Source organism: Streptomyces sp. cg35 (assembly GCF_050410835.1).
Taxonomy (GTDB): domain Bacteria; phylum Actinomycetota; class Actinomycetes; order Streptomycetales; family Streptomycetaceae; genus Streptomyces.
The window spans coordinates 276878-387971 of record NZ_CP191268.1 but is presented as its reverse complement, the minus strand read 5'-3'; the positions used below and the strand labels follow the sequence as shown (position 1 = coordinate 387971).

Annotated in this window: 115 protein-coding genes, 1 pseudogene and 1 riboswitch (2 of these 117 cut by a window edge); of the genes and pseudogenes, 71 read left to right on the top strand and 45 right to left on the bottom strand. The window is 71.3% G+C overall.

Annotated features, from left to right (window positions below; translation table 11 throughout):
* Positions 1-768, bottom strand: the 5' portion of a protein-coding gene (locus tag ACQUQD_RS02000; protein WP_428950144.1) for an aldo/keto reductase. Its footprint begins 57 nt before the window's first position; only the first 768 of its 825 coding nucleotides appear in the window; the start codon lies at positions 766-768; its stop codon lies beyond the left edge, outside the window.
* Positions 769-941: 173 nt separating this feature from the next.
* Between ACQUQD_RS02000 and ACQUQD_RS01995 the strand changes: the two genes are divergently transcribed.
* Positions 942-1436 carry a MarR family winged helix-turn-helix transcriptional regulator gene (locus ACQUQD_RS01995; protein ID WP_428950143.1) on the top strand — a complete coding sequence of 165 codons (495 nt, stop codon included), beginning with the start codon at positions 942-944 and terminating at the stop codon, positions 1434-1436.
* Here the strand turns inward: ACQUQD_RS01995 and ACQUQD_RS01990 are convergent.
* On the bottom strand, positions 1408-2079 hold the full coding sequence (locus ACQUQD_RS01990; RefSeq protein WP_428950142.1) for an NAD(P)H-binding protein: 672 nt from the start codon (positions 2077-2079) through the stop codon (positions 1408-1410). The genes ACQUQD_RS01995 and ACQUQD_RS01990 overlap by 29 nt on opposite strands.
* Positions 2080-2134: 55 nt before the next feature.
* A complete protein-coding gene (locus tag ACQUQD_RS01985; RefSeq protein WP_428950141.1) occupies positions 2135-2428 on the bottom strand; it encodes a hypothetical protein in 294 nt (97 codons plus the stop codon).
* 222 nt (positions 2429-2650) lie between these two features.
* Here ACQUQD_RS01985 and ACQUQD_RS01980 point away from each other — a divergent pair, with 222 nt between their 5' ends.
* The 5 genes from ACQUQD_RS01980 (at position 2651) to ACQUQD_RS01960 (ending at position 4766) form a co-directional block, all read left to right on the top strand.
* Entirely contained in the window at positions 2651-3154 is a 504-nt protein-coding gene (locus ACQUQD_RS01980) for a hypothetical protein (protein WP_428950140.1), read from the top strand.
* 148 nt (positions 3155-3302) lie between these two features.
* Positions 3303-3467 (top strand): hypothetical protein, encoded by a 165-nt coding sequence (locus tag ACQUQD_RS01975; protein ID WP_428950139.1) that lies wholly within the window; start codon positions 3303-3305, stop codon positions 3465-3467.
* Positions 3468-3546: 79 nt separating this feature from the next.
* Positions 3547-4101: a DoxX family protein gene (locus tag ACQUQD_RS01970; RefSeq protein ID WP_428950138.1), complete on the top strand. Its 555-nt coding sequence runs from the start codon at positions 3547-3549 to the stop codon at positions 4099-4101.
* A 31-nt stretch (positions 4102-4132) separates the two neighbouring features.
* Positions 4133-4450: a hypothetical protein gene (locus ACQUQD_RS01965; protein ID WP_428950137.1), complete on the top strand. Its 318-nt coding sequence runs from the start codon at positions 4133-4135 to the stop codon at positions 4448-4450.
* A 109-nt stretch (positions 4451-4559) separates the two neighbouring features.
* A complete protein-coding gene (locus ACQUQD_RS01960) occupies positions 4560-4766 on the top strand; it encodes an LPXTG cell wall anchor domain-containing protein (RefSeq protein WP_428950136.1) in 207 nt (68 codons plus the stop codon).
* 47 nt (positions 4767-4813) lie between these two features.
* On the opposite strand, the pseudogene ACQUQD_RS01955 reads toward ACQUQD_RS01960, so the two are convergent.
* A pseudogene (locus tag ACQUQD_RS01955) lies at positions 4814-5035 on the bottom strand (SRPBCC family protein); the annotation flags it as partial.
* A gap of 157 nt (positions 5036-5192) precedes the next feature.
* Here ACQUQD_RS01955 and ACQUQD_RS01950 point away from each other — a divergent pair.
* Positions 5193-7238, top strand: a complete 2046-nt coding sequence (locus ACQUQD_RS01950) for a SpoIIE family protein phosphatase (RefSeq protein WP_428950135.1) — start codon at positions 5193-5195, stop codon at positions 7236-7238.
* A gap of 77 nt (positions 7239-7315) precedes the next feature.
* Here the strand turns inward: ACQUQD_RS01950 and ACQUQD_RS01945 are convergent, their stop codons facing one another.
* The 7 genes from ACQUQD_RS01945 to ACQUQD_RS01915 all read right to left on the bottom strand — a co-directional run bounded on the left by ACQUQD_RS01945 (position 7316) and on the right by ACQUQD_RS01915 (position 13582).
* On the bottom strand, positions 7316-7816 hold the full coding sequence (locus tag ACQUQD_RS01945) for a hypothetical protein (RefSeq protein WP_428950134.1): 501 nt from the start codon (positions 7814-7816) through the stop codon (positions 7316-7318).
* A 260-nt stretch (positions 7817-8076) separates the two neighbouring features.
* The gene (locus ACQUQD_RS01940; RefSeq protein WP_370443954.1) at positions 8077-8154 is read right to left on the bottom strand and encodes a 50S ribosomal protein bL37; all 78 of its coding nucleotides are present in this window, start codon (positions 8152-8154) and stop codon (positions 8077-8079) included.
* A gap of 121 nt (positions 8155-8275) precedes the next feature.
* Positions 8276-8884: a hypothetical protein gene (locus ACQUQD_RS01935; RefSeq protein WP_428950133.1), complete on the bottom strand. Its 609-nt coding sequence runs from the start codon at positions 8882-8884 to the stop codon at positions 8276-8278.
* 208 nt (positions 8885-9092) lie between these two features.
* Positions 9093-10523: an amidase gene (locus tag ACQUQD_RS01930; RefSeq protein ID WP_428950132.1), complete on the bottom strand. Its 1431-nt coding sequence runs from the start codon at positions 10521-10523 to the stop codon at positions 9093-9095.
* The gene (locus ACQUQD_RS01925) at positions 10520-12160 is read right to left on the bottom strand and encodes an MFS transporter (protein WP_428950131.1); all 1641 of its coding nucleotides are present in this window, start codon (positions 12158-12160) and stop codon (positions 10520-10522) included. Before ACQUQD_RS01925 ends, ACQUQD_RS01930 begins: the two co-directional genes overlap by 4 nt.
* 198 nt (positions 12161-12358) lie before the next feature.
* Positions 12359-12574 carry a twin-arginine translocase TatA/TatE family subunit gene (locus tag ACQUQD_RS01920; protein ID WP_428950130.1) on the bottom strand — a complete coding sequence of 72 codons (216 nt, stop codon included), beginning with the start codon at positions 12572-12574 and terminating at the stop codon, positions 12359-12361.
* Positions 12575-13582, bottom strand: a complete 1008-nt coding sequence (locus tag ACQUQD_RS01915; protein WP_428950129.1) for a sporulation protein — start codon at positions 13580-13582, stop codon at positions 12575-12577.
* Between the two features lie 311 nt (positions 13583-13893).
* On the opposite strand from ACQUQD_RS01915, the gene ACQUQD_RS01910 reads away from it, so the two are divergent.
* The 4 genes from ACQUQD_RS01910 to ACQUQD_RS01895 all read left to right on the top strand — a co-directional run bounded on the left by ACQUQD_RS01910 (position 13894) and on the right by ACQUQD_RS01895 (position 17579).
* Entirely contained in the window at positions 13894-15234 is a 1341-nt protein-coding gene (locus tag ACQUQD_RS01910) for a hemolysin family protein (protein WP_428950128.1), read from the top strand.
* 5 nt (positions 15235-15239) lie between these two features.
* Positions 15240-16268 carry a hemolysin family protein gene (locus ACQUQD_RS01905; protein WP_428957426.1) on the top strand — a complete coding sequence of 343 codons (1029 nt, stop codon included), beginning with the start codon at positions 15240-15242 and terminating at the stop codon, positions 16266-16268.
* 76 nt (positions 16269-16344) lie between these two features.
* Positions 16345-16800: a tellurite resistance TerB family protein gene (locus ACQUQD_RS01900; protein WP_428950127.1), complete on the top strand. Its 456-nt coding sequence runs from the start codon at positions 16345-16347 to the stop codon at positions 16798-16800.
* A 203-nt stretch (positions 16801-17003) separates the two neighbouring features.
* A complete protein-coding gene (locus ACQUQD_RS01895) occupies positions 17004-17579 on the top strand; it encodes a TerD family protein (protein WP_428950126.1) in 576 nt (191 codons plus the stop codon).
* 55 nt (positions 17580-17634) lie between these two features.
* Here the strand turns inward: ACQUQD_RS01895 and ACQUQD_RS01890 are convergent, their stop codons facing one another.
* The 4 genes from ACQUQD_RS01890 to ACQUQD_RS01875 all read right to left on the bottom strand — a co-directional run bounded on the left by ACQUQD_RS01890 (position 17635) and on the right by ACQUQD_RS01875 (position 22857).
* Positions 17635-18366 (bottom strand): dienelactone hydrolase family protein, encoded by a 732-nt coding sequence (locus ACQUQD_RS01890; RefSeq protein ID WP_428950125.1) that lies wholly within the window; start codon positions 18364-18366, stop codon positions 17635-17637.
* A gap of 190 nt (positions 18367-18556) precedes the next feature.
* Complete coding sequence (gene add / locus ACQUQD_RS01885; protein ID WP_428950124.1) at positions 18557-19561, bottom strand: adenosine deaminase; 1005 nt, start codon at positions 19559-19561, stop codon at positions 18557-18559.
* 26 nt (positions 19562-19587) lie between these two features.
* Entirely contained in the window at positions 19588-21360 is a 1773-nt protein-coding gene (locus ACQUQD_RS01880) for an adenine deaminase C-terminal domain-containing protein (protein ID WP_428950123.1), read from the bottom strand.
* A 48-nt stretch (positions 21361-21408) separates the two neighbouring features.
* Positions 21409-22857, bottom strand: coding sequence for a purine-cytosine permease family protein (locus ACQUQD_RS01875; protein WP_428950122.1), 1449 nt, complete (start codon positions 22855-22857; stop codon positions 21409-21411).
* 228 nt (positions 22858-23085) lie between these two features.
* Here ACQUQD_RS01875 and ACQUQD_RS01870 point away from each other — a divergent pair, with 228 nt between their 5' ends.
* On the top strand, positions 23086-24153 hold the full coding sequence (locus tag ACQUQD_RS01870) for a LacI family DNA-binding transcriptional regulator (RefSeq protein ID WP_428950121.1): 1068 nt from the start codon (positions 23086-23088) through the stop codon (positions 24151-24153).
* A 33-nt stretch (positions 24154-24186) separates the two neighbouring features.
* On the opposite strand, the gene ACQUQD_RS01865 is transcribed toward ACQUQD_RS01870, so the two are convergent.
* Positions 24187-24363: a hypothetical protein gene (locus ACQUQD_RS01865; RefSeq protein WP_428950120.1), complete on the bottom strand. Its 177-nt coding sequence runs from the start codon at positions 24361-24363 to the stop codon at positions 24187-24189.
* Between the two features lie 368 nt (positions 24364-24731).
* Here ACQUQD_RS01865 and ACQUQD_RS01860 point away from each other — a divergent pair, with 368 nt between their 5' ends.
* Complete coding sequence (locus ACQUQD_RS01860; protein ID WP_428950119.1) at positions 24732-25907, top strand: alanine--tRNA ligase-related protein; 1176 nt, start codon at positions 24732-24734, stop codon at positions 25905-25907.
* A 69-nt stretch (positions 25908-25976) separates the two neighbouring features.
* Here ACQUQD_RS01860 and ACQUQD_RS01855 read toward each other — a convergent pair whose 3' ends face one another.
* On the bottom strand, positions 25977-26165 hold the full coding sequence (locus ACQUQD_RS01855; protein ID WP_428950118.1) for a hypothetical protein: 189 nt from the start codon (positions 26163-26165) through the stop codon (positions 25977-25979).
* A gap of 149 nt (positions 26166-26314) precedes the next feature.
* Between ACQUQD_RS01855 and ACQUQD_RS01850 the strand changes: the two genes are divergently transcribed.
* From ACQUQD_RS01850 to ACQUQD_RS01840, 3 genes are all read left to right on the top strand, one after another.
* Positions 26315-26725 carry an ANTAR domain-containing protein gene (locus tag ACQUQD_RS01850; RefSeq protein ID WP_428950117.1) on the top strand — a complete coding sequence of 137 codons (411 nt, stop codon included), beginning with the start codon at positions 26315-26317 and terminating at the stop codon, positions 26723-26725.
* A 189-nt stretch (positions 26726-26914) separates the two neighbouring features.
* Positions 26915-27187, top strand: coding sequence for an STAS domain-containing protein (locus tag ACQUQD_RS01845; RefSeq protein WP_428957425.1), 273 nt, complete (start codon positions 26915-26917; stop codon positions 27185-27187).
* Positions 27169-27558 (top strand): STAS domain-containing protein, encoded by a 390-nt coding sequence (locus tag ACQUQD_RS01840; protein ID WP_428950116.1) that lies wholly within the window; start codon positions 27169-27171, stop codon positions 27556-27558. The genes ACQUQD_RS01845 and ACQUQD_RS01840 overlap by 19 nt, the downstream gene beginning before the upstream one ends.
* A 42-nt stretch (positions 27559-27600) precedes the next feature.
* Here the strand turns inward: ACQUQD_RS01840 and ACQUQD_RS01835 are convergent, their stop codons facing one another.
* Entirely contained in the window at positions 27601-28302 is a 702-nt protein-coding gene (locus ACQUQD_RS01835; RefSeq protein WP_428950115.1) for an aspartate/glutamate racemase family protein, read from the bottom strand.
* 159 nt (positions 28303-28461) lie between these two features.
* Positions 28462-28562, top strand: a riboswitch (TPP riboswitch).
* Between ACQUQD_RS01835 and ACQUQD_RS01830 the strand changes: the two genes are divergently transcribed.
* From ACQUQD_RS01830 to ACQUQD_RS01765, 14 genes are all read left to right on the top strand, one after another.
* Positions 28554-29999 (top strand): purine-cytosine permease family protein, encoded by a 1446-nt coding sequence (locus ACQUQD_RS01830; protein WP_428950114.1) that lies wholly within the window; start codon positions 28554-28556, stop codon positions 29997-29999. It overlaps the preceding riboswitch by 9 nt.
* Before the next feature lie 135 nt (positions 30000-30134).
* Entirely contained in the window at positions 30135-30830 is a 696-nt protein-coding gene (locus ACQUQD_RS01825) for an alpha/beta hydrolase (RefSeq protein WP_428950113.1), read from the top strand.
* A gap of 115 nt (positions 30831-30945) precedes the next feature.
* Complete coding sequence (locus ACQUQD_RS01820; protein WP_428950112.1) at positions 30946-31863, top strand: class I SAM-dependent methyltransferase; 918 nt, start codon at positions 30946-30948, stop codon at positions 31861-31863.
* A gap of 94 nt (positions 31864-31957) precedes the next feature.
* Positions 31958-32665, top strand: a complete 708-nt coding sequence (locus tag ACQUQD_RS01815; RefSeq protein WP_428957424.1) for a response regulator transcription factor — start codon at positions 31958-31960, stop codon at positions 32663-32665.
* The gene (locus ACQUQD_RS01810) at positions 32652-34616 is read left to right on the top strand and encodes a sensor histidine kinase (RefSeq protein WP_428950111.1); all 1965 of its coding nucleotides are present in this window, start codon (positions 32652-32654) and stop codon (positions 34614-34616) included. Before ACQUQD_RS01815 ends, ACQUQD_RS01810 begins: the two co-directional genes overlap by 14 nt.
* Before the next feature lie 113 nt (positions 34617-34729).
* Complete coding sequence (locus ACQUQD_RS01805) at positions 34730-35149, top strand: hypothetical protein (RefSeq protein ID WP_428950110.1); 420 nt, start codon at positions 34730-34732, stop codon at positions 35147-35149.
* Positions 35150-35221: 72 nt separating this feature from the next.
* Positions 35222-35818 carry a class F sortase gene (locus tag ACQUQD_RS01800; protein WP_428950109.1) on the top strand — a complete coding sequence of 199 codons (597 nt, stop codon included), beginning with the start codon at positions 35222-35224 and terminating at the stop codon, positions 35816-35818.
* 80 nt (positions 35819-35898) lie between these two features.
* Complete coding sequence (locus ACQUQD_RS01795) at positions 35899-36795, top strand: NAD-dependent protein deacetylase (protein WP_428950108.1); 897 nt, start codon at positions 35899-35901, stop codon at positions 36793-36795.
* Positions 36796-37066: 271 nt separating this feature from the next.
* Positions 37067-38362, top strand: coding sequence for an ABC transporter substrate-binding protein (locus ACQUQD_RS01790; protein ID WP_428950107.1), 1296 nt, complete (start codon positions 37067-37069; stop codon positions 38360-38362).
* Complete coding sequence (locus ACQUQD_RS01785) at positions 38362-39351, top strand: carbohydrate ABC transporter permease (protein ID WP_428950106.1); 990 nt, start codon at positions 38362-38364, stop codon at positions 39349-39351. Before ACQUQD_RS01790 ends, ACQUQD_RS01785 begins: the two co-directional genes overlap by 1 nt.
* The gene (locus tag ACQUQD_RS01780; protein WP_428950105.1) at positions 39344-40192 is read left to right on the top strand and encodes a carbohydrate ABC transporter permease; all 849 of its coding nucleotides are present in this window, start codon (positions 39344-39346) and stop codon (positions 40190-40192) included. Before ACQUQD_RS01785 ends, ACQUQD_RS01780 begins: the two co-directional genes overlap by 8 nt.
* Before the next feature lie 6 nt (positions 40193-40198).
* Complete coding sequence (locus ACQUQD_RS01775; protein WP_428950104.1) at positions 40199-41434, top strand: Gfo/Idh/MocA family protein; 1236 nt, start codon at positions 40199-40201, stop codon at positions 41432-41434.
* Positions 41435-41656: 222 nt separating this feature from the next.
* Positions 41657-42058, top strand: coding sequence for a PRC-barrel domain-containing protein (locus ACQUQD_RS01770; protein ID WP_428950103.1), 402 nt, complete (start codon positions 41657-41659; stop codon positions 42056-42058).
* A gap of 269 nt (positions 42059-42327) precedes the next feature.
* Positions 42328-43851, top strand: a complete 1524-nt coding sequence (locus ACQUQD_RS01765; protein WP_428950102.1) for a catalase — start codon at positions 42328-42330, stop codon at positions 43849-43851.
* Positions 43852-43998: 147 nt separating this feature from the next.
* Here the strand turns inward: ACQUQD_RS01765 and ACQUQD_RS01760 are convergent, their stop codons facing one another.
* Positions 43999-44268: a hypothetical protein gene (locus ACQUQD_RS01760; protein ID WP_428950101.1), complete on the bottom strand. Its 270-nt coding sequence runs from the start codon at positions 44266-44268 to the stop codon at positions 43999-44001.
* 333 nt (positions 44269-44601) lie between these two features.
* Between ACQUQD_RS01760 and ACQUQD_RS01755 the strand changes: the two genes are divergently transcribed.
* Complete coding sequence (locus ACQUQD_RS01755) at positions 44602-45816, top strand: MFS transporter (protein WP_428950100.1); 1215 nt, start codon at positions 44602-44604, stop codon at positions 45814-45816.
* A 32-nt stretch (positions 45817-45848) separates the two neighbouring features.
* Here the strand turns inward: ACQUQD_RS01755 and ACQUQD_RS01750 are convergent, their stop codons facing one another.
* Complete coding sequence (locus tag ACQUQD_RS01750; protein ID WP_428957423.1) at positions 45849-46850, bottom strand: phosphotransferase family protein; 1002 nt, start codon at positions 46848-46850, stop codon at positions 45849-45851.
* A 199-nt stretch (positions 46851-47049) separates the two neighbouring features.
* On the opposite strand from ACQUQD_RS01750, the gene ACQUQD_RS01745 reads away from it, so the two are divergent.
* Both ACQUQD_RS01745 and ACQUQD_RS01740 read left to right on the top strand, forming a co-directional pair.
* Entirely contained in the window at positions 47050-47820 is a 771-nt protein-coding gene (locus ACQUQD_RS01745; RefSeq protein WP_428950099.1) for a class I SAM-dependent methyltransferase, read from the top strand.
* Positions 47821-48005: 185 nt separating this feature from the next.
* Positions 48006-48557, top strand: coding sequence for a hypothetical protein (locus ACQUQD_RS01740; RefSeq protein WP_428950098.1), 552 nt, complete (start codon positions 48006-48008; stop codon positions 48555-48557).
* A gap of 113 nt (positions 48558-48670) precedes the next feature.
* Here ACQUQD_RS01740 and ACQUQD_RS01735 read toward each other — a convergent pair whose 3' ends face one another.
* Entirely contained in the window at positions 48671-49807 is a 1137-nt protein-coding gene (locus tag ACQUQD_RS01735; protein WP_428950097.1) for an LCP family protein, read from the bottom strand.
* A gap of 28 nt (positions 49808-49835) precedes the next feature.
* Entirely contained in the window at positions 49836-50342 is a 507-nt protein-coding gene (locus ACQUQD_RS01730; protein ID WP_428950096.1) for a transglycosylase SLT domain-containing protein, read from the bottom strand.
* A 583-nt stretch (positions 50343-50925) separates the two neighbouring features.
* Here ACQUQD_RS01730 and ACQUQD_RS01725 point away from each other — a divergent pair.
* Complete coding sequence (locus ACQUQD_RS01725) at positions 50926-52356, top strand: MFS transporter (RefSeq protein WP_428950095.1); 1431 nt, start codon at positions 50926-50928, stop codon at positions 52354-52356.
* Positions 52353-52925 carry a TetR/AcrR family transcriptional regulator gene (locus ACQUQD_RS01720; RefSeq protein WP_428950094.1) on the top strand — a complete coding sequence of 191 codons (573 nt, stop codon included), beginning with the start codon at positions 52353-52355 and terminating at the stop codon, positions 52923-52925. Before ACQUQD_RS01725 ends, ACQUQD_RS01720 begins: the two co-directional genes overlap by 4 nt.
* Positions 52926-52974: 49 nt before the next feature.
* Here the strand turns inward: ACQUQD_RS01720 and ACQUQD_RS01715 are convergent, their stop codons facing one another.
* Together ACQUQD_RS01715 and ACQUQD_RS01710 are read right to left on the bottom strand one after the other, a co-directional pair.
* On the bottom strand, positions 52975-54012 hold the full coding sequence (locus ACQUQD_RS01715) for an aminoglycoside phosphotransferase family protein (protein ID WP_428950093.1): 1038 nt from the start codon (positions 54010-54012) through the stop codon (positions 52975-52977).
* Between the two features lie 63 nt (positions 54013-54075).
* Positions 54076-55314 carry an MFS transporter gene (locus ACQUQD_RS01710; protein WP_428950092.1) on the bottom strand — a complete coding sequence of 413 codons (1239 nt, stop codon included), beginning with the start codon at positions 55312-55314 and terminating at the stop codon, positions 54076-54078.
* A gap of 100 nt (positions 55315-55414) precedes the next feature.
* Between ACQUQD_RS01710 and ACQUQD_RS01705 the strand changes: the two genes are divergently transcribed.
* Positions 55415-55879 carry a winged helix-turn-helix transcriptional regulator gene (locus ACQUQD_RS01705; protein WP_428950091.1) on the top strand — a complete coding sequence of 155 codons (465 nt, stop codon included), beginning with the start codon at positions 55415-55417 and terminating at the stop codon, positions 55877-55879.
* 181 nt (positions 55880-56060) lie between these two features.
* Here ACQUQD_RS01705 and ACQUQD_RS01700 read toward each other — a convergent pair whose 3' ends face one another.
* Together ACQUQD_RS01700 and ACQUQD_RS01695 are read right to left on the bottom strand one after the other, a co-directional pair.
* The gene (locus ACQUQD_RS01700; RefSeq protein WP_428950090.1) at positions 56061-56405 is read right to left on the bottom strand and encodes a hypothetical protein; all 345 of its coding nucleotides are present in this window, start codon (positions 56403-56405) and stop codon (positions 56061-56063) included.
* Positions 56406-56593: 188 nt separating this feature from the next.
* A complete protein-coding gene (locus tag ACQUQD_RS01695) occupies positions 56594-57493 on the bottom strand; it encodes an SDR family oxidoreductase (protein WP_428950089.1) in 900 nt (299 codons plus the stop codon).
* Between the two features lie 78 nt (positions 57494-57571).
* On the opposite strand from ACQUQD_RS01695, the gene ACQUQD_RS01690 reads away from it, so the two are divergent.
* Positions 57572-58159 (top strand): TetR/AcrR family transcriptional regulator, encoded by a 588-nt coding sequence (locus ACQUQD_RS01690; protein WP_428950088.1) that lies wholly within the window; start codon positions 57572-57574, stop codon positions 58157-58159.
* A 245-nt stretch (positions 58160-58404) separates the two neighbouring features.
* On the opposite strand, the gene ACQUQD_RS01685 is transcribed toward ACQUQD_RS01690, so the two are convergent.
* Positions 58405-60030 carry an MFS transporter gene (locus ACQUQD_RS01685; RefSeq protein ID WP_428950087.1) on the bottom strand — a complete coding sequence of 542 codons (1626 nt, stop codon included), beginning with the start codon at positions 60028-60030 and terminating at the stop codon, positions 58405-58407.
* Positions 60031-60152: 122 nt separating this feature from the next.
* Entirely contained in the window at positions 60153-61166 is a 1014-nt protein-coding gene (locus ACQUQD_RS01680; RefSeq protein WP_428950086.1) for an NAD(P)/FAD-dependent oxidoreductase, read from the bottom strand.
* 93 nt (positions 61167-61259) lie between these two features.
* Between ACQUQD_RS01680 and ACQUQD_RS01675 the strand changes: the two genes are divergently transcribed.
* From ACQUQD_RS01675 to ACQUQD_RS01665, 3 genes are all read left to right on the top strand, one after another.
* Positions 61260-61868, top strand: coding sequence for a helix-turn-helix domain-containing protein (locus ACQUQD_RS01675; protein WP_428950085.1), 609 nt, complete (start codon positions 61260-61262; stop codon positions 61866-61868).
* A 118-nt stretch (positions 61869-61986) separates the two neighbouring features.
* On the top strand, positions 61987-62532 hold the full coding sequence (locus tag ACQUQD_RS01670; protein WP_428957422.1) for a TetR/AcrR family transcriptional regulator: 546 nt from the start codon (positions 61987-61989) through the stop codon (positions 62530-62532).
* Positions 62529-63494, top strand: a complete 966-nt coding sequence (locus ACQUQD_RS01665; protein WP_428950084.1) for a DMT family transporter — start codon at positions 62529-62531, stop codon at positions 63492-63494. Before ACQUQD_RS01670 ends, ACQUQD_RS01665 begins: the two co-directional genes overlap by 4 nt.
* Before the next feature lie 43 nt (positions 63495-63537).
* Here the strand turns inward: ACQUQD_RS01665 and ACQUQD_RS01660 are convergent, their stop codons facing one another.
* Positions 63538-64824, bottom strand: a complete 1287-nt coding sequence (locus ACQUQD_RS01660; protein ID WP_428950083.1) for a phosphatase PAP2 family protein — start codon at positions 64822-64824, stop codon at positions 63538-63540.
* 214 nt (positions 64825-65038) lie between these two features.
* Positions 65039-66100, bottom strand: a complete 1062-nt coding sequence (locus ACQUQD_RS01655) for a helix-turn-helix transcriptional regulator (protein WP_428950082.1) — start codon at positions 66098-66100, stop codon at positions 65039-65041.
* Between the two features lie 146 nt (positions 66101-66246).
* Here ACQUQD_RS01655 and ACQUQD_RS01650 point away from each other — a divergent pair, with 146 nt between their 5' ends.
* Both ACQUQD_RS01650 and ACQUQD_RS01645 read left to right on the top strand, forming a co-directional pair.
* The gene (locus ACQUQD_RS01650; protein WP_428950081.1) at positions 66247-66669 is read left to right on the top strand and encodes a VOC family protein; all 423 of its coding nucleotides are present in this window, start codon (positions 66247-66249) and stop codon (positions 66667-66669) included.
* A gap of 105 nt (positions 66670-66774) precedes the next feature.
* On the top strand, positions 66775-67878 hold the full coding sequence (locus ACQUQD_RS01645; RefSeq protein WP_428950080.1) for a winged helix DNA-binding domain-containing protein: 1104 nt from the start codon (positions 66775-66777) through the stop codon (positions 67876-67878).
* Positions 67879-67894: 16 nt separating this feature from the next.
* Here ACQUQD_RS01645 and ACQUQD_RS01640 read toward each other — a convergent pair whose 3' ends face one another.
* Positions 67895-68590: an NADPH-dependent F420 reductase gene (locus tag ACQUQD_RS01640; RefSeq protein WP_428950079.1), complete on the bottom strand. Its 696-nt coding sequence runs from the start codon at positions 68588-68590 to the stop codon at positions 67895-67897.
* Between the two features lie 82 nt (positions 68591-68672).
* Between ACQUQD_RS01640 and ACQUQD_RS01635 the strand changes: the two genes are divergently transcribed.
* On the top strand, positions 68673-69086 hold the full coding sequence (locus ACQUQD_RS01635) for a winged helix-turn-helix transcriptional regulator (protein ID WP_428950078.1): 414 nt from the start codon (positions 68673-68675) through the stop codon (positions 69084-69086).
* Here ACQUQD_RS01635 and ACQUQD_RS01630 read toward each other — a convergent pair.
* Positions 69046-70281 (bottom strand): MFS transporter, encoded by a 1236-nt coding sequence (locus ACQUQD_RS01630; RefSeq protein WP_428950077.1) that lies wholly within the window; start codon positions 70279-70281, stop codon positions 69046-69048. The two genes, ACQUQD_RS01635 and ACQUQD_RS01630, sit on opposite strands and share 41 nt — an antisense overlap.
* A 59-nt stretch (positions 70282-70340) precedes the next feature.
* Positions 70341-70985, bottom strand: coding sequence for a GntR family transcriptional regulator (locus ACQUQD_RS01625; RefSeq protein ID WP_428950076.1), 645 nt, complete (start codon positions 70983-70985; stop codon positions 70341-70343).
* A gap of 81 nt (positions 70986-71066) precedes the next feature.
* Between ACQUQD_RS01625 and ACQUQD_RS01620 the strand changes: the two genes are divergently transcribed.
* From ACQUQD_RS01620 to ACQUQD_RS01610, 3 genes are all read left to right on the top strand, one after another.
* The gene (locus ACQUQD_RS01620) at positions 71067-71555 is read left to right on the top strand and encodes a MarR family winged helix-turn-helix transcriptional regulator (protein WP_428950075.1); all 489 of its coding nucleotides are present in this window, start codon (positions 71067-71069) and stop codon (positions 71553-71555) included.
* On the top strand, positions 71552-72883 hold the full coding sequence (locus ACQUQD_RS01615; protein WP_428950074.1) for an MFS transporter: 1332 nt from the start codon (positions 71552-71554) through the stop codon (positions 72881-72883). The genes ACQUQD_RS01620 and ACQUQD_RS01615 overlap by 4 nt, the downstream gene beginning before the upstream one ends.
* A 141-nt stretch (positions 72884-73024) precedes the next feature.
* Positions 73025-73531: a MarR family transcriptional regulator gene (locus ACQUQD_RS01610; protein WP_428950073.1), complete on the top strand. Its 507-nt coding sequence runs from the start codon at positions 73025-73027 to the stop codon at positions 73529-73531.
* A 14-nt stretch (positions 73532-73545) separates the two neighbouring features.
* On the opposite strand, the gene ACQUQD_RS01605 is transcribed toward ACQUQD_RS01610, so the two are convergent.
* Complete coding sequence (locus ACQUQD_RS01605; protein WP_428950072.1) at positions 73546-74040, bottom strand: MarR family winged helix-turn-helix transcriptional regulator; 495 nt, start codon at positions 74038-74040, stop codon at positions 73546-73548.
* 380 nt (positions 74041-74420) lie between these two features.
* Here ACQUQD_RS01605 and ACQUQD_RS01600 point away from each other — a divergent pair, with 380 nt between their 5' ends.
* From ACQUQD_RS01600 to ACQUQD_RS01580, 5 genes are all read left to right on the top strand, one after another.
* Entirely contained in the window at positions 74421-75596 is a 1176-nt protein-coding gene (locus ACQUQD_RS01600; protein ID WP_428950071.1) for a PP2C family protein-serine/threonine phosphatase, read from the top strand.
* Between the two features lie 185 nt (positions 75597-75781).
* The gene (locus ACQUQD_RS01595; protein ID WP_428950070.1) at positions 75782-77446 is read left to right on the top strand and encodes a PP2C family protein-serine/threonine phosphatase; all 1665 of its coding nucleotides are present in this window, start codon (positions 75782-75784) and stop codon (positions 77444-77446) included.
* Positions 77443-78555 (top strand): cobalamin B12-binding domain-containing protein, encoded by a 1113-nt coding sequence (locus ACQUQD_RS01590; RefSeq protein WP_428950069.1) that lies wholly within the window; start codon positions 77443-77445, stop codon positions 78553-78555. The genes ACQUQD_RS01595 and ACQUQD_RS01590 overlap by 4 nt, the downstream gene beginning before the upstream one ends.
* On the top strand, positions 78552-78974 hold the full coding sequence (locus ACQUQD_RS01585) for an STAS domain-containing protein (protein WP_428950068.1): 423 nt from the start codon (positions 78552-78554) through the stop codon (positions 78972-78974). The genes ACQUQD_RS01590 and ACQUQD_RS01585 overlap by 4 nt, the downstream gene beginning before the upstream one ends.
* A gap of 207 nt (positions 78975-79181) precedes the next feature.
* Complete coding sequence (locus ACQUQD_RS01580) at positions 79182-79538, top strand: STAS domain-containing protein (protein WP_428950067.1); 357 nt, start codon at positions 79182-79184, stop codon at positions 79536-79538.
* Between the two features lie 31 nt (positions 79539-79569).
* Here ACQUQD_RS01580 and ACQUQD_RS01575 read toward each other — a convergent pair whose 3' ends face one another.
* Positions 79570-81294 (bottom strand): PP2C family protein-serine/threonine phosphatase, encoded by a 1725-nt coding sequence (locus ACQUQD_RS01575; protein WP_428950066.1) that lies wholly within the window; start codon positions 81292-81294, stop codon positions 79570-79572.
* Positions 81295-81736: 442 nt separating this feature from the next.
* Between ACQUQD_RS01575 and ACQUQD_RS01570 the strand changes: the two genes are divergently transcribed.
* The 5 genes from ACQUQD_RS01570 to ACQUQD_RS01550 are packed head-to-tail and all read left to right on the top strand — an operon-like array spanning position 81737 to position 86213.
* Positions 81737-82753 (top strand): PIG-L deacetylase family protein, encoded by a 1017-nt coding sequence (locus ACQUQD_RS01570; protein ID WP_428950065.1) that lies wholly within the window; start codon positions 81737-81739, stop codon positions 82751-82753.
* On the top strand, positions 82746-83831 hold the full coding sequence (locus tag ACQUQD_RS01565) for an ATP-grasp domain-containing protein (RefSeq protein ID WP_428950064.1): 1086 nt from the start codon (positions 82746-82748) through the stop codon (positions 83829-83831). Before ACQUQD_RS01570 ends, ACQUQD_RS01565 begins: the two co-directional genes overlap by 8 nt.
* Positions 83828-84568, top strand: coding sequence for a PHP domain-containing protein (locus ACQUQD_RS01560; protein WP_428950063.1), 741 nt, complete (start codon positions 83828-83830; stop codon positions 84566-84568). The genes ACQUQD_RS01565 and ACQUQD_RS01560 overlap by 4 nt, the downstream gene beginning before the upstream one ends.
* The gene (locus ACQUQD_RS01555; RefSeq protein ID WP_428950062.1) at positions 84556-86052 is read left to right on the top strand and encodes a glycosyltransferase; all 1497 of its coding nucleotides are present in this window, start codon (positions 84556-84558) and stop codon (positions 86050-86052) included. The genes ACQUQD_RS01560 and ACQUQD_RS01555 overlap by 13 nt, the downstream gene beginning before the upstream one ends.
* Positions 86049-86213, top strand: coding sequence for a hypothetical protein (locus ACQUQD_RS01550; protein WP_428950061.1), 165 nt, complete (start codon positions 86049-86051; stop codon positions 86211-86213). Before ACQUQD_RS01555 ends, ACQUQD_RS01550 begins: the two co-directional genes overlap by 4 nt.
* Positions 86214-86229: 16 nt before the next feature.
* On the opposite strand, the gene ACQUQD_RS01545 is transcribed toward ACQUQD_RS01550, so the two are convergent.
* The 3 genes from ACQUQD_RS01545 to ACQUQD_RS01535 form a co-directional block, all read right to left on the bottom strand.
* Positions 86230-87447: a hypothetical protein gene (locus ACQUQD_RS01545; RefSeq protein WP_428950060.1), complete on the bottom strand. Its 1218-nt coding sequence runs from the start codon at positions 87445-87447 to the stop codon at positions 86230-86232.
* A 147-nt stretch (positions 87448-87594) separates the two neighbouring features.
* Positions 87595-88194 carry a hypothetical protein gene (locus tag ACQUQD_RS01540; protein WP_428950059.1) on the bottom strand — a complete coding sequence of 200 codons (600 nt, stop codon included), beginning with the start codon at positions 88192-88194 and terminating at the stop codon, positions 87595-87597.
* A 209-nt stretch (positions 88195-88403) separates the two neighbouring features.
* Entirely contained in the window at positions 88404-89540 is a 1137-nt protein-coding gene (locus ACQUQD_RS01535) for an FAD-dependent oxidoreductase (protein ID WP_428957421.1), read from the bottom strand.
* Between the two features lie 231 nt (positions 89541-89771).
* Between ACQUQD_RS01535 and ACQUQD_RS01530 the strand changes: the two genes are divergently transcribed.
* A complete protein-coding gene (locus tag ACQUQD_RS01530; RefSeq protein WP_428950058.1) occupies positions 89772-90161 on the top strand; it encodes a VOC family protein in 390 nt (129 codons plus the stop codon).
* Positions 90162-90187: 26 nt separating this feature from the next.
* Here the strand turns inward: ACQUQD_RS01530 and ACQUQD_RS01525 are convergent, their stop codons facing one another.
* A complete protein-coding gene (locus tag ACQUQD_RS01525) occupies positions 90188-91939 on the bottom strand; it encodes a cation:proton antiporter (protein ID WP_428950057.1) in 1752 nt (583 codons plus the stop codon).
* A 105-nt stretch (positions 91940-92044) separates the two neighbouring features.
* Here ACQUQD_RS01525 and ACQUQD_RS01520 point away from each other — a divergent pair, with 105 nt between their 5' ends.
* Entirely contained in the window at positions 92045-92752 is a 708-nt protein-coding gene (locus ACQUQD_RS01520; RefSeq protein ID WP_428950056.1) for a TetR/AcrR family transcriptional regulator, read from the top strand.
* 114 nt (positions 92753-92866) lie between these two features.
* Here the strand turns inward: ACQUQD_RS01520 and ACQUQD_RS01515 are convergent, their stop codons facing one another.
* The 3 genes from ACQUQD_RS01515 to ACQUQD_RS01505 form a co-directional block, all read right to left on the bottom strand.
* Positions 92867-93127 (bottom strand): hypothetical protein, encoded by a 261-nt coding sequence (locus ACQUQD_RS01515; protein WP_428950055.1) that lies wholly within the window; start codon positions 93125-93127, stop codon positions 92867-92869.
* A gap of 95 nt (positions 93128-93222) precedes the next feature.
* Positions 93223-94539: a cytochrome P450 gene (locus ACQUQD_RS01510; RefSeq protein ID WP_428950054.1), complete on the bottom strand. Its 1317-nt coding sequence runs from the start codon at positions 94537-94539 to the stop codon at positions 93223-93225.
* Between the two features lie 36 nt (positions 94540-94575).
* Positions 94576-95931, bottom strand: a complete 1356-nt coding sequence (locus ACQUQD_RS01505) for a glutamine synthetase family protein (protein WP_428950053.1) — start codon at positions 95929-95931, stop codon at positions 94576-94578.
* A 334-nt stretch (positions 95932-96265) separates the two neighbouring features.
* On the opposite strand from ACQUQD_RS01505, the gene ACQUQD_RS01500 reads away from it, so the two are divergent.
* The 10 genes from ACQUQD_RS01500 to ACQUQD_RS01455 all read left to right on the top strand — a co-directional run bounded on the left by ACQUQD_RS01500 (position 96266) and on the right by ACQUQD_RS01455 (position 106346).
* Complete coding sequence (locus tag ACQUQD_RS01500; RefSeq protein WP_428950052.1) at positions 96266-96454, top strand: ferredoxin; 189 nt, start codon at positions 96266-96268, stop codon at positions 96452-96454.
* A gap of 4 nt (positions 96455-96458) precedes the next feature.
* On the top strand, positions 96459-97667 hold the full coding sequence (locus ACQUQD_RS01495) for an NAD(P)/FAD-dependent oxidoreductase (protein ID WP_428950051.1): 1209 nt from the start codon (positions 96459-96461) through the stop codon (positions 97665-97667).
* A gap of 10 nt (positions 97668-97677) precedes the next feature.
* Positions 97678-98493, top strand: coding sequence for an acetoacetate decarboxylase family protein (locus ACQUQD_RS01490; protein ID WP_428950050.1), 816 nt, complete (start codon positions 97678-97680; stop codon positions 98491-98493).
* A 30-nt stretch (positions 98494-98523) separates the two neighbouring features.
* Entirely contained in the window at positions 98524-99987 is a 1464-nt protein-coding gene (locus tag ACQUQD_RS01485; protein ID WP_428950049.1) for an aldehyde dehydrogenase, read from the top strand.
* Positions 99980-100915 (top strand): 3,4-dihydroxyphenylacetate 2,3-dioxygenase, encoded by a 936-nt coding sequence (locus ACQUQD_RS01480; protein ID WP_428950048.1) that lies wholly within the window; start codon positions 99980-99982, stop codon positions 100913-100915. The genes ACQUQD_RS01485 and ACQUQD_RS01480 overlap by 8 nt, the downstream gene beginning before the upstream one ends.
* Before the next feature lie 12 nt (positions 100916-100927).
* The gene (locus ACQUQD_RS01475; RefSeq protein ID WP_428950047.1) at positions 100928-101782 is read left to right on the top strand and encodes a fumarylacetoacetate hydrolase family protein; all 855 of its coding nucleotides are present in this window, start codon (positions 100928-100930) and stop codon (positions 101780-101782) included.
* A 28-nt stretch (positions 101783-101810) separates the two neighbouring features.
* Positions 101811-102425, top strand: a complete 615-nt coding sequence (locus ACQUQD_RS01470; protein WP_428950046.1) for a TetR/AcrR family transcriptional regulator — start codon at positions 101811-101813, stop codon at positions 102423-102425.
* Positions 102426-102582: 157 nt separating this feature from the next.
* Complete coding sequence (locus ACQUQD_RS01465; RefSeq protein WP_428950045.1) at positions 102583-104028, top strand: APC family permease; 1446 nt, start codon at positions 102583-102585, stop codon at positions 104026-104028.
* A 111-nt stretch (positions 104029-104139) separates the two neighbouring features.
* The gene (locus tag ACQUQD_RS01460) at positions 104140-105630 is read left to right on the top strand and encodes an aldehyde dehydrogenase (protein WP_428950044.1); all 1491 of its coding nucleotides are present in this window, start codon (positions 104140-104142) and stop codon (positions 105628-105630) included.
* Complete coding sequence (locus ACQUQD_RS01455) at positions 105627-106346, top strand: gamma-glutamyl-gamma-aminobutyrate hydrolase family protein (protein WP_428950043.1); 720 nt, start codon at positions 105627-105629, stop codon at positions 106344-106346. The genes ACQUQD_RS01460 and ACQUQD_RS01455 overlap by 4 nt, the downstream gene beginning before the upstream one ends.
* Before the next feature lie 27 nt (positions 106347-106373).
* Here ACQUQD_RS01455 and ACQUQD_RS01450 read toward each other — a convergent pair whose 3' ends face one another.
* Positions 106374-106946 (bottom strand): MarR family winged helix-turn-helix transcriptional regulator, encoded by a 573-nt coding sequence (locus ACQUQD_RS01450; RefSeq protein ID WP_428950042.1) that lies wholly within the window; start codon positions 106944-106946, stop codon positions 106374-106376.
* A gap of 114 nt (positions 106947-107060) precedes the next feature.
* Entirely contained in the window at positions 107061-107609 is a 549-nt protein-coding gene (locus ACQUQD_RS01445; RefSeq protein ID WP_428950041.1) for a DUF4383 domain-containing protein, read from the bottom strand.
* A 175-nt stretch (positions 107610-107784) separates the two neighbouring features.
* Here ACQUQD_RS01445 and ACQUQD_RS01440 point away from each other — a divergent pair, with 175 nt between their 5' ends.
* The 3 genes from ACQUQD_RS01440 (at position 107785) to ACQUQD_RS01430 (ending at position 110848) form a co-directional block, all read left to right on the top strand.
* On the top strand, positions 107785-108060 hold the full coding sequence (locus tag ACQUQD_RS01440) for a hypothetical protein (protein WP_428950040.1): 276 nt from the start codon (positions 107785-107787) through the stop codon (positions 108058-108060).
* A 128-nt stretch (positions 108061-108188) separates the two neighbouring features.
* The gene (locus ACQUQD_RS01435) at positions 108189-109625 is read left to right on the top strand and encodes an FG-GAP repeat protein (protein ID WP_428950039.1); all 1437 of its coding nucleotides are present in this window, start codon (positions 108189-108191) and stop codon (positions 109623-109625) included.
* 320 nt (positions 109626-109945) lie between these two features.
* Complete coding sequence (locus tag ACQUQD_RS01430) at positions 109946-110848, top strand: NADP-dependent oxidoreductase (protein ID WP_428950038.1); 903 nt, start codon at positions 109946-109948, stop codon at positions 110846-110848.
* 214 nt (positions 110849-111062) lie between these two features.
* Here the strand turns inward: ACQUQD_RS01430 and ACQUQD_RS01425 are convergent, their stop codons facing one another.
* Positions 111063-111094, bottom strand: the 3' end of a protein-coding gene (locus ACQUQD_RS01425) for a hypothetical protein (protein ID WP_428950037.1). It continues 256 nt past the right edge of the window; 32 of the gene's 288 nt are visible here — the last part of the coding sequence; its start codon lies beyond the right edge, outside the window; the stop codon is at positions 111063-111065.

The window sequence follows — 111094 nt, the reverse complement described above, 5'->3', positions numbered from 1 at the left end:
GGCGTCGATCTCCTGCGGGCTGAGCTCGAAGTCGAGGACGTCGAGGTTCTCGCGGATCCGGGCCTCGGTGACCGACTTGGGGATGACCACGTTGCCGAGCTGCAGGTGCCAGCGCAGGACCACCTGGGCCGGGCTCTTGCCGTGTCGCGCGGCGATCGTGGTGACGGCGTCGTCCTTGAGGACGGCGCCCTGCGCGAGCGGGCTCCACGCCTCGGTGGCGATGCCGTGGCGGGCGTGGAAGTCGCGCAACTCCCGCTGCTGGAGGCCCGGGTGGAGCTCGATCTGGTTGACGGCCGGGACCACCGAGGCGCTGCCGAGCAGGCGCTCCAGGTGGGCGGGCTGGAAGTTGGAGACGCCGATGGCGCGGGTGCGCCCGTCGGCGAGCAGCTTCTCCAGGGCCCGCCAGGTGTCGAGGTAGAGGTCCCGGGCCGGGGTCGGCCAGTGGATGAGGTACAGGTCGACGTGGTCGAGGCCCAGCTTGTCCAGGGAGGCGTCGAAGGCGGCGAGCGTGGCGTCGTGGCCCTGGTCGGCGTTCCACAGCTTGGTGGTGATGAACAGCTCGTCACGGGCGATGCCGGAGTCGGCGAGCGCCCGGCCGACACCGCGCTCGTTGCCGTAGATCGCGGCGGTGTCGATGCTGCGGTAGCCGGCGTCGAGGGCCGTGGCGACGGCGGCGGTGGTCTCCTCGTCGGGGACCTGGAAGACGCCGAAGCCGAGCTGCGGCATGGTGATGCCGTTGTTGAGGGTGACGGTGGGCACGGAGGTCATGAGGGTTCCCTTGTCTCTTGCTGGGTGTCTCTGCCGGAGCCGGGCGCCGAGCCGGGGCTGTGCGGTGGAGCCTTACGAGCGACCACAATAATTGCATGCGCGGGTTAATTGCAAACGCGGTATAGTGGCGTAAGCCTCATTGTGTGAGGGTCGGAAGGAAGGACGCGTCACCCATGACTGCCACCGCTCCCTCGCTCCTCGCTCTCGCCGACGGCTGGTGGGCGCTGTCCCTCCTCCACGGCAGGATCGAGTCCCGCCTCGAGCGCGCCCTGCAGGCCGGGCACGACCTGAGCGTGCGCGAGTACTCACTGCTTGACGTGCTCAGCCGCCAGCACGATGGCGAGGGCGGCCACCTCCAGATGCGGCAGGTCGCCGACGCGGTCGTCCTCAGCCAGAGCGCCACGACCCGCCTCGTCAATCGCCTGGAGGACCGGGGTCTGCTGTCCCGCTACCTGTGCCCGACGGACCGCCGCGGGATCTACACGAACGTCTCCGCAACGGGACTCGCCCTCCTGGCCGCGGCCCGGCCGACGCATGACGCGGCCCTGCGCGAAGCTCTCGACGCCGCGGCGGCCGAGCCCGACCTGGCCCCGCTCGTGCGGGCGGTCGAGCAGCTCCCGGCCCCGGCCGTCGGACAGGTCAACCAGCCGCTCCGGCCAGCTCGTTGATCCGCGGGCTGTACAGGATGTGCGCGCCCGCACCACGGTGACCGGCGACCTCGACCATGGCCTTCCCGAGGTTCTCCGTGGTCGTCACGTGCTTCGGTGCCAGCCGGCGGAGCACGGGGTACAGCCATGACCCGGCGGCGTACATCCATCGGTACAGGGGCGTCCTCGAGCGCTCACCATGGGTGGGCTGGATGTAGCCGGGGCGGAACATGTAGCCGTGGAAGTCCATCGCCAGCAGCTCGTTCTCGGTGCGCCCCTTGACCCGGGCCCAGGCGGAGCGCCCCCGCTCCGTGCTGTCGGTGCCCTCGCCCGAGACGTAGGTGAACGTCAGCTCCGGGTTCGCGGGCAGGGCACGGGCGGCCGCGAGCGTGTAGTCGTGGGTGATCCGCCGGTACTCGTCCGCGCCGCGCCCCGCCGACGTGACACCCAGACAGAAGAAGCAGGCGTCGACCTCGGCGAACTCGTCGGCCAGGTCGGAGAAGTCGGTGAAGTCCTCGTGCACCAGCTCGCGCAGCCGCGGATGGGCGACACCGAGCGGGGCGCGCACCACGGCGCGCACGGAGGTCACCCGGGGGTCGTCGAGGCAGACACGCAACACGCCCTGGCCGATCATGCCGGAGGCGCCGAAGAGGAGAACGTTCACAGGAGATCCGTCCGTGGTCGGGGGGTGCTCGGGACCCCATCCTGCACGGCCCGTGTCACTCCATGTGATCCACGTGGTGCAGCCCCACGGTCAGCTGGTCGAGGACGGTGTCGGGGTCCAGGTCGAACGCCTTCGCGGCTATGCCGACGCCCAGCTCGGCGGCGCGTGTCATCGCCCACAGCAGCGCCCAGTACGCCGTCATGTCGTCCTTCAGCTCGGCCTGCAGACGCGCGACGGCGCTCGCCAGTGTCGCGTCGGAGGCCGGGTCGTAGCCGTCCTGCAAAGAACCGCGCAGAAGCGTCACGGCCTCCAGCACGGCCGGCGGATGGGAGTGGCTCTCAACGGTCATGAGCTGTGCTCTTCCGTGTAGCGGGCGGAACGTACGGGTTCACGCGGGTCGCCGGAGACCTCCAGGGGCCTGTCGCCGACGCCACCCGCGCCGCGAACCCTCCTGCCCCCACCCCGTGCCCCCGCCCGGCGGCGACACGCGTCGGCTCACCCGTGCGGGCGTACGGTGCCGGCGAACGGCCTGGTTGCGGGCGTGGCGTGGACACGCCGTAGGGTCCGCCCCATGGAACAACTCGACGTCACACCTGACCGATTGGCCGGAACCTGGCACATCGTCTGCTCCTCGTTCCCGATGTGGCAGGGCGACAGGCGCACCGACGCGACCTTCACCTACGGGCCGATGCCGAGTGGCAGTTCGGGCGCGCCGCGGATGAGCGACGACGTCGGCTACCGCACCAGGAGCGGACGCCACCGTCACATCCTGGGCGTCGACACGCGCCTCACCGCGCGACCCGGATCCGTCTACCGGTGGCGCGGCCGCGGCGTGCTGGCGGTGCTGTCGAGCGAATGGGAAGTACGGGAGATGGGCGCGGACGACGCGTGGGCGGTGATCGTCTTCAGTCGCTCCCTGGTCACGCCGGCCGGAGCGGATGTCGTCGTACGCGCCGACCGCCTCGACGACCGCGCGGTCATCGCGGATGCGCTGGAAGCCGGTGTGCGCCACGAGGCGCCGAGGGTGCCGGGATTCGAGCCGCGGGACCGACCGGACCCGCACCCGGAGCGATAGCCGCGAGACGGCGGAAATGCCGTGAAGAGGGCGTTGCGGGTTCTTCACATGATCCGAACGCTGGGTGTGCCGCTCCCGGGCAGGCGAGAAGAGACGCCGCGAGGAGGCGCTGCCGATGCTAGTTGTCGCTCTTCTGCTCTTGCCGACCATGGGAATCCTGGTGATCGCCATGGACCGTATCGAGGATCTGCTGAACGAGGAGGCGCGACCGGCGACCCATCGCCGCGTACGGCACCTGCGCCTCGTGCCCGGAGGAGGACGCGCCGAACGGCACCGGGCGCGGTCCTCCGAGGACCACACCAAGGCGGCCTGACGCCGTTCGCCGGCCGGCCGCCGCTCCTGTCCGGCGATCACGCCGACTGAGCGGGTGATCCCGGGGAAGGCGTGCGAGCATGACCGTACTGAGGAAAGCCGCACGCCCGATGCTCGCTTCGGTCTTCGTCACCGGCGGGCTCTCCACGTTCCGCGATCCCGCACGCGTCGCGCCCGTCGCCGGGCCGGTGGCCGTGCCCCTCGCGGCCCGCATACCGCGGCTGCCCGAGGATCCGGAGCAACTGGTCAGGATCAACGCGGCCCTACAGATCGGAGCGGGCGTGATGCTGGCGACCGGGAAGCTGCCCCGCCTCGCCTCCCTGGCGCTCGCCGGGTCCCTCGTGCCGACGACGATCGCCGGTCACGCGTGGTGGAAGGAGAAGGACCCCGAGCAGCGTGCCCGGCAGCGGACCCAGTTCATGAAGAACCTGTCCCTGCTCGGTGGCCTGCTCATCGCCGCGGCCGATACCCACGGGAAGCCGTCGGTCGCGTATCGCACCCGCGGGGCGGCGGCGACCGGACGCGCGAACGCCCGGCGTGCGCAGCGGGAGGCCGCACACGCGCTGCGGGAAGCGTCCGACACCGTGCGCACTCTCCCGTCGAACGCCCGTCAGGCCCTGGCCCACCCCTTCTGAGCCGGGCCGCTGAGAAAGGACACCTTCTCGCGTGACCACATTTGTCATCACCATCCCGGGGACGTTCCTGCGTGACGTGGACGATCGCGCCAGGGCCGACATCGTCGGACGCCTGCGTCCGGCGGACCCGAACCAGACGGAACTCGGCCGCGAGGAGGACCTCGACCTGCTCACCGTCAACGACGACAACACCTTCAGCATGCGCCTGGAGGTGACCGCCGACGCGGGCAAGGAGGCCCAGCTCAAAGCCGAGCACACCGCCGCGCAGGCGCTGCGCGCGGCAGGGTTCACCGAGGACGAGGCCCCGCTGGGCCCGCCGGCCGTGACCGGTATCGACAACCCCGCGTGACACCGGTCCGGGGCCGCGTCCGCGCGGCCCCGCCGACGCGGCGGTCGCCGATCGGGTGATGTGCGGGGGCGGGGCGTTCCCCGACGCCGGTACGAGGTACACGCAGGCTATGAGTCCTTCTAACGTCCTGGCTGCCGGCGGCGGCTCGTCGTGGTGGTTCGTCATCGTCGGCGCCGTCATCGTGCTCGCGCTGCTCGCCCTGCTGTGGAGCAGCCGACGCCGCCTGGAGCGCAGGCCCGACCCGCCGCAGTCACCACAGCCCCGCGCCGACTCCTGGGAGAACCCGGACGACCCCAAAGACCCTGAAGCACGCTGACACACCGCGGCGCCCGCCCCGACCGGGGGCGGGCGCCGCGGCGTCTCTCAGCCCTGCGACCGCTCCCGGGCCACCGACTCGGCGAGCTGCTGGAACTCGCCGAGGTCCTGGAGGGCGAGCGTGGAGTCGAGAGGGGTGAGGGCGCCGAGATGTTCCACGAAGCCCTTCGGGTCGTACGCGATCCGCAGGGTCACCCGGCTCGTGGTGTCACCCAGACGCTCGAAGGTCGCCACTCCGGCATGGTCCACACCCTCGACGCCGGACCACGCGGACCCGGCGATTTCCCCGAAAGCCCCCGTGTCCGACGCATCGCCGGAACAGGTATGTCCACTTCCGGTGCCGAACCGGTCGCATTGTCGACAGAAACGGCCGCGCGCCCCGGGCGGCCAGCGCTTATGGTGGCCGAGCGGCAAACCGGAGACAGCCATGACGTCAGCCAGGAAGTCACACATCGGTCTGGAACAGCGCCTGTCCTTGACCGGAACGGGCAGCTTCGACTGGGATCTGGAGAGCGGGGAGGTGAGCCTCGACGACAGTGCTCTCGCGCTCCTCGACCTGCTTCCGGGCGAGTTCGACGGCCTGGTGACCTCGATGCAGGACCGGCTGCCCTCCGAGGAGGCCGTGCGGATCAGCTTCGCCGTCACGGAGGCGATCAGCTCAGGCGCCGACCAGTACGGCGTCTACTTCCGGGTCCACCGGCGCGACGGCACGGTGCAGCTGGAACACGCCCGTGGACGCATCCTGCGCGACGACGAGGCCCGGGCCGTGCGCGCCGTGGGAGTGATCCGGAGCGCCACGGACGACGCGGCGGAGCTCGCGGCCGTCGATCCCAGGGAGGAGCGCCGCCAAGGCATCGCCCTCATGGTGCAGGGCACCACGGAAGCCCTCTCCCGGGCCGTCACCGTCGACGACGTGGTGGCCGTGCTCTCCGGCGCGAGCGGCCTCGACCGGTTCGCCGCCGACGGCCTCGTCCTGGGGCTCGTCGAGGGCGACCACCTGAAGCTGATCGCCCTCGTCGGCCAGACGATGCAGGCCCTCGACGAACTCAAGCTGCACAAGGTCGACGAGTCGCTGCCGCTGGCCGAGGCAGTCATGACCCGCGAGCCCCGTTTCGTGGACTCGCTGTCCGCCCTCGCCCGGCGCTTCACCCGTCTGGGTCCCTACATCGAGGAGATGAAGCTGGACTCGGCGGCGTTCCTGCCGCTGGTCGCGCAGGACCGCGCCATCGGCGGACTCGCGCTGTTCTACCGGGGCCGCAAGGAGTTCACCGACGCGGACCGCAACCTCTGCATCGGGCTGTCCGGCATCGTCGCCCAGTCGCTGCAGCGCGCCATGCTGTTCGACGAGGAGCGCGACCTGGCCAAGAGTCTGCAGGCCACGATGTTGCCGCGGGGGGTCCCCACCGTCGCGGACTCCGAGGTCGCCGTGCGCTACCACGCCGCTTGGGGCGGACGGGACGTCGGCGGGGACTTCTACGACGTCATCGCCCTGCCCCGCGGGCGCATCGGCGTGGTCGTCGGCGACGTGCAGGGCCACGACACCCATGCCGCGGCCATCATGGGGCAGCTGCGCATCGCGTTGCGGGCCTTCGCCGGCGAGGGCCACGCGCCCGCGACGGTGCTCTCCCGGGCCTCCCGCTTCCTCGCCGAGCTCGACACCGAGCGGTTCGCCACCTGCACCTACGCCCAGTTCGACCCCGCCACCGGCATCGTGCGCGCCGTGCGGGCCGGTCATCTGCCGCCCCTCGTCCGGCACGTCGACGGTCAGGTGGGCGTGCCGCGGGTCCGCGGCGGACTCCCGCTGGGGCTCGCCACCGACTTCGGCATGGAGGACTATCCCGAGGTGCGGCTCGACCTCGTGCCGGGCGAGACCCTGGTGCTGTGCACGGACGGCCTCGTGGAGGACGCCGGTCTCGACCTCGACACCGGTATCCAGAACCTCGCCCAGGTGCTGCGCGCCGGTCCCGAGTCGGCGGAGGACCTCGCGGATCACCTGTCGCGCGCGCTGTGGGAGCGGTGGGGCAGCAAGGACGACGTCGCGCTCCTGGTCCTGCGCCGGCTGCCCGACCCCGGCACGCTCCAGGAACCGCGCATCCACCGGTACGTCCATCAGGCCGACCCCGAAGGACTCGCCGACGCGCGCGCGGCGCTGCGCGAGCATCTCGCGGCGTGGGGCCTGGGCGCCGTCGCCGACGACGTCGAGGTGGCGGCCGGCGAACTCCTCGTGAACGCCCTGGTCCACACCGAAGGGGGCGCGATTCTCACCCTCGAGGTGCTCACCGGCCCGCCCCGGCGCGTGCGCCTGTGGGTGAAGGACCGCTCCAGCACCCGCCCGCGCCGGAGATCCCCGGGGGAGACCGCCACCTCCGGACGTGGCCTGCTCATGGTGGAGGCCATCACGTCACGCTGGGGAGTCGAACCACGCGGCGAGGGCAAAGCAGTCTGGTGCGACTTCACCGTGCCGGACGCCTGAACAAGGCCGATCGGCACGCGGAACTCGCCCATGAATGCGGAGAGTTCCGCGCGCCATGTCGCGGCAGGAGAATCCGCTCAGTCGACCGGTGCCAGGTCGGTGATCTTCCGGGTGGCGAGATCGGACTGGACCTTGATCTTGCTGATCTCCGGGTTCTTTCCGTCGTTCCAGGTGAGCGTCACCAGGGCAGTGGAATGACCGGTCCCGGAACCCGTGTACGTCACTGCCCACTTCACGGGCACGTTCTGAGCGAAGAGAATTCCGTCCGCGTGTTCCCGGGCCTCGTAGGCCGCGACCTTCTTGCGTGCGGCGTCGGACAGATAGAAGCCGCGCAACGCCTTGGTGACGGCGGCGGAACCGGCGTCCTCGTTGTCCCACACGGCGTCGATGTAGGCACCGTAGAAGTCGGCGACCCGGTTCGTGGTGCTCCGCGGGTCCCCTTGCGGCGTCTGGGCCGCAGCGGCGCTCCGCGGCGTGGCGGCGGTCGGTCCGGCCAGCGCCGGGGTGACCGCCGCCAGGGTCAGGACGGCGGCGACGCCACCGGCGGCGATGAAGCGGGTGCGAATGGTGCTGCGCATCTGATGTGCCTTCCCCGTGCAACATGCGTGGTCCGCCCGGTAAGGGAGAGAGCCGGGCGCTCGGTCATTATTGAAGATGACCAGTTCGCCGCCGCAGTTCCAGTAAATCCGAAGAAAATCCCCCTTTGTTGCCGCCGGTGGGGGATTGGGAATGGTTGTACGTCGAAAAGAAAAATACCGGTAAAGCGGGGGCCGGTAAAAAAGAAAAAGGCGGGGCGGCACTGGCAGTGCCGCCCCGCCCCTTTCAGGCCGTGCTCCCGCTACGACTGGGGACGGCTGCCGTGGTTGGCGCCGTTCTTGCGGCGGGCCTTCTTCTTACGGCGTCGCTTCGAGGACATCGCATACCTCCCAGGGTCGGTGTTTCCGGTCGTTCTCCCTGGAGCTGTCCAGGCGAGCACGCAGCCGCCTACCCAGCCACACACGCCCCATGGTGTGGCCTGTGTCACCGTGACCCTAGGCTCAGTAGAGCTTCCGCACCGCCGTCGCGGTCGTCTTCTTGAAGCCGGCGACCGGGGCCCCGTCGTAGCTGCCCATCTGGCCCCACTGGACCACCGTCACCGTGGTGCCGTCCCGTCCGACGGAGAAGAGGTTGATGTCCGACGCGCCCCACGTCGCCTCGGTGTGGACGCCGTAGACGTACGCCCCCTCCTCGACGTTCACCCGGCCGTAGTACTTCTGGGTCGCCGTGATGTCGGGCTGCTCCTCCATCACCGTCCGGGCGCAGGAGTCCAGCTTCTTGCGCACCAGTGCCACGAAGTCCTTGGCCCGCTGCGTGCTGCGCTCGACCACCGTCACCTGGAGGGCGCCCGTGTCGTAGTCCGTGCGGAAGACACGGTGCACGGAGTTGGAGGGCAGCGCCTCGCCCGCGCACAGCGGCAGCGGGTCCGGCTGCCCCGACGTCACCTTGCCCGCGAACCACTCCGAGGAGGGGTGGGGCGGCAGCTCGGCCGGGGCCAGGAAGCGCGGTGTGCCGTCGGATGCCGCGGCCGGCTGCACCGCGACGGCCGTTCCCGCCACGGCCAGCGCCGCGGCGACCGCCGCTCCACGCACCTTCGTTCCTCGGCTCATCACCATGGTTCTCCCCCAAGTCGCTGTACGGGGCCGCTTGTTCGGCCCGGCGTGGACGGCGCCCGGTGAGGCACCGTCCACATCACATACGACCCGCCGCGACGCCACACCGTTGTCCTGATGCGCGTCACAGCCCCGTCCCGGGTGTCACGGAACCTCGACGTCCGGGTCGGTCACCGGGACGGGCGGGAGCGCCGCCCGCGTGCCGTCACGGCGCCAGCAGGCGTGCGTACCGGTCCCGCCAGGGGCAGGCCTCCTCCAGTTGGGCGCTGAGCGCGATCAGCGTGGCCTCGTCGGCGGGCCGGCCCACGAGCGAGACACCCACGGGGATCCGGTCGTCGTCGGTCCAGTACAGCGGCAGGCTGACCGCCGGCTGGCCCGTCATGTTGTACGGGCTGGTGAACGCGCTGAAAGCGCTCTGCCGATGCAGGTTCACCAGGGGGTCGCCGGACTCGTCGAAGTGCTCGATGGTCTGCGGGAGGCAGGCGAGGGTGGGGGTGAGCACGACGTCGTACTGCTGGGTGGCCCCGACCGCCCGGCGCGCCGCGTGCTGCATGCCCGTGACCGCCGCCGCGAACCGGGCGCCCGACACCCCGCGCCCGTACTCCCGCCAGGCCCGCGTCACCGGACGCAACAGCTCCTCCCGCTCGGCGTCCAGCGGATGCCCGAGCGACTGCACGCTCCACGTCGTGATGAAGTGGTCGGTGATCTCGGGTCCGAAGGGGTTGGGGATGTCCTCGACGACGTGCCCGAGATCCTCCAGCAGCCGCGCGGCGTGGTCCCACGCCGCCCGGCACGCCGGATCCACGGTGACGCCCTCGGCGACCGGTGTCGCGTACCGGCCGATGCGCAGCCGCCCGGGGGAGCGGTCGGCGTGGCCGAGGAACGTCTCGCCGTCCGGCAGCGGGGACGCCCAGTGCGGATCACCCGGCTCGGGCCCGGCCAGGACGTCGAGCAGGGCCGCCGCGTCCCGCACCGAGCGGGCGAGCGGACCCTGTACGGCCAGCCCCGTGACGTCGGTGCCGGTCGGGCCCGAACTGACGCGGCCCCGCGAGGGCTTGATCCCGAACAGGCCGCAGACGCTCGCCGGGATCCGGATGGAGCCGCCGCCGTCACTGGCGTGCGCGACGGGGACCAGACCGAGCGCCACCGCCACCGCGGCCCCGCCGCTGGAACCCCCGGCGGAGAGCGTCGGGTCCCAGGGGTTGCGGGCCGGGCCCACGACGTCGTTGTCCGTGTAGCAACAGCAGCCGAATTCCGGGGTGTTGGTCTTGCCGAGGCTGATCGTGCCGGCCGCGCGCATCCGGGTCACGCTGTGCGCGTCGACGGCGGGCACGTGATCGGCGAAGGCCCTCGATCCGTACGTGGTCCGGACCCCGGCCGTGTCGACGAGGTCCTTGACCGCGGTCGGCACGCCGAACAGCGCCGACGGTTCCCCGGCGGATCCCTTCTCCTGGAGGGCGGCCGCCTCGGACAGGGCCGCCTCGGCCGTGCGCGTCACGAAGGCGCCGAAGCGCTCGTCGTACTGCTCGACGCGGGCGAGGTGGTGGCGCACGAGATCCACCGGGCTCACTTCGCCCTTGCGGACGGCGGCGGCCTGTTCGAGGGCGCCGAGTTCGTGCAGTCGCGTGCCGGTCATGCGGTGCGTCCTTCCTGCGTGCCGTCCTGCATCTCGGCCACCTGCCGGGCCACCGCCTCCTCGTGCGCCTGGAGGTCGCGCCGCGCGTCGCGCGGCCGCCAGCGGCCGGTCATGACGAAGACGAACGGCAGGAACAGCACCTGCCCGCCCAGACACACCCACCACCAGGTCTGCCACTTGCGGGGGTTGTCGGCGCTCGCCTGCTGCACCTCGGCGCCGTGCTCCCGCAGGATCTTCAGCTGCGGCGCCGCCTCCTGCACGGTCTTGAGCTGCTCGGCGCCGACCTCCTTCTCCGCACGGGCGAGCAGGGCCGGGGGCACCTTGTCCGGTGCGTAGGCGCCGAGCTCCGCGAAGAGCTTCGGGTGCGCCTCGGTCACCGCCAGCGCCGGTGCGGCCTGGACGGAGGCCCGCTCGACCGCGGGCCCGTGCTCGATCAGCGGCGTCACCGTGTTCACCACGAGGGGGACGAAGGCGGCGGACAGGGCCACCGTGATGCGGACGACCCAGCCCCAGATGGCGAGCCCGGTCGCGGTGGCCGCCGGGTTGTGCCGCTCCACGGTCTCCGTGAAGCTCGCCATCCAGGGGGAGTAGGCGATGCCGCTGGTGACGCCGATGCCCGCGACGATCAGGGCGAACGTGTAGTAGCCGGTGTGGGGTTCGGTGGCGCGCAGGGTGAACACCAGGGTGAAGGCGATGGATCCGAGCCCGCCCAGCAGCATGAACGGCTTGCGCACCCGCAGTCGGTCGGAGAGCAGGCCCGCGACGACGAGCGAGATCGCGTTCGCGCCCCAGTACCAGTTCAGCAGGGCGTTCGCGCGCTGTGCCGAGTAGCCGAAGGTCGTCGCGAAGTAGAGCACGAAGTTGCCGACGGCGGCGTAGTAGAGGAGCAGGTAGAGGCTGATCGCGACGGCCGAGCCGATGACGTCGAGGCGCATCATCTGCCGCCACTGGCCGCGCAGCGCCGTGTCCGTGTCGATCCCCTTCGCGCGGGCCTCGATCAGCGCACGGTCGCGCAGGCTCACCATGATCTGGTCGCGCAGCGCCGGGGCGAGCTCCCGCAGCCCGAACAGGGCGATCACGAACAGGACGAGACCGCTGATGCCGGCGAAGCGGATCTCGTCCTGCCAGGTGGTGCCGCCGCCGTACGTGCGGGAGGTGACGGCGGTGACCACGAGGCTGCCGATGATCGGTCCCATGGTCCAGTAGCCCATGGCGGAGGCGCGGCCCAGCTGGGGCGAGAAGTCACGGATGAGCGCCGGGGTCGCCACCAGGATCATGCCCTCGACGAACGCGACGGCGGAGTAGATGAGCAGATAGCTCACCTTGCCCGGCGCGTTGGGCAGCGCGAACGTGGTGAGCAGGCCGACCGCCAGAAGCCCGTAGACCACGATGTTGGCCCGGCCCCAGCGGTCGGCGAGGCCCGCCACCAGTGACGAGAACGCGCCCACCGCGTTGGCGGCCACCGAGATGTACACGAAGTACAGGAACGTCATGTGGTACTGGCTGATGATGGCTGTCGACACCGCGTACTGGATGTACAGCTGGTAGTAGAGGACGATCGTGACCAGGACCACGATCCCCAGGTACCAGTACCGCGCCCCGCGTTCGGGATAGCGGTCGAGTCGTCGTCCGCCCATGGCCCGCAGCGCCGATGGTGCCGTCCTTGTCGTACGCGGCTCTGTCGTCGCCGGTGGCGAAATCGACACCTTGCCTCCCAGTGTGCTGGTCGACGGCACGCCACAGTGCGTGCTCGCCGGCGCGAGGCTAGTACCGACCAGTCGGTACGCAGAAGGGGTCGGACAGAACTTTGTCGCGGGCGGACGGCACCGCCCCGGTTACGGCTTCGGGTCCTCCGGTGAGGGCGGCGGGACCGTTTGTCCTGGGATGACGCGCGGTGGGCCGTCCTCCTTCGGCTCTTTGAGGGCCTTTGCCTCGGCCTTGAGGATGCGCGCGGACTTGCCCATGGAGCGGACCAGTTCGGGCAGCTTCTTCGCGCCGAGGACGAGGGCGATCACGATCAGGGCGATGCCTATCTCACTGATGCCGAACATTCAGTCCTCACCGCCCTCGTCGTCCTCGTCGCCCTCGAAGAAGTCCCCGACCTCGTCGACGACCTCGGCGGCGACCATGCCGCCGACGACGCCGACGGCGAGCCCGGCCGCTCCCATCGCGACGGCCGTGCCCACGCCCGGACCGGACCGGTGGCCGTGGCCGTTGTCGTGGTGCGCGTGATCCTCGTGGTGCCCGCCTTGGCTCTGCCCGTACATGCTGTGGCCGCCGTACGCGGACCGGTGCTCGACCAACTGCCGTACCCAGCCGTCGACGAGCGTGTTCCAGTCCTGGTGGTGGACGCCGTCGTGGCCCACGGTGAACCGGGTGACCGTGTCGTGGCCGGAGGAGAAGAGCCCGCCGCGCTTGACCGCCTCCAGGACCACCTCCATGCCGCCGGGGGTGGCGAGGAAGGTCACCTCGATCTCGTCGACCGCGTGCGCGTACTGGGGCGCGGGGGTCAGCTCGATCTCCTGGTAGAAGGGGAGTTGCTGACCGGTGCCCGCGATGCGGCCGTACTCGAGGTCCGCGGACCTGAAGCCGAAGCCGAGCTGACCGAAGGCTTCGAGAACGGCCTCCTGCACGGGGAGCGGGCCGACGGCGAGCTGGTCGAGGTCACCCTTGTCCTTGGCTCCGGCGACCGAGAGCTCCGTGCGCACTCCGAGCACGATGCCGAGCTGCTGCCCGTACAACTCGGTGATCGGGGTCTCCCAGGGCAGGCTCACGCTGAACGGGACGCTGTGTTCGGCGCCCTCGGTCAGCCGGAACCCGCCGCCGACCAGGACCCGGTCGAAGGCGACGACGCCCTGGCTCTCGCCCTCCTCGTGCTCGGCCTCGACCCGGGCGACCAGTTCCAGCGTGATGTGCTCGATGTCGAAATCGGCGCTGCCGCCTTTGAGATGGACCTGGCCGGAAAGGGTGCCGCCGGGGGCGACGGCGCCGGGGGCGAGGACGGTGTCGACGGTGGGGCCACCCACGCCGAGCGAGCCGAGCAGTCGTTTGAACACCATCGAGGCGTTCACTCCCTTATGTGCGTACGAGCGTTACGAGGGTGATGCGGGCGCGGGGAACCCCGGTGACGCCCGCTACGTTCTACAAGCGCGTAGAAGCATAGGCGGCTGCGGGTCGCGCGCGCGTGGCGCGCCGGGCCCGGCCGCAGGAAAGTCCGAAAAGGGCCGTCGACCGACGGCGGCCCGGGGTCGCCCGATCCCCCGAACGAGAAGGAGTCACAGCCCGCGATGGGTGAGCCTCCCAGTAGCCGGCCGCGCGCCGTGCCCCGCCCGCCGACCGAGACCGACGCTGCGCGGGCGGGGGTGGAGCGGTGACCGAGATCCTGTTGCTCGCGCTCGCGCTGCTCCTCACGCTCGCCTGCGCCCTCTTCGTGGCGGCCGAGTTCTCCCTGACCACCGTCGAACGTGCCGACCTGGAGCGCGCGGCGCAGGCGGGGGAGCGGGGCGCCGGCGGTGCCCTGAAGGCGGTACGCCGTCTGACGTTCCAGCTGTCCGGAGCCCAACTGGGTATCACCGTCACCTCGTTGGTGATCGGCATGCTCGCCGAACCCTCGCTCGCCGTGCTGCTGCGCGGTCCGCTGGAGCCGGCCGGACTGGGCGGCGCCGCGTCGTCGGTCGCCTCCGTGCTCGGTGTCGCCCTGTCCACGGTGGTTCTCATGGTGGTCGGTGAACTGGTGCCGAAGAACTGGGCGATCGCGCGGCCGGTCGGCGTCGCCAAGGTGGTCGCCGGGCCGCAGCGCGGCTTCACCGCGGCGTTCGCCCCGTTCATCCGGCATCTGAACAACACGGCGAACCGTTTCGTGCGCCGCTTCGGACTGGAGCCCGCCGAGGAGCTGGCCTCCGCCCGGACCCCGGAGGAACTCGTCGCGCTCGCCCGGCACTCCGCGGCCGCCGGCGCCCTGGAGGCCGACTCGGCCGAACTCTTCGTCCGCACGCTGCACTTGAGCGAACTGAGTGCCGAGAACGTGATGACGCCGCGCGTCGACGTCCAGGCTCTGGAAGTGCATGCCACGGCCGCCGACGCGGCGAACCTCGCGCACGCCACCGGCCTGTCCCGCTTCCCCGTCTACCGCGACAGCCTCGACGACGTCATCGGCACCGTCCACATCCGTGACGCCCTCGCCCTGGAGCCGGAGAAGCGGCAGCTCACCGCGGTCACCGAGCTGGCCACGCCACCCCTCCTCGTGCCGGACAGCCTGCCCGCCGACCGGCTCCTGGAGCGGCTGCGGGATACCCGGACCATGGCCGTGGTCATCGACGAGTACGGCGGTACGGCCGGGGTCGCCACCGTCGAGGACATCGTGGAGGAGGTCGTCGGCGAGGTGCGCGACGAGCACGACCCCGCCGGCGCGCCCGACCTGCAGCCCGTCGGCCCGGCGCCGGACGGCCGTGCCGCCTGGGAGGCCGACGGCGGTGTCCGCATCGACCAGCTCACCGCGATCGGCCTGGCCGCGCCGGAGGGCCCGTACGAGACCGTGGCCGGACTCGTCGCCACCCGCCTCGCCCGCATTCCCGCCCCGGGCGACACGGTCGGCCTCGACGGCTGGGAGCTGGCCGTGCTCGACGTGGAGCACCACCGGGCCGACCGGGTCCGTATCACCGAGCCCGCACGGGCCGCTGCCGAGGCACAGCCGACGGAGGACGCCCGATGACCACGATGACCGTCCTGCAACTCGCCATAGGCGCGCTCACCCTGCTCACCAACGCGTTCTTCGTCGGCGCCGAGTTCTCGCTGATCTCCGTGCGCCGCAGCCAGATCGAACCGCGTGCCCAGGCCGGCGACAAGCGGGCCCGTTCCACCCTGTGGGCCCTCGAACACATCTCCGCGATGCTGGCCACGGCCCAACTGGGCATCACCGTCTCGTCGCTGGTCCTCGGCGCCGTCGCCGAACCCGCCATCGCCCACCTCCTCGAACCCGGCTTCGAAGCCGTCCATGTGCCGCACGCCCTCGTGCACCCGATCTCGTTCGTCATCGCCCTGACCGTGGCGACGTACGCGCACATGCTGTTCGGCGAGATGGTGCCGAAGAACATCGCGCTGGCCGCGCCCGCGCGCTTGGCGCTGCTGCTCGGCCCGCCCCTGGTCGCCGTCACGCGCGTCCTCAAGCCGGTCGTGTTCGGGGTGAACTCCTTCGCCAACAGCCTGCTGAAGCTGTTGAAGGTGGAGCCGAAGGACGAGGTCGAGGCCGTGTTCACCGACGATCAGCTGGCGCGGATGGTGCTCGACTCCAGCGAGGCCGGGCTGCTGTCCAGCGCCGACGGTGAACGGCTGAGGGACGCGCTGGAGCTGGGCACGCGGCCGGTCGGCGAGATCGTCGTGCCGGCCCAGCGGATGCGTACGGTGACGCGGGAGATCACCCCGGGCGAACTGGAGCGCGTCGCGGCGCACGCCGGGTACTCGCGCTTCCCCGTCACCGGGAAGGACGGGGCGGCGCTGCTCGGCTACCTCCACATCAAGGACACCCTCGGACGCGCCGACCGCGACCTGCCCTTCCCGCGGGCGGCCCTGCATCCGCTGACCCGGGTCCGCATCGACACCCCGCTCGACGACACGCTCACCGCGCTGCGGGCCCAGGGCAGTCATCTCGCCGCGGTCGTCGGCGACAAGGGCACGGTCATCGGCTTCGTGACGATGGAGGACGTGCTGTCGGAACTGGTGGGGCCCGCGGCGCCCGCGCCGGCGTGACCGGTGCGTCCTGCCTCCCGCACTCTGCTAATTTCTACACGGCTGTAGAACTAAGACCGTAACCGGAGGAGTACCCGTGGCCCTGTGGGACCGCATCAAGGAATCCGCGTCGACGATGCAGACGCAGCTGGTGGCGAAGAAGAACGACCTCAAGTCCGGTGCGTTCCGCGACGCCTCGATGGCCATGTGCGCGCTCGTCGCGGCCGCCGACGGCACCATCGACCCGTCCGAGCGGCGCCGCGTCGCGCAGCTGATCATGAGCAACGAGGTGCTGCAGAACTTCCCCGCCGACGACCTGCAGCGCCGTTTCGAGGCCAACCTCGACAAGCTGGTCGCGGACTTCGACTTCGGCAAGGTCAGCGTCCTGCAGGAGGTCGCGAAGGCGAAGAAGAAGGAGGCCGAGGCGCGCGCCGTCGTGCAGATCGGCATTGTCATCGGCGGCGCCGACGGCGACTTCGACAAGACGGAGCAGGGCGTGGTGCGTGAGGCGTGCCAGATGCTGGGGCTGCCGCCGCACGAGTTCGATCTCTGACCGGGAGGCCGGTGCGGGTGTCGGGGCGGGGTGGCGGGCAGGGATGCCGGCCACCCCGCCCCGGCGTTCGTCGTGGCAATTATTTTAAGTATTGCGCAAGTAATGGAACGATGGAGGGAGCGTCGACGTTGGCCAGGTGACGGCCGGTGCGCGGCGACGCGCAGGCCCGATCAGTTCGCACTCGAATACATGGAGGAAGTTCCGTGGGTGTTTCCCTGGCCAAGGGTGGCAACGTCTCGCTCAGCAAGCAGGCCCCCGGCCTGACGGCGGTCCTGGTCGGCCTGGGCTGGGACGTGCGCACCACGACCGGCGCGGACTACGACCTCGACGCCTCCGCGCTGCTGTGCGGCGAGGACGGCAGGGTCCTGTCCGACCGCGATTTCGTCTTCTACAACAACCTCACGAGCCCGGACGGCTCGGTCGAGCACACCGGCGACAACCTCACGGGTGAGGGCGAGGGCGACGACGAGTCGGTCAAGGTGAATCTCTCGGCTGTGCCGGCGCAGGTGGCGAAGGTCGTCTTCCCCGTCTCCATCCACGACGCGGAGAGCCGGGGCCAGAGCTTCGGCCAGGTCAGCAACGCCTTCATCCGCGTGGTGAACCAGGCCGACAACCAGGAGATCGCCCGCTACGACCTGTCCGAGGACGCCTCGACCGAGACGGCCATGGTCTTCGGCGAGCTGTACCGGCACGGCGCCGAATGGAAGTTCCGTGCCGTCGGCCAGGGCTACGCGTCGGGACTGCGCGGCATCGCCCAGGACTACGGCGTCAACGTCTGACGCGTCTCCCGGGGTCCGTGTCCCGCCGACGGCCGGGACACGGACCGGGCCGGCCTCAGCCCAGGTGCCGCCGGAAGAACCGCACGGCACTGTCGGTCTCGCACTCCGGCAGATCCCCGTGCTCGCCGGGATGGGCGTGCAGGGTCTTCTCGGCCGAGGCGAAGGCGTCGAACAGCCGCAGGCACTGGTCCCGTGGCACGCGCTCGTCGTCCCACTGCACGAGGAACTCGACGGGCACGGTGATGCGCGCGGCCGCCCCGGCCGACCCGAGCGCCCCGCCCAGACCGAGCACGGCCGCCCGGATCCGGGGCTCGGCGGCGACAAAGGGAACGCCCAGCCCGCAGCCCAGGGACACACCCCAGTAGCCCACCGGTCCCGGTCCCACGGTGCCCAGATCCTGGACCGCGTCGAGCACGGCCTGCCATTCCGGGACGGTCTGCCGGGCCACGAGCGCCTGGAAGTCGGCGATCAGCGGGGCCAGTTCGGCACCGGCCGCCACCCGCGCCCGGTTCTCCTCGGCGATCCGGTCGTATGTGGGGTCCGTGGGGCGGTCGCCGTGACCGGGGACGTCGACCGCCACCGCGGCGAAACCGCACACGGTCACGAAGCGGTGCGCCTGGACGAGCACCTCGGGAGCCCTCTTGTGCCGACCGCCGCCGTGACCGAGCACGATCAGAGGTCGCGGGCCGTCGGCTCCCTGCGGGGTCCACAGGACGCCGGGGATCTCGCCGAGGGTGAAGAGCTGTTCGGTGACGCCGTCGGACGACGTCTCAGAAGTGAAGCGCATGACGCTCACGCCTTTCGGGATGCCTTTGCGGGCGCTCCCTAGGCCATGCGGGAGAGCGAGGAGGCCCGACCTGTCGCAGTGTCGATCGGTCTCACCTCCTCGGGGCGTCATGGCGCACAGCGGCTGCAAGCTACCACGGCAGGCCCGGACCGGGCCTGCCGTGGTCTCACTTCCGGATCTCGGGGCGCGATCAGCCCTGGTACGCCGCCAGTTCGGCCAGGAACTGCTCGCGAACCGCGGGCGCCGCCCACGAGATCTCGATGGCGTTGCGCTGGAGGCGCACGAGGTCCTCGTCGGACAGGGCGGCGGGCCCGCGCAGCGCGGCGAGGTTCTCGGCCACGTAGCCCGGGAAGTACGCCGGGTCGTCGGAGTTGACCGTCACCTTCACACCCGCGTCCATCAGGGCGCGGATCTTGGCGGCCTTCGTCCCGTCCGTGACATGGGCGTTGGAGATCGGGCACACCGTCAGCCCCAGGCCCCGCTCGCGGATCCGCGCCACGAGCGCGGGGTCCTCCAGGGCATTGACACCGTGGTCGATGCGGTCGACGCCGATCTCCTCGATGACCTGGCGGATGTGCTCCGTGGAGTTCCTCTGGTCGACGTCGCAGTGCATCGTCAGCCGGAAGCCCTCGGCGCGCGCCCGGGCGAACACCGCACGGAACTTCACCGGCGGGTTGCCCGCCTCGTCCGAGTCGAGCCCGACGCCGACGATCCACTCCTTGTAGGGCAGCGCCTGGACGAGCGTCGCCATCGCGAACTCGGCCTGGAAGTCCCGCAGGAAGCACATCACCAGACGGCCCTTGAAGCCGGTCGCCCGCTCCGCGTCGTCCAGCGCCCGGGTCAGACCCCGGATGACGGTGTCGAAGGCCACGCCGCGCGCGGTGTGGGCCTGCGGGTCGAAGAAGATCTCCGCGTACCGCACGTTCTGGGAGTGCGCCTTGGCCGCGTAGGCCGCCGCGAGGTCGTAGAAGTCCTGCTCGGTACGGAGCACGGTCATGCCCTCGTAGTACACCGAGAGGAAGCCGGGCAGGTCGTCGAAGTCGTACGCGGCGCGCAGCGCGGCCTCGTCGGCGTACGGCAGCTCGATGCCGTTGCGCCGGGCGAGAGCGAACTTCAGGCCGGGCTCCAGCGTGCCCTCGATGTGCAGGTGCAGCTCGCACTTGGGCAGGCCGGCGATGAACGCGTCGACAGTCATGGTGGTGAACTCCTCGGAGAGCGGCGTCAGTTGGCGGCGGGGCGCAGGATGTCGACGACGTCCTGGGTGTGGTAGTTGACGACGCCCAGGTCGGTGACGGCGTACTCGGGGATCGCGGTGATCTCCAGGAAGATCAAGTAGCCGAACGCGGAGGGCAGTTCGCAGCCGAGGGCGCGGGCGGCGGCCTCCAGACGGTCCTCGGCGTCGGCCATCTCCTCGGGCGGCAGGTCGGCGACAATGCCGGCGACCGGGAGCGGCAGGAACTCCTTGATCTCGCCGTTCTCCACGACGATCTGACCGCCGCCGTGCTCGGCCAGGTGGTTCACGGCGAGGGCCATGTCGGCCCGGTCGGCGCCGACACAGATGATGTTGTTGTCGTCGGGGGCGGCCGACGAGGCGATGGCACCGGAGCGCAGACCGAACCCGTTGATCATCGCGGTGGCGGTGCCGCCGCCGTTCTTCCCGTAGCGCTCGGAGACCGTGACGTACAGGGCGTCCTGGTTCAGGTCCGCGCGGACCGTGCCCTCGACGACCGGGAGCGTCAGCTCGACGCCCTTGCGCACGAACGGCACCGTGCGGTCCATCTCGACGACGAGCACCCGGGCCGAGGAGCCCTCGGCGACGACACCGATGCCCTCGGCGCTGACCGGCGCGACCTGGAAGGCGGGGGAGAGGGCGGGGGTCCGCTCGGGCGGCCGCGGGGCGTTCACCGTACGCCCGTCCTCGGCGACCAGCTCACCGCGCGAGAACACCCGCTCCACCTGGAACGACTCGGGGGAGTCGACGATCAGCACGTCCGCGTAGCGGCCCGGCGTGATCGAGCCGACGAGGTGGTCGATGCGGTACATCTCGGCGCAGTTGAGCGTCGCCATCTGGATCGCCTCGACGGGCCGCACCCCGGCCTTGATCGCCATGCGCACCAGCTTGTCGAGGTGGCCCTCGCGCAGGATGTCGGCGACGTGCATGTCGTCGGTGCACAGCCCGACGCGGCGCGACTGGGCCCCGAACTCGGTGATGGTGCGCACGTTCTCGTTCATGAAGTGCGCCACCGACGACTCACGGATCAGCAGCGACATGCCGGCCCGCAGCTTCTCCAGGGCCTCTTCGGCGGTGTAGCTCTCGTGGTCGAGGCGGACGCCCGCGGCCGACAGCGCGTTGATGGTGGTCTGCGCGGCCATCGGGGCGCAGCCGAAGATCGGCAGCCGGTTGCGGTGGGCGAGTTCGAGGGCCTTGAGGACCTTTTCGTCGCGGTTGAGGACGAACTCGGCGACGGTCTCCCACACGCCGAAGCAGTCCGCCTGCCCCTGCGCCTGCGCGTGGTCGTCCGGTCCGAAGGTGAAGCCGACGGTCGTCTCGGGCAGCGTGTACGGCGTCTTGAACGGCGCGCCCCAGAAGATCTTCATCGGGCTCGCGTCGGCCTCGCGCAGCGCCTCGCGCACGCCGTCGAGGCCGGCGACGACGAGGAACTGGTCGAGCCCGGAGACCACCGAGGTCGTACCGAACCGGACGGCTGCGTCGGCGAACATCGTGACCGACAGCTTGGAGCACTCCAGGTGCAGGTGGCCGTCGATGAGTCCCGGGGTGAGGTACTTGCCGGTGGCGTCGACGATCTCGGTGCCGGGCCCCTCGTACGCGCTGACGTCCCCGGTGGCGGCGACGCGGTCGCCGGTGATGGCGACGTCGGCCGGGTAGATCTCGCCGGTGCAGACGTTGACGAGCTGTCCGCCCTTGATGATCCGGTCGGCCTTGACGACACCTTCGGAGGCGTCGATGAGGTCGCGGAGGCTGGGGTGGTTCATGGGGTTCGCTCCAGAGCGCGTACGAGAGGGCGGAGAAGGAGGGGAGTCTCAGGCGGAGGGGGTGAGCGCGGCCTCGGCGCGGACGGTGCGGCGGGCGAGCAGCCAGTACGCGACACCCGCGACGAGGGCGCCCGCGAACACCGACAGGTCCAGGCCGCCGGCGGCGTCGGACAGCGGCCCGACGAACACCGTGGAGTCGACCCAGAGGACCGCGGCGACGAAGCCGAGCAGGACCGCGATCAGGCCTGCGGGGCGGACGCCGCCCTTGTGCCAGTAGATGCCGTCGCGGCCGGTCTCCTCGGGGAACAGCGAGGGGACGTCGTAGCGGCCGCGGCGCAGCGCCCAGTCGGTGAGGTAGACGGCGGCCCACGGACCGAGCCACAGCACGATCAGGCTGAGGAAGTTCGACAGCAAGGTGTAGAAGTCCGCGGAGAAGACGGCCCACAGGGTGATCGCCGTGCACAGGGTCAGGTCGATGAAGACGACCATCCAGCGCTTGATCGGGATGCCGACGGCCAGCAGGTTCAGGCCGGAGGAGTACATGTCGGTGGTGTTCACCGCGAGCAGCGAGACGATCGCGAGCAGCAGGTACGGGGTGATGAACCAGCCGGGCAGGACCTCGGGCAGTCCGGAGATCGGGTCGGTCGCGTTCGTCGTCGCGGTGGCGACGGCCGCGCCCAGGATCTGCAGCAGGATGTTGGGCACCATGCCGCCGAGCGCGGCGCAGGTGAACACCTTGCGGGGCGCCGAGTCGGCGGGCAGGTAGCGCGAGTAGTCGCTGCCCATGTCCGCCCACGACAGGCCGCCGGACGCGGTCACCATGGCGAGCACCAGGGAGATCGTCACCAGCGACGGGGCGGCGCCGTGCGCGGCGAAGTCGGCCTTGGGCACGACGAGGAACGCCATGACCGCGAACATCGCCGCGAAGATCCAGGCGAAGTACTTCTGGACCTTCATGATCAGGTGGTAGCCGGACAGCGGCAGCAGCATCTGCAGACCGGCCGCCACCGCGATGACCAGCAGCTTGAGCGGGGTGCCGGCCGTGACACCGGCCTGCTCCAGGAGCGCGAGGCCGGCGAGGACGATCAGTACCATGCCGCCCGCCTCGAAGCCGACCAGCATGACCCAGCTCAGCAGGGCCGGCAGCCGTCCGCCGCGCGGCCCGAAGGCGGCGCGCGACACGGAGTGTGTGGACGTTCCGGTGCGCGGTCCCTGGAGGCTGGTCAGGCCGGTGACGGTGAAGCCCAGGACGTTGCCGACGACGATCAGTGCGACCGCGTACCAGAACGACAGGCCGAAGGAGACGACGAGCGCTCCGTAGACGACGGTGAAGACGGTGGTGTTGGTCCCGGCCCACAGGCCGAACAGGCGGCTGGGCCCGCCCTGGCGCTCGGCGGCGGGGACGGCGTCGATGCCGCGCTGCTCGACCGTGAAGACGGACGTCGGCGTGGCGGGCTCGGAGGATCCGGGCGGGGCGGCGGTGGTGGCCTCGGCCATGGTCGGCAGGCGTCCTTTGCGGACTCGCGTCCCGGCCTGGAGGGACGGGACGGTGATGTACGGGGATGTCCGGTGCGAACCGGAGGGGCGCACGGCGGTGTGCGGGGGAGCGGCAGGCGGCACGGGAGTGGTCCGGTGCGAACGCCGAGCCTGTTGCCCAAACGTTTTGGCAACGGTCCGGACGGTACTGCCTAAACGTTTTGGCAGTCAACCGGTAAGCTCGCCGCCATGTCAGACGTCACAGAGCCGAAGCGGAACGGAGCGGCCCGGGGCCCCCGCGCCCAGGGGGCGGCCAAGGGAGGCGGCCTGCGCGAGGTGGCCCGGCGGGCCGGAGTCTCGGTCACCACCGCCTCGCACGCGCTCAACGGGGTCGGCCGGGTCGGCGCCGAGACGCGCGAGCGGGTGCTGGCCGTCGCGGCCGAGATCGGCTACCGCGCCAACCCCAATGCCCGGGGGCTGCGCGGCGCCCGTACGGGGCTGCTCGGTCTGACGCACCGCACCGCCGTCGAGGGCGGCATCACCGACATCGAGTATTTCGTGAAGATCGTGAACGCCGCGACCTGGACGGCGATGGCGCACGACTACTCCCTCGTGCTCGTCCCGCCCTCCCTCGACGGCCGCCCCTTCGACTCGCTCCCGCTCGACGGCACCATCGTCATCGACCCGCTCACCGACGACCCGCTGCTGACGCGGCTGTCGGACATGGGTGTGCCCGTGGTCACCACCGGCCGCGACCTGTCCCGCAAGGACGCCTTCCCCTGGGTCGACAACGAACTGTCCACCTGCGCCGTCGCCGCCTTCGAGCATCTGGCGGCCACGGGGGCCCGCCGGATCGGTCTGCTGACCGGATCGACCGGGCAGTCCTACGACGAGGACGCCGCCCGTACCTACCGTGACTGGTGTGCGCGCACGGGAAATCCGGTGCTCATGGACCGCGCCGAGCCCGGCACCGACTCCACCGCGGCCGCGCACCGGCTGCTCAGCCGCCCGGACCGTCCCGACGCGCTGTACGTGGTGATGGAGAAGTTCGGCTTCGCCACGCTCGCCGTCTGCCGTGAACTGGGTCTCGCCGTGCCGCAGGACGTCCAGATCGTCGTCGGCGCGGACGGTGAGTTCGCCCGCAGCGCCCGTCCCGCGCTCACCGCGCTCGACCTGGCGCCCGAGGAGATCGGCAAGCAGGCCGCGGAGCTGCTCATCGGCGTGATCCAGAACCCGCGGACGGAGGAGACCGCGGCGCGGCACCGGCTCGTTCCCGCCACGCTGCTGCGGCGCGCCTCGACCCGTGAGCCCGTCTGAGGCGTTCCCGGCGGCGGACGACTGCGGTTTGGGTCAATAGATCACGGTGGACCACCGGTTGCAGCAGATCTGCTCCTCGGCCTGCGCCGATACGGCGTTCTCCTCGGGCTGCTGCGGCGGCTTCCGGAGCGTGCCGTCCGGCGCGGTGCGGGAGTGCGGCTGCACCGGGACGCGGTGCGCCAAGCTGTTGATCGCATCAATCTCGGCCATGTCCGGTCAACGAGCCAGGCGCCGCCTGGTTGCGCGACGTGACCGACTCCGGTGGCGTGCAGGCCGCCGCGCTCTCCTTCGTGCGCCGGCCGGGCCTCGCCGCCGGGGCGAGTCGAAAAGCAGGTGTGGTTCCCGCGCGGGCCGCGTTAGCGTGGAGCCATGAACGTCATCGGCCGAAGTGCCACCGCAACCGCGCGAGCGACCAGCTCGCCGGTTGCCGCCTGACGTTCTTCAGTTCTTCCTCGGCGACCGGAGACGGCCCGCCGAGGATTCCGTGGCAGTCCCTTCCCTGCCCGCTCCGGTCTCCGATGATCGTGCGGACCCCGTGTCCGGTGCCTCCCCGCTCAGTCGCGAAGGAGCCACACCCCATGAACACCGAAGAGATCATCCGTACGTTCGTCGAGTACTTCGAGGAGCGCGGCCACCGCCGCATCACCGGCTCCACACTCCTGCCGCCGCCCGGCGATCCCGTCCTGTTCACCACGTCGGGCATGCATCCCCTCACCCCGTACCTCGAAGGGAAGCCGCACGAATTGGGGCGGCGGCTGGTCAACGTGCAGCGCTGTCTGCGGACCACGGACGTGGACGAGGTCGGCGACCCCACGCATCTGACGGTCTTCGAGATGCTCGGCACCTGGTCGCTCGGCGACTACGAAGGCCCCCAGAGCCTCGTATGGGGATACGAACTGCTCACCGAGGGGCTCGGTGTCGACCCGGGCCTGATCCACGCCACGGTCTTCGGCGGCGACGAGCAAGTGGGCCCCGACACGGACTCCCTGCGCGTGTGGCAGGAGTTCGGGGTCCCGGTGGAGCTCACCGTCGAGGACAACTGGTGGTCCAACGGCCCGACCGGCCCGTGCGGACCCGACTCGGAGATCTTCGTCTGGACCGGCGACACCCCACCGCGGTCGACGCCCACCCGTGACGACCGCTGGGTCGAGGTGTGGAACCACGTGATGATGCGTCACCGCCGCCTTCCCGACGGCTCCCTCGTGCCGCTGCCGCAGCGCAACATCGACACCGGCCTCGGCCTGGAGCGGCTGGCCTCACTGCTCCAGGGCAAGAACTCCGTGTTCGAATGCGATGTCTTCACGCCGTGGCGCGACCTGGTGCCGTCCCTGTGGGACCTGGACGAACCGTCGTTGCGTATCGTCTGCGACCACTTGCGCTCCGCCATCGTGGTGATCGGGGACGGAGTGCGGCCGGGCAACACGGGACGCGACTACGTGCTGCGGCGGCTGGTGCGGCGTGCCCTCACCGTCTTGTGGCGCGACGACCCCTCACCTCATCTGGGCGACCTTCCGGGGGAGTTGGTGCGCCACACCCTGGACCACTTCCGGCAGACCACGGACCCGGACGAGGTGCGCGGGGTTCTCCTCGACGAGGAACAGCGGTTCCGCCGGCTTCTCCAGCGCGGCCGACAGGTGCTGGCCCGCCCGCGCTTCCAGGGCCCGCTCGACGAAGAGGACCTGCACTATCTGCACGACACGCACGGCTTGCCCCGCGACCTGGTGCTGAGCCTGCGGAGCTTGGGGTGGTCGTAGGGGACCGGGGTGGCGTGCATCAGATGCCGCGCTGCCGACGGATCGACCCGGCACCCGTGAGAGGAGCACTCAGCGCGGCGTCCCGTACACGGACCACGCGATGATGAACAGCACGACCGCGCCCGTCAGCACCAGGGTGCCGGTTCCCATGTGCAGGGAGCGTTCTTGCTCGGCGCGCTTCTCCTCGATGAGGACCTTCGCGTCGGCCTCCGTGCGCGTACGCACCCATTGGCCGTTCTGGCCCAGATTCGGAACCATGCTGCACCTCCCGCATCAACTCCTGTGCTGCTCACCACTTTTCGGGACGTCAAACCGCACAGGTGCGAATATGTCGAGGGCATGCCGATGCGTTACGCAAGGCATTGCGCGGCGTGAAAAGTGGGAGAGAGTGTGAAACAAGCCGCCCCATGGAGACAGCACTGCCCGGCCGAGCGGTACCCCGTCCCGACAACAGCGCGGAGGTCGTGATGAGCCCTGAAGGCGAAGGCGCCGATCCGGCGGAGGGCGCGGAGGTGTCGGTGGCCGCGCTGAAAGAGGAGAACGAACAGCTCCGGCGCGCCATCCACGCGCACGCGACGGTGGACCAGGCGATCGGCATCATCGTGGCGGTCGGCCGGCACACGCCGGAGGAGGGATGGAACATCCTCCGCGAGGTGTCCATGAACACGAACGTCAAGCTGCGTGAGGTGGCCGAGGCGTTGATCGAGTGGGGGTGCAGCGGGGACCTCTCCGCGGGCATCCGGGCGGAACTCGAGCGGCGTCTGGATCGCCACCGGGGCGACAGCGCATGCGGCGATCGGCGGCCACCCGCTTCGTGACCGGGCGAGGGCCCCGCTCTCCGCCCGCTCCACGAGCGGGCGGAGAGCGGGGTGGCGAGCTCACTGCCGAACCCTCCCGGGAGGGGCTCGGGGCGTCAGCCCTGTTCTCTGCCCTGGTCTGGGCGGGGTTCCCGCATTTGACCGAGTCATTCAGGTTCTGGGGAACACGATGGGAACAGCGGCGCCACGATTCCCCGCCACGGCAGGGAACCGACCGGGGAGCTGGACCACCACACCACGCCCGAGGTCCGCGCCGCGCTGCCCGGCATCGACCTGTGCCCGGTCCGGCAACTCGTCCTCGATCTCGAAGGTCTCGCGCCGTGCGACTCCAGCGGTGTCGGCGTGCTGATCGCCTGCCCGGCACACAAGGGGGCGTGGCTTCCCGGATCGGGGGTAGGCGCAGCCGATAGGGGCCGTGCGGCCCTATGGCTGAGGGGTCGAAGATGGAACGAGCGCGGGTGAGCTTCCCGGCCCGTTGGGAAGACGGCGGTGTCCTGGTCGTCGATGTCGTCGGCGAGTTCGACGAGGGCGCGGCGGCCGAGCTGTGCGGTCTGCTGACGCGCATGGCCCGTACCGGACAGCAGGTCTTCGTGGTGGACTTCACGGGAGCCGAGCGCTGTGACATCGGCGCGGCCCGGGCGTTCGTCCGGGCGAGCCTGGAGGCGGAGGCCATGTCGGGGGACGGGTTCCTCGCTGTCGTCGCGAGCGCCGTGGTGCGTTCCGCGCTGTACACCGCGGCTGCCGACTGCCTCTCGGGCGGCGTCCACGGCTCCGTCACGGACGCCGTCGAGGCGTACTGGGCCCCGGAGGGACTGGGGGAGCGGGCGTCCTGAACGCAGGCCCGCTCGGCCGCCGCGGAGCCGGCAGCCGCTGGTTCAGGACGCGGCGTCGCCCAACGCGGCCGTCACGGCTGCCTCGGCATGCAGGCGTGCCGTCGGAAAGACGGGGACGGGACTGTCCTCGGCACCGATCAGCAGCTCGATCTCGGTGCAGCCGAGGATGATTCCCTGCGCGCCCGCATCGACGAGTCCCGCGATGACCTTCTGATACGCGGCGCGCGACGCGTCGCGGACCACGCCGAGGCACAACTCCTCGTAGATCACCCGGTGCACGAGCGCCCGGCCCGCTTCATCGGGCACGAGGACGTCGAGGCCCCCCTGTTCGAGGCGGCCGCGGTAGAAGTCCTGCTCCATCGTGAACGCGGTGCCCAGCAGGCCGACCCGCCCGAGTCCGGCCGCACGTACGGCGTCGGCGGTCGCGTCGGCCAGATGGATCAGGGGGACAGCCGTGGCCGCCTGGACCTGGTCGGCGACCTTGTGCATCGTGTTGGTGCAGATCAGCAGCATGTCGGCGCCGGCCGCCTCCAGGCTCCGGGCCGCCGCGGCGAGAATCCGTCCGGCCTCCGCCCAGCGGCCCTCGACCTGCAACCGCTCGATCTCCGCGAAGTCCACCGAGTGGAGCACGCACCGCGCCGAGTGCAGTCCGCCGAGCCGGTCCCGGGTGAGCTCGTTGAGCAGCCGGTAGTACTCCGCCGTCGACTCCCAGCTCATCCCGCCGATCAACCCGATGGTCTTCATCGCACCCCTCCTGAACCGTGATCACCGGGCGGGCCTGCCCGGCACTCACGAGCATAAGCGCAGGGTCTGACGGCGAATCGCGCCATAAGCGGGGCTTATCGGAGGTCATGGGGGTGGGGCGAGCGCAGGGCGAAGGACCGGCTAGTGTTCGCTCCGGTACTGCCCGACACGGGGTGCCCCGCGACAGCGACGGGGCTGAGATCACACCCGTAGAACCTGAACCAGTTAGCACTGGCGGAGGGATGTCAGCGATGTCGATGCCGCACGCTTCCATGGAGCCGCACGCCGCCGAGGCGCCGGGCGCGGCCGTCTTCGACGGGCGCATGCCCGTCGCACCGGGGGACTGGCGCCCCGAGGCGCGGGGCATAGCCCCCGTCCCCGAGAGCCACCGGTACGGGCGCGCCGGACGGCTGTTCACCGTCTGGTTCGCGCCGAACCTGACCATGAGCGGCGTCTTCACCGGCACCGTCGGGATCGCCCTGGGGCTGGACTTCGCCACCGCCCTTGCCGCGGTGGTCGTCGGCACCGTGCTCGGCGCCGTGCCCACCGCCTACCTCGGCACCTGGGGCAGCCGCACCGGTGCGGGTCAACTGCCGCTCGCGCGGCTGGCCTTCGGGCGGGGCGTGGTCGTACCCGGCGCTCTGCAATGGCTGTCGTCCATCGCCTGGGACGCGCTCATCGGCCTGTTCGGCGGCGACGCCCTCGCACGGCTCTGCGGCTGGCCGTTCTGGCTGGGGGCGCTGGTGATGATGGCCGCCCAAGGAGCGCTCGGCGCGCTGGGCTACGAGGCGATCCACCGCCTCCAGAAGGGCATGACGGCTGTTCTGGCGATCGCCTTCTGCGCCCTGGCGGTCCGCCTTGCCGACGCCGGGGTCACCCCGGCCGGCCACGGGGCCGCGCACGGTGCCGACCGCTTCGGCGCGTTCGTCCTGACCGCCACGATCGCGTTGAGCCTGGCCATCTCCTGGGCTCCGTACGCCAGCGACTTCAGCCGATATCTGCCGCGCGCCACCTCCCCGGCGCGCATGTTCTGGTGCACGCTGTCCGGCGTCGTCGTGTCGTTCACCGCCGTTCAGGCCCTCGGGCTCTGGGGCGCCTCGGTCTTCACCGACCAGACCGCCCAGGGCGTCGACACCTTGCTCGGCGGTGGAGTGATCGGCTCGGTCGGACTGCTGGCCGTGGCGCTCGCCGCGCTGTGCAGCAACGCGATGAACGACTACAGCGGTTCGCTCGCCCTGCAGGTCATCGGGGCGCGCCTGCCGCGCCCGCTCGCCGCCGGTCTCGCCGCGCTCCTCGGCTTCCCGCTGGTGCTGTGGATGCACGCCGCGGACACTGCCGCCCGCTTCCAGAACGTGCTCCTGTTCGTGGGCTACTGGATTCCCGGGTTCGTGGCGGTCGTCCTCGTCGACTGGCGGGCCCGGGCCCGTGAGCGAGGCGGCGCCGACATCGACCTGGCCGAGGAACAGGCCCGTCAACAACCTTTTCTGCCCGCGCTGTTGGCGTTCCTCGCCGCCTTCGCCGCCACCGTTCCCTTCATGGACACGGCCCTCTACGTCGGGCCCGTCGCCGAGGCGCTGCACGGCGCGGACCTCGGCTACTACGTGGCCTTCGGCACCGCGCTCGTCCTCTACGCGCCTTTCAGGCTGCGTCGGGGCAAGACGCTTCGGACGGGCCGCACCGACGTCGGCCCGACGTGATCAGGTCCGACCTGAACTGACAGGCATCGGCGCCCGGCTGCCGGCCGGACGCCGGTACGCGTCATGCGGGTCCAGGGATTCTGCTGTCGGCCAAGACGGGCGCGGCCGTCCCGCCGAGGCCGACAGGATCGGCCCATGCAGCCGCTCTTCGTGCTCGTCCACAGCCCGTCCGTGGGTCCCGCGACCTGGCGCCCGGTGGCCGACCGCCTGAGAGCGGCGGGACATCAGGCGCGGGTGCCGTCCCTGCTGCACGTGGCCGCCGACGCTCCGCCTTTCTGGCCCGGCATCGTCCGCGCCGTCCGTGACGACCTCCGGCACGTCCCGGCCGACCAGCCCGTCGTCCTGGTGGCACACAGCAACGCGGGCCTGTTCCTCCCTGTGATCCGCTCGGGCCTCGACCAACCGGTGACCGGCTCGGTCTTCGTCGACGCCGCGCTGCCGGCCCGGACGGGACCGACCCCCGTCGCGCCATCGGAACTGCTGGACCTTCTCCGCCCGATGGCGGTCGACGGCGTACTGCCGCGATGGACCGACTGGTGGGACGAGGCCGACATCGCCCCGATGTTCGCCGATCCCGCGATGCGGCGGACGGTCGTCGAGGAGCAGCCCACTCTGCCGCTGTCCTACTACGAGCAGCACATCCCCGTGCCCGACGGCTGGGACGACCACCCCTGCTCCTACCTGCTGTTCGGCCCGCCGTACGAAGACCTCTGCGCCGAGGCGCGCGCACGCGGCTGGCGCGTGGCACACCTTCCCGGCGCACACCTCCACCAGCTCGTCGACCCCGCCGGCACGGCCCGGCACCTCGTCGGCCTCGCCACCGCCCCCTGACGCTCCCGCCCAGTACAGCCGAGCTTTTTGCGCAGCACGCCGTCGAGATCGCGGGCTTCTTGCGTCATGGGCAAATCGGAATGCGCCGAGGGCAAGAGCGCGTACCGTCGGACCCATGACGCACGACGTATCCGCAGCTCACGGCACCCACGCACACACCCACGCGCACGGCGGCCACGGGGAAGCGCACCAGCACGGACCCGGCCCGGACGGCCTCGCGGAGATCCTCGACCGCGACGCCGAACTGTTCGCGAGCTACCTCGCCTCCGTGACCGCCCGGGTCGCGGAGCTGGCCGGGGACGACGTCCGGCACATCGTGGACCTCGGTGCCGGCAGCGGAACCGGCACCTTCGCGCTGCTGAAGCAGTTCCCCGACGCGCGGGTGACCGCCGTCGACAGCTCCGCCGACATGCTGGAACAGCTCGCCAGGGCCGCGGCGGAGCGGGACGTGACCGCACGGGTGGAGACCGTCCAGGCCGACGCCGGGGCGAGCCTGCCGGGCATCGACGGCGCGGACCTCGTCTGGGCCTCGGCCTCCCTCCATCACCTTGACGACCCGGCCGCGGCGCTCGCCGTCATCCATGGAGCACTGCGCCCCGGCGGGCACGTGGCCGTCGCCGAACTGGACGGGATGCCGCGCTTCCTGCCCGACGACGTCGTGCCGGACCGGACCGGCCTGGAGGACCGGTGCCGTACGGCGCTCACCGCACTCCACGCCGAGCAGGTGCCCCACCTGGGAGCCGACTGGGGCACCCTGTTGGCAGCGGCGGGTCTCGGCGTCGAGTACGAGCACACCGAGCATCTGCGCCTGGACGCCTCGACCCCGCTGCCCGCGAGCGCCGGACTCTACGCGCACCGCGTCCTGCACCGCATCCGCGGAGCCGTGGAGGGCCGCGTCGACGCCGCCGACCTCGCGGCGCTCGACACGCTCCTGGACGGCGGCGCGCAGGACGTGCGCCACCGCGACGACCTCGTGGTGCGCTCGACACGACAGCTGTGGATCGCCCGCCGCCCCGCGGACGCCGGACTCTGACGGCGCGCACCGCCCGCGTCGGGCCGCGGAGGAACCGCGCCGAAGCGGCACGTCACGCGGCTCGCCTACGCTCTGCCAGGTGTGCGCACATGTGATGGTCGCCGAAGACGACGAGAAACAGGCCGAACTGGTCCGCCGCTACCTGGAGCGGGAGGGCCACGCCGTCACCGTCGTGGGGGACGGGCGGCAGGCCATCGAGGAGGTCCGGCACAAGGAGCCCGACCTCCTCGTCCTCGATGTGATGATGCCGCGGACCGACGGCCTGGACGTCGTACGCGTGCTGCGCGCGGAGGCGCGTGAGGTGCCGGTGCTGATGCTGACGGCCCGCAGCACCGAGGACGATCTGCTGCTCGGCCTCGACCTGGGCGCCGACGACTACATGACGAAGCCGTACAGCCCGCGCGAGTTGATGGCGCGGGTGCGCACACTGCTGCGCCGCACCCACCGGGGCGGCCCCGGCCCGAGCGGCACCGCCCGGTTCACGGTCGGCTCGCTGGTCGTCGATCCCGACCGGCACGAGGTCTCGGTCGACGGCGCGCCCGTGGAGTGCACACCCGGCGAGTTCCGGCTGCTCGCCGCGATGGCCGCCGAGCCCGGCCGGGTCTTCAGCCGTCAGCGGCTCCTCGCGGAACTGCACGGATTCGACAAGTACATAAGCGACCGCACGGTCGACGTGCACGTCATGAACCTCCGCAAGAAGATCGAGCCCGCGCCGCGCCGCCCGGTCCGGCTGCTCACCGTGTTCGGCGTCGGCTACAAGCTGACGGACCCGGCGAAGGGCGCACGCGATGCGTCGGCGTAGGCCGGGGGAAGGGCCGCGGCGGGACCGGCCGCCGCTGCGCAAGAGCCTGAGCGGCAGACTGCTGGGCGTCTCCGTCCTGGTCGCCACCTGTTCCGTGGCGGCGACGGCCTGGCTCGCCGTCCAGACCACGTCCGGCGCCATCAAGCAGGAACAGGGCCAGAACCTCGCCGACGACACGAGGATCTACGACACCCTGCTCGGGTACGCGGCCACGCACCCCGGCTGGGACGGCGTCGACGCGACCGTGCGCGACCTGGCCCGCTCCACGGGGCGCCACATCACGGTGACCACCCAGGCACGCCGTCCGCTCGCCGACTCGGCGGGGCACACGGCCCCGGGCGCGCTGCCCACGCAGGCCTCGGCCACCGTCGATCCGCTGTCCGTGGACACGGCGCTCGCCGCCGACCGGACCCGGACGGCGACCGCGTCGACGGACCGGATCGACGCACGCGCGGTCGGCCCGTTCCGGCTGCCGGCCGCCGAGCGGTCGCAGCTGCGCGCCTTGGCCCGGCGCGCCACGTCGTGCCTGCGGTCGGTCGGGCTCGCCTCGGACATCGTGGTGGGCCCGAGCGGCCGCCCGCGGATACAGACCGTCGGCACCGGCGCCGGTACCGGGACGAGCACCGCCACCCTCCCCCCGGTGTACGACAAGTGCACGACGGACGCGCTCGACCGGCCGACGACGACGGAGCGCAAGGCGCTCGCCGCGCTGACCCGCCTCACCAACTCCTGCCTCACGCGCCAGGACCACTCCCGCGTCGCCCTCTCCCTCGACCTCACCTGGGAGCAGGGGCCGCGCCCCGTACCGGCGCAGGAAGCGTCCCGGGCACCGACGCCGGCCCCGGTCGCGACCGTGGCCGAGGACGACCGCACGGTGGCCTCGTGCGTCAGCACGGCGCGCCGCGAACAGCTCACCTCCTACGTCGCCGCGCCCGTCCTGCTGCTCATCGGCGACCCGGACGGCGGCACCGTCCCCGGTTTCGACCTGTCCCCCCGTAACACCGCCAAGATCGCGGGCGTCGCCGCCCTGGTCCTCGCCCTGACCGTCGGCGCCTCCGTCCTCGCCGGCACCCGACTGGTGCGACCGCTGTACGCGCTGACGGGCGCCGCCCAGCGACTGCGGGACGGCGGCGCCGCGCAGCCGGTACCGGTGACGACGGACAACGAGATCGGCAGGCTCGCGGCCGCGTTCAACGACATGTCGGCCCACCGCGCACGTCTGGAGGAGCAGCGCAAGGCCATGGTGAGCGACGTCGCGCACGAACTGCGCACGCCGCTGAGCACCATCCGCGGCTGGCTGGAAGCGGCGCAGGACGGACTGGCCGACCCCGATCCGGCGTTCGTCGCGTCGCTCCTCGAAGAGGCCGTGCAGCTCCAGCACATCATCGACGACCTGCAGGACCTGGCGGCCGCGGACGCGGACGCGCTGCGCCTGCACCCGCGGCCGCTGCGCGTCGAGGAACTGCTCGGCCAGGTCGCCGCGGCCCACCACGTGCGCGCGGAGACCGCGGGGGTGACGCTGGCCGTGGAGCAACAGGCTCCTCCCGTGCCGGAGTTGACGGCGGACCCGGTGCGGCTTCGGCAGGCGGTCGCCAACCTCGTGTCGAACGCGATCCGTCACACGGAGCCGGGCGGCACGGTCACCCTGCGGGCCCACGCGACGGAGTCCGGTGACGAGATCGTGGTGGAGGTCGCCGACACCGGCAGCGGCATCCCCGAGACCGACCTGCCGTACGTCTTCGACCGTTTCTGGCGCGCGGAGAAGTCCCGCAACCGGCGCACGGGCGGCAGCGGCCTGGGCCTGTCGATCGTCCGCAAACTCGCCCAGGCCCACGGCGGTTCGGCCACGGCCGCGAGCACGGAGGGCGAGGGATCGGTGTTCGCGCTGCGGCTGCCGCGCACGGGTCCGCCCCCGCGGACCGGCCCTGATGCCACGACCACAGCGGTCTGACAGCTTCTTCACAACTCCGCGCAAGCCTGTGTCCGTCGATCACCGGCTCACAACCGGCGATCGACGTCTCGTGGCCGACCGGCCCCGAGCGAACAGGTATTGGAGTCATCGCCATGTCCCACCGACTGTCCCTGCGCACCGCAGCCGTCGCCGCCGCCGTGGCGGCCGGGGTGCTCGTGCCCGCCGGCACCGCGCTCGCCACCGACACCACACCCAAGCCGGTGGCGAGCGACCGCGCCGCCGACGAGAAGGCCGACAAAACGCCCGCCCCGACCGGGGACTCGGACGCGGCGCGCAAGCGGGCCGCCGCCAAGGAGGCCGAGGCGACGCCCGCTCCGGCGCAGGACTCGGAGGCGGCGCGCAAGCGGGCCGCCTCCGCCACGACACCGCCGCGCGGCGGTGTGGCCGCCGGTGAACAGCCGGCGGCGCACGACGACGGCGCCACCACGGCCCTCGTCGGCTCGCTCTCCGCGGCGGCACTCCTCGCGGGCGCGGGCACGGTGGTGCTGCGCCGCCGCTCGGCGCAGCACTGAGCAACCGCCCTCCGCTCAAGGCGCCGTCCGTTTCCCGGGCGGCGCCCCGGCTTTCCGCCCCAGGAGTCCCTCGTGCACCAGCCGACGCGCCGCGCGGCCGCCCTGCCCCTGCTCGCCCTCCTCGTCTCGCTCACCGCCTGCTCCTCGGGCACCGGCGCCCGCATCAGCGGCGACGCGACCACCGCGCCGCCCACCCGTCGGGTGCCCGGACCCGAGCGCACCGCTTCCGCCGTTCCCGACCGGGTGACCATCGCGTCCGTCGGCGTCGACAGCGCTCTTCTCCCGCTCGGACTGAACCAGGACGGCACCGTCGAGGTCCCGCCCGCCGAGCAGGGGATGACCGCCGGCTGGTACACGGGTGCCGCGGTTCCGGGCGAGCCCGGCGCCGCCGTGATCATCGGGCACAACGACACCCGGTTCGGCGAAGCCGTCTTCCACGACCTCCACAAGATCAGCAAGGGTGCCGACATCGCCGTGCGCGACTCCCGCGGCAGGACCGTCCACTTCACGGTCACGGCGACCGAGACCGTCAGCAAGAAGGCCTTTCCGACGGACAAGGTCTACGGGGCCACGAACGCGCGCGTCCTGCGCCTGATCACCTGCGACGGCGCCTTCGACCCGCAGGGCCACCCCGTGGACAACCTGATCGTGTACGCAGCCGAACGCTGATCCGCCGGCCACCCCGACGTCCCGTCCCCGTCGTCCCGACCGCAGGCGCCGGGCCCGCTGTGCCTCGTAAGCTGGCAACCATGCGGACGCGACCCACGCTGACCTGGGAACCCACGGGCGACCTGCCGCCGGCCTCGACCGACCTGGGCATCGTCGTCGAGGCCGTGCGCGCGGGCGGGGTCGCCGTGCTGAGCGGCGCGGGGCTCTCCACCGAGTCGGGCATCCCCGACTACCGCGGCGAGCACGGCTCCCTGCGCCGACGGCACGTCCCGATGACCTTCCAGGAGTTCGTCGGCGGCGAGGACGCGCGACAGCGCTACTGGGCGCGCAGCCAGCTGGGGTGGCGGGCGATGACCCGCGCCCGGCCGAACGCCGGGCACCGGGCCGTCGCCACGCTGGCCGAAGCCGGGCTCGTCACGGGCGTGATCACGCAGAACGTGGACGGGCTGCAGCAGTCCGCCGGGGTGCGGGACGTCATCGAGCTCCACGGCAGCCTGAGCCGCGTGATCTGCCTCGACTGCGGTCGCGGCAGCACCCGCTCGGAGCTCGACCGCCGGCTGCGGGAGGCCAACCCGGGGTTCGAGGCCGCCGCAGGGCGACACCGTGCGGCGCGGGTCAATCCGGACGGAGACGTGGAGCTGCCCGAGGAGGCGGTCCGCGCGTTCCAGGTGGTGCCGTGCGCGGCCTGCGGTACGGGCGTGCTCAAGCCCGACGTCGTCTTCTTCGGCGAGAACGTGCCGCCCGAGCGGGTGGCGGCGTGCCACCGCCTCGTCGACGAGGCCACCACCCTCCTGGTGCTCGGCTCGTCCCTGACCGTGATGTCCGGGCTCCGCTTCGTGCGCCGGGCGACGCAGTCCGGCACCCCGGTCCTGATCGTCAACCAGGGCCCCACCCGCGGCGACCGCTGGGCCGCGCGCCGGATCGAACTGCCCCTCGGCGAGGCGCTGTCCGCCGTCGCGGCGCAGGTGTGCGCCTGACGTCCGAGCGCGTGACGCGACGACGCTCTTCTCCTGACAAAGACTGATCTGCACCGCTGTGGCCCTCCGCCCCGGTGCCGCGTCCGGCTGTCCCGCGACAGGGCTCTCATGCGCAAAGTTGATTCAAACAGCCATTGACCCGTCAACTTCGAGCAAATAGCGTCGGGGTACTCCGGTTGTGGGGCCACGCCCCCGAACGACCGCCGACGGCTGCACGCCTTCTCCCGGGTGGGGAAGGGCGCTGCCCTCACCCCCTCCAGGAAGGCCCCGCGTGCGCAGACGTTCCCTCCTCTCGGCGGCTGCCGCGACCACGCTCGCGACGGCCCCACTCGCCTCCGGCTGCAGTTCCTCCGCGTCCTCGTCGGCCTCCTCCGGCGGCTCCCGGCGCGGCCACCTCACCTACGGCGTCTGGGACGTCTACCAGGTGCCCGCGATGCAGCGGGCGGCGCGGGAGTTCGAGCGCACCCGGCCCGGGGTCACAGTCGACGTCCAGCTCACCCCCAACGGGACGTACTGGACGAAGCTGCGCACCGCCTGCACCGGCGGCGCGGCCCCGGACGTCTTCTGGATGAACGGCCCGAACTTCGGCCTCTACGCGGACGCGGGACAGCTCCTGCCCCTGGAGACCGACGGGCCCGACGCCGTAGTGCGGCCCGACGACTTCCCGCCGGACCTGATGTCGCTCTACCGCTGGAAGGGCACCCAGTACGGCGCCCCGAAGGACTTCGACACCGTCGCCCTCTGGTTCAACAAGGAGATCTTCGACCGGGCCAAGGTCGACTACCCGGACGACAGCTGGACCTGGCAGGACCTGATCTCCACCGCCCAGCGGCTCACCGACCGCAGGCGCGGGATCTACGGTGTCGGCGCCCCGGTCCGCCCGCAGGAGAACTACTACAACTCGATACCCCAGGCGGGCGGTTGGGTCATCTCCGCGGACAAGGCGCGCTCCGGCTACTCCGACGAGCACACCAGGGAGGGACTGCAGCTGTGGGTCGACCTGATCCACCGCTACCGCGCCTCGCCCACGCTCCAGCAGATGACCGACACCGACCCCACCCAGATGTTCCAGTCCGGGACGCTGGCCATGACCTACGAAGCGTCCTACAACGCGGCGACGTTCTACCGCGACCCCGAACTGCGGGCCAAGGTCGACGTCGCGCCGATGCCCAAGGGCCGCCGCCGCGCCACCGTCCTGCACGGCCTGGCGAACGTTGTCTACGCCCGGACGCCGCACCCCGAACTGGCCCGGGAATTCGTCCGGTTCCTCGGCGGGGAGCAGGCCTCCCGACTCCAGGGCAAGTACGGCACCGCCATCCCCGCGCGCAACGGCACCGCCGAGCCCTGGGCCGCCGGAATGCCGCGCTTCGACCTCCAGGTGCACCTGGACGCGCTCGACTACGCGGTGCCCTTCCCCAGCTCCGCCAACAGCGCGGCCTGGCAGCACAAGGAACAGATGTGGCTCGCCAAGGCATGGAGCGGTGACGACAGCCTCAAGGGCGCCACCGGCTCCCTGACCGACGCGATGAACCAGCTGCTCGCGCAGGAGAGAAAGGGCCGGTCCTGATGAGCCTCGATGTGCGTACGGACACCGCCGTACCGGCACCGCGCACCGCGCCGAAAGCCGTGGACCAGCGGGAGCTGCGCCGACGTGAGCGCCGCTTCGAGAACCGGGACAAGTGGTGGGGCTACGCCCTGATCGCCCCGGCCGGACTGGGCCTCGCGGTGTTCTACCTGTGGCCCGTCGTGCAGACGCTGTACTACAGCTTCACCGAATGGGGCGCCTTCGGCGGCACCACCTGGATCGGCCTGTCCAACTACCGCACGCTCGTGGGCGACCCGGAGTTCTGGCAGTCGCTGGCCAACACCGGCATCTACACCGGCCTCGTACTGCTCGGGATCCCGCTGTCGATGGCCCTCGCCGTGCTCCTCAACATCAAGGGACTGCGCGGCACCGGCGTCTACCGCACGCTCTACTTCCTGCCCGTGGTCACGATGCCCGCCGCCGTCGCGGTGGTCTGGCGCTGGCTCTACAACGGCGACGCCGGCATCCTCAACCACGCGCTGTCCACGATCGGGATCGACGGCACCTACTGGGTGTCCGACCCGCACACCATCCGCTTCGCCGTCGCGATCGTCGGCGTGTGGATGACCGTCGGCTACAACATGATCCTGCTGCTCGCCGGACTCCAGAGCATCCCCGGCGACTACTACGAGGCGGCGGCGCTCGACGGCGCGGGACGCGTCCGGCAGTTCTTCTCCGTGACCCTGCCGCTGCTGAGCCCCACCCTGTTCTTCACCACCGTGCTCTCGGTGATCCAGTCCCTCCAGGTCTTCGACCTGGTGTACCTGATCATCGGTGCCAATACGACGAACTCGCTCCAGAACCCCGCCTACGGCGAGGGCCAGACCGTCGTGATGCTCTTCTTCCAGAAGGCGTTCTTCGACAACCAGCGCGGCTACGGCGCCGCGATCGTCTGTGTGCTGTTCGTCCTGATCATGGCGATGACCGCCGTCCAGTTCCGGTTGCAGAAGAGGTGGGTCCACTATGCGTGAGTCGACGCGGAGCACCCGCCGCAGCCGCGAGGGCCGGCTGTGGCCCGCTCACCTCCTCCTCTCGCTGGGCGCGGTCGTCACCGTCTTCCCGCTGGTGTGGGAGCTGTTGACCTCCTTCAAGAGCTTCGGCGAGTCCGTCCAGGTGCCGCCGACGATCCTGCCCGCCCACTGGGACTGGTCGAACTACGCGAAGGTCTTCGACGGGGTGCCGTTCGGGCAGCAGTTCCTCAACACCGTCGTGATGGCGCTGCTGCGCACCGCGGCCCAGCTGCTGCTGTGCTCGATGGCTGCCTACGCCTTCGCCCGCATCCGCTTCCCCTGGCGCGGAGTCATCTTCCTCGGATTCCTCGCCGTGCTGATGGTGCCGGGCCAGCTCTTCCTGCTGCCCCAGTACCAGATCATGCAGGACCTGGGCTGGCTCGACTCCATGCAGGCGCTGGTGGTGCCCGGCATGTTCTCCGCCTTCGGCACGTTCCTGCTGCGCCAGTTCTTCATGGGCCTGCCCGAGGAACTGGAGGAGGCGGCGCGCCTCGACGGGGCCAACCCGTTCACCGTCTTCTGGCGGATCGCCCTGCCGCTGGCCCGCCCGGGCCTCCTCGCGCTGGGCATCCTCACGTTCCTCTGGTCGTGGAACGACCTGATGTGGCCGCTGATCGTCAACACCGACCCGGCCAAGATGCCGCTGTCGGCCGGTCTGGCCGCCCTCCAGGGCGCCCACCTGACCGAGTGCCCGGTGCTGATGGCCGGGTCCCTCCTCGCGACCCTCCCGGTGATCGTGGTGTTCGTCGCCATGCAACGCCAGTTCATCCAGGGCATCGCTTTCTCCGGCATGAAGGGCTGAGCACGCGTGACCGACACCTCCCACGTCTCCACCGCACCGGCGGGCAGCAGCACACCCACACGTGACCTGCGCCTCGGCGTCATCGGGCTCGGCCTGCGCGCCACCCTCGCGCAGGAGGCCCACCGCCCCGGCGAGGGGTCCGTGGTGGTGGCCGCCGCCGACACGTCACCCGGCATGTTCGGCAGGGCCCGCACCTGGTTCGGCGACGACGTCCACGTCTATCCCGGCCACCGGGAGATGCTGGTCGCGGAGGACCTGGACGCCGTCTTCGTCATCACCCCCGACCACACCCACGAAGCGCTCGCCGTCGACCTGCTGGCGGCCGGGGTCGCCGTCTTCGTGGAGAAGCCGCTGGCCATCACCACCGAAGGATGCGACCGCGTCCTGGAGGCCGCGCGAACCGGCGGAGCCCGCCTGTACGTCGGCCACAACATGCGGCACATGCCGGTGGTCCGGGTGATGCGCGACCTCATCAGGCGCGGCGAGATCGGCGAGGTCAAGGCCGTGTGGTGCCGGCACTTCGTCGGCCACGGCGGCGACTTCTACTTCAAGGACTGGCACGCGGACCGCCGCAACACCACCGGCCTTCTCCTGCAGAAGGGCGCCCACGACCTGGACGTCATCCACTGGCTGGCCGGCGCGTACACCGAGCGGGTCAGCGCGCTCGGCGGACTCACCGTCTACGGCGACATCGCCGACCGCTCGGGGCAGGCCCCCGGCGCGGTGATGCCCGACTGGTACGACCCCGAGAACAACTGGCCGCCCCTGTCCCACACCGGTCTCAACCCCGTCGTCGACGTGGAGGACCTCTCGATGATGGTCATGCGCCTCGAGGGCGGCGTGCACGCCAGCTACCAGCAGTGCCACTACACACCCGACTACTGGCGCAACTACACGGTCATCGGCACCGAGGGGCGGCTGGAGAACTTCGGCGACCACGGGGAGACCGCCGAGGTCCGGGTGTGGAAGCGGCGCAGCGGATACCGGGCCGACGCCGACCTCGTCGTCCCGATGCCGGAGCCCGGCGACGGCGGGCACGGCGGCTCCGACCCGCTGCTGGTGGCGGAGTTCCTGCGCTTCGTCCGCACGGGCGGGGCGACGGACACCAGCCCGGTCGCGGCCCGTGAGGCCGTCGCCGCGGGCGTCGCCGCCACGGAGTCGCTGCGCGCCGACGGCCGTCCCGTCACGGTGCGACGGGTCGCCCCGGATCTGGCGGAGTGGTTCGCGAACGGCCAGCGGTGAACGCCCCCTGAAATTGGCGAAAAGCCTGCCCAGGTGCAAAGCAACTGGTCAACGGACCGGCGGAGCAATCCGGTTCTCGATCGTTCTCCGAATGACAGCAAAGTCCGGTCCGGTCCGTTTAGAGGCCGGTCGCTCGGTTAGTCGGGGGGTGTCGCCGGACAGGACGCACGGTGCAGCCCTGCACCGCCTGACCGAAAGCGACTGATGTACGGAGGTACCACCATGACCGAGAACATCTGGAGTTACCCGGCCAGTGCTGGTCACACTCCGAATGCCGATCTGACCGGGTACAAGGTCGAGGCGACGGACGGGCAGATCGGGAAGGTGGACAAGCACTCCAACGACGTAGGTTCGCAGTACATCGTCGTGGACACCGGCGTGTGGATATTCGGCAAGGAGGTGCTGCTGCCCGCCGGCACGATCACGGCCATCGACTCCGAAGCGAAGACGATCCAGGTGTCGCGCACCAAGAACGAGATCAAGAGCGCTCCGGAGTTCGACAAGGAAAAGCACCTGGGCGACGCCGGCTATCACGACGAGCTGGGCTCGTACTACGGCCGCGCTCCTGGCGCCCCCGGCACTCCGGGCGCAGGGCCGACGACTCCTGGCCGCCCCACGGTCTGACGACCGGCCCGGTTCCGGGCAGGTCAGGGGCGGGCCGCGCCGTGCGGCCCGCCCACGCGGCTGTGCGGCCCGCTCCGGCCGGAACGCGGAGCGGGCCCTCCTGCCGACAAATGGCCGTGTCGGAGAAGAAGCCGCAGGATGGATCTAACGTCGGTACGCCCCCGTGCCCGCCGAACCGGAGACGGGCCCTTTGAAGCGGCGCTCCTAAGCTGCGAACCCGGACCTTCGCGGCGCAGAGAACATCACCCATTGAAAGGCGTGCGTAGCCCATGAGTGACGTCACAGGTAAAGCGACCACCACGGATGCCGGAGTCCCGGTGGAAAGCGATGAACACTCGCTCACCGTTGGCGCCGGCGGGCCCATCCTCCTGCAGGACTCCTATCTGATCGAGCAGATGGCGCAGTTCAACCGGGAGCGGATTCCCGAGCGACAGCCGCACGCGAAGGGAAGCGGCGCTTTCGGTCACTTCGAGGTCACCGGAGACGTCACTCCCTATACAAAGGCCGCCCTTTTCCAGCCGGGCACCCGCACCGAACTCGTGACACGGTTCTCCACCGTCGCGGGAGAGCGGGGGAGCCCGGACACCTGGCGTGACCCGCGCGGATTCGCGGTGAAGTTCTACACCACCGAGGGCAACTACGACATGGTGGGGAACAACACCCCGGTCTTCTTCATCAAGGACCCGATGAAGTTCCAGCATTTCATCCGGTCCCAGAAGCGCCGTGCGGACAGCAACCTCCGCGACCACGACATGCAGTGGGACTTCTGGACCCTGTCGCCCGAGTCCGCCCACCAGGTCACCTGGCTGATGGGCGACCGGGGTATCCCGCGCACCTGGCGCCACATGAACGGCTACACCTCGCACACCTACATGTGGATCAATGCGCGGGGCGAGCGGTTCTGGGTCAAGTACCACTTCAAGACCGACCAGGGCATCGAGTACTTCACCCAGGACGAGGGTGACCAGATGTGCGCGGCCGACACGGACTACCACACCCGGGATCTCTTCGAGCACATCCGCGACGGGGACCACCCGAGCTGGACGCTGTACGTGCAGGTCATGCCGTACGAGGATGCCGCCGGGTACCGCTTCAACCCGTTCGACCTGACCAAGGTGTGGCCGCACGCCGACTACCCGCTGGTCGAGGTCGGCAAGATGACGCTGGACCGCAACCCCACGGACAACCACGCCGAGATCGAGCAGGCGGCGTTCCAGCCGAACAACCTGGTCCCGGGCATCGGGCCCAGCCCCGACCGGATGCTCCTGGGACGGCTGTTCTCGTACGCCGACGCCCACCGGCACCGGATCGGGGGCAACTACCAGCAACTGCCGGTCAACGCCCCCGTCGCGCCCGTGCACACGTACTCCAAAGACGGCGCCATGGCCTACCGCAAGACCGAGGACCCGGTGTACGCGCCGAACTCCAAGGGCGGTCCGGCAGCCGACACGGAGCGCTACGGCACCCCGCCGAGCTGGTCCGCGGACGGTGAGATCACCCGAGCCGCGTACGTCGACCACGCCGAGGACGACGACTGGGGCCAGGCGGGCACCATGGTGCGTGAGGTGCTCGACGACGCCGCACGCGACCGCCTCGTGGACAACGTCGTCGGCCACCTGCTCAACGGGGTGAGCGAACCGGTGCTGGTCAGGGCCTTCGCCTACTGGTCGAACATCGACAAGTCCCTCGGTGAACGCATCGAGCAGGGGGTCCGTGCCAAGGCGGACGAGAAGGACCCCAAGGCCGCGGAGCAGGCCAATCCGGCGCGCGGCAGCATGCAGGACAAGGCCTGATCCACCCGCGCGAACCGTCTGCCGCTGCCCGTCGGGGCAGCGGCAGACGGCTGCCCCGACGCGAGCGGATGCGCCGCCTGACCGAGGACGCGCAGGGCGAGCACGATCTGCTCCTCCTCCTGCTCCTGCACGGCGGCGTCCCCCTGCTCACCCATGGGGAGTGAGCCGGACGAGAATCGGCCCCATCCCGTCGATCCAGTCCTCTCCCGCCTCGACGGCCGCCTGTCCCTCCCCGAGAATGCGGAGCTGGAGGGGCTCGAGCCACCTGCGGCACCAGCGGGCCCGCACGTCGTCGTCGATGTCCGCCGTGCAGACCTCGTTGACGCCCGCGCCCAGAGCACGGGCCGCTGTGCGGAAGTCGCTGCCGACCCATTCCCCCGCACCATCGGTGACCAGCGCCCACGACATTTTGAACATGTACCGACACTATCGATGGACCGGTTCCGGTTGACGCCGGAGGTGCCGGACGGGCGGTGGTGCCACCGGCGGCCCGGATCCTCTTCGGGCTGGCGGGGAGGCGGAGGGTGCGTTCCGGGGCCCGGGTGACCGAGGTCACCAAAAGCGCGGCGCGATCTTGGAATGTGAGTGCCTCTTGCGCTGCTGCACCCTTGTGGGTTTGCCTCTTCAAGAGGTGATGCCGGGCAATGAGGCCCGGTGCGACGGACCGCCGGGTCGGAGACCTTCCCGGTCCCGCCCGCCGTACCCCGCGCCCCGCTCATGGACCGCTGTCTTCGAAAGGTCTCCTGCACCATGCCGCTGGCCCTACTGGCCCTGGCTGTTGTCGCGTTCGGCATCGGCACGACCGAGTTCGCCACGATGGGGCTGCTGCCCCAGATCGCCGACGGCGTCGACGTGTCCGTGCCGCACGCCGGCAACCTCGTCTCGGCGTACGCGCTCGGTGTCGTCGTCGGCGCCCCGGTGCTGACCGGCATCGGAGCGCGCGTACCGCACAAGCGGCTGCTGCTGCTTCTCTCCGGACTGTTCGTCGTCGGCAACGTCGCGTCCGCGCTCGCGCCCAACTTCGGCCTGCTCTTCGCCGCACGTTTCCTGGCCGGCCTGCCGCACGGAGCGCTCTTCGGCGTGGGAGCCGTCGTGGCCTCCAAGCTGGTCGCCCCCGACCGTGCCGCCCGCGCCGTGTCGAAGATGTTCCTCGGGCTCACGGTGGCGAACATCGTAGGCGTGCCGGCCGGCACGGCCCTCGGGCAGCACCTCGGCTGGCGGTCCGCCTACTGGGCGGTCGCGGTCATCGGCGTCGCCGCCCTCGTCGCGCTGGCTCTCTTCGTGCCCCACCAGCCGCGCGGCACACAGTCCGGCATCCGGCACGAGCTGCGCGCGATGGGCAACAAGCAGGTCGTGATCGGCCTGGCCACGGCCGTGGTCGGATTCGGCGGCTTCTTCGCCGTCTACAGCTACCTGGTGCCCATGCTGACCCACGTCACGGGCATCTCCGACTCCTCGACCACACTGGTCCTCGCGCTCTACGGCGTCGGCATGACGCTCGGCACGCTGATCGCGGGCCCGCTCACCGACCGCGCCCTGCGACCGACGCTGTACGCGGGGCTCGCCCTCCTCGCCGCCGCGCTCGTGACGTTCTACTTCGCCGTCCACAGCACGGTGCCCGCGCTGGTGACGATCACCTTCATCGGCGCGATGGGCTCCCTCATCACCACGCCCGTGCAGATGCTGCTCATGGCCAAGGCGGAGAACGCCCCGACGATGGCGGCGGCCTCCAACCACTCCGCCTTCAACCTCGCCAACGCGGGCGGTGCCTGGCTCGGCGGCCTGGCCATCTCGGCGGGCTGGGGCTGGACCTCGCCCAACCTGGTCGGGGCGGCCCTTGCCCTGGCCGGCCTCGGCCTCGCCTTCACGGGAGGCCTCATGGACCGGGGCACCCGGCGCTCCCAGGTGGTCACCTCGTCCTCGGAGCACTCCCCGCAGGCCGACCAGATCACGACGGGGCAGTGAGCCCCACGGCAGTGTGACGACGGGCTCCTGGGTCAGCTCGTCGTGGCCGAGGAGATCGCGGCGAGGGACGCCGCCAGTTCCTTTCCGGCGTGGTTCCAGGTCCAGGTCCGGTGCGCGGCGGTGTACCGGCGGGGCACGGTCTCGACGAGCATGATCAGGTACAGGTAGCTGCGGTAGAGCTGATAGCGCAGGCGGACGGCGCCGGTGAAGTCCGCCCGGCCGCCCGCCGCCGTGTATCCGGCCAGGAAGTCCTCGTCGTGCTCGATGTCGTCGAACAGGGCGAGGGACACGAAGTCGGCCACCGGGTCGCCGAAGAACATCCGCTCGCCGTCGATGACACCGCCGATGGTCCGGTCGCCCGGCGCGCCGTCGAGCAGCAGATTGCCCTGCCAGAGGTCGAAGTGGACGAGCGCGGGCACGGTGACCTCGTCCAGGACGTCCGCGGCCGAGGCGAGAATCCGGCGGACCGTGGCCACCGGGTGCGGCAGCGCGGCGTGAAAGTGCGCGGCGTCGTCGAGAACGGCGTCGGTCATCTCGGTGAACGCCTCCCGCCAGCTGCCCGGGCGCGATCCGAACGGCCGGGCGGGATAACCGAACCCGGGTCCGGTCAAGGCATGCAGCCGGGCCACGTGCCCGCCCAACTCGCCGCGTAGCCGGGCTTGTTCACGTGGCTCCGGTCCGGGGTCGGCCTCGTGCCAGGGCGCCCCGGGGCACTCGGTCATCACGAGCCCGGTGACGTCCGGCGGGTCTCCGGCCGACTCCGCGTGCACCACGCGCGGCACCGGCACCTCCGCGGCCCGGGCCGCGGCACCGTAGAACACGCTCTCCCCGCGCAACAGGTCATGTTCGTAGGCGAGTGCGGATCGGCCCTCGCCGGACGGCGGCACCTTCACGACCCAGCGCCGCCCGTCGCGCAGGACGACCCTGACCACGGTGTTGTGCGTGCCTCCGGTCAGCGGCAGGCACTCCTGGACGTCCTGGGGTGCGACGGAGGCGGCGGCCAGGGCGCGGACCACCGGCGGGCTGAGGGGCAGACTCACATGTGCTCCTTGGCGAGTGCGAGTGCCCGGGGTCCGACAGCGGGCGGGGCAGGACTACGTGGCGGGGAAGTCGCGGATCGGTGCCGCGGCGCAGGTCGACGCCGTCGTCACGCCCGGCACAGTAACCGAACGCCGTCCCGGGCAGCGCTGAACATGCCTTGCACCGGCGTCACGCCTCGGGCAGCGTGATGTCATGAGTGCCATGAGTGCTGCGGATCCGGCGCCGAGGCAACCGCGCCTGGGTGATGCCTTCGGCTCGATTCTGGCCCGCTGCTGGGCGGCGGGCGCCGTCCCCTACTCCTCGGTCGAGGTCGTCGAACGGGACGACGGGCTGATCAGTGCCAACGACCCCGCCCGCTACTTCGCCGCTCCCGAGGCCTGGTCGGATCTGGAGCGCTGGGCCTGGGAGCAGGCCACGGGTCGCATCCTCGACGTCGGCTGCGGCGGTGGCCGGCACGCGGCGCCCTGGGCCAGGAAGGGCCTGGACGTGCTGGGCCTCGACTCCTCGCCCGGCGTGGTGGGCATCATGCGGGAGCGCGGACTGGCGGCGCAGCTCGGCAGCCTGCCACAACTCCCGGACGGGCTGGGCACCTTCGAGACCATCGCGCTGTTCGGCAACAACCTCGGCCTCCTCGGCGGCCCCGACCGGGCGCCCGCCGTACTCCGCGCGCTCGCCGAGGTGGCGCGCCCGGGCACCCGGATCCTGGGCACGGCACACGATCCGTCCGGCGGCGAGAGCGTCTCCCACCATGCCGCGTACTTCGCCTGGAATCGCGAACGCGGCCGCAGCCCCGGCCAGTTGAGGATCCGCGTGCGGGACGGCGTGATCGCCACGCCGTGGTTCGACTACTGGCTCGCCGCACCGGACGAGCTCGCGACGGCGGTGGCCGACACCCCGTGGACACTCGAGACGATCGAACGCGCCAGCGCCGGCTCAGGATTAGTGGTGTGCCTGCGCCGCTGAGCGGAGGGGGTTCCTTCGCCTGCTCCGGGCTCCGGACCCTTCCCATGGCCATGAGATCGCCAACGTGACTGCGCGGCAGAGCCCTTGACCTCACCCTCCGGGGAACCGCTGCACCACCGGGTTTTCCGGGCTCTGGATCCGGCAAAGCGGCGGCGACGCGCCCACGGTCGCGGTAGAAGAAGCGCATGGACCTGAACTCGCCGGCCGCTGTGGCGCTCATAGCCGCAGCCGTCTCCGTGGCCGGAACACTCCTCACCGTCCGGGCCACAGTGCGGACCAACCACAATGCTGCAGTTCAGGCGCAGTTCCAAGAGATCATCAAGAAGCGTGTCGAGTACTACCCGAAGCTCTGGAAGATCCACATCCACTACGAGACCAACTGGACCCTCTCGGCCCGGCCCAAGACCCGGGAATGGGCAGAGCAATATGTGCAGGCGCTCAACGAGTTCAACCTCGACGGCGGCGTCTTCTTCTCGCAGCCCGTGTACATGAAATTCTTCGAACTGCGCCGCTACCTGTACCAGGCCATAGAGGCCACCCCGCCCGGAGCCGAAGTGCCCTCCGAGCTCACCCGAAGAATCCAGGAAGCAGTGTACGGCGGCCCCGGCTATGAACCCGGCTTGTCCACCTACGCGAAGGACGACCTCGGCAGCTACCAGACCGCGTCCCTGGCCCATGGTGCGCAGCGCGAGACTCGCCGCCGTTTCCTCACACTGCGCCCTGTGCGCCGCAGTTGATCGCAGAGGCGAACTTGTGCCGAGCGGCGGGGGCATTGTCGCCGAGTTCCGTTCCGCACCAGCCAGGCCGTGCACGTCCCCTGGACAACCACGCGCTCGTGGGCACAGTCGGGCTATGAACCCGCCGACACCGGAGAGTCGGTCCGGTCCGCCACCGAACCCTGGGTCGCGGTCTTCGGGATGGAGCGGTCCTCGCGCAGGGCCGTCCAGACCCGGTGCGACGCCTTGTGAAGCGGCAGGACCCGGCCCGAGTCCTGGGCGTCGTAGGTGACCGGCAGCGTGACCATGTGGGTGCGGTCGGGGCTGATGCCCTTCAACTCCTTGGCCAGACCGAGGAGTTTGTCCGTGGAGGCCAGGCCGGAGTCCGCGCTGATCGTCTTGGTCGCCGTGTCGGCCAGACCGTAGGCCTTGGCCGGGCTGCCGAGCGGATCGACGGTTTCGGCGCGGTGGATCAGGGCCTTGATGAACGCCTGCTGGAGCTGGATGCGACCCAGGTCGCTCCCGTCGCCCACGCCGTGCCGGGTGCGGACGAGCTCCAGTGCCTGCTTGCCCTTGAGCGTGTGCTTGCCGGCGGTCAGGGACAGGCCGCTGTTCTGGTCGTTGATGGCCCGGTGGGTGGTGATGTCCACACCGCCGAGTTCGTCGATGAGCTTCTGGAAGCCCTTGAAGTCGACCTCGAGATAGTGGTCCATGCGGACGCCCGACATCTTCTCGACCGTCTTGACGGTGCAGGCCGGTCCGCCCACTTGGTAGGACGAGTTGAACATGGCCTGCCGCGCGCCGGGCGCGGAGCCGCCGTGCGTCTGTGCGCACGCGGGCCGCTGGACCATCGTGTCGCGCGGGATGCTGACGACCGAGGCCTTCTTGTGGGTCTTGTCGACGTGCAGGACCATCGCCGTGTCGGCGCGGGCGCCGAGAACGCCCTGGCCGTACTGGCCGTGGGTGCCGGCCCGGGAGTCGGACCCGAGCAGGAGGATGTTCATCGATCCGTTCCGCTGCTCGCTCGGGCGGTCGTGCCCGAGGACGGCGTTCACGTTCGTGCCCTGGATGTTGCCGTTGAGGTGCTGCCAGGCGTAGGCCACGCCTCCGCTGCCGGCCAGGACCAGTCCCAGGGCGCCCCAGGCGGTGTACCGCAGGGCCTTCTTCCGCGGCCTGCGCCGGGCGCGGCGGACCCGTGCGGGCCCATAGGGGGGCACCGCCGAGCCGTCGGCCGGGTGCGCCTGACGGTCGTCTCCGCTCTCGTGCGGCATGCGCTGCCCTTCGTCGTGGATCGGTGGTTCAGTACGCCGAGTCGACGTTGTCGATGGAGCCGTACTTGTCGGCGGCGTAGTTGGCGGCCGCGGTGATGTTGGCGACCGGGTCCGTCACGCTGTTCGCGGTGCCGGACACGTGGTAGGCGTCGAACGTCGGCTGGATGACCTGGAGCAGGCCCTTCGACGGGGTGCCGTTGATCGCGTTGATGTCGGTGTTGTTCTGGGCGTTCGGGTTGCCGGAGGACTCACGCATGATGTTGCGGTGCAGTCCCTCGTAGGTACCGGGGATCCCCTTGGCCTTCATGATGTCGAGGGACTCGCGGATCCAGCCGTCGAGGTTGTCGGCGTACGACTTCCCGGTCGCGGCCTGCGTCGCCTTGGTGCTCGCCGCGGCGGGCTCGGCGGCCTGGGCGGGGGAGGGGACCAGCGTGAGGGCCGTGGCCGCGGCACCGGCGGTGGCTATCCCGGCGACGGACATCTTGCGGAGTCGGGTGGCGCGAGCGGTGCTGGTCAGGGTCTTCGTGATGGTCATGCGGGGGTGACTCTCCCATGCGGTGGTGCGTGTTGGTCGGCCGGCGGAAGCGGGCGGGTCGCCCGATGTGTCCGGCTCGAAGAACGTTCATCAGGGTTAGCGGCGCGGGGAGGACGGCGCAAAGATGTGACGTACTACCGCGGTACGCAGAAGGGCCCGCACGGCGCCGGCGCAAGCGGCTCACAGGCCGCGGCGGGGGCGCACCGGCCCTACTACCGTCGTTCGCATGTGACGTGGCTCCTATGGGTGGGCTCACTGTCACCGCCGAGTTACCGACGGGTTCGGGACACCCCAAGGACCATCGCCGTCGTGCGACAGCAGCGCTCGAGCCGAGGCCCCGCACGGCGTGACATCCATCACCGGGCGACGTCCGAGGGAGAGCGCCAGTCGGTATATACGGGGTGGAAACGCCTGAAGAGCCACTGCCGGCCGCAGCGGGGCCATGGGGGTGCGCCGCGTCGGCTGTCATCATGCGATGACATCGCCTGATGACAAGAACGGGAAAACCTTGAGCCCCTCGGAACCGGGAACCGCGACCACCCCTGCCGCACCGGCATCAGCACTCCGCCACCCACGGGCCCTCGTGCCCGTCCTTGTCTCGCTCGGCATGCTCGTCGCCGTCGTCAGCAGCCTCGGCGCACCCCTCATCCCGACCATCGCGGCCGAGGACCACGTCGCCGTGTCCAGCGCGCAGTGGGCGCTGACGGTGACGATGCTGGTCGGCGCCATCGCCACCCCGGTCATGGGGCGCCTGGGCGACGGCCCGCAGCGCAAGCGGGTGATCCTCACCGGCCTCGCCGTCGTCCTGGCCGGCAGTCTCCTGGCGGCCCTGCCCCTCGGATTCGTCTGCCTTCTGGTGGGGCGGGCGCTGCAGGGCGTCGGCATGGGACTCGTGCCGCTCGCCATCGCCACCGCCCGCGACGCGCTGCCCCCGGAGAAGGCGCGATCGGCGGTGGCGACCCTGTCCCTGACCACCGCCGCGGGCATCGGACTCGGCTATCCGATCACCGGCCTGTTCTCCGAGTACCTCGGTATGTACGCCGGATTCTGGTTCGCGGCCGTCACGGCCGCCGCCGCGCTCACCGCCACCGTGCTCGTCGTGCCCGCGGCGCCGCACCGCCCCACCGTCCCGATGGACTACCCCGGAGTGCTCCTGCTGGCAGGCGGCATGGCCGCCCTGCTGATGGCACTGGCCGAGGGGGAGCGGTGGGGCTGGGGGTCCGTGCCGCTGCTCGCGCTGGCGGTCGCGGCCGTCGTCCTTCTCGCCGGCTGGGTCCTGCACTCGCTGCACAGCACGCACCCCCTGGTGCGGGTACGGCTCGTCAAGGACCGCGGCGTGCTCGTCGCCAACCTGACCACGATGGTCGGCGGCGTCGGCACCTACCTGCTGATCGCTCTCGTCACCCGCTACGTCCAGACGCCCCGGTCGGCGGGGTACGGCTTCTCCGCGTCCATCGTCGTCACCGGACTGCTGCTCGTCCCGTTCTCCGCCGCCAGCCTGGTCACCGGCCGACTGGTACGGATCATGGGCCGCGCGGCGACGCCCGGCCGGATGCTGCCGCTGGGCTGCCTGCTCTCGCTCGGCGCCCTGGTCTGCTTCCTCCTCGCCCGCTCCAGCCTGTGGGGCATCGGCGCGATGATGGCGCTCGCCGGGCTCGGCGTGGGCGTGACGTTCGCCGTCACCCCCGGCCTGATAGTCGGCGGGGTGCCCGCGCAGGAGACGGGCAGCGCGATGAGTTTCAATCAGGTCGTGAAGTACATCGGATACTCGACCGGCAGCGCCCTGAGCGCGGTCATCCTGCAGGCCGCCACCGCTCCCGGTGCGCAACTGCCGTCCAACGACGGTTATCGCACCGCGGGCCTCGTCGGCTGCGCCGCCTTCGTGATCACCGGCGTCCTCGCGGTCGCTCTGACCCGGCCGGGCGCGCGGCCGAGCCCGTCCCTCGTCGCGGCGGGCCAGACCGTGCCCGCGGTGGCGGGTGACCAGGCGCCCTCCGTGCCGGGCCGCCCGTGAGCGGGGCGACGCCGGGCCCGCGCCGGAACTCCGCCCGCAGCCGTGAGGCTCTGTTGCGGGCGGCGACCGACCTCTTCTCCGAGCGCGGATACGACCGCACCACCATCCGGGAGATCGGCGAGCGGGCCGGGGTGGACCCGGCCCTGATCGCGCGCTACTTCGGCAGCAAGCCGCTGTTGTACGTGGAGGTGCTGCGCGCCGAGCACGGCGACACCGTGCCGGACGACCTGCTGACCGAGCCCCGTCTGCGGGAGGTCGCCGAACGCGCGGAGCGGCGCGGACCGGTGCCGCTGCTGCGGGTCGCGGTCCAGCCGCTGAGCGACGGCGCCGCCCAGGAGGCCACGCGCGCGACGCTGCGGGACCGCCTCGTGGACCCTCTGCGCGCACGCTTCGTCAAGGAGGGCAGGGACCGGCCCGGGCTGCGGGCCGACGTCCTCGTGGCGGCGGTCGCCGGAGTGCTGCTCGCCCGCCACTCCGGGGCGTTCGACGACCTGGCCGATGCGGATGTGGACGAGGTCGTCGACGTACTCCTGGAGACGCTCGGCGGCGAGGGACCGGCCGAGGGCTGACGACTGCCGGTTCTCGGTGGCCGGCTGTCCGGCCGGCGGCCAAGGCTGGTCATACGGTGTGCGGGCGCCGCGACGGGACGGGTGCGAGCGAGGGCCAGCGGACGAGCATCTGGCGGCGCAGGTCCGTGCCGAGCCTGTTCAGTCCGCTCAGGTCGGCACGGCCGGCGGTCATCCGGCCGACGACCGCGAGCCGGTGGACGAGCCGTTGCCGGGCGCTCGCGGTGCCCCACTCCCAGTCCTGGTCCGGGATCCGGGCCAGATGATCGACCGTTCCGCGGTGGGCCCTCTCGACCAGCGCGTCACCGCGCAGCAGCCAGCCCGCGCAGGCGTCGGTGAGATCGTCGTCGAGTGGAGTGCCGGTCGCCGTGTGCCATGTCGTGCGGTACGCCGTCTCCGCCCGGTCCGGCAGTGCGGCGGAAGCCGCGGTGACGCACCAGCACGTCGGGAAGCCGATGCGCAGGTAGGCGAGCTCCACCAGGCCACTGCCCCACGAGGCCTGTTCGAAGTCGATGAACCTGACCCCGTCCGCGGTGTGCAGGTCATTGCCGGGACACGGGTCCCCGTGGAGCAGGGCGTGCCCCGGTGCCCGGCCGAGCCGTTCCACGAGGTCGGCGAGTTCGCCCGGCACGCCGGGCGCGACGGGCACCTCGAGCGCCTCGGCCAGCCGGAGGAAGGACGCGATGTCCGCCTCGCCGGGGCCCGCCCAGCGGGGGAGTGCCTCCATGTCCTCCGGGCGGGCGGTGGCATGGAGTCGGGCCAGCGCCGTCGCGTAGCCGACGATCCAGTCCGCGGAGGGGCGTTCGTGGTGGAGATGTTCCAGTACCAGCACGCGCCGGCCGGGATCGGTGGCCAGCAGTGCGGGCACCACGGGCGGCTCGGCCCGGGCGGCGACGCGCAGTGCGGTCACCTCGCGGCCGTACCGCTCCTCGGCGTCCGGGCCGTCGACGATGTGCTTCACCACCGCCGGTGTCCCGGCCAGCTCAACACGCCACACACGTGAGCGAGGGCTGCTGTCCAGCCGCCTGGCCCGGCCGACGGATCCCAGCTCGGCCCGTAGCGCGTCCCCGAACGGCAGTCGTGACCACATGAAGTCATCCTGCCAGGTGAGTGAACAGCAGGGCAGCGGAAGGCGATTGCGTCTGATGAGGCATCAACGCGCCGTTGAACGCGGGCCCCGGGTCGTCGCCCACAGCAGCAGGGCCGCGCAGCTGAACCCCGCGCCCAGGGCGCAGACTCCCGTCCACCCGGCCGCCGCGTACATCGTGGACGAGCCGATGGCACCGAGGGCGCTGCCGGCCGAGTAGAACACCATGTACCCGCCGATGATCCTGCTTCCCGCGTCCGGGTGGACGGCGTAGATGAGCGACTGATTGGTGACGTGCACGGCCTGGACGGCGAAATCCAGGAGGACCGCGCCGACGGCCAGGGCCCAGAGCGACTGCCGGGTGAGGGCCATCGGGAGCCACGACACGGCGAGCAGGACCAGCGCCGTGCCCGTGGTCCGCTGGGCGAGACCGCGGTCGTTCCACCGGCCGGCGGCTCCCGCGGCCGCGGCTCCGGCCGCTCCGGCGAGGCCGAACGCGCCGACCGCCGTGTGCGTCAGCGACCAGGGAGGGCTGCTGAGCGGCTGGACCACGCTGCTCCACAGCGTGCTGAACGCGGCGAAGACCAGCAGCGCCAGCAGGCCGCGGACCCGGAGCAACGGGTGACGGGCGAACAGGCCGACGGTCGATGACAGCAACCGCCGGTACGGCAACGTGACCGTGCGTGGCGGATCGGCCGGCAGCGCGCGGCGCAGGAGCACGGCGAGCGCCGCGGTCAGCGCAGCCGCCAAGAGGTAGACGGCGCGCCACCCTGCGACGTCGGCCACCACGCCCGCCACCGTGCGGGCCAGCAGAATGCCGGTGATCACCCCGCTGGTGACCGCTCCGACGACCCGCCCCCGGAAGGCCGGAGCGGTGAGGTGCGCCGCCGCGGCGACCATGGTCTGGGCGACGACGGCCAGTGCTCCGACCGCCGCCAGAGAGATGAGCAGGGCGGCGACTGCGGGTGCCAGACCCGCGATCAGCAGCGCGACGGCGAGCAGGCCGAGCTGGAGCGTGATCAGCCTGCGCCTGTTCACGAGGTCGCCGAGCGGGACGAGCAGGAACAGGCCCGCGGCGTAACCGAGTTGGGTGACCGTGACGATGGCGCCGAGCAGACCGGAACCGAGCCCGAACTGCTCGCCGAGCGTGACCAGCAGGGGCTGGGCGAAGTAGACGTTGGCCACCGCGCTGCCGCAGGCGACGGCGATGAGCAGCACGAGCCGCGTGGAGGGCCGCCCGGACGGATCGGATGCGGTGTTCACGGCCGCCTGCTGCCCATCGGCCGTTGTGCAGTCGCTCGGCATACGGCACCCCCTTCATCATGGTTGCAACTTGCTACCTGCTGGACCTTAGATGCGGGCGGTAGCATGTTGCAACCAGCTGTGGTGTGAAGGAGGAAGCGCGATGGTCGCCCGCACTCGGTTCGACGCCGAACCGTGCCCCGTTGCCCGGTCGATCGATGCCATCGGCGACTGGTGGTCCCTGCTCATCGTGCGCGACGCGTTCGACGGCAGCCGCCGCTTCGGGCAGTTCCACCGAAGCCTGGGCATCGCCAAGAACATCCTCACCAGCCGGCTGCGCACCCTGGAGGAGACCGGAGTCATGAAGACCGTGCCCGCCTCCGACGGCAGCCGCTACCAGGAGTACGTACTCACGGAGAAGGGGCGCGCCCTCTTCCCCGTCATCGTGGCGCTGCGCCAGTGGGGCGAAGCGCGGTGCTTCGACCCGGGGGAGGCGCACTCGCGGCTCCTCGACCGCCGGAACGGGGAACCGCTGAGTCCGCTGGAGATCCGCTCCGCCGACGGGCGGCCTGTCGGCCCGGACGAGACCGTCGTCGAAAAGGTCGGCGCCGAGGACGGCGACAGCTGACCGCGGCCTCGGTGCCTGGCCAAGAGAGCCTTCGTGACCCAGCAGCGCCACTTCCGGGGCGTTCTCGCGATGGCCAGCTCGATTTCGTCGCCCAGTAGTGGGATCGCGCAGACTGGAAGCGCTGGACGAACTCCGTTCCGCCTGGAAGTAGTTGCTGGCCTGAGCGCGCCCGCGAGGAGCGTCACACCTGGGCGAGGTATCCGGGCAGCCCCAGCGCGATGATCCCGACCAGGAACACGGTGGCGGCCACCTTGAGCCGGCCTCGCCGACTGAGCTCCGTCGCCGCCAGACACACGGCACAGGCGGCGCCCATCAGCACCGCCGTCGTACCGGCGCCCCTCTGTGCCTGCTGCACCGCGCCGACCAGCACGCCTGCCGACATGGCGGCGCCCACGAGCATGTAGCCCTGACGGCGACGTTCCTGTTCGGAGTCGCCGGAGGGTGTACCGCTGTCGTTCCGGGGGAGTTCCACGGGGTGGATGTCGGTTCCGCGGAAGCTGCTGTTCCCGCGCTGGGGGTTCGTCACTCCGGGCGCACTAGCTAGTCGACCATCGCGTCGCGGCCCCCGCGCGCCATGAACGGCAGTGCGACGGGTGGTACGGGGTGCCCTCGCTGGTGCGCTCGTCGAGTTCGCGGTGCGAGGCCGTGAGGCAGCCGGAGCTGATCAGCAGGCGGGCGCCCCCCCCGGGAGCCTCGTCCGCTCCCTCGGGCCGCTCAGCGGGAGGGGGAGTCGCCGAAGTAGTGGCCCTTCTCCAGGTCCTCCAGCAGCCCGGGCCCCGCCGGTCGCCAGTCCAGCAGTTCGCGGGTCAGCGTGCTGGAGGCCGGCTGGTCGATGGAGAGGACCGAGCCGAGGAAGCCGAAGTCCTCGGCGGGGCGGGAGGCCCTCGGCAGGCCGAGGTGTCGGCCGATGACTTCGGCGATGTCGCCGATCGCCACGCCTTCGTCGCCGGTCGCGTGCAGCATCGACCCCGCCGGGGCCTGCTCCACGGCCAGTCGGAACAGCCGTCCGGCGTCCGTGACGTGCACCGCGGGCCAGCGGTGGGAACCGTCGCCCACGTAACCGGCCGACCCCTTCTCCCGGGCGTCGGCGATCAGCCAGGAGACGAATCCCTGGTCTCCCTCGCCGTGCACGGTCCGGGGCAGACCCACGACGGAGGAGCGGACGCCGCGCGAGGCCAGGTCGAGCACGGCGCGAGCGGTCACGGCCCGGCCCGCCATGGGGGAGCCGGGCGGGAACTCGGGGCGGTCCTGCTCGGTCGCCACCTTGCCCGGCATCGCGGGTGTGCCGGAAGCGATGACCAACGGCTTGCCGGTGCCTTCCAGCGCGGCGCCGAAGGCCTCGACGGCGCGCGCGTCGGCCCGCACGGAGTCGTCGAACCGGGTGAAGTCGTGGCCGAAGGCGAGGTGGATCACCCCGTCGCAGTCGGCGGCGCCGGCGCGCAGGGTGTCCAGGTCGTCGAGGTCGCCGCGCAGGACCTCGGCGCCCATGGCGGCGACGGCCTGGGCCGAGGAATCGGACCTGGCCAGCCCGAGGACCTGGTGTCCGGCCCCGATGAGCTCGGGTACGACGGTCGAGCCGATCCAGCCGGACGCGCCCGTGACGAATACACGCATGGAATCCTCCTTGATGTCAGGAACTGTCATCAGCGTAGCACGGTGATGACAGGGACTGTCATGGCGTAGGATCCCGCCATGGGTAGATGGGAGCCGAACGCGCGAGGTCGGCTGGCGGAAGCGGCGCTGAAGCTCTACGCGGAGCAAGGTTTCGAGCGGACCACGGTCGCCGAGATCGCCGAGGCGACGGGGCTGACCGAGCGGACCTTCTTCCGGCACTTCGCCGACAAACGCGAAGTGCTGTTCTACGGCACCGAGATGGCGCTGGACCTGCTCACGCGCACCATCGCCGAGGCGCCGCCCTCGGCGCTCCCGATGGACGCGGTGACCGCGGCGCTCGACGCCTTCAGTGCCTTCTTCCAGGAGGACCCCGCGCGCGTCCGGAGCCGCCACGCCCTCGTCAGCGCCAGTACCGAGCTGCGCGAGCGCGAGCTGGTCAAGCTCGATGCCTTCGCCGCGGGGATGGCGGGCGCCCTGCGCGAACGCGGCACCCCGCAGCCGGCCGCCGATCTGGCCGCCGAGGCCGGCCTCGCCGCATTCAAAGTCGCCTACGGACGCTGGGTCGTCGCCGAGCCCGGCGCGAAGGACGAGCAGGATCTGCCTGGGCTCCTGCGCACGACCCTCGCGGAACTGCAGGAGATCCTCGCGCACCGCGCGCCGGCCTAGCCACGGTGGGCCCGAACTGTGCCGGGCCCCTCGTCGACGCCAGCCATTGCTTCGCTCCGCCGCCCAGGCGCGATGCCCGCGGACGCGTGCCCAACTGGGGGCCCGTCGGGTCATCGCCGTACGGGACGGAGTGCCGCTGTCCGAGGCGCTGGCCCGCCCGGACCCTCCGCCCCCCCCCACGGCAGACTGATCAGTCACGATCACTCAACCGACCGACGGCCGACGGCCTTCACGGAGCTCCGGACTCACAGCGCGGTCGGTGTCGCATCGGCCGGTTCCGTCGCCTCGGCCGGTTCCGTCGCGGCCGTCGGCGTGCGGTGCGGACGTTGCGGCCCACGGGTCAGGACATACAGGAGTAGGGCGGCCATGACGGCGACGCCCACCCACATGGCGTGCTGCCAGCCCTCGACGAAGGACTGCCGCGCGGCGCGGATCACGGCCTGGGCGTGGGGCCCGGCCTGATGCGCGGCGTCGAGGGCGTTGGCGACGCCTTCGCGCGCGGTGTCGGCGGTGCCCTCGGGGACGCCGTGCAGCTTGTCGTCGATGGAGCTGCGGTATCCGGCGGACACGAGCGCCCCGAGCAGGGCGACACCGAGCGCGGTGCCGAACTCGCGCGTCACGTCGTTGAGGGCGGACGCGACTCCCTGGCGCTCGCGGGGGAGAGCGCCGGTGATGGCCTCGGTGGAGGGTGTCATCGACAGGCCCATGCCGATGCCCATGGCGAGCATGCCGGGCAGGACGGACGGATAGCCGCCGTCCACGGACACCGTGACGGCCAGGAGACCGAGCCCGGCGCCGGCCAGCAGGATGCCGAGGGCCATCGTCGCGCGCGGACCCGTCCGCGCGGCCAGCTTCGGGGCCAGGCCGGAACTCATCATCATCAGTACGGCCATGGGCATCAGCGCCAGAGTGGACAGCAGCCCCGACCAGCCGAGCACGGCCTGGAAGAACGGGAAGAGGACCACGAAGATGCCCGCCTGCACACCGAAGACCACCAGCAGCGTGACCGACCCGCCGGCCGGCCCGCGCGCCCGGAACAGCCGCACGTCCAGCAGTGCCGCATCCCGGCGGTGCACCTCCCAGGCCACGAAGCCGACTGCGGCGACGATGCCGACGACGAGAGCACCCAGGGTCACCGGCGCGGTCCAGCCGCGCTCCGGACCCTCCTGCAGTACGAAGATGAGCCCGACCACGGCGACGACGGACGTCAGCGCGCCGACCGTGTCGTAGGAACGCCCGGACTTCTCACGGGAGTTGGGGACGGACCGGTGCGTCATGGCGAAGGCGACCACGGCGAGCGCGACCGGCAGGACGAACAGCCAGCGCCAGTCGGCCACGTCGACCAAGGCGGCGGAGAGGAACATGCCGAGGACGCCGCCGCCTCCGGCGACGCCGGTCCACACGCCGATCGCCCGGCCGCGCTCCTCCTCGGGGAAGGTGGAGGTGATGACGGCAAGCGTGACGGGCATGATCATCGCGGCCCCGACCCCGCTGAGCAGGCGTGCGGCCAGCATGACTTCGGCCGACGGCGCGAGTCCTGCCACCGCGCCGGCGACGCCGAAGACTCCGAGGCCGGCGAGCAGCATGGGCTTACGGCCGATGCGGTCACCGAGCGCACCGAGCGGCAACAGCAGCGCGGCCAGGGTGAGCGTGTAGAGATTGATGATCCACAGGATCGTGGTCTGCGAGGCGCCGAAGGTGACGGCGAGATCGGGCTGGGCGACGTTGAGCCCCGACACCGAGGCGATGACGGCCATCAACGCGACACAGACGGCGCTCAGGATCGCGCGACGCTGACGCGCGTCGGGCACGCCCTCGTCCGCATCGCCGCTCGGCACAGGGCTGACCTGGCCAGGCTTGTTCGTACTCATGGATTCCTCTCAACAGGACATGCGAATGCTGGCGCCGGAGCGACGCCGCAGCGCCGGTGGGTGACAGGAGGAGGGCGCGTCCGACCCCGCGCGCGGCAGGTCCGGGCCGGCCGCGCGGCCCGTCAGACGCGCGCGGTGTCGAACTGCGCGGCCGCGAAGGCCGCCTCGGTGTCGGCGGTGGCCAGGTCGGCATTCATGTGGGCACCGGCCAGAGCGCCGGCCGCCGCCGAGGCGCCGACCTGGGAGGTCAGGTCCGTCGCGTTGCCGGTGACCCACACGCCGGGCACCGCGGTGGTGCCTGCCGTGCCGGTGGCGAAGTGGCGTCCCGTTCCGCCGGGCAGGTCCCGCATCGGCAGGCCCAGCCCCTCGAGTCCCTCGACGCGCGCCCGCATGACGGTGGCCACGGCGATGACGCTTCGGGGGACGAGTCGTCCGTCCGCCAGGCGTACGCCCGCGACACCGCCGACCTCCGCCGCCACGACCCGGTCGACGGGGGCGTCGACGACGCGGATCCCGCGGGCGGCGAACCGAGCCCGGGTGTCCGCGTCGAGCGGGGTGCCGCGGGTGAAGTAGACGACGTCGTCGGTCAACTGGCGGAACAGCAGCGCATGGTGGACCGAGCCGGGCCCCACCGCCAGGATGCCGATGGGTTCGTCGCGCACCTCCCAGCCGTGGCAGTAGGGGCAGTGCACCACGCCGTGTCCCCAGTGCTCGGCGAGCCCGGGTACGTCCGGCAGGACGTCCCGCAGACCGGTGGCGACGAGGAGACGACGGGCGTGGAGGACGCTCCCGTCGGCCAGGGTGACGGTGAAGCGCGGATCGCCGTCGGTGGACGGATCCGCCGCGACGGCCGTGACGACCTCACCGGCGCGCACCGTGCCGCCGTAGCGGCGCACTTCTCGACGGCCCCTTGCCAGCAGCTCGGCCGGGGGAGTGCCGTCCAGCCCGAGCAGGCCGTGCACGCCTTCCGCGGGCGCGTTGCGCGGGGTGCCGCTGTCGATCACGGTGACCGAGCGGCGGGAACGGGCCAGCATCAGCGCCCCGTTCAGCCCGGCGGCGCCACCGCCGATCACCATGGCGTCAACGGTCTCGTCCGCCGGCGCGCCGGTCGCGTGTGCGGCCTTGGTCGTAGCCATGTCGTCGCCCCTTTCCTCGCGGCCCCGGTCAGGACGGGGCCGAACAAGGCCGACGTTAGGCGCGCCTTGCTGCCAAGGCATACACTCTTGCCTATGACGCAAGACAATGGTGAGCTGGACAGCCTGGTGCGCAAACGCATCCGTGCTCTGCGGGTGGCACAGGGCTGGTCCTTGGAGGAGCTGGCCACCCGGGCCAACGTCAGCCAGTCCACGCTGTCCCGGATCGAGAACGGTCAGCGGCGCCTCGCCCTGGACCAGCTCGTCACCCTCGCGCGCGCCCTGGACACGTCCCTGGACCAGCTGGTCGAGACCGCCACGGACGACGTCGTCTCCCACCCCGCCATCGACGCGGCCCACGGGCTGATGCGCTGGCCCGTCAAGGCGGACCCCGGCATGACCGTCGTACGCCAGCGCATGACCAACCCGCCGCCCGACAAGCCGTCGCGCCTGCGCGCCCACCCGGGCCGCGAATGGCTCGTCGTCCTGTCCGGCACCGCGATCCTGCTGCTGGGCAACCGGCGCTTCCGTATCGAGACCAACCAGGCCGCGGAGTTCCCCACGATGCTCCCGCACGCCATCGGCGCCGAAGGGGGGCCGTGCGAGATCCTCGGCATCTTCGACCGCGACGCCCGCCGTGGCCATCAGCGCGGAGAGGACTCCGGTCCCGACGGGCAGGGGGGCGCAGCAGCCGCCCCTCACTAGGTAGACTGACCTACCTAGTGAGGGGGAGAGTGCGTTGGCGGACACGGATACGGACACAGGTACAGAAGGCGGGGTTTCGGCGCCGCGCCCTGCGCGGGGGCGGCCCGCCAGAGAGCGGATTCTGGCCGCTGCGGCCCGCCGGTTCTACGCGGACGGCGTGGCGGCAACGGGGATCGACACGATCACCGCCGAAGCAGGCGTGGCCAAGATGAGCCTCTACAACAACTTCTCCTCCAAATCGGACCTGGTGCTCGCCTATCTCGACGCGCGGCACGAGGAGTGGCTGGGGCTGTACCGGCAGCGGCTGCAAGGGGGAAGCGACGGCCGCTCGGGCGTGCTGGCCGTGTTCGACGCCTACGCCGATCACGCGGCGCACGCCTACGAGCGCGGGTTCCGCGGGTGCGGTCTGCTGAACGCGGCCGCCGAACTGCCTGCGGGTGACGAAGGCCGAGCCGCGGTGCGCCGGCACAAGGAGGAGGTCGAGACCCTGCTCGCCGGACACATGGCGGAGCTGCTGCCCGGGCGGCCCGAGGAGACCCGCGCGGTCGCGGAGCACCTGGCGTTCCTGCTGGAAGGGGCGATGGCACGCGCCGGTCTCGAGGGCGCGGCCACGCGGGTGGAGCGGGCGCGGGCCATGGCGGCGGACCTGCTGGAGCGCCTGTGAGGAGGGCGGCCGGACCGGCGGGCGCGGGGTCGCTGTGCGTCCTGCTCGCCTCGATGCTGTGGGGCACGACAGGTACGGCTGCGACGTTCGCCCCGGGTGTGGGGCCCCTGGCGATCGGAGCCGTCGCCATGGGGCTGGGCGGGCTGCTCCAAGCCCTCATCGCGGCTCCCCGGATCCACCGGGAAGCTCCCCGACTGCGCGCGCAGCGCGGTGTGGTGCTGCTCGGCGCGCTGGCGGTCGGCGCCTACCCTCTGGCGTTCTACAGCAGCATGCACCTGGCCGGGGTCGCCGCCGGCACCGTGGTCTCGATCGGCTCCGCCCCGCTCGCCTCGGCCGTGATCGAACGGGTCGTGGACGGCCGCCGCCTCACACGGCGTTGGATGAGCGGCGCCGCTCTGGGCCTGTCCGGGACAGCGCTGCTGTGCGTGGCCGAAGCCGCCGCGCGGCACCCGGGCCCCAGCGCCAGGTCCGTCGGCGCGACCGTGCTCGGCGTGGGCCTCGGCCTGGTGGCCGGGCTGACCTACGCCCTGTACTCCTGGGCGGCCCACCGTCTGATCAGCCGCGGCGTCAGGTCCGGCGCCGCCATGGGAGCCGTCTTCGGTATCGGCGGACTACTGCTTCTGCCCGTGTTGCTGATCACCGGCGCGCCCTTGGCGGAGTCGTGGACGAACGCGGCGGTCGGGGCCTACATGGCGCTGGTGCCCATGTTCCTCGGCTACATCCTGTTCGGCTGGGGCCTGGCCCATGTCCCGGCCAGTACCGCGACCACACTCTCCCTGCTGGAGCCCGCGGTCGCGGCCGTCCTGGCGGTCCTGGTCGTCGGCGAACGACTTCCCCCGCTGGGGTGGGGCGGCATCGGCCTGGTCGTCGGCTGTCTCGCCGTCCTGACCGCACCGCCCCGCACCACTGCGGAGTCGCGGCTCGTGGCGGCGTCCGAGCAGGAGAGGGTCTCCACCGGCTGACGGGTCCGCCGCCCCGCGCACGAGGCCTCCGGCGGACCCGGTCTCAGGCGAGCTCGGGTTGCGGTTCCGCGGGCTGCGGTTCCGGGTTCGGCGTCGGCGCGCTCTTCGGATTCCACGCCTTCGTGGTGCGTACGTAGAGCTGGATCACCGAGATCAGCGCCAGGACGAGAAGCGGTCCGAACACCCAGGGATGCGCGGCCATGTGCTGCGGCAGGTAGCGGTACGCGACGAGGAGCACGCCGAAAACAGCCGTGCCGTAGCTGACCAGACGGATTCCTGACACGTCCCAGCCGCGAGCGACGGAGCGCATGGCCGCCTCGATCGTGAGGGCGAACACCACGCCGGCGATGAGGTCCGCGCCGTAGTGGTAGCCGAAGCCCAGCGTCGCGGTGAGGGTGGCGACCAGCCAGAACGTGCCCGCCCAGCGCATGACCCGCGAGCCCTCGCGGGAGTGGATGAAGAGCGTGGTGGCCCAAGCCGTGTGCAGGCTCGGCATGCAGTTGCGCGGGGTGATCTGGTCGAACGGGATCGGGTGCAGCGCGCCGATCGACGGCAGCGTGTCGGGCCACACGTTGGCCGCCGCCCACAGTCCGCCGTCGGTGCCGTACGCGTAGATCGGTCCGACGACCGGGAAAAGCATGTAGATGGCCGGCCCGAGCAGACCGATGACCAGGAAGGTGCGGACCAGATGATGGCTCGGGAAGCGCCGCTCGACCCCGACGTGACGCAGCTGGTAGAGCCCGACCAGGGCGGCTGCCAGCGGCAGTTGACCGTAGACCAGTCCGAGTACGTGACTGCTGATCGGACTGGTGGCCTCGACGGCCTGGCCGAACAGCCACGAGGGGTTGCCCAGCGCGTGATCGGCCGTGGCCACGTACGGATCGAGCACCTCGGGGCGGGCCTTCGACGTGATGAGCAGCCACGTGTCGCCCGTCTTGTGGCCGAACACCAGCAACAGGCCCAGCCCGACACCCTTGAGCAGCAGGACCCGTTCCTCGCCGGTCCGATGCGTGAAGGCGAGGACCGCACAGCCCATGACGACCCACAACGCGCCGTTCCCGAAGTTCAGGTCGGCGCCGACCACCAGCCGCACCAGCAGGAAGACGATGTCGATGCCGATCGCGGCACACGCCGCGATGAGCCGTTGCCGCCAGGTGAGCACCACCATCGTCAACGCCAGACCCGCGTACAGCAGCGGCCCTGAATGCGGTGCGAAGATCACCTCTCGTGCTTCGTCTGTGATCGGCCCCGGTTGGCCGTAGTGGCGCGCCGCGAATTCCAGTGCGATGACGAATCCGAGGACGGCCACTCCCGCCATGACCCACAGCATCGTGCGTGGCTGACGCCGGATTGCGGCGTCACCGGGGTCGGGCAGGGATATTCGTGGTGGCGTGGTTTTCAATTGTCCGACTCATTGATGATGTAGGGCGCAAGCGGCACTTGTTGCGCTCGATGGCATGTTTCCGGTGAAGAACAGGCGATCAGGGTGATCGTCGCGAGTTCGAACATGCTAACGGCAAGCGGACTCGGCAGATAGGGGCACGTCAGACAGTGTGCTCCGGCGGGCCGTGCCGAGGCAGGCTCCGTACCGGAGAGCTGTGCGTCGGGCCTGCCGGCACCGGCTCAGGGGCGGGGAGGTGCTGCCCTGCCGCGCGTGCGTAGCGATCGGCGAGCAAGGCGAAGGCGTCGGCGAGTTGGCGCGGGGCGACGTCGTCGATCTCGGTGTCGAAGCGGCCGAGGACGGCGGCGAGTCCGGTCCATGACCACGAGCCGAGCGTGAGGCGACAACGCTCGGGGCCGAGTTCCTCGACGATGCCGTCAGGGACGAAGGCGGCGACGGACTGCGCGGGCATGGTGAGGACGGCCTCACCTCGGCACGGCCAGTCGGCGGTGGTGCCGTCGGTGCCGCGGAAACGTCCGGTGACGAAGGCGGACACGTCGTCCTGGGGGAGCGGCCGGGGCGTGAAACGGGGCCCGTTGGGGGTGCGGACGGTGATGCGGTCCACGCGGAAGATACGCCAGTCCTCCCGGTCGAGGTCCCACGCGAGGAGATACCAGGTGCCACGCCAGGTGAGCAGGTGGTGCGGCTCCGCCCGGCGCGGACGTGCGTCGCCGCCGCCTCCCGGCGCGTAGTCGAAGCGCAGTTCCTCCCGGGCACGGATGATCTCGCCGAGCGCGACCAGGCGCTGAGGGTCGGCCGTCGTCGTGGCCTGCTTCTCGACGGGCCGGACCGGCGTGACGCGGAGCGCGTCCATACGGTGGCGCAGGCGGGCGGGCATGACCTGGCGCAGGGTGGCCAGGGCTCGGGTGGCGTCCTCGCCGATGGAGGGATCCGCGGCTGCCGTCTGCAGGGCGAGAGCCAGGGCGACGGCCTGGCCGTCGTCGAAGAGCAGCGGCGGCAGTCGCGTACCGGCGCGCAGGCGGTAGCCGCCCGAAGGGCCCTTGACCGTGTGGATCGGATAGCCCAGTTCGCGCAGGCGGTCGATGTCCCGGCGCACCGTCCGCACGGTGACGTCGAGGCGCTCGGCCAGATCGTCGCCCGACCGGTCGCGAGGCGACTGGAGAAGCGAGAGCAGGACCAGCAGGCGGGAGGACGTCTTCTGCATGACGGCCATGGTGCCAGCGGTAGAGGACACAACCTGTCCTCTACCGCTGCGAGGGTTGATCTCGCACAGGCCGGAGAGCCACCGCTCCTGGCCCGGGCCGCGGTCACTCGGACCGTGCCCGTCCACCGGTTGCGAGGAGAAGCGTCATGTCGGTGTCGACCACCACTCATCTCAACTTCCGGGGCCAGGCCCGCGAGGCGCTGGCCTTCTATCAGTCGGTGTTCGGCGGCCGAACCGTCACTGTGACCTACAAGGACGCGGGCGCGGTACAGAACGAGGCCGAGGCGGACTGGGTGATGTGGGGTGAGGTGTCCGGCGGCCACGGATTCCACGTCATGGCCTACGACGTGCCGTCCCAGCTTCCCTGGGCGCAGGGGGAGAACTCGTTCTTCGTCTCCGTGCGCGGGGACGAAGCCGACGAGATCAGCACGCTCTGGGAGCGGCTGGCGCAGGGCTCCGCCGTCGTGCGGCCGCTGGGCGAGGCCCCGTGGGCCCCGCTGTACGGCATGCTCACCGACCGCTTCGGGGTGACCTGGGTCCTGGACGTCGCCGCGCCCCACAACGGCTGAACCACCGCAGTCCACGTGCACATCCGTCCGGGCCGTGGCCTCTCTCCGCGGCCCGGATGCCTCCACCCAGCGGAAGAGACGACCAGCGTGCCGCAGCCTAGGACCATGACGGTTCTCACCCAGCGCGACCTCAACCGGGCCACGCTCGCCCGCCAGTACCTGCTCGAGCGCCGCGCCACCACGGTCACCGACGCCGTGTCCCATCTGTGCGGCCTGCAGGCACAAGAGCCTCAAGAGCCTTTCGTCGGGCTGTGGTCACGGATGCGGGACTTCACCCCGGACCAGCTCGACGACGCCCTCACCGGGCGGGACGTCGTCCGTACGCACCTGATGCGCCGCACGATCCATCTGGTCACCGCCACGGACGTACTGGACTGGCGTGCCCGGCACGACGCCATGCTGCGCCAGCGCGTGCTGGGCACGTACCGCCGCGAACTGGCGGGCATCGACCTGGACGAGCTCGCCGCCGCGGGGCTGACCGCCCTGGCCGACGGCCGGCCCCGCACCATGGCCGAACTCGTGACCGCCGTCGAGGAACGCTGGCCCGGTCCGCCCCGCCGCGCGCTGGGCGAATTGCTGATCGCGGCGCTGATCCCCATGGCCCAACTGCCACCGCGCGGCCTGTGGCAGACCACCGCGGGAGTGCGCAATCTCCCCCTGGCCACGTGGCTCGGCGCGAGCATCGTCCCCCTGTCCGGACACGGCGACGGAGACGGACGCCTCGCGGGTGACGATGGCGATCCCGTCGGTCAGCGGCTGGTCCGCCGCTACCTCGCCGCGTACGGCCCCGCCGCCACTGCCGACATCCGTGCCTGGAGCGGCCTGGCCGGGCTGCCGAAAGCGGTCAAGGCCCTCCGCGACGAGCTCGTGAGCTTCCGTGACGAACGCGGACGTGAACTGCTGGACCTGCCCGACGCCCCCCGCCCGGACGCCGACACCCCTGCACCGGTCCGCTTCCTGCCCGCCTTCGACAACGCGCTCCTCGGCTACGACGACCGCAGCCGCATCGTCGACGACGAGCATCTGGGCCTCTCCGTAGCAGGACAGCGCGTCGTGCTGGTCGACGGGCGGGTCGCCGCGACCTGGGCCGGGGACGGCGAACGCGTACGCGTCACCCCCCTCAGAACCCTGTCACCCCAGGAGAACGACACCGTGCAGGAAGAAGCCGGAAAGCTGGCCGGTTTCCTTGCGACCCCCGCGACGAACTGAGGCCGTGCTCGCGCAGTCACGCCGGGTCCCTCCGCGCCCCCTCGCCGTCTTCCGAGTCCGGCCGGCCCGGTCCGGCGGCATAGGCCAGCGGAGGGGCGATCGCCTGGGCGTCCGCGCCCTCGCCGACCCACAGCCCGATGAGCAGCGCGGCGGTCGCCTCCAGCAGTCCCGCACGGTCGAGCCCGCCTGCAGCCACCGGTGCGCACCCCAGGTCCCGCACCAACTCGTTCACGCGTACCAGCGCCGTCTCGTCGTCCCCGCAGACCGGCACCGCCAGTGGTCTCCCGTCGAAGACCGGCGGGCGCATGCGCCACACGTCGGCGTGACAGAGGTTGAACGCCTTGACCACGTGGGCTCCTGGTGCCGCGGTGGCCAATTGCCGTGCGGCTGAGGGGCCGCCTTCCGTCAGCAGCCGGAAACCCGGCCCGACCGGGTTGGAGCAATCGAGCAGCACCTTGCCGTCCAGGACGGCGCGCAGGTCCCGTACGACAACGGCCCCCGCCCCGAAGGGAAGCGCGGCCAGCACCACCTCCTGACCGGACTCGGCCGCCGAACGCAGACCGGCAGGCCTCGCGCCGCCCCCGATGCGCGTCGCGAGCCGCTCCGCCTCGCGCGGGTTCCGTCCCCCGATGGTCACCTCGTGCCCGGCCCGCACCCAGTGGGTGGCGAGCGCGTCGGCCATGTGGCCCGTTCCCAGTACGCCGATTCTCATCACGCGTCCCCTGTCCGTACCCGATTGCCCGCTTCCAGCGTTCGCACCGACGCTAGAAGGGAGTTCGGGCACCATTTGGTACGTGACGACCGACGCCTTCCTCGCCGACTGCCGGGCCCGCCTCGCCTTCGACCTGCTCTCCAACACCTGGAACGCCGTGGTGCTCTGGGCCCTGCGCGACGGCCCCGCGCGCCCTGTCGACCTGCGGGAGCGGATCGGGGGCATCAGCTCGAAGGTGCTCACCGAGACCCTGCGGCGACTGCAGTTCAACGGACTCGTCGACCGGCAGGTCCGCCCCGAGGCACCCTCAGGGGTCGAGTACCGGCTCACGGCGCTCGGACGGACCCTGCTGGCGCCCATCGACGCCGTCGGTGCCTGGGCCTTCGAGTACGGCGACGAGGTCATGGCAGCCCAGGAAGCGGCGAGCACTCCCGGCCAGCTCCTTCCGAGGGCGGTCACTCGACGCGGGCGTCGGACGGCTGCGCGTCCCTCCTGACGCCCTGCGCGACAACCCGCGTCGTTGCCGGTCCGGCCGGCAGGTGACGGCGGTAGGCCAGCAGCACCGACGTCGCGCACAGCAGGGCCAGGACGACCAGGGCGAGCAGCAGCGTCGTCGTGCTGAACAGTGAGGTGGCGGCGGCCAGGACGATCGGAGTGAGGAACCCCGCGTAGGCGAGCGTGTAGAAGACGCCCGTGAGTCCCGCGAGATCGCGTGGTCCGGCGATGCGCTGCACTTCGAGGAGCCCGCTGACCAGTCCGGTGCCGATGGCGCAGCCCAGTACGACGGCCGTGGCCACGCCCAGCAGGAGGGACTGCCAGTGCTGGGCCCCGGTCATCATCAGCAGCCCGGCGGCTGCCAGGAACAGGAAGACGACCAGGCCCCGTGCCGATGAGGGGGTGTCGATCCGCTTCGCCAGCGGCTGGACCAGGGCGGCCACGCCGAGTGTCAGTCCCGTGAGTGCGGTGGCGTAGGCCAGGCCCCACGAGCCGGTGGAGTCGGAGAGCAGTACGGGGAGGTAGCCGTAGGCGAGCGCGGCCGAGGCGAACAGCCACGGTGCCGCGATCGCGACCACGCGAACGAACCGCTTGTGCCCGGCCGCCGGAACCCGCAGCTGCTTGCGCAGCGGTCCGCCGAGGCCGCCCGGACTCGTTTCCGGGACACGCCTGACCAGCCACACGAACGGAACGGCGACAGCTATCTGCAGCAGGAACGGCAGGACCTCCGGGCGCGGTCCCCACTGCGCGAGCGCTCCGGCCACCAGGGCACCGAGGCCGGAGCCGAGGGTGAACGCCGTCGAGGCGCGACGGGCGCCCGCACCGGCGTCCGCGGCGGTGTCGTGGGGCGGCTGGGAGAGCTCCTTGAGCCAGCTGTTGCCCACCGCCATCGCGATCCCCACCGTCACGCCCGACAGCAGGCGCCCGATGAACAGCGGGGCCGGACCGAGGGGCCCGAGGGCGAGCACGGCACCGGCGGCGAGGGCCGTCAGCATCCCCGCCGTCATGACCGGGCGCCGCCCGTGCCGGTCGGACAGGGCGCCGGCCAGGAGCAGAGCGGGCGCGAGACCGCCCACGTAGACCCCGAGAAGCAGGTTCACGAGCAGCGTCGAGTACTGCTCCTCGTGCTTGTACAGGAGCAGCAGGGGGCTGAACTGGTTGCCGCACCAGCTCATGACGAAGACAGCGCCGAACACGACGCGCCACTGCCTCCCGGAACGCACACCGTGCCCGCAGGGAACTGGCGTCGCCCGACTCACAAGGCCCCCTGATGCCGTGCCACGTGATCGGCGAGCACTGCCTCGTAGCCCGGGGCGTCCGCCCCGGTGAGGCAGTCCGACAGCTTGCGGTGGTCGTCGATCACTTCCGGGAGATGCTGCGGGTGCATGGTCAGCAGCTGGTGGCGCAGCCGTTGCTGGCGGTCGTGCAACAACGTGAAGAAGTGCAGCGCTATGGCATTGCCCGAGGCCCGCACCACGGCGGAGTGGAAGGCCTCGTCCGCCGCGACGAACGCTTCCAGATCCTCCGCGGCCAAGTGGCGTCGCTGCTGCTCCAGACACTCCGTCAGGGTGCGGACCGTCTCGGCGGAGGGACCGCCCTCCTCGACGACCCGCCGGGCGGCGGCCCCTTCGAGCAGCCTGCGCATCTCCAGTACGTCCTGCGCCTCGCGCGGAGCGATGGGCGTGACCACGGCACCTCTACGGCCCGCGAGATCCAGCAGGCGTTCGCTGCTCAGCCGGAGAAAGGCCTCGTGCGCCGGAGTCCGGCTGATGCCGAGCTCCTCACTGATCTCGCTCTCGGTGACCAGCTGCCCGCCGGGCAGCCGACCGCTGATGATGGCCTGTTTGACGTGGTGGTACGCGTGCTCCGCTGCGGAGCGGGATCCCGAGATAGGTGCCATAGCCACGTATCTTTTCATGCATGCATTGATGCATGCAACGACATCCGGATTTGATTGCGACAGCGCTGTTATATTAGCGCTGTGACATCTTCAGATCCCACGACGGTTCCTGATCCCTGGCAGCCCCTGCACGCGCTGCTCGCCGACTTGGACGCCGAGATCGAGCAGGTCTACGTGGCCCGCGGCATCGAGGGGGTGCGGCCGCGGTTCGCCTATCCGCTGATCCGGCTCGCGCACACCGGGCCGCTGACCATCCGGGAGCTCGCCGAGTCCCTCGACCGCTCGCACTCCGCCATCAGCCAGACCATCACCGCCATGCGCAAGGAGGACCTGGTCACCTCGGAGCCCGGGCCCGACGCGCGGACCCGGCGGATCGACCTGACCGGGCGCGGCCGGGCACTGGTGCCCTTCCTCGAGGCCGAATGGCGCGCCACCCACGCGACGGTCGCCGAACTGGACGCCGAGATCCCCCACGCCATGACCGCCGTGGTCGAGGAGGTGCGACAGGCGCTCGCGCGACGGTCGATGCGGCAGCGGATCCACGACCACATCGTCGAGCCGCCACGGTGAGGGCGCGTGTCCGCTTCCTCGACACCCGGCCGCTGCGCGGCAGCCGGCCGTTCCGCAGTCTGTGGATCGGCACCTCCGCCTCCCAGCTCGGCGGCCAGATAGCCAACGTGGCCGTGCTGGCGCAGGTCTGGGACCTGACCGGCAGCCCCGTGGGCACCGGAGCCATCGGGCTCGCCACCGGCCTGCCGACGCTGCTCCTCGGGCTGCTCGGCGGCACCTTGGCCGACGCCGTCGACCGCCGCACGGTGGTGCGGGCCACCACCGGCGGCCAGTTGCTGGCGGCCACCGGGCTGTGCGGCCAGGCGCTGGCGGACAACCGGAACGTCCTGCTGCTGCTCGCGCTGGTCGCCACGGGCGCCGGCTGCAACGCGCTCGGTGCGCCTGCCCGGCGCACCTTCCCGGTCCGGCTGCTGCCGAACGACCAGGTCGCGGCCGGGCTCGCGCTGACCAACGTCTCCTTTCAGGCGGCGATGCTGGCCGGGCCCGCCCTGGCCGGACTGATCATTGCCCACTGGGGCTTCTTCGCCGCCTACGCCGCCCAGGGCGCGGCCGTCGCGGTCTCGATGCTCACGGTTCTGCGCCTCCCGTCCATGCGGCCCGAGGGCGTCGCCACGGCAGGCAGGCGCCGGGCGCGGCGCGGTGGGTGGCGGATCGTCCTGCGCCGGCCGACGCTCTGGGGATCGATGGCCACCGACTTGTCCGCGACGCTGCTCGCCATGCCGATCGCGCTCTTCCCTCTGGTCAACGAGGCCCGGTTCGGCGGAAATCCGCGGACCCTCGGCCTGTTCCTCTCCGCTGTCGCGGTCGGCGGGATCACGGCCGGCCTGCTCTCCGGCACGGTGACGCGTCGGCGCCGCGCCGGCCTGGTGCAACTGGTCGCGGCCGGGACCTGGGGCCTGGCCATGGCCGGGTTCGGCCTGGCCGGATCGCTGTGGCTCGCGCTCGGCAGCCTGGCCGTGGCCGGCGCGGCCGACACCGTGTCGGTGGTCACCCGCAGCGCCCTGGTCCAGTTGGAGACCCCCGACGCGTACCGCGGGCGAGTCTCCTCCGTGGAACACGTCATCGGTGTGGCGGGCCCCGAGCTCGGCAACTTCCGCGGGGGCCTCCTGGCGTCGGCCACTTCGGCCCCGTTCTCCCTGGTCGCCGGAGGGCTGTCCGCGAGCCTGGCGGTGGCCCTCGTGGCCCTGGTCAACGGCCCTCTCCGCGCCTACCGCACGCCGCCTCCGGTACCCGTCGAGCCCGAACCGACAGCGCCCGGGGCGGAAGCGGCGGGCACGGCGCGTGCACAGGGCAGCGGCCTGCAAGCCGCCGACGGACGATCTTCATAGGGGAAGCCGGATGACCCTCATGGGCGGAGCCGAGGACCCGGCGAAAGCGCGGAGGGCATATACCGGGGCGAGCGCCGGGCGCCTCCGCGACGGTAGGGTGCTGGACTATCTGCCTCGCTTTGTGGACGGGAGGGTGCTGGGATGTCCCGAAGTGTGCCCCTCCATGCACCTGAGCACGTTGCTCATGTGGCGTGCCATGTATCGGAGTTGCTCCAGGTGCTGTGGGGGCGCGGTCAGGAAGCGGCGCCGTCCGGGCCGCTGTCGCCTTCGCAGTTCCGGGCCCTGACGGTGATCGAGGAACAGCGGCGGGTGAACCAGCGGGCGTTGGGCGAGGCGCTCGGGTCGCGGCCGTCCGCGGTGAGCCGCCTGTGCGACAGGCTGGAGGCCGCCGGACTGGTGGAGCGGCTCGCGAGCACCACGAGCCGCCGTGAGGTCGACCTGCGGCTGAGCCGTCGGGGAGCGGTCGTCCTTCAAGACTTCCGTTCGGCGCGCGCCCGGGAGATCGAGGAAGTCCTGCAGACCATGTCGCCGGCCCATCTGCGGAACCTGGCCGAGGGGCTGGAGCAGTTCCAGGCGGCGGCCACGGCGTACATCGGCCTGAGCGGCCCCGAGGACGGGACGGCGGGCAACTCGGAGGCCATCGCCTGACGTGGGGCGGACCGTCAGGGACGGTCCGTCGTGCGACGGCCCTGCGTCCGAGCCGTCTCGGCGAAGGCGCGGAGCCCCGTCAGCAGTTCTTGCCGTGAAGCGGCCGGCATACGGCTGAGGACGTCACCGAACATACGGGCGCGCCGGGCGGACAGGGTGTCGAGGATGTCGTTCCCCTGCCGGGTCAGGACCAGTTGGATCTCCCGGCGGCTCGTGGTCGCCGGTTCGCGGCGCAGCAGGCCCGCGGCCTCGAGCCGGTTGCACAGCCGGCTGGCGGCGGAGGGGGCGGCGCCGACCTCCTCGGCCAGAGCGCTCAGATTGATCCGCGGTACTTCCCGGGCGACGAGCAGAGCCTGCAACTGCAGAACGGACAACTGAGGGGTGACAGTTCTGGACGCGCGCGCCCACAAGGACACCAGTGCTTCCACGGCCTCGACCGTCTCGGCGGTCAGGTCGGGTCGGGCGTCCTGCAGCGGTCCGGCACACGCCCTGGGGCCGTCACTGTCCATGGAAAGAGGTGCACCCCTCGCGAGCTGTGGCTTTGATTACGCGTACTCTCTCGTCTGCCCGCTCCGCCGAAAATATCCGCGCGGCGGCCGGCGGAGTGCGGATCAGTGCCGAGTCGGGGCCGGAGACCTGGTCATTTGCTGCCGGGCCGGTGCGTACGCGAGATACAATCCCTTGACAGTTGCCGTATGGCAACACTTGTGGTGCTTCGATGTTCCTGCTCGGCTCGGATGGGCGCGGCGCAGGGATCGTGGTCGAGGTCATGCCGATGAGGGCCTGTGTCGCCAGGAGCGTTCTTCCAGGCCGATAGGTGATCCGGCCGCGCCGAACGCCCGTTCCCCTGTCTCGCCCGGTAGCCGCCGGCCTCTTGGAGAAGGCTGCTGTGACGACGAATTTTGTGGCTGTCGAACGGGCGATTCGTGGTGCGGCGCCGTACGGCCTGCTGGACACCGTACGCGCCGCCCTGGGCAAGCACTACGGAGCCGTGAGCGTCGAGCTCCTCATGGCGGACTACAGCCTCACTGTCCTGCAGCCGGTGACGGAGCTGCCGCACACGGCCAAGCCTCTTCCCGTGCACGCCAGTGCCGAGGGCCGCGTCTTCGGCAGCCAGGATCCGCGTACGCACGTCGAGAGCACGTCGGGCGTGGTGCAGCTGCACCTGCCGGTGACCGTCCGCGGCGACCGGCTCGGCATTCTCTCCGTGCGGGTGCCGGAGGAGAGATGCACGCAGGAAGGGGTGGCCGAGCTTGCCGCCCTCGCGGAGATCCTGGGCCACGAGATCGTTGTCGCCGACCGCGACACCGACGTCTATCTGCAGGCCCGCAGGGCGAGCCGCCTCACCCTGGCGGCGGAGATGCAGTGGCAGCTGCTGCCCGGGCGGTCCTGCTCCCGCGCCGAGTACGCGATCGGTGCCCAGCTGGAGCCGGCCTACGCCATCCACGGCGACAACTTCGACTGGGCCACGACGGCCGAGACGCTGACGCTGACCATCACGAACGGCATGGGGGAGGGGATCGGGGCCTCCCTGCTCACCAACCTCGCCGTGAACGCCCTGCGCAACGCCCGCAGGGCCGGCATCGGCATCGCCGACCAGGCGGCTCTGGCCGATCAGGCCCTCTACGCGCAGCACCGGGGCGAACAGTACGTTTCGACCCTGCTGCTCTCCTTCGAACTGGCGACGGGACGGGTGCGGGTGGTCGACGCCGGATCGCCCCAGCTGTGGCGGCAGCGCGCCCGTGCGGTGGAGCAGGTGCCGTTCGAGGCCCAGCTGCCGCTGGGCATGTTCGAGGAGACCGACTACGTCGCACAGGAGATCCAGGTTCTGCCGGGGGACCGCCTGCTGTTCGTCAGCGATGGGGTGTATGCCGCCCTGTCGGAGGCGGGGGAGGCGTACGGTGATCGGATGCTTGCGCGCGCGATCCAGAACGCGAGCCTGCTGCCCGCGGCGGCGGTGCCTCGCGCGATCCTGCAGGAGTTGGCGGCGTACTTGAACGCCGACGCGGACGATGACGCCCTCGTGGTGTGCCTGGACTGGTTCGGTCGCGACACCGCCGCCTGAGTCCGGGCCGCGTGCGACGGCCGTGGTTGCCGGGAAGCCCCTGGGCATGCAACTGTTGCCTTATGGCAACTGTAGTCGTGGGCGTTGACGCCGGAGCGGGGCAAGTCGGTCCGTTGCGGCGCCGGTTGCTGTCCTGAGAATCCAGTGAAGGGTGGTGGGGGCCGGCGTCCTGCGGGTCCCGCGTGATGGTTTCCTCCACGGAGCCGGTTGGCTCCCGAGGCGCTGAACCGGCCGTCGGCCTGCGTGATCCCCGTTCCTCGGTCACGGTGGACGGGGCGGGACGAGTGCTGTCCTGCAACGACCGGGCCGGTGAACTCCTGCAGGGCGTGCGGCCCGGTGTCCTGCTGGCGGACGTGGCGCCCGACTGGCTGACCGAAGCGCACGCCGATGTGGTGCGAGGGGCGGACGCGGGTCTGCCGGCAGAGGTGTGGGGCCGCGTCGGCGAGAGAAGGGTGGACGCCTTTCCGAGCCGGCAGGCCGACGGCGCCGTGTCGTGGTGGCTGATCGATGACGCCGATCTGCGGTTCGCCCAGGCCGAGTTGGCCAGCGAGCGGAAGCGCTCGCGGGTACTGCAGGAGGTCTCCAGCGAGCTGTTGTCCTCGCTGAACGTGGACCGGTGCATGGAAGTGACGGCCCGTATGGCGGTGCAGCACCTCGCGGAGGCGGCGCTCATCGTCGGAGTCCGCGACGGCCGCTTCTATCCCGTCACGCGCTGGACCCGCAACGGGCCGGTGGTGCGGGAGAAGATCGCGATGGACCCGGACAGCCTGCCGGGCCTGTCGGAGGCACTGCTGGGCTTCCCGCCGGTGTCCTCGTGCTGGATCGACCCGGCGCAGGTTCCCGACTGGGCGGTCCCGGAACAGTTCGCGGCCGACGGCGGGCAGATCGGCTCGGTCGTCGTGGTCCCGCTGCCCGGGCACGGTCTGCCCGCCGGCGCGATGGTGCTGATGCGCCACAAGCAGGAAGCGGCGTTCACCGAAGCCGAGGAGGGGTTCGCCCGGCTCTTCGCCGCACGGGCCGGCGCGGCCCTGTCCGCGGCGCGGATATACGCCGAGCAGACACACATCTCCGATGTGCTCATGCGTGAGCTGCTGCCGCCCGTGCTCGACCGCGTGCGCGGGGTCGACTTCTCGGGCCGCTACCGTGCCGCGGCCGTCAGCGAACGCATCGGCGGCGACTTCTACGACGTCTACCCGGCGGACAGCGACGACGGCGAGACGTTCGCGGTCCTCGGCGACGTGTGCGGCAAGGGGCTGGAAGCCGCCGTGCTCACCGGAAAGATCCGCAACACCATCGAGGCGCTGCTGCCGTTCGCCGGCGACCACCTGCGCGTGCTCACCCTGCTGAACAACGCACTGCTGTCCTCGCACCACGCCCGCTTCGCGACGCTCGCCCTGGCCTCCGTCAAGCGCCATGGCGGCCGCGTACGGCTGCGGGTGTCCAGCGCCGGACACCCCACCCCGCTCATCGTGCGCGCCGACGGCCGGATCGAGGAAGCGGACACCAAGGGCGTACTGATCGGAGCCCTGCCCACGGAGAGCATCAAGCTCACCACCGCAGCCGTGGACCTCGCACCGGGAGAGACGTGCCTGCTGTATTCGGACGGCATCACCGAGGCGCGCGGCGGCCCGCTCGGCGACGTCCTCTTCGGTGACCAGCGGCTGCGCAACACACTGGCCGGGTGTGCGGGCCTGCCCGCCGAGGCGGTCACCGAGCGCTTGCAGATGGTCGCCACGCAGTGGGTCGACGGAGGCCCGCAGGACGACATGGCCCTGCTCGCCATCACCGCACCACGCAACAACCACCTCACAGCGGTGGACGGACATACTCGGGGCAGGTTCACTGCATGACTACAGCCACGACGACCGCGGACGACGAGGCGCCGGCTTTCAGCGAACTGCGCGAGCGCCTCTGGCAGGCGGTGATCGACTGCGACGAGCTCAGTGCCCTCTCCCTGGTGCGTGCGGCCGCCGACACCGGAGCCTGCGACCCGGTGCAGGTGCGCAGGGCCGCCGAGCGGATCCTGCTGGACCTCATCGCGCCCACGCAGAGACGCGTCGGCACCGAGTGGGCCGCGAACAAGATCACCGTCGCGCAGGAGCACGCCGCGACCGCGATCAACGAACGCTGCATCTCCGCGCTCGCCGACGCCACCGCGCACGCCCTGCCCGAGACGTCACGCGGCCGGGTCGTCGTGGCCTGCGTGGACGGCGAGTGGCACGCGCTGCCCGCCCGGCTGGTCGCCGAGGTGCTCCGGCTGCGGGGCTGGCGCGTCGACTACCTCGGCGCGCAGGTCCCCACCGAGCACCTGGTCGCCCACCTGCATCACACGGGCGCCGACGCGGTGCTGCTGTCGTCGTCGATCCCGACCCATCTGCCGATCGCGCACACGGCGATCAGCGCTTGTCAGGCCATCGGCGTGCCGGTGCTCGCCGGCGGCGCCGCCTTCGGCGAGGACGGCCGCTACGCCCGCGCGATGAGAGCCGAGTGGGCCCTCGACGCGGCGGGCGCGCACTTGGCGCTCGCCCAGGGGCTGGAGCGGCCGAAGGCGGATGCGGCACGGCTGCCGGACCGCGACCTGCCGCACCTGAACGACCAGGAGTACACGATGGTCCGCCGCGTCAAGCGGCAGTTGGTCAAGCAGGCCCTGGCCGACGTGGAAGACGGCTTTCCCGCGATGCGCGACTACAGCGAGTTCCAGCGCGAGCGCACCGTCGAGGACATCGACTACATCGTCAGCTACCTGGCCACCGCCCTCTACGTCGACGATGCCGATCTGTTCACGACGTTCGTGACGTGGACCGCGGGCATTCTCGAAGCCCGCCGGGTCCCGGCGGCCAGTCTTCAACCGGTGCTGGTCTCGCTGCTCCGCCAGCTCAGCGACTTCCCCCGCGCCGTCTCCATCCTCGACCAGTCACGCGTCGCGCTCACCGATCTCCGCTCCGGACAGACCTCATGACGACCTTTCCCGCCCTGCGCCTCAGCCACAGCTACCGCGACGGTGTCCTCACCGTCGCGGTCGAGGGCCCGCTGGAGTACGGCACCACTGACGACTTCACCGACCATGTGGAAGACGCGCTCGCCGCCCACCCCGCCACGCACACCGTGCGCCTCGCCTGCGCCGGGATCTCGTACGTCGATTCCATGGGGGTGTCCGCGCTGCTGATGCTCGGACGCCGGATGCGGGCGGCGGGTACCCGCCTGTGCATGAACGAGCGTCCGGCCCAGTTGAGCCGGGTCCTGGAGATCACCGGCATCCTCGACTACCTGCTGGCGGGCGACCAGCCTGCCGAGACCGCGGCACCGCCGGATCGCGACGCCGCGGACGGCTCCTCCTATCAGGACGAGGCGCTGTCCGACCCGGCCCGGCCGACCTGAGCGGAGCCGTGGCCGTCGACGTGGGAACCGCCGGTCCGGTGGCGAGTCCGCCATGCCCCGGTGCCCACCGGATGCCGTGCCGAGCGCACTCACTCACGAGGGTGACGGGCGTAATTCGGTCGAGGCGGAGCAGTTGCATGCAGTGTGCGGTCCGCGGCGCGCGGTACGCGAGAGGCGAAGAATCTGACAGCGTGGGGAGAGAGTCGAGTGGATCCGACGGAGCACTGGGCGGGGATCAGAGCGTCCCATCGGCACGGCCCGGTGTGGGTGATCGAACTGGTCGGCGACTTCGACTACTCGAACCTGAACGACATCGCCGAGGCCACGGCCCACGCGCTGCGTGCCCACCCGGGGCCACTGGTCTTCGACATGGCCGCGCTGACGTTCTGTGACTCGTCGCTGCTGAACCATCTCCTGCGGGTGAGAGCGGAACGCCGGGTGATGCTGACTCAAGTCCCGGAGCAGGCACGGCGGTTGTTCGAGGTCACCGGAACCTCCGACCACCTGGAGGAGCACAAGGACATCCGCGAGGCCGTCGATTCCGTCGACCCCGCGGATCAGTAGCGGCGCTCCCTCTCGCGCCGTAGCCGGATTGTCAGCCCGGTACCTCGGTCCGGCGCAGTACGAGGAGGGTCGCGTCGTCGGTGCGGTGGAGGCCGTCCAAGCGGGCGACGATGCGTTCGGCGTAGTCCTGCAGCGCGTCGTGGCCGGGGCCCGGGGGAGCGGTGCGGTGGCAGTGCTCCGCCGCGTCGAGGAAGCGCCGGGTGTCCTGGTCGGGGTCGCTGGCGCGGCGTTCGGTGAGCCCGTCCGAGTACAGCAGCACGAGGTCGCCGACGCGCAGAACCGTCTCGGCGGCGATGTAGGCCGTGTCGGGCAGGACGCCCAGGGGGAGTCCCGGGCCGCCCTCGGGAGCGGGTAGCTGGCCGGCCCGTCCGTCGCGTACGAGGACGGGGCGCGGATGGCCGGCGCAGGTCCAGCGCAGCAGGGCCCGTTCCGGGTGGTAGCGGGCGATGATCGCGGTCGCGGTGGATTCGATTCCTTCGGCGCAGGCCAACTCGTTGAGCCAGCGCGTCAGTTGCTCGACCCGCTCCTCGGTGTAGGCGAGGCCCGCGAGGGCGTAGCGCAGCTTCGCCATGAGGGTGACCGCGGCCAGGCCGTGGCCGCGAGCGTCGCCCAGGGCGACGAGCAGCCGGCCGCCGGGCAGCCGGCGGGCCTTGTACCAGTCGCCGCCGACACCGGCCTCCCGCTCGTCGGGCCGGTACACGGCGGCCGCCTGCAGTCCGTAGGCGGCCAGCTCGTCCTGGAAGTGGGGGAGCACCGCCTCGCGCAGGGCGTCGGCGACGTCGACGACGGCCTCGGCGCGCTCGCGCTGCCTGCGGGCCTCGCCTTCGGCGCACGCGGCGGTCTCCCGGTGGTGGCGGTCGGCGGTCACGTCGGTCAGCACACCGCGCAGCGCCCAGACCAGGCTGCCGGGCGCGATCCGCACCGGCTCGGCCGTCATCCGGATCACCCGGCCCGCGACGCCGCGCAGACGCAGCTCGCAGCGGGCCGTACGTTTGCGGAGGATGACGTCGTACAGCGTCTGGTAGAGGTCGGGCAGGCTCTCCGCGGTGACGGTGGAGGCGAGATCGGACAGGGTGGGCACGGCGGCCTTGCGGGGCAGGCCGAGCACCTGGCGGAATCCGCGGGACGGCTCGACCCCGTCGTCGCCGAGATTCCACTCGGCCCAGCACGTACGCATCAGGTGCTGTGCGGCGGCTGCCATGTGCAGGCGGTGCCCGCGCTCCCAGGTGAGGAGCAGATGCTCACCGCAGGGTGCGACGCGCACCTGGTCGTTGATGCGGACGGGCCCCGCGGGGCTGCTCATGACCCATTCGATCATCGTGGGACCCTGTGCGGCGCGGTCGTGGAAGGCCCGGGCGAACATGCCGGGCACTGGGGTGTCCAGGAGCGCCGGGAAGTGCTCGTACAGGGATGTGGGGCCGGTCCAGCGACGGACGCCTTCCTCGGGGAAGCGGTCGGCTGCGTAGGCGCGGGCGGCCGCGTTCTCGGCCGCGTAGTGCGCGTCCCGCATCTCGCCGTCGTCGCCGAGCACCGGGGTCACCAGCAGGGCAGGCAGGGTGAGAGCGTCCAGGACTTCCTGGCCCGAGGGGGACGGCGGCGCAGGCGTCCGGTTCGGGGCGGGAGCCGGTGCCGGTGGCGCGGCCCGGTGGCGCTCGGCGTACGAGCGGATGCGTCGGCGCTGGGCCTGCAGGAGTTGTCGGATCGCCTGCAGTTCCAGGTGGGAGCGCGCGTCGGGGACCGGGGTGAGGTCGTCCATGCGCGGTTCGGGCCTCCTGTGCGAGGGCGGACGGTGTCGAACAGCCTTCGCGCCGAGCGGCCGCACGGCCAGTGGGCGTACGCCAGGTGGCGGTGGTCCGGGCGGTCGGCGGCGGTCGTTCGTCGACGCGGCGAGCCGGACCCGGGCGAGGAGCAGGACGTGCCGACGCATCGAGGAGAGACCAGTAGAGATCGTGCCCGACGTGTAGGGGATCAATCGGGTCCAAGTGCCCTGATGACACAGGGCTTCTGCCCCCTTGCGGCTGGGCGGGAAGGGACTTTCGGCGACCGCCCGACGTGACCCAGGGCGCGTTACGGTGGGCTTTATGCCCGAAATAAGCGATAAGTCGATTGCGGCGGCCGACGTGCGGCGCTCCTCCCCCCATGACAGCCAGCCCCTCTTGTCCGGCGCGCGGGTTCTGGTGGGTGATCGCGACGAGCGTGTGGCATCGGCCGCCGCCGAGGTGCTGCGCGCTTCCGGCGCGACTCTCGTGCACATCGTCGGATCGAGCGACGCGTTCCTCGCCGCCGGGCGCAGACCACCGTCCCCCGGGCAGGCCTGGGACGCCGCCGTGTGGGACACCGCGCTCACAGGGGGCGACGGCGCCCTGACCGGGTTCCTGCAGCAGTGGCACGAGCAGAGCCCGCGCGTGCCGATCGTCGTCACGGACGACGCGCCGAGCACCCGCCGCGCCCTCGCCGCCCTGCGCGGCCGGGCCGCCGACATGGTCGAACGAGGCGATCCGGGCGGCCTTGCCGCGGCCGTGACCCGCGTGCTGCACAGCCGGCACGACGCGCTCGGCGGTGTGGGGGTGCCGGAGGAGCGCGTGAACATGCTGGTGATCGGCGCCCACCCGGACGACGTCGAGATCGGCGTCGGCGGGACCATCCACCGGCGGGTCGACGAGGGCTGGGACGTCACCATCCTGACGCTGTCGCGGGGCGCCGGCGGCGGCGACTCCGGCCAGCGCGGCACGGAGGCCCATCGGGCCGCCGAGGTCATGCGTGCGCGGCTGGTGCTGGAGGACCTGCCCGACGGTTCCATCGCCGACAACAGCAGCACCATCAGGACCATCGAGCGCACCGTGGCCGAGGCCCGGCCCGACGTGGTGCTCGTCCACTCCGGGAGCGACACCCACCAGGATCACCGGGCCGTGCACCGCGCGGCGCTGGTCGCCTGCCGTCGCGTGCCCCGCGTGGCCTGCTACCAGTCGCCGTCGGCCACCGTCTCCTACCAGCCCAACCGCTTCATCGGACTGCGGGAGAGCGACGTGGAGGCGAAGCTCTCCGCGATCAACGCGCACCACTCCCAGGCCGCGAGCCGCTGGTACCTGGACGAGGAGCTGCTGCGCTCCACCGCCCGCTACTGGGGCCGCTTCTCCCAGTCCCGCTACGCCGAACCCCTGGAGGTCGTCCGTGACACCACACCGCTCGGTTTCTTCCCGGCCGACCATGTCTGAGCGGCGCGGGACCGGCCCGGCGGCGGGCCCCGACCTCGCCGCCCCCCTCGGCCGTCCGCCGCGGGTGCTCGTCACGGGCGCGGGCGGACCGTCGGGCGTCTGCTTCCTGCGGGCTCTGGAGGGCGCCGCCGAGTGCTATGCGGCGGACATCGACCCCAACGGGGCGGGGCTGTACCTGGTGCCGCGCGCCTACCGCCTGCTGCTGCCGCCCGGCGACGACCCGCGCTTCGCCGAGGCCGTGCTCGTGCTGTGCCGCAGGTACGCCGTCGACGTACTCGTCCCCACGGTGGACGCGGAACTGGTGGCGCTGTCCCGCGCCGCCGACGCCTTCACGGAAGCGGGAGTGCGTGTCCTGGTGCCGTCCGTCGCAGCACTGGAGACCTGCCTGGACAAGTGGCGCCTCGCGCAGGCGTGCGAGGGGGCGGTGCGCCAGCCGTTCACCCGTCTCGTCGGACCGACGGACGACACGGGCGTCGGTGACGACTTCGCGGGCGGCTTCCCCGCCATCGCCAAACCCCGCACCGGTTCCGGTTCCCGCGGGGTGACGACCGTCGAGGACCCGGCCGGTCTCGCCCGGCTGCCGCAGGACGGCTCGTACCTCCTCCAGGAGATGCTGCCGGGCACCGAGTACTCCGTCGACGTCCTCACCGACGCCGCGGGCCGGGTCGTGGCCGCGGTGCCCCGGGCCCGTGACAAGACCGACTCCGGGATCGTGGTCGCCGGCCGCATCCTGCACGCCCCCGAACTGTCCGCGCTCGCCGAGGACACGGTGCGCACGCTCGGCCTGCGCGGCATCCTCAACGTCCAGGTGCGCGAGGACCGGGACGGCAAGCCCGCCCTCCTGGAGGTGAACCCGCGCCCGCCGGGCGGACTCTCCCTCACCGTCGCCGCCGGGGTGGACATGCCCGGCTGGGCGGTGGCCGGACTCCTCGGCGCCGTACTGCCGGACCGCGTCGAACACCGCGAGGCCGCCGTCGTACGCCACTGGCAGGACGTCGTCCTGCACCCCCGCGAACTGGGCGACATGGGCGACACACGGGAGGTGGGCCCCGGGAACGGCCCGGGAGGCCCGGCATGAGCGGCCGGACACATCCCCTCCTCCGCACGGACCTGCACACGCACACCGACTTCTCCGACGGCCGCGACCCGCTCGACCAGGTCGTCGCCGCGGCCGAGAAGGCGGGCCTGCACACCCTGGTCCTCACCGACCACGTGCGCGCCGACACCACCTATCTGCCGCGGTACGTGACCGCCGTGCGCGACGCCCGGGCCACCACACCGGTGCGCCTGGTGTGCGGTGTCGAGGCGAAGATCAGGGACACCGAGGGGCGCATCGACCTGCCCGACGACATCACCGGGATCGACCACATCGCCCTCGCCGACCACCGCTTCCCGCTGCCGGACGGCCCCGCCCACCCCGAGGCGGTACGGGACCGGCTGGACGCGGGGACGATGTCCCGCACCGAGGCACTCGCACTCCTGGTGCGGGCCACGGCGCGGGCGATCGGCCGGATCCCGGCGGGCCGCACCGCCCACCTGGCGCACCTGTTCAGCGTGCTGCCCAAGGCCGGACTCGACGAGGCGGAGGTCGACGCCCCACTGCTCGCCCCGCTGGCCCGCGCCTGCCGGGACCACGGCGTCACCGTCGAACTCAACGAGAAGTGGCAGTGCCCCGCCCCGCGCACCGCCGCCCTGCTGTCCGGCGCGGGCGTACGCCTCGCCGCGGGCAGCGACGCGCACCGCGCGGACGCCGTCGGCGTCTTCCCCTGGGTGGCCCGGGCGCTGGCCGAGACGGAGGCGCGGTGCACACCCTGAACGAGATCCTGCACACCGTCGCCGAGGTGATCGTCTTCCTCGGCGCGGTGCCGCTGGTGACCGCCGTCATCCAGTTCCTGCTCATCGGACTGCAACGCTTCCGGCACCTCTACGACGACCACGAGCACCTGCACCTGCCCCGCACCGCCGTCCTCATTCCCGCCTGGAACGAAGCCCCCGTCCTGACCGCGTCCGTCGAAGGACTGCTCGCCCTCCACTACCCCTCCGACCGGCTTCGCGTCTTCGTCATCGACGACGCCAGCACCGACGACACCCCCGAGGTCGTCCAGCGCCTCGCGCGCCGCCACCCTGGCAGCGTCGTGCACCTGCGGCGCGAGAACGGCGGACAGGGCAAGGCCCACACCCTCAACCACGGCCTCGACCACGTACTGCGCGACGACTGGGCCGAGGCCGTCCTGATCATGGACGCAGACGTCGTCTTCGACCGGGACGCGCTGGTGCGGATGACCCGACACCTCGCCGACCCCGAGGTGGGTGCCGTGACCGCGTACATCAAGGAAGGCAGCGGGAAACACGGCAACTACCTGACCCGCTACATCGCCTACGAATACATCACCGCCCAGGCCGCCGCCCGCCGCGCCCAGAACGTGCTCGGCGTCGTCGCCTGTCTGGCCGGCGGCGCGCAACTGCACAGCAGGGCCAATCTGGCGGCGATCGGCGGACGCATCGACACCAGCACGCTCGCCGAGGACACGGTCACCACCTTCGAGACCCAGCTCGCCGGCCGCCGGGTCGTCTTCGACGGCTTCGCCACCGTGCTCGCCGAGGAACCCGCCGACCTGACCGGACTGTGGAAGCAGCGGCTGCGCTGGGCGCGCGGCAACCTGCAGGTCACCCGGCGCTACCGGCACATCTGGTTCCGCGGCCGCACCGCCCCCGGCGAGCGGCACCGGCTCGGCTCGTACCTCTTCGGACTCATCTGGTACTCGCTCCTGGCCACCCCCGTGCTGCTGGTGGCGTGCTCGGCTTCGCTGCTGTTCCTCTACTTCACCGACCACGACCGGGCCTGGACCCTGTTCCATCTGCTGTGGGTGACGAACCTGATCTGCTACCTGCTGATCACTCTGCTCGCCGCCGTGATCGACCCGGGGACCTTCCGCCGCAGCTGGTGCGAGGCACTGATCTATCCCGGCGTCGTCGCCACCGGCATCCTCGTCGTCACCGCGCTGCCCGGCGTCTTCGTCCCCCTGCTGGAGCGGGCGGGGCTGATCACCGGGAACGGCGAGACCCACCCCGTGATGATCGCCGTCTACGCGTGGCTCGCGCTGTCCATGCCGATCGCCTGGATGGCCAAACTCCTGTCCGGAACGCGGCTGCGCCGCCTCGCACCACCCCTGCTGCACCTCGCCGGATACGGTTCGCTGCTCGCCGCCTGCCTGGTCGCCTCGTTCTTCCAGGAGCTCCGCAACAAGCAGATGACATGGGACAAGACCGAGAAGACCGGAAAGGTCGGCGCCCGATGACGACAGAAGACGACGGCCCGGACCCGCAGTGGCTCGAGCGGCGCGCACAGGAACTCACCCGTCAGGACCGGCGCAGCGACCGGCGGCTGTTCTGGCTGGAGCTCGTCGTGCTGCTCGTCATCGCGGCTCTGCTCGTGGCCCGCTGGCAGTGGCTGCTCTGATTCCTGCGGTGCGCTTTCACTGCAGGACGAACGGATTGGCCCGGCGCGCCGCCAGCGCGAACCAGGCCGTCGTGCCCGTGTGCAGACTGGCGTAGAGCCGGTCGCCGTCGCCGGTGTCCAGTCCGTCGGACGAGGCCGCGACCAGGCCGTACGCGTCCGCGTGGGGCGCATGGGCCTGCGCGGAGCGCAAGGAGGTGAGCAGCCGGTCGGCCTGCTCGCCGTCGCGGTCCCCGTTTCGGACCCGCAGCGCGCACACCAGGTGGGCCGTGCCCTCGAACCACACCTTGGACGTGTCGGCGTCGCTGACCGACACCCCGACGAACCCGCCGTCCTCGGCCGCGAGATGCTTGCGGGCCCAGTCCAGGGACGCCGCGTGCCGACTGTTCCTGGTGGCCAGATACGACCAGGTCTGGGGGTCCTCCGGCACCGGTGTGCGGTTCACCGTGGTGCCGTCCGTACCGGTGCCGGTCCAGAACGCGCCTTGTTCGCCGTCCCACATCGCGTCGAGGAACGCCACGGCGGTGTCCGCTCGGCTGCCCCACGTGTCGTCGTCCACGGTGCCCGCCAGCGCCCGGAAGAATCCCGCGACGTCCGCGTTGTGCTCGCTGGACTTCCACCGCACCTCGTCGCCCTGGGCGTTGATGCCACCGGAGTAGCCGGGCGTGCCCGTCGACGAGGAGGCCTCGCGCTGGATCCACTGCGCCGCGCGCACCGCACCGGAGCGGAACGCGGCCGTGCCCGTGGCCCGGTGCGCGTGCAGCAGAGCGAGACCCGCCCAGGCCAGTGTGCCGGTGAACGTGTCCGCGGCAGCGGCTTCGGGCACCTCCCGCCCTGTGGGCAGCCGTCCCGAGGCGTAGGACTGGCGCAGCCTGCCGTCGTCCTCGGCGTCCTGTTCCTGGAGCGCCACGAGCGTGCGGGAGAGCGCGGCCGCCCGTGCGACGTCGGCCTTCGTGCCCCGAGCGCAGTAGGCGATGATCGTGAGCGCGACGTCGTACGTGAAGGCCACCGTGGAATGGTGTCGTGCCATGTACCCACCGGTGTAGCTGCGCGGCAGCCCTTGATGCGTGCCCGCGGCCTCGTCGACACGGTGGTCGAGGAACTCGTACGCGCGCTTGATGGCATGCTGCGTCGTGCCGTCGGGTGAAGGCCCGCCCGCCGAGCAGCCGCCTGTCGTGGCGGCGATGCTGCCCATGGCCGAGCCCAACAGCAAGGTGGTGAAGGCTCGGCGATTCATGCGTGGATATGGCATCTCACTATGAAATCCCACGTAATGACCGTGTACCCGTTTTGGGTGTGCCCGGGTGCGGCGCCGGGGGTGCGCCCTTGCCGGGCGGCATGGCCCTGAACGGCCATGCCGCCCGCGTCCGCCGAGCCGTCCCGGTCAGCTCGTCGCGGGTTCCTGCTCCGCGCCCGCATCGGGGGACTGCGCCTGGTCCGGTGCGCTGTAGAAGACGGAGGCGCCCTGCTTGCTGCGCTGGGCAAGTCCCTTGGCCACCAGACCTTCGACGGTGGTGCGTACGACCGTCTTCTTGATGCCCCGGTCGGGGTGCGCGGTGCCGAGCGCCTCGGCCACCTCCGATGCCGAGCGCGGTTCCTTCTGCTGCGCGAGGTAGTCCTGCACGAGAGTGACCAGCGTCGGCTGCGCACCGGGGACGGCCTTGCTCACGCGCGGCGCGGGCTTCTTGGCGCTGCGCGTGGACCGGGGCTTCGGCACCCCGGCGGCTTTGGCGCCCGCGCCCGGGGCGGTCCGACGCCGCGGACGCGCTAGCGAACCGCCGCTCTTGTTCTTTTCGAGCCCCAGGGCCTGCTGAACGCCCATCAGAACTGCCTGGTCGTCCCGTAGCGACTGCAATTGATCCTGCAGGACCGCCAACTGCGAGCCGATCTGCGCCTGTTCCTTGGCATTGCGCTCCAGATCGGCGACGACCTGTGCTGCGTACTGTTCCTTGACGCTCGAGTTTCCAGGCTGAGGATCCGACACAGGAAGCTCCTGTCTGTGTGCTGACCCGCTGGGAAGCGAGTGGCAGCGGGGGACGTGGATAGTGCCTTCGACGGCCAGATCTGTCGTTGGCTGACGACTTCTTGAGTGTACGGACGGGACCACTGGAGTGATGTCTTCTGCGCTCATAAGGTGAACTCTCAAGCCGCACATGACAGTTTGCGTCAGCACTCCTGGAGGGTTTGGGCGCTTTATCGGGGAGCCGTCTGGCCGGTGAAGAAGCCGAGCAGTCCCTCGGGCGCGTTCTCGTCGCGGCAGCAGAGCTGGAAGACGACCGCGCCGTCGGTGTACTCCGCGTCGCTGCGGGGGAACAGGTCCCGCTCGTACGCGGTGAGCGCGGCCTCGATGTCGTCGGGGTGCGCGGCGATGGCCCTGCCCAGTTCGGCTCCGTCGTACATGGCGAGGTTGGCGCCTTCGCCGGACGGGACCATCAGGTGGGCGGCGTCGCCGAGCAGGGTCACCCCGGGCACACGCTCCCACCGGTGGCCGTGGGGCAGGGAGTGGATCGGGCGCAGGATCGGACCGCTGTCCGCGTCGGTGATCAGCGCGGTCAGCTCCGGCGCCCAGCCGTCGAACTCCTCGGCTATCCGCGCGGCAGCGGCGGCGGAATCGGTGAAGTCGATGCCGGCCAGCCAGTCCATCGACCGGTTGAGCGTGATGTAGCTGTGCAGGGTCCCGTCCGCCTCCCGGTGGCCCTGGATGCCCTTGCCCGGCGCGAGCGCGAACAGCGCCCCGTCGCCGACCGCTTCCGCGGTGGCCGGGTGCCGGTTGTCGGCGTCGAACAGGTAGGTCTCGACGAACGACGTTCCGACGTACCCGGGTGTGGCGTCGGAGAGCAGCGGCCGCACCCGTGACCATGCGCCGTCCGCGCCGACCAGCAGGCTCGTGGTGACGGTGCTGCCGTCGGCGAAGCTCACCTCGAAGCGGGCGTCGCCGAGGGCGCGGACTCCGCTGACCTTGTGCCCCCATTTGACGGTGCCGTCCGGAAGCGATGCGAGCAGGATCCGCCGGAGCTCGCCGCGCAGCACTTCGGGGCGTGCGCCGTTGCCGTCGTCGGGCTCGTCGAGCAGGACTTCGCCCTTCTGGTCGAGGAGGCGCATGGCCTCGCGGCCCTCCAGGACGATGCCGCGGAACTCGTCCGTCAGCCCTGCGGCCCGGAGCGCCCGCTGGCCGTTGTTCTCGTGGATGTCGAGCATGCCGCCCTGTGAGCGCGCGGCGGGGGAGGACTCCGCCTCGTAGACGGTGGCCGTGATGACGTGGACGTGCAGGACGCGGGCGAGCGTGAGGCCGCCGAGTCCGGCGCCGATGATCGTGACGTGCGTGGTTATCGTGGCTCCTTCAGGTTCGAGGCGACCTGGTTGGCTCCAGCCCGACTCCTTGGAATGTCGTTCCATTCGATGATGGAACAGGATTCCAGGAATGTCAAAAACGGACATTGTGCGCAAAGTCGCTGTCGGGGTGAGCTGTGGGCGCAGGCCCGCCCGCTCGCGCCGGTTGTCTACTCTGCGAGGGGCTCCGCGGCCCTTGGCTGATGCGTTACTTCACCGGGAGGTCCTGAAATGACCAGTAAGTTCACCGAGCTGGCGATCGACTGTGCCGACCCTGAGGCGCTCGCCCGGTTCTGGTGCTCGGTCCTCGGCTACGAGGTCCAGGGCCGGGAAGACGGAGTTGTCACCATCGGCTCCCCGCTGGTGCCGGAGGGCAGGAGCCGCCCCGGCCCCGTGCCGCCGGCGCTGACCTTCGCGCAGGTGCCCGAGGGCAAGACCATCAAGAACAGGCTCCACCTCGACGTCAACGCCGCGGACAGGGAGCAGGACGAAGAGGTCCGTCGCCTGCTCGGCCTGGGCGCCCGACATGTGGATGTCGGCCAGACCGGCGAGGAGAGCTGGGTGACACTCGCCGATCCGGAGGGAAACGAATTCTGTGTCCTGGCGGGCCGCTGCCCCTGAACGGAGACTGTGCAACCGCTCGTTGGTCAGTCGTCGGCCGCCGCGTCCGCCAGTTGCTGGAGGCGCGCCATGTCCACGTCGAGCACGGTCTGGGCGTGGTTGAGGGCGGCCGAACTGTACGCGCCCTTGGTCCGGGCCTGTTGGAGGTGCTCGGACTGCTCGGTCAGGACGCGCAGCCGCAGCCGCAGGTACTGTTCGCGGCCCCCGAGCTGCTCCGGGGTCGGGGCGGCGGCGCCGGACTGGCCGGGGACGCGTGTCCTCGCGTCCGTGCGCACCTGGTCCATGACCCGCTCCGTGAACTTCGCGCCGTCGCGGTCCGTGAGCGCGGGGTCGTCCAGGACTGAGTTCGCCGTGGTCGAGAGCTCCGTCACCAGTCGCACGTACTCCTCGCGCAGCCTGGACGGATCCTCCTTGGGCACCCGCACCCAGCGGATGACCGCCGGAAGCGTCAGTCCCTGGGCGAGCAGTGTCGTCGTCGCCACCACGTAGGCGATCAGGACGAGTTGGGCGCGGTCGGGTGTGTCCTGCGGGAGTGTCTGCGCGGCGGCGACGGTGATGGCGCCGCGCATGCCGGCCCAGGCGAGCACCGCCCCACCGCGCCAGCCCAGCGTTTCGTTGAGCCGGAACTCGACGTCCGCGGAGGCCTTGTCGACCCGGAGCCGGAACCGCTGCACCTTCCTCTCGGGCACATTGCGCAGGCGCTCCTCCATGGCGGGATCGGATTCGTCGCCCTGCAGGGCCGCCTGCATGGACTCCAGACGCGGCTTGGACTCCGCGGCCCGCTGCTGTTCCCGGCGCAGCCCCGCGACGAGCGGCGCGACGAAGACGATGCGCACCACGATCACCAGCGCCGAGGCGGCCAGGCCGATGAGCAGGGCGTGTCCGATGCCCATGCCGTCGTCGTGCACCTCGTCGACGAGCGCCTTCACGCCGAGGCCCATGAGCAGGAACATCCCGCTCTCCAGGAGGAACGCGACGGTGCGCCAGTTGGTGGCCTCGGTGATGCGGTCCTGGGCGCGCAGCCGGCGCGGGCTGAGATGGCCCGTCACCAGCCCGGCGACGACGACGGCGAGGACACCCGAGGCGTCGAACTCCTCGGCGGGCAGGAAGGCGAGGAAGGGCACCACGAAGGAGATCGCGGCATTGAGCACGGCGTCGTTGAGCAGCGCGCGCACCCGGACGTTGACGACGCCGACGAGCAGTCCGATCCCCACGGCGACGGCCACCGCGTAGAAGAACTCCCCGACGATGCCCCAGAGGGACACCGAACCGGCGATCGCCGCGACGGCGGAGCGCAGCAGGACGAGCGCGGACGCGTCGTTGACGAGCCCCTCGCCCTCCAGCACGGTGAGCAGCCGGTGCGGCAGGCCGAGCCGGCGCCCCACGGAGGTGGCCGCGACGGCGTCGGTGGGGCTGATCACCGCGCCGAGCGCGAACGCGGCGGGCCAGCCGATCTCCGGCAGCAGCCAGTGGAAGAGCCAGCCCGCGCCCAGTGTCGACACCACGACGAGCAGCACCGCGAGACCGGTGATCGGCCGGATGTTGCGCCGGAAGTCGACCACGGGCATGTTCACGGCCGCCGAGTACAGCAGTGGGGGCAGCACCCCGGCGAGGATCAGTTCGGGCTCGACCTCGGGATGCGGGACCCCCGGCAGGAAGCTCAGGCCGATCCCCACGACCACCAGGCTGAGCGGTGCGGCGAGACCGAGGCGCTCGGAGAACGCGGCGACCGCCACGATGCTGATGACGCCGAGCACGGCGACGAGGGTCAGTTCCACAAGCGCGCCCGTCCTCTCATGACCGGTGACGACCGGCCACCCTTCCTGGAATGTCGCTCCAGAACATATGTTGGAACAGCACTCCAGACGTGTCAAAATGGTGGCATGACACCACAGACCCGCAAGTCGGAGCGGCGCACGGACGCGCTGTCCCGCGAGCGCATCATCGAAGCCGCCGTCGAGCTGCTCGATGCGGAAGGTGAGCGCGGTCTGACGTTCCGGACGCTGACGGAGCGTCTGTCCACGGGACCCGGGGCGATCTACTGGCACGTGGCGAACAAGGGCGAACTGCTCGCCGCCGCCACGGACGCCGTCGTCGCCGCCGCTGTGGCTGTCGAACCCGCGCGATCCCCAAACGCGCCGCGGGACGGGATCCGCGCCGTCGCGCTCGGCCTGTTCGCCGCGACCGAGGAACATCCGTGGCTCGCCACACAACTCGCCCTGCAGCTCTCCCGCAGCCCCGGCGGGTCGGTGACCCTGCGGATCTTCGAAGGCGTCGGCCGGCAGGTCCGCGCGCTCGGTGTGCCCGAGGCCGCCTGGTTCACGGTGACGTCGGCGCTGGTCCACTACATCCTGGGTGCCGCGGGTCAGAACGCCACGAACGCCGACAGCGCCCGCGCTCTCGGCCCGGGCACCGGCCGCGCCGAGTATCTCGCCGCGGCGTCGACGGCGTGGGGCGAGCTCGACCCTGACGAGTACTCCTTCACCAGGGCGGTCGCGCCCCAGATGCGCGATCACGACGACCGCGAGCAGTTCCTCGCGGGGATCGACTTCGTCCTCACCGGCATCACGGCTCTTCATCTGAACGGCTGACCCGGCAGCCGGTCGCCCAGGGCACGGAGAACGGCTCGCACCAGGAGGCCGTACGGAGCTGGATGCCCCTCACGGACGCGTCGCCGACGCCCCCGACGCTCGGCTGGAAGGTGTTCATTCCTGGGAGCGCTGCTCGTTCCGGTGCGCCGCGCGCGCGAGTTCCTGCAGCACGGTGTGCTCGGTGGTGCCCGTGTCGTTGGCGAGTTTGCGCAGCAGGTACGCGCAGAGCGCGGCGGTGCCGTCCATCAGATGCTCGGCCGCTGCCGGGTCTTCCCGGCGTCGTTCGTCGACGTAGGCGGCCAGCATCGCGTTGTCGGTCGTGTAGGCGGTCATGAACTCGATGCCGAGCCTGATCCGGTCGTAGTCGTTGCTCATGGGCGCACCGTGGCACATGCAGGGGTCGGGGCGCGCGGCCGGGGCGGCGGACGGTGTCCGGCGTCGGCCGTCCGCCCTGGTCCGCATGCGTGCGATCAGGCGAGAGTGACCTCGACCGGCAGCTTCTTGATGCCGTTGACGAAGTTGGAGCGGACGCGTGGGACGTCGCCCGCGAGCTTGATGTCGGCCAGACGCGGGACGAGCTCCTCGAACATGATGCGGATCTCGGTGCGCGCCAGCAGGTTCCCCAGGCACAGATGGGGGCTGCCCTTGCCGAAGGTGACGTGGTCGTTGTTCTCGCGGGCGACGTCGAGATCGTAGGGGTTGTCGAAGACGTCCTCGTCGCGGTTGCCGGAGGCGTACCACATGACGACCTTGTCGCCTTCCTTGATGCGCTTGCCGCCGAGTTCCACGTCGCGGGTGGCGGTCCGGCGGAAGTGGTACACGGGGGAGGCCCAGCGCAGGAACTCCTCCGTCGCGGACGGGATCAGCGAGGGGTCGTCCCTGAGCCGGGCCAGCTGCTCGGGGTGCTGGAGCAGGGCGAGCATGGCGTGGGACATGGTGTGGCGGGTGGTCTCGTTGCCGGCGACGACCAGGAGCAGGAAGTAGTTGTCGAAGTCCTGGGCGGAGAGCGGCACTCCGTCGCGCGGGGTCTGGTTGACGAGCCGGGACACGATGTCGGTGCCGTCCTTGCCGCGCCGCTGCCGGGCCAGCTCCCGCCCGTACGCGAAGACTTCGAGGGACGCGGGGGAGCGGAACGGCAGGTCGCGGTACTTCTCGCTCTCCGCGCTGTGCAGCAGGACATCCGCGTAGTCCGGGTCGGTGTTGCCGATGATGCGGTTGCCCCAGTCGATGAGCTGCTGGTTGTCCTTTGGCGGGACGTCGAGGAGGCGGGCGAGCACGTTGATGGGGAAGTCGGCGGAGATCTCCTGGACGAAGTCGAACGTGCCCTTGGGGAGGGCCGCGTCCAGGGTCTGCGCGGTGAGGCCGCGCAGGAAGTCCGCGTAGCCGTTGATGACGCTCGCGCCGAACTGGCGCTGGATCACGCTGCGCAGGGCGCGGTGGCGGACGCCGTCCATTTCCAGGATCGAGGCGCGCTTCTTGATCTGGTCCTCGTCGACCTCTTCGAGGTTGACGAATCTGGTGGACGTGAACGTCTGCGCGTCGCGGTCCACGGTCGCGATGTCGGCGTGCCGGGTCACCGCCCAGAAGCCCGAGTTGGGGGCGTCCTCCGGCTGCCAGTGCACCGGGTCCTCGTGGCGCAGGGTGTGGAACATCCGCCAGGGCGTGGTCGGGTCGGCGAAGTTGTTCAGGTCGGCGAGGTCGACGTCGGCCAGCGGAAGCGGCTCGGCGAGGCGGGCGCGCAGCTCGCCGGCGGTGGTGGGGGTGGCGGGGACGGTGGGGCTGGTCATGGCGGGGTCTCCTGGAGGTGCGGCGGGCCGGGGCGTTCAGAGGTGGTAGGCGTACTCGGTGAACTCCCAGTCGGTGACGTGCCGTTGGAAGCGCTCGACCTCGTCGCGCTTGTACGAGAGGTAGGAGGCGGTGAAGTCCTTGCCGAGCAGCTCGGTGAGCGCGGTGTCCGCCTCCAGGGCGTCGAGCGCGGCGGGCAGTGTCGTCGGGAGCAGGGCGGACCTGGTGGTGTCGTAGCCGTAGCCCTCCAGCGGGGCGGGCGGCTCCTCCCCGGCCAGGACGCCGAGCAGGGCGGCGGCGAGTGTGGCGGCGATCAGCAGGTAGGGGTTGGCACTGGCGTCGCCCAGCCGCAGTTCGAGGCGGGAGCCGGAGCCGCGCTCGGGCGGGACGCGCACCATGGCGCTGCGGTTGTCGAGACCCCAGTCGATCAGCCAGGGCGCGAGGGTGTCCGGTCCGAAGCGCTTGTACGAGTTGACCGTCGGGTTGGCCAGGGCCGTGAGGGCGGGGGTGTGGGCGAGGACGCCCGCGACGGCGTGCCGGGCCGTGGCGGACAGGCCGTGCGGAGCGGACGGGTCCTGGAAGGTGTTGATGCCCTCGTCGTCGACGCAGGACAGGTGGAGGTGGAAGCCCGAGCCGCCGGCGTCGTTGAAGGGCTTGGCCATGAAGGTGGCCAACCTGCCTTCTCTGCGGGCGAGTTCCTTGACGGCCGCCTTGAAACGGAAGGCGCGGTCGGCGGCGTCCAGGGCGTCCGAGTGCGTCAGGTTGATCTCGAACTGTGAGCCGTCGAACTCGTGGTTGCCGTTGCTGACGCCGATGTCGAGGTCGCGCAGCAGGCGCAGGGTGCGCAGCAGGTGGTTGTCGCCGTCCGCGCGCAGGCCCGTGGTGTAGACGACCCCGGCCGCGTCGCTGTAACGGCTCCAGCCCCGCGGGGTGTCCGGCGCGGCGTCGCACAGGAAGTACTCCAGCTCCGGTCCCACGACCGGGCGCAGGCCGTGCTCGGCGCAGCGGTCGACGACGGCGCGCAGCAGGTCGCGCGGGGATTCGGGCGCGGGCAGTCCGGTCGCGGGGTCGGTCACGTCGCCGAGACAGGTGGCGACTCCGGGCTCCCACGGCAGGGCGGTGAGGGTGTCGAGGTCGGGGCGGACGCAGATGTCGGGCAGTCCGGCGTCGAGGCCGCCGGCGACCGGGACCACGTCGCCCTGTGGACTCGTGTGGTAGACGGCGCGGCAGAAGGCGAGTCCGTGGTCGCAGGCCGCGGGCAGGTGGTCGAGCAGGACGTCGCGGGCCCGGTCGGTGCCGATGAGGTCGGGATAGGTCACCCGGACGACGTCGATGCCCTCGGCGGCGAGCCGTTCCATGTGCTGGCGGACGGGCGGGGTGTCGGATGCGCTCACCGGTGTCTCCTCTGCGGGAAAGGGGCGCCTCCCAGCGCTCGGGGCGCTGGGGGAGAGGGGGTGCGGCGGCTGCGAACTGCGGGGAGATGCAGGAGCCACTCACTTGTTTGATGCCAAACGGTATGGATGCCGCCCCCTTCTCGCAAGGGTTCCGTCGCAGAAATTTATCCATGCGGATAGCTATTGACCAGGGTTCGGTCGCTTCCTATGTTGTTTGAAGCCAAACGAGTTGGGGGTCGGTGAGACCGCACCCCTTTGGCCGGGGCCCGGCCCCTGGTGGTCCGGGCCCCATCTCCCCTCTCTGACGCTCCCTCAGTCCCAGGAGGACAGGCCCATGAAGGTCGTCGTCGACATGAACAAGTGCCAGGACCACGGCCAGTGCGTCTTCGCCGCCCCGGACGTCTTCAGTTTCGACGACGCCGGTCGCCTGGCGTGCGTCGCGGACCCGGACGACGCGCTGCGCGACGAGGTCGAGGAAGCCGCGGACGTCTGCCCGCTGCAGGCCATCCGGATCGAGGGCTGACCTCATGAGCGCACCCATCGTGGTGGCCGGCGCCTCCATGGCCGGTCTGCGCATGGCCGAGCAACTGCGGTCGGCGGGCTGGGGCGGCCCGATCACCCTTGTCGGCGACGAACCGCACATGCCCTACAACCGTCCGCCCCTCTCCAAGGAGGTCCTGGCCGGGAAGGCCCCCTTCGCGTCGCTCGCGTTCCGGCCCCGCGCCGGCTTGGCCGACGCCGACTGGCGCCTGGGCACCCGCGTCGTACGGGCCGATCTCGACCGCCGAACCGTCGAACTCTCCGAGGGGGAGGCGATTCCGTACAGCGGTCTCGTCGTCGCCACCGGTATGCGCCCTCGCCGCCTGCGCTGTCCCGGACCCGTCGCCGGACGGCACACCGTGCGCACCCTGGAGGACGCCGAGGAACTGCGAACAGCCCTGCTGCGTCCGGGCGTTCGCGTGGTCGTGGTCGGCGCCGGATTCATCGGCTGCGAGGTCGCCGCCACCGCCCTGGACCTCGGCGCCGCCGAGGTCACCGTCATCGACCCCTTGCCGCTGCCCATGGTCGGACCGCTCGGCGCACCACTCGCGCGGGCGCTGCGGGAGCGCCACGAACAGCGCGGAATCCGCTTCGCCCTCGGCGCCGCAGTGGCGGGCTTCGAAGGCGACGGCCACGTCACCGGCGTACTCCTCGCGGACGGCACCGTCCTCGCCGCGGACGTCGTCGTCGAATCGGTCGGCTCCGTCGCCAACACCGAATGGCTCGACGGCAACGGCCTCGACCTCACCGACGGCGTGCTCACCGACGCACACCTCCGCGTCGGCGGACGTCCCGACGTCCTCGCCGTCGGCGACGTCGCCCGCTTCCCCAACGCCCGCTACGACGGCGTGCCCCGCCGCGTCGAGCACTGGTCCATCCCCACGGACACCGCCAAACACGCCGCCAAGGTGCTCGCCGCCCACCTGAACGGCACCGAGGCGGACCTCGCGCCGTTCGGGCCACTGCCCACCTTCTGGAGCGACCAGCACGACTTCCGGCTCCAGTCCTTCGGTGCCCCCGCCCTCGGCAAGGACGACATGCGCGTCCTGGACGGCGATCTCGACGGCGACGTCCTCGTCGGCTACCACCAGGACGGCCGGCTCGTCGGCGTCGTGGCCCTGGGGGGCCGGTCCGCCGCGGCGGCCGCCGCCCGCTACCGCGCCGAACTTCTCAAGCAGCCCGCCCTCACCGCCTAAGGAACCCCAAGTGGCTGAAAACCCCACGGTTCGTGGATACCTCCACCCCAAGACGGCGACGGGCGCCTCGTCCCTGATCCCCGCGCCGCCCTGGCGCTACTCCGGCGATCTGCTGACCGTCGAGTACCGCACCGACCCGGCCCGGGTCCGCGAACTGCTGCCCGCGCCGCTGGAGTTGGCCGACGAGGACCCCGGAGCGGTCGCGCTGATCTGGGCCGACTGGCAGTCCTGCTCCGCCGACGGCCACGAGCTCCTCGACCCGGTGCGAGCCCAGTACAAGGAGGCCTTCGCGGTCGTCCGCTGCCAGTACCGGGGCCGGACCTTCACCCGCTGTGTCCACATCTGGGTCGACAAGGACTTCGCCATCGCCCGCGGGCTGCACCAGGGGTACCCGAAGAAGCTCGGCTCCATCCACCAGACGCGCCCCCACCCCCACGGCCCCGCCCCGCGCATCGAGGCCGGCGCCCGCTTCGGTGCCACCCTCGCCGCGGCCGACCGGCGCCTCGCCCAGGCCGTCGTCACCCTGCGCGAACCGGCCGGTACCAACGGGTTCGTCAACGCCCACCCGATGGCCCACCACCGCTGGCTGCCGTCCATCGAGAAGGGCAAGGGACTGGCGCTCGACGAGCTCGTCGAGTCCGGTGCCGCCTCGTTCGAGGGCGGCCAACCCTGGGTCGGAGAAGCCGAGTTGGAGCTCTTCGAGGCGCCCACCGAGGAGCTGGCCCGCCTGGAGATCCGCGAGCCGATCGCCGCGTACTACCGCCAGGTCGGCGTCGTCTGGGACGGCGGCCGGCTGCTCGAGTCCCACACGTCCGGCGCCGAGTGACCGCCCACCGACCAGCAGGAGTCTGACCAGATGACCGAGCACACCCTCACGGTCGCCGGGGTCGCCGTCGACACCCGCCACTGGATCGGCGGCCGGCGCGTCGCCTCCACCGGCACGTTCACCGATGCGTCGCCCATCGACGGGACAGCCCTCGGCGAGATCTCCCGGGGCACTCCGGCCGAGGCCGCCGCGGCCGTTGCCGCCGCCAAGGCCGCCTTCCCCGGCTGGGCCGCCACCCCGCGCGCCGAGCGCGCCCGCATCCTGCACGCCGTGGCCGACGGCGTCGAGAAGCGCCTCGAAGAACTCGCCATCGTCGAGACCACCGACAACGGCGCCCTGCTGCGCTCGCACCGCCGCGGCGTCATGCCGCGCGTCGCGCACAACTTCCGCTTCTTCGCCGACTGGCTGCTGAAGCTCGACCACGAGGACTTCGAGACGCGCGGCCACACCAACCACGTCAGCTGGGACCCGGCGGGCCCCTGCGTACTCATCACGCCGTGGAACGCGCCCCTGATGATGGAGTCGTGGAAGGTCGCCCCGGCCCTCGCCGCCGGCAACACCGTGGTCCTCAAGCCCGCCGAATGGACCCCGCTGACCGCCTCGCTGCTCGCCGACATCGCGGCCGAGGCCGGACTGCCCGCCGGTGTCCTCAACATCGTGCAGGGATACGGCTCCGAGATCGGCGACGCGCTGACCTCGCACCCGGACGTCCGCCGCATCAGCTTCACCGGCTCGGTGCCCACGGCCCGGCACATCGCCGCTTCGGCCGCCCCGCACCTCACGCCGGTCAGCTTCGAACTCGGCGGCAAGTCACCACTGTTGGTGTTCGCCGACGCCGACCTCGACCTGGCTGTCGACCTCGCCGTCGAGCAGTACGACAACGCGGGCCAGGTCTGTCTCGCCGCGACCCGCATCCTCGTCGAGGAGCCGATCGTCGAGGAGTTCACCCGCCGTTTCACCGACAAGGCGGCCCTCCTCCACCAGGGCGACCCGCGCGACGAAGCCACCGACATCGGCCCCACCATCCACCCCCGCCAACTGGAGAAGATCGACGGCTTCGTGCAGCGGGCGGTCGCGGCCGGCGCCCGCGCGGTCATCGGCGGCCACCGGGGCGAGGGCCAGTACTACGCCCCGACGCTGCTCACCGACGTCGCCCAGGAATCCGAGATCGTGCAGGAAGAGGTCTTCGGCCCGGTCCTGACCCTGCAGACCTTCGGCGACGAGGACGAGGCCGTCCGCCTGGCCAACGACACCCGCTTCGGCCTGGCCGCCACCGTCGCCACCGGTGATCCCGAGCGCGCGGAACGCGTCACCGCTCAGCTCGTCGCCGGCACCGTCTGGGTCAACTGCTTCTTCGTCCGCGACCTCCGGGCCCCCTTCGGCGGTTCCCGCCAGTCGGGCGTCGGCCGCGAGGGCGGCATCTGGAGCTTCGACTTCTACTGCGACCTGAAGAACACCGTCACCGCCCCGAAGGGATGGAAGGACCATGGGTGAGATCGTCGGGGCGGGCCTGCTCGCCCACGTCCCCACCGTCGTGCTCCCCGAGAAGACCCGCCGTGAGCTGAACGAGGGCAAGGAGATCACCCTCGTCACCGGCCTGCGGGAACTGCGCAAGGAGGTCTTCGAGCGCGACGACTACGACACCGTGGTCGTCCTGGACTCCCATTGGGCGACGACCGTCGAGTTCGTCGTCACCGCACAGGACCGCCGCGCGGGCCTGTTCACCTCCGAGGAGCTGCCGCGCGGCATGCGCCGCATGCCCTACGACTTCCCCGGAGACCCCGAACTCGCCCGCAACATCGCCGAGTTCGCCGACCGGCACGGCACCTGGATCACCGCGATCGACGACACGTACCTGCCGATCTACTACGCCACCATCAACCTGTGGAAGTACCTCGGCGAGGGCCTCGCGGACAAGCGGTGGGTGACCATCGGGGTCTGCCAGACCGGCGACATGGAGGACCACCTGCGACTGGGCCGCGCGCTGGCCGACGGTATCGCCGCCACTCCCGGCCGCCGCGTCCTCCTCATCGCCTCCGGCGCGCTGTCGCACACCTTCTGGCCGCTGCGCGAACTGCGCGACCACGAGTCCAGCGACCCGGCGCACATCTACACCGCCGAGGCCCGGGAGGCCGACCTCGAACGCATCAACTGGTTCACGGAGGGCCGCCACGACAAGGTCCTCGACACCATGGACGAGTTCTGGACGCACAAGCCCGAGGCGAAGTTCTTCCACTACCTGATGATGGCGGGCGCCCTCGGCGAACGGGCCTGCACCGCCAAGGGCCGCCAGTACGGCGCGTACGAGAACGCGATCGGCACCGGCCAGGTGCACCTCTGGTTCGACCGCCCCGCCGACGGCTGGACCGGCGCCGGAGTCCCCGCCGCCACCGCACCCCGCACTCCCCACAGCCGCGCCTAGAAAGGCCCGCTCATGTCTGCCCGCCCTGAATATCGCCGCATCCTCCTCGACGGCGCCGCCGTCGAGGTCACCGTCGACGGGGACGAACTCGTCGCCGGTGACGGCCGCCGCGTCAAGACCGACGAGGCCCGGCACCTGCCGCCGGTGGTGCCCTCCAAGGTGATCGCCGTCCACCTCAACCACCGCAGCCGCGTGGACGAGTTCCGGATCGGCCTGCCGGACACCCCGACCTACTTCCACAAGCCGACCTCCGCGCTCAACAGCCACCAAGGCGCCGTCGTCCGCCCCGAAGGCTGCAAGTGGCTCAACTACGAGGGCGAGGTCGCCATCGTCATCGGCAGGACAGCGCGCAACATCGCCCCGGCCGACGCGGGGGAGTACATCGCCGGCTACACCGTCGCCAACGACTACGGACTGCACGACTTCCGCGACACCGACGCCGGATCCATGCTCCGCGTCAAGGGCTCCGACACCCTCTGCCCGCTGGGCCCCGGCCTGGTCACCGACTGGGACTTCCACGGCAAGCGGCTGCGTACGTACGTCAACGGCGAGCTCGTCCAGGACGGCTCGACCGACGAGATGAAGTGGGATATGCACTACCTCGTCGCCGACATCGCCCGCACCATCACGCTGTACCCCGGAGACGTCCTGCTGTCCGGCACCCCCGCCAACTCCCGGCCGGTGCGGCCCGGCGATGTCGTCGAGGTCGAGGTCGAGGGCCTGGGACGCCTCACCAACCACATCGTCACGGGCCCCACCGCCGTCCGCGGCGACGTCGGGGCCCAGCCCACCGAGTCGGAGGAAGTGCTGTCCACCGCGCTCGGCGGCGACTGGGAGTTCCGTGGCATCAGGCCGCCGCAGCGCTGACGGCGAGATCGCCGGTAGGGTCGACGGCATGACCGACCCCGTCGAGCCCGCCGGTGAGCGCCGATCCCGCAAGCGCGTCACGAACTACGGCACGGGACGGCTCGCTCTGCTGGACGCCGCGATCCGCGTGGTGGCCCGCGGCGGTCTGCGCAGCCTCACCTACCGGGCCGTCGCCCAGGAGGCCGGGGTCACCCACGGGCTCGTCGTGCACCACTTCGGCTCGCGCGACGCGCTGATCGAGGAGGCCGTCAGCCATGCCATCCGCTCCTCGCTGAGCAGCAGCGCCCTCGAGATCGGCACGGGCAAGCCGGCCGACTTCGCGGCGGGACTCGGCGACATGGTCGACTCAGGCCCCGAACTCCAGGCGTTCCAGTACGAGTTGCTGCTGGAGGCGCGCCGTCGCCCCGAACTGCTGTCGCAGCTGCGCAGCCTCTACGAGGAGTACTTCGGCGCCAGCGCGCGGGAGTTGACCCGCATCCTCGACCGGCCGGTGAGCCGCGGCATGTCCCGGCTCGTCTTCGCCGCACTGGAGGGCCTGGTCCTGCACCAACTGGCCTTCGGGGAGCGCGAGGTGACCGAAGAGGCGCTCGCGGAGCTCAGGGGCCTGCTGGAGCGTCTGGCCGGGGAGCCGGTCACGGACTGAGCCCGGCACGTCGCTGCCGGGGCACGGCTGAGCAAGAAGCGCCGTCGCCGCGGGATTCCCTGCCCTCGACCCCTTGTCAAACGGATAGTTCGGCCCGACGATGAGGCAACTCGTTTGGCCTGAAACGATCCTCCTCTCTTTCTGGCAGGTGATCCGAGTGGACAGTCAGACGGTTTCCGCCGAGCGGACCGTACGGGACGCCCCCACTGCAGCCACGCTCAAACCCGACGCCCTGGGCGTTCTGGGCATCCTCTTCTTCGTACTGTCCGGTCAGGCCCCGCTGACGGGCATCGCCGGAGCGGCCCCGATCTCGATCGCCACCGGCAACGGGTCCGGCACACCGGCCGCCTACGTGCTGGCCGGAGCCGTGATCCTGCTCTTCTCCGTGGGCTTCGTCGCCATGGGGCGTCACGTCGTGGACGCCGGAGCCTTCTACACGTACATCGGCACCGGACTCGGCCGCACCGCAGGCTCCGGCAGCGCGAGCGTCGCGCTGTTCGCCTACTGCGTCATCCAGGCGGCGATGTACGGGCTGTACGGCGCGACCGTCGCCGCGCTCGTCGCCGACCACACGGCCCTCGACCTGCCGTGGTGGGTGTACACCCTGGTCACCATGGCCGTGGTGCAGGCGCTGGGCGCCGCGGGCATCGAGATGGGCGCCAAGGTGCTGGCCGTGTTCGTGCTCGCCGAGTTCAGCATCCTGCTCGTCTTCGGCCTGGTCACTCTGCTCAAGGGCGGCGGTCCCGAAGGACTCGGCGCGGCCGACAGCTTCTCCCCGTCGGCGGCGCTCCAGGGCGCACCCGGAGTCGCCGTCATGTTCGCCGTGGCATCGATGTTCGGGTTCGAGGCCACCGCCATCTACGGGGAAGAGGCCAGGGAACCGAAGAAGACCGTGCCCCGGGCCACGTACCTCTCGGTCCTCGTCGTCACCGGCTTCTTCGCCCTCATCTCCTGGATGCTGATCTCGGCCTACGGCGCCTCGAAGGCCCCCGGCGCCGCGGGGGAGGCGCTGGCCTCCGGGGACTCGGCAGGGTTCGTCTTCGCCCCCATCGCCGACCAGTTCGGCGGCTGGGTCGACGACGTCCTGCCGATCCTCCTCGCCACGTCCCTCTTCGCCGGCATCCTGACCTTCCACAACTCCGCCAACCGCTATCTGTTCGCCCTCGGCCGCGACGGGCAGCTGCCCGCACGGCTGTGCCGCCTCAACACGCGGCACGCACCGTGGACGGCCGGCTGCGTCCAGACCGTGGTCGCCGTGCTCCTGGTCGTGCCGTTCGCGCTGGCCGGCAAGGACCCGGTGCTCACCCTCTTCTCCTGGTTCAGCGGCCTCGCCGTCCTGGCGATGATGCTGCTCTACCTGCTGACCTCGATATCGGTCCTCGTGTTCTTCCGTCGCCGTCGCGTCGACAACCGCCTCTGGAACACGCTGATCGCCCCCGCGCTCGGCGCGCTCGGCATCGCGGGCGCGATCTGGCTCATCCTCGCCAACTTCACCACCCTCATCGGTGGCGAGACGAGCACCGCGCTCTGGCTGGTCACGGTCCCGGTCGTTCTCGCCCTCGGCGTCGCCAACGAACGTCTCCGGCGCCGAGCAGCCGGCTGACCCGCCTCCCCTCGGCACGCGGGACCCGGCCGCGTGCCGAGCGGTCGGCGCCACTCGCTCCGCCTTCCCCTGTCCGGCCCCTTCGTTCCGGCCCCTTCTCTGGAGGACCGCATGACCACCCCCACCCATGAGACATGGCTCGAGCGGGCCAAGGCGTTCCACCCGACAGGCGCGCATCTCATCGACGGCGCCGACGAGTCGGGCGGCGGCGCCGAGTTCGCCACGATCTCGCCACGCGACGGTCAGGTCCTCGCGGCGGTCGCCGACGGCGGTGAGGCCGAGGTGAACGCCGCCGTCGCCGCCGCACGCCGCGCCTTCGACCAGGGCCCCTGGCCCCGTATGGCACCCGCCGAACGCGGCCGCGTCCTGATCCGCACAGCCGAACTCCTCGACGAACACCGGGCGGAGCTCGCGCTCACCGTCAGCCTCGAAATGGGCAAGCCCGTCACCGACGCCCACGACATCGAACTCCGCGCCGTCATCAACACCTTCCGCTGGTACGGCCAGCTCGCCGACAAACTCACCGACGCGTCCCCGCACACCCCGCACGACGCCCTCGCCCTCGTCACCCGCGAGCCCGCCGGTGTCGTCGGCGCGGTCGTGCCCTGGAACTTCCCGCTGACCCTGGCCGGCTGGAAGATCGCCCCGGCGCTGGCCGCCGGCTGCACCGTGGTCCTCAAACCCTCGGAGAACTCGCCCCTGTCGGCCCTGCTCCTGGGCCGCATCGCCCTGGAGGCCGGACTGCCGCCGGGCGTGCTCAACGTCGTCAACGGCACCGGCCCGGTGGCCGGCCGCGCACTCGGCCTGCACCCCGACGTCGACGTCCTGGCCTTCACCGGATCCACGGCGGTCGGCCGCCGGTTCCTGCACTACGCGGCCGACTCCAACCTCAAGCGGGTCTGGCTCGAACTGGGCGGCAAGTCACCGAACATCATCCTTCCCGACGCCCCCGACCTGGGGAAGGCCGCGGCCACCGCCGCCTGGGGCATCTTCTTCAACCAGGGCGAGATGTGCACCGCGCCCTCCCGCCTCCTCGTCCACACGTCCGTCGCCGAACAGGTCACCGAAGCCGTCGTGGCCCGCGCCCGCGCCCTGCGCGTCGGCGACCCGCTCGACCCGGCCACCGAGATGGGCGCCCTCGTCGGCGAGCACCACCTCGCCCGCGTACTCGACCACGTCCGCGCGGGCGCCGACGACGGAGCCCGCGTCCGCACGGGCGGCGCCCGCACCCTCCCCGAGACCGGCGGTACCTACCTCGAACCCACCGTCTTCGACCAGGTCGCCCCGGACAGCCGGCTCGCCCGCGAGGAGATCTTCGGCCCGGTCCTCTCCGTGCTCACCTTCGACGACCTCGACGAGGCCGTCGCCCTCGCCAACGCGACCGAGTACGGCCTCGCGGCCGGTCTGTGGACCTCCGACCTGTCGACCGCGCACCAGGTCTCGCGCGCCCTGAAGGCCGGCACGGTGTGGGTCAACTGCTACGAGGAGGGCGACCTGACCGTCCCCTTCGGCGGCATGAAGCAGTCGGGCAACGGACGCGACAAGTCCGCCCACGCCCTGGACAAGTACATGGAACTGAAGACGACCTGGATCCAGCTGTGACGACGCCCGTACGCCCGCTCATCGCGATCCCCGCGCGCTTCTCCGCCACCACATCAGCCTTGCGCTACGCCGCAGAGGTCAACGCCCGCGCCCTGATCGAGGCCGTCTGGCGGGCGGGCGGCGAACCGGTCACCCTGCACCCCGCCGATCCGGCCGAGAGCGACGTGGCCACCCGGCTCGCCCGCTTCGACGGAGTCCTGCTCCCCGGCGGCGGCGACCTGGCACCGCACCGATACGGCGCGCCCCACGCACACGAGACCGTCTACGACGTCGACGACCTCCAGGACGCGTTCGACCTGGAAGTCGCCCGGCAGGCACTGTCGGGCGGGTTGCCGCTGCTGGCGATCTGCCGGGGCCTCCAAGTGGTCAACACCGCTCTGGGCGGGACACTCCACCAGGACATGGGCGGCCCCCGAAGCGAACACCGCCACGTCCGCCACCCCGTCTCCCTGGCCCCCGGCTCGGCCCTGGCCCGTATCACCGGGGCGGACAAGACGGAGGCCTCCTGCTACCACCACCAGCACGTGGACCGCCTGGGGGAGGGGCTCCACGTCACCGCCCGCGCCGCCGACCAAACGATCGAGGGAGTCGAACTCACCGACGCCGGCGCCCTGTTCGTGGCCGTGCAGTGGCACCCGGAGGACACCGCGCACGAGGATCCGGCCCAGCAGCGCCTCTTCGACGCGCTGGTACAGGCCGCGGCCGAAAGGGGCTGACAGAGAGCCGGTCGAGTCTTCGCCGGCTCAGCCCTTGGAGCGGCGCCCGCTGCGGCGGGGCGAGGGGGCCTCGCCGTTCAGCAGCGACTGGCGACGCTCCTCGCCGCCCTCCTCGACCTGGAGCACCACCTTGCGCAGCCCGTCGGCGAGACTGCGGCACTCGTCGTCGCTGAGCCGCGACGTGACGAACGCCTCCTCGTCGTTGAACGCCGGGAACACCTGACGCATGAAGGCCTCGCCCTCTTCGGTGAGGGTGAGCAGCACGAGCCGTCCGTCGGTGGGATGACCGGCACGGGCCAGCAGCCCGCGCGACTCCAGCGTGCGGGCCACGCCGGTCAGGGTCCCCTTGGAGATGCCCGCCTCCTCGGCGACGTGCCGGGTCTCCGACTCGCCCCAGACCCAGACCACCCACAGCACCACGAACGCGGTCCAGGTGAGGTCGGAGCCGCGCAGTACCGAGTTCTCCAGATGCTGGCGCACGGCGGACGCGGCCCGGTAGATGTTCGCCACGGCGGCCATCTGCTCTCGGCGGATCGCGATGCCGCCGAGCTTCGCCTCCGCGAGCTTCTCCGCCTCGCTGATGGACCGCTGCCCTGGCACGGGTCCCCCTCGCATCGTCGCCGCCCCCGGGTCGTGTCTCCCGGGGTCATTCGACCTCAAATTGTACGGCTGCCCGTGTCACCGGGGTGGCTGAGCGGCCCGGCGTTCCGACGGCTACTTCGTGCCGTGAGGAAGGGCGCCCGGACTCTTGGCCAGGGCGGGCGAAGCGGCACGACGTGCGGCCGCGGCCTCGCGGGCGGCTTCCCGGGGGTGACGCCGCTTCCAGTAGGGGTTGTCGTGCGGCAGCCGGCTGGAGACGCGGCCGTACATCCCGAAGACGAGAATCACGAGGCCCATCACGAAGCTGAAGATGACGTTCGAGATGCCGAAGTCCAGGACGTTGGCGCCTTTGTCGAGGATGAACACATGGACGAAGCCGCTGATCAGGAAGAGCGTCCCGACAGTCATGTTCAGGGTCGACGCGAAGTTTCCACCGATGACGGCACCGACGACGAGGGCCAGGCCGACGATGACGGAGATGAGGCTGAGGACGCCGTTCGTGCTCAGCCCGGCGATGTGGCTGCCGTCGGTGTCGAAGGGGCTGAGCTGATCGGCGAAGCCCAGGCATCCGAAGACCAGCAGTACGACGCCGCAGAACGCGGCGCCCCATCGGTACACCTGAGCCAGTTTGTGGTCCGTGGGCAGCTCGTCCTTGAGCTTCATGGCGACGTCACCTTTCTGCCGTCTCGAGTGGGAGGCGGCGCTCTGGGGGGTGCGCACGCCTCGCTCTCTTCTCAAACGGTGGCACAGGGTGGCGAACGGCGCAGATCCGGCGGGACGAATCCCGGGGCGGGGTGCACGATGAGGGCCATTCGGCACTCTGAGTAGTGTTGTGGCCATGGGGAAAGGGATGGGGCGCCGGCCCAAGGTGGACCTGGAGAGCGGCGTCGAGGATGCGACGCTGCTCATCCTGGAATGGCTGGGCGAGCAGGGCGTGGGGGCCATGATCCGGGTCGACGCGGAGCGCCTGCGCGACGGCCTGCCGGCGTGGACCTTCGCTGCCGGCGGCGGGCCGTTGTCCGCCGGCATGCGAGCCGATGGTTCCTCCGTCGCCGAGTGCATGGGCCGGGCGTTGCACCAGCTGCGCGAAGCCGGGCTGGCCGTTCCCTTCTGAGGCAGCGCCCCGCTCCCCACGAGGCCGTGGATCTTCGGCTGCCGTCACGCAACCCTTCGTGCACCTCGTGAGTCACATCTCCGAGATCCGTCGCTCTCATTGCCCCCTTCGACTACGGGAGTTCCCTCGTGCGTGCACGCACCCTGGCCGTCACCGCCGCCGCAGCGGCCCTCACCGCCGCCGGTCTGACCCTGCCGCTCGCCGGGAGCGCCGCCGCCGCAACGACTCCGCGGTTCGACTTCAACGGCGACGGATACGCGGACATCGCTGTCGGCATGCCCGACGCCACGGTGGACGGCAAGGTCAAGGCCGGCTACGTCAGCGTGATCTATGGCGGCCCGCAGAGCCCGAGCCAGTCCACCGGTGTGATCAGCCAGGCCGAGGCCGGCATCCCCGGCACGCCCGAGGCGGGCGACCGCTTCGGGTCCTCCGTGGCACCTGTCGACGTGAACGGTGACGGCGTCTTCGAGCTCGTTGTCGGCGCGAGCGGCGAGTCGCTCACCTCCGAACAGCTCAGGGACGAGGGCACCATCACGGTCCTGGACGGCTCGGGATGGAACGTCAAGGGCACCACCCTGGCCAGGGGCACGTCCGAGTTCAGCAAGATCGGCAGCACCATCGCCACGGGCGACTACGACGGCGACGGCGTCACCGACCTTGCCTACGGCGAGAGCGGCGAGGAGCACGGCTCGCTCCGGTTCCGCCCGGGCCCGCTCACCACCGACCAGGCGACCACCACCACCCTGCGCAGCTACGGCATGGGGGGCGGCACCGTCGACCTGGCCACCGGCGACTTCGACGGCGACGGCCGGGACGACCTCGCCACCACCTGGAGGGCCATGGAGGACTCCGGCACCTTCATCACGCGCTGGGACGGCCGGGCCAAGCCCGCCCAGTGGTGGGCCGACGCCGACCGTGGCAGCTCGCTCGCCGCCGCAGACTTCGACCGGGACGGTACGGAGGACCTCGCGATCGGCCTCGTCCAGCCCAACCCCGAGTCGGAGACCACGCATTGCGAGAACCGGCTCGGCGGTGCGGTGCTCGTGCTCAAGGGCTCGAGGACCGCGCACTTCGGCGCAGAGAGCCAGTGCATCACCCAGTCGAGCCCGGAGGTCGGCGGCGCCGCCGAGGAGGGCGACGACTTCGGCGCCGCGCTGGCCGCGGGCGACCTGAACGGCGACAGCCGTCCGGAACTGGTCGTCGGCGTACCCGGCGAGGACGTGGGCACCGTCAAGGACGCGGGCGGCTACGTCACCCTGAACGGCACGGAGCAGGGCCTTTACGGCGGTCTGGCCCGCAGCCAGAGCACCACGAACATGCCCGGCACTGCCGAGGCCGGCGACCGCTTCGGCGCCCAGGTGGCCGTCGGCGACTACAACCACGACGGCCTGTGGGACACCGCGGTGAGCGCGCCCGGGGAGAACGCCGGTGAGCCCAGGTCGGGCGGCGTCTGGTTCGTGCCGAGCAGCACGGAGGAGACGTACCCGGTGGGCAAGTCGCTGACCCCGTTCGGATTCGCCCTGCCCGACGGGGCCATCAAGTACGGCGAGGTGCTGGGGCTTTAACAGTTCCACGCGTCCACAGGGAGAGGTTGCTGCTCGTCGCCACGGCGATCGTTCGGCCGGAGAGGGAGAAGCCGGCCGCACGGAAGGGGGAGTAGTGCGCGTGGAAGATGTGCCACCACTCCTCTCCGTAGAGCCTGCAGACCCTCCCCGACGTACGCCAGCGAACGGCCCCGTGACCGGCTGGATGCTTTCCGAACGGTCTGGTCGGCGGTGCGGTCCAAGATCGTCGCTTGTAACCTGGAGTCATCGTGGCGAACGAGGTTCGCTGTCGTCGAGTGCGCTGCAAGCGCGACACTTTCGGGGCGAGAGGGGAGCGATCGATGAAGGCAGCCCGCTTCAGCCGGTTCGGGGGCCCGGAGGTCCTCGAGATCGTCGAACTCCCCGATCCGCATCCGGGCCCAGGGCAGGTGCGGATCGCGGTGCGCGCGGCCGGGATCAACCCGAGCGACTGGAAGAAGCGCAGCGGCCAGATGGATCCCGAGCTCCCGCAGACGATGGGGTACGAAGCCGCGGGCGTCGTCGACGAAATCGGCGAGGGCGTGACGGACGCGGCCGTCGGTGACCGAGTGTTCGGCTTCTCCGTCGAAGGGGCGGCTCAGGCCGAACGGGCCTTGCTGTCCTTCTACGCCCCGATCCCTCGGTCACTCGACTTCCCCGGAGCCGCCGCGTTGCCGGCCGCCATCGAGACGGCCACGCGCGCGCTCGACCAACTCGGCGTCGAGAACGGCAGCACGCTGCTCGTCAACGGCGCCTCCGGAAGCGTCGGCAGCGCCGCCGTTCAACTCGCCGTCGTGCGCGGTGCGCGCGTGATCGGCACGGCCAGTCCGGCGAACCACGCGTACCTGAGCGCGTTGGGGGCCGAGCCTGTCGCGTACGGCGAGGGTCTCGTCGACCGGGTCCGCGCGCTCGCGCCCGACGGCGTCGACCTCGCGCTCGACGTCGCCGGAAGCGGGGTGCTGCCCGAACTCATCGGGCTCGCGGGCGGCCCGGAACACGTCCTGACGGTCGCCGACTTCATGGGCGCGCAGAAGCACGGCGTGAGGTTCAGCCGTGGAGATTCCGGCCGCGCGGTCCATGTGCTGGCCGAGATCGGCGAGTTGGTCGACACCGGGCGTTTCTCGCTCCCGGTCGCGCAGACGTTTCCGCTCGCCGCGGTAGCGGAGGCGCATCGTGTCGGCGAGAACGGTCACGTGCGCGGAAAGCTCGTGCTGCTCGTCGGCTGACACGGCGACGACGACCGCGACGGTGAAGCGCCACCGCAGGAACTGGCTCGGCCCGGTCCGCCCGCATCGGTCGCCCGAGAGGCAGCGGGACGGCCGGAGCGGTATCGGCGGAGCGCCGACCGGCAAGCCGCCCCGAACATCACGTTGAGCCTGCGTGAGGCGGCCTACCAGGACCCGGATGTGCCGGACGCCGCCGCACGCCTGATCGCCGCGATCACCGGATCTGTGCGGGGTTGTACAGCTCGC

Bases quoted from the DNA above. Each gene is read 5' to 3' on its own strand.
- ACQUQD_RS01995 (WP_428950143.1), top strand. From the start codon at position 942: ATGACTGCCACCGCTCCCTCGCTCCTCGCTCTCGCCGACGGCTGGTGG.
- ACQUQD_RS01985 (WP_428950141.1), bottom strand. From the start codon at position 2,428: ATGACCGTTGAGAGCCACTCCCATCCGCCGGCCGTGCTGGAGGCCGTG.
- ACQUQD_RS01980 (WP_428950140.1), top strand. From the start codon at position 2,651: ATGGAACAACTCGACGTCACACCTGACCGATTGGCCGGAACCTGGCAC.
- ACQUQD_RS01975 (WP_428950139.1), top strand. From the start codon at position 3,303: ATGGGAATCCTGGTGATCGCCATGGACCGTATCGAGGATCTGCTGAAC.
- ACQUQD_RS01970 (WP_428950138.1), top strand. From the start codon at position 3,547: ATGACCGTACTGAGGAAAGCCGCACGCCCGATGCTCGCTTCGGTCTTC.
- ACQUQD_RS01960 (WP_428950136.1), top strand. From the start codon at position 4,560: ATGAGTCCTTCTAACGTCCTGGCTGCCGGCGGCGGCTCGTCGTGGTGG.
- ACQUQD_RS01950 (WP_428950135.1), top strand. From the start codon at position 5,193: ATGACGTCAGCCAGGAAGTCACACATCGGTCTGGAACAGCGCCTGTCC.
- ACQUQD_RS01945 (WP_428950134.1), bottom strand. From the start codon at position 7,816: ATGCGCAGCACCATTCGCACCCGCTTCATCGCCGCCGGTGGCGTCGCC.
- ACQUQD_RS01940 (WP_370443954.1), bottom strand. From the start codon at position 8,154: ATGTCCTCGAAGCGACGCCGTAAGAAGAAGGCCCGCCGCAAGAACGGC.
- ACQUQD_RS01935 (WP_428950133.1), bottom strand. From the start codon at position 8,884: ATGAGCCGAGGAACGAAGGTGCGTGGAGCGGCGGTCGCCGCGGCGCTG.
- ACQUQD_RS01930 (WP_428950132.1), bottom strand. From the start codon at position 10,523: ATGACCGGCACGCGACTGCACGAACTCGGCGCCCTCGAACAGGCCGCC.
- ACQUQD_RS01925 (WP_428950131.1), bottom strand. From the start codon at position 12,160: ATGGGCGGACGACGACTCGACCGCTATCCCGAACGCGGGGCGCGGTAC.
- ACQUQD_RS01920 (WP_428950130.1), bottom strand. From the start codon at position 12,574: ATGTTCGGCATCAGTGAGATAGGCATCGCCCTGATCGTGATCGCCCTC.
- ACQUQD_RS01915 (WP_428950129.1), bottom strand. From the start codon at position 13,582: ATGGTGTTCAAACGACTGCTCGGCTCGCTCGGCGTGGGTGGCCCCACC.
- ACQUQD_RS01905 (WP_428957426.1), top strand. From the start codon at position 15,240: ATGACCGTCCTGCAACTCGCCATAGGCGCGCTCACCCTGCTCACCAAC.
- ACQUQD_RS01890 (WP_428950125.1), bottom strand. From the start codon at position 18,366: ATGCGCTTCACTTCTGAGACGTCGTCCGACGGCGTCACCGAACAGCTC.
- add (WP_428950124.1), bottom strand. From the start codon at position 19,561: ATGACTGTCGACGCGTTCATCGCCGGCCTGCCCAAGTGCGAGCTGCAC.
- ACQUQD_RS01880 (WP_428950123.1), bottom strand. From the start codon at position 21,360: ATGAACCACCCCAGCCTCCGCGACCTCATCGACGCCTCCGAAGGTGTC.
- ACQUQD_RS01875 (WP_428950122.1), bottom strand. From the start codon at position 22,857: ATGGCCGAGGCCACCACCGCCGCCCCGCCCGGATCCTCCGAGCCCGCC.
- ACQUQD_RS01870 (WP_428950121.1), top strand. From the start codon at position 23,086: ATGTCAGACGTCACAGAGCCGAAGCGGAACGGAGCGGCCCGGGGCCCC.
- ACQUQD_RS01865 (WP_428950120.1), bottom strand. From the start codon at position 24,363: ATGGCCGAGATTGATGCGATCAACAGCTTGGCGCACCGCGTCCCGGTG.
- ACQUQD_RS01860 (WP_428950119.1), top strand. From the start codon at position 24,732: ATGAACACCGAAGAGATCATCCGTACGTTCGTCGAGTACTTCGAGGAG.
- ACQUQD_RS01855 (WP_428950118.1), bottom strand. From the start codon at position 26,165: ATGGTTCCGAATCTGGGCCAGAACGGCCAATGGGTGCGTACGCGCACG.
- ACQUQD_RS01850 (WP_428950117.1), top strand. From the start codon at position 26,315: ATGGAGACAGCACTGCCCGGCCGAGCGGTACCCCGTCCCGACAACAGC.
- ACQUQD_RS01840 (WP_428950116.1), top strand. From the start codon at position 27,169: ATGGAACGAGCGCGGGTGAGCTTCCCGGCCCGTTGGGAAGACGGCGGT.
- ACQUQD_RS01835 (WP_428950115.1), bottom strand. From the start codon at position 28,302: ATGAAGACCATCGGGTTGATCGGCGGGATGAGCTGGGAGTCGACGGCG.
- ACQUQD_RS01830 (WP_428950114.1), top strand. From the start codon at position 28,554: ATGTCGATGCCGCACGCTTCCATGGAGCCGCACGCCGCCGAGGCGCCG.
- ACQUQD_RS01825 (WP_428950113.1), top strand. From the start codon at position 30,135: ATGCAGCCGCTCTTCGTGCTCGTCCACAGCCCGTCCGTGGGTCCCGCG.
- ACQUQD_RS01820 (WP_428950112.1), top strand. From the start codon at position 30,946: ATGACGCACGACGTATCCGCAGCTCACGGCACCCACGCACACACCCAC.
- ACQUQD_RS01815 (WP_428957424.1), top strand. From the start codon at position 31,958: ATGGTCGCCGAAGACGACGAGAAACAGGCCGAACTGGTCCGCCGCTAC.
- ACQUQD_RS01810 (WP_428950111.1), top strand. From the start codon at position 32,652: ATGCGTCGGCGTAGGCCGGGGGAAGGGCCGCGGCGGGACCGGCCGCCG.
- ACQUQD_RS01805 (WP_428950110.1), top strand. From the start codon at position 34,730: ATGTCCCACCGACTGTCCCTGCGCACCGCAGCCGTCGCCGCCGCCGTG.
- ACQUQD_RS01795 (WP_428950108.1), top strand. From the start codon at position 35,899: ATGCGGACGCGACCCACGCTGACCTGGGAACCCACGGGCGACCTGCCG.
- ACQUQD_RS01785 (WP_428950106.1), top strand. From the start codon at position 38,362: ATGAGCCTCGATGTGCGTACGGACACCGCCGTACCGGCACCGCGCACC.
- ACQUQD_RS01780 (WP_428950105.1), top strand. From the start codon at position 39,344: ATGCGTGAGTCGACGCGGAGCACCCGCCGCAGCCGCGAGGGCCGGCTG.
- ACQUQD_RS01770 (WP_428950103.1), top strand. From the start codon at position 41,657: ATGACCGAGAACATCTGGAGTTACCCGGCCAGTGCTGGTCACACTCCG.
- ACQUQD_RS01765 (WP_428950102.1), top strand. From the start codon at position 42,328: ATGAGTGACGTCACAGGTAAAGCGACCACCACGGATGCCGGAGTCCCG.
- ACQUQD_RS01760 (WP_428950101.1), bottom strand. From the start codon at position 44,268: ATGTTCAAAATGTCGTGGGCGCTGGTCACCGATGGTGCGGGGGAATGG.
- ACQUQD_RS01755 (WP_428950100.1), top strand. From the start codon at position 44,602: ATGCCGCTGGCCCTACTGGCCCTGGCTGTTGTCGCGTTCGGCATCGGC.
- ACQUQD_RS01745 (WP_428950099.1), top strand. From the start codon at position 47,050: ATGAGTGCCATGAGTGCTGCGGATCCGGCGCCGAGGCAACCGCGCCTG.
- ACQUQD_RS01740 (WP_428950098.1), top strand. From the start codon at position 48,006: ATGGACCTGAACTCGCCGGCCGCTGTGGCGCTCATAGCCGCAGCCGTC.
- ACQUQD_RS01735 (WP_428950097.1), bottom strand. From the start codon at position 49,807: ATGCCGCACGAGAGCGGAGACGACCGTCAGGCGCACCCGGCCGACGGC.
- ACQUQD_RS01730 (WP_428950096.1), bottom strand. From the start codon at position 50,342: ATGACCATCACGAAGACCCTGACCAGCACCGCTCGCGCCACCCGACTC.
- ACQUQD_RS01715 (WP_428950093.1), bottom strand. From the start codon at position 54,012: ATGTGGTCACGACTGCCGTTCGGGGACGCGCTACGGGCCGAGCTGGGA.
- ACQUQD_RS01710 (WP_428950092.1), bottom strand. From the start codon at position 55,314: ATGCCGAGCGACTGCACAACGGCCGATGGGCAGCAGGCGGCCGTGAAC.
- ACQUQD_RS01705 (WP_428950091.1), top strand. From the start codon at position 55,415: ATGGTCGCCCGCACTCGGTTCGACGCCGAACCGTGCCCCGTTGCCCGG.
- ACQUQD_RS01695 (WP_428950089.1), bottom strand. From the start codon at position 57,493: ATGCGTGTATTCGTCACGGGCGCGTCCGGCTGGATCGGCTCGACCGTC.
- ACQUQD_RS01690 (WP_428950088.1), top strand. From the start codon at position 57,572: ATGGGTAGATGGGAGCCGAACGCGCGAGGTCGGCTGGCGGAAGCGGCG.
- ACQUQD_RS01685 (WP_428950087.1), bottom strand. From the start codon at position 60,030: ATGAGTACGAACAAGCCTGGCCAGGTCAGCCCTGTGCCGAGCGGCGAT.
- ACQUQD_RS01680 (WP_428950086.1), bottom strand. From the start codon at position 61,166: ATGGCTACGACCAAGGCCGCACACGCGACCGGCGCGCCGGCGGACGAG.
- ACQUQD_RS01675 (WP_428950085.1), top strand. From the start codon at position 61,260: ATGACGCAAGACAATGGTGAGCTGGACAGCCTGGTGCGCAAACGCATC.
- ACQUQD_RS01660 (WP_428950083.1), bottom strand. From the start codon at position 64,824: ATGCTGTGGGTCATGGCGGGAGTGGCCGTCCTCGGATTCGTCATCGCA.
- ACQUQD_RS01655 (WP_428950082.1), bottom strand. From the start codon at position 66,100: ATGCAGAAGACGTCCTCCCGCCTGCTGGTCCTGCTCTCGCTTCTCCAG.
- ACQUQD_RS01650 (WP_428950081.1), top strand. From the start codon at position 66,247: ATGTCGGTGTCGACCACCACTCATCTCAACTTCCGGGGCCAGGCCCGC.
- ACQUQD_RS01645 (WP_428950080.1), top strand. From the start codon at position 66,775: ATGACGGTTCTCACCCAGCGCGACCTCAACCGGGCCACGCTCGCCCGC.
- ACQUQD_RS01640 (WP_428950079.1), bottom strand. From the start codon at position 68,590: ATGAGAATCGGCGTACTGGGAACGGGCCACATGGCCGACGCGCTCGCC.
- ACQUQD_RS01625 (WP_428950076.1), bottom strand. From the start codon at position 70,985: ATGGCACCTATCTCGGGATCCCGCTCCGCAGCGGAGCACGCGTACCAC.
- ACQUQD_RS01610 (WP_428950073.1), top strand. From the start codon at position 73,025: ATGTCCCGAAGTGTGCCCCTCCATGCACCTGAGCACGTTGCTCATGTG.
- ACQUQD_RS01605 (WP_428950072.1), bottom strand. From the start codon at position 74,040: ATGGACAGTGACGGCCCCAGGGCGTGTGCCGGACCGCTGCAGGACGCC.
- ACQUQD_RS01595 (WP_428950070.1), top strand. From the start codon at position 75,782: ATGGTTTCCTCCACGGAGCCGGTTGGCTCCCGAGGCGCTGAACCGGCC.
- ACQUQD_RS01590 (WP_428950069.1), top strand. From the start codon at position 77,443: ATGACTACAGCCACGACGACCGCGGACGACGAGGCGCCGGCTTTCAGC.
- ACQUQD_RS01585 (WP_428950068.1), top strand. From the start codon at position 78,552: ATGACGACCTTTCCCGCCCTGCGCCTCAGCCACAGCTACCGCGACGGT.
- ACQUQD_RS01575 (WP_428950066.1), bottom strand. From the start codon at position 81,294: ATGGACGACCTCACCCCGGTCCCCGACGCGCGCTCCCACCTGGAACTG.
- ACQUQD_RS01565 (WP_428950064.1), top strand. From the start codon at position 82,746: ATGTCTGAGCGGCGCGGGACCGGCCCGGCGGCGGGCCCCGACCTCGCC.
- ACQUQD_RS01560 (WP_428950063.1), top strand. From the start codon at position 83,828: ATGAGCGGCCGGACACATCCCCTCCTCCGCACGGACCTGCACACGCAC.
- ACQUQD_RS01550 (WP_428950061.1), top strand. From the start codon at position 86,049: ATGACGACAGAAGACGACGGCCCGGACCCGCAGTGGCTCGAGCGGCGC.
- ACQUQD_RS01545 (WP_428950060.1), bottom strand. From the start codon at position 87,447: ATGAATCGCCGAGCCTTCACCACCTTGCTGTTGGGCTCGGCCATGGGC.
- ACQUQD_RS01530 (WP_428950058.1), top strand. From the start codon at position 89,772: ATGACCAGTAAGTTCACCGAGCTGGCGATCGACTGTGCCGACCCTGAG.
- ACQUQD_RS01520 (WP_428950056.1), top strand. From the start codon at position 92,045: ATGACACCACAGACCCGCAAGTCGGAGCGGCGCACGGACGCGCTGTCC.
- ACQUQD_RS01515 (WP_428950055.1), bottom strand. From the start codon at position 93,127: ATGAGCAACGACTACGACCGGATCAGGCTCGGCATCGAGTTCATGACC.
- ACQUQD_RS01510 (WP_428950054.1), bottom strand. From the start codon at position 94,539: ATGACCAGCCCCACCGTCCCCGCCACCCCCACCACCGCCGGCGAGCTG.
- ACQUQD_RS01500 (WP_428950052.1), top strand. From the start codon at position 96,266: ATGAAGGTCGTCGTCGACATGAACAAGTGCCAGGACCACGGCCAGTGC.
- ACQUQD_RS01495 (WP_428950051.1), top strand. From the start codon at position 96,459: ATGAGCGCACCCATCGTGGTGGCCGGCGCCTCCATGGCCGGTCTGCGC.
- ACQUQD_RS01485 (WP_428950049.1), top strand. From the start codon at position 98,524: ATGACCGAGCACACCCTCACGGTCGCCGGGGTCGCCGTCGACACCCGC.
- ACQUQD_RS01480 (WP_428950048.1), top strand. From the start codon at position 99,980: ATGGGTGAGATCGTCGGGGCGGGCCTGCTCGCCCACGTCCCCACCGTC.
- ACQUQD_RS01475 (WP_428950047.1), top strand. From the start codon at position 100,928: ATGTCTGCCCGCCCTGAATATCGCCGCATCCTCCTCGACGGCGCCGCC.
- ACQUQD_RS01470 (WP_428950046.1), top strand. From the start codon at position 101,811: ATGACCGACCCCGTCGAGCCCGCCGGTGAGCGCCGATCCCGCAAGCGC.
- ACQUQD_RS01460 (WP_428950044.1), top strand. From the start codon at position 104,140: ATGACCACCCCCACCCATGAGACATGGCTCGAGCGGGCCAAGGCGTTC.
- ACQUQD_RS01445 (WP_428950041.1), bottom strand. From the start codon at position 107,609: ATGAAGCTCAAGGACGAGCTGCCCACGGACCACAAACTGGCTCAGGTG.
- ACQUQD_RS01440 (WP_428950040.1), top strand. From the start codon at position 107,785: ATGGGGAAAGGGATGGGGCGCCGGCCCAAGGTGGACCTGGAGAGCGGC.
- ACQUQD_RS01430 (WP_428950038.1), top strand. From the start codon at position 109,946: ATGAAGGCAGCCCGCTTCAGCCGGTTCGGGGGCCCGGAGGTCCTCGAG.